This is a genomic window from Corallococcus sp. AB011P (assembly GCF_003611605.1).
GTDB lineage: Bacteria > Myxococcota > Myxococcia > Myxococcales > Myxococcaceae > Corallococcus > Corallococcus coralloides.
In genome coordinates, this window is record NZ_RAVX01000002.1 from 542322 (window position 1) to 657664 (window position 115343).

At 70.1% G+C, this 115343-nt stretch carries 93 protein-coding genes (2 of these 93 cut by a window edge); 52 read left to right on the top strand and 41 right to left on the bottom strand.

The features are described 5' to 3' along the window. Positions 1–75: the 3' end of a serine/threonine-protein kinase PknK gene (locus D7X30_RS07400; protein ID WP_199724201.1), read on the top strand. It extends 3843 nt beyond the left edge of the window; the window shows 75 of its 3918 coding nt (coding positions 3844–3918); the start codon falls outside the window, past its left edge; the stop codon is at positions 73–75. 15 nt (positions 76–90) lie between these two features. Here the strand turns inward: D7X30_RS07400 and D7X30_RS07405 are convergent, their stop codons facing one another. Together D7X30_RS07405 and D7X30_RS07410 are read right to left on the bottom strand one after the other, a co-directional pair. Beyond that, on the bottom strand, positions 91–1905 hold the full coding sequence (locus D7X30_RS07405; protein WP_120562139.1) for an OPT family oligopeptide transporter: 1815 nt from the start codon (positions 1903–1905) through the stop codon (positions 91–93). Continuing rightward, on the bottom strand, positions 1902–4166 hold the full coding sequence (locus tag D7X30_RS07410) for a PAS domain S-box protein (protein ID WP_199724228.1): 2265 nt from the start codon (positions 4164–4166) through the stop codon (positions 1902–1904). The genes D7X30_RS07405 and D7X30_RS07410 overlap by 4 nt, the downstream gene beginning before the upstream one ends. A 262-nt stretch (positions 4167–4428) precedes the next feature. Between D7X30_RS07410 and D7X30_RS07415 the strand changes: the two genes are divergently transcribed. The 3 genes from D7X30_RS07415 (at position 4429) to D7X30_RS07425 (ending at position 8342) form a co-directional block, all read left to right on the top strand. After that, positions 4429–5817 (top strand): serine/threonine-protein kinase, encoded by a 1389-nt coding sequence (locus D7X30_RS07415; protein ID WP_120562141.1) that lies wholly within the window; start codon positions 4429–4431, stop codon positions 5815–5817. Positions 5818–6170: 353 nt separating this feature from the next. Continuing rightward, positions 6171–7046 (top strand): hypothetical protein, encoded by an 876-nt coding sequence (locus D7X30_RS07420; protein WP_120562594.1) that lies wholly within the window; start codon positions 6171–6173, stop codon positions 7044–7046. 312 nt (positions 7047–7358) lie between these two features. Then, positions 7359–8342 carry a sensor histidine kinase gene (locus tag D7X30_RS07425; RefSeq protein WP_120562142.1) on the top strand — a complete coding sequence of 328 codons (984 nt, stop codon included), beginning with the start codon at positions 7359–7361 and terminating at the stop codon, positions 8340–8342. Here the strand turns inward: D7X30_RS07425 and D7X30_RS07430 are convergent, their stop codons facing one another. Then, entirely contained in the window at positions 8343–9053 is a 711-nt protein-coding gene (locus D7X30_RS07430; RefSeq protein ID WP_120562143.1) for a TetR/AcrR family transcriptional regulator, read from the bottom strand. Between the two features lie 144 nt (positions 9054–9197). Between D7X30_RS07430 and D7X30_RS07435 the strand changes: the two genes are divergently transcribed. From D7X30_RS07435 to D7X30_RS07465, 7 genes are all read left to right on the top strand, one after another. Beyond that, on the top strand, positions 9198–10040 hold the full coding sequence (locus D7X30_RS07435) for a sterol desaturase family protein (protein WP_120562144.1): 843 nt from the start codon (positions 9198–9200) through the stop codon (positions 10038–10040). Positions 10041–10169: 129 nt separating this feature from the next. Further along, positions 10170–11663, top strand: coding sequence for an FAD/NAD(P)-binding protein (locus D7X30_RS43565; protein WP_120562145.1), 1494 nt, complete (start codon positions 10170–10172; stop codon positions 11661–11663). A gap of 131 nt (positions 11664–11794) precedes the next feature. Further along, positions 11795–13081, top strand: coding sequence for a hypothetical protein (locus D7X30_RS07445; RefSeq protein WP_120562146.1), 1287 nt, complete (start codon positions 11795–11797; stop codon positions 13079–13081). Between the two features lie 163 nt (positions 13082–13244). Continuing rightward, complete coding sequence (locus D7X30_RS07450) at positions 13245–16067, top strand: hypothetical protein (protein WP_120562147.1); 2823 nt, start codon at positions 13245–13247, stop codon at positions 16065–16067. A gap of 28 nt (positions 16068–16095) precedes the next feature. Next, entirely contained in the window at positions 16096–16542 is a 447-nt protein-coding gene (locus D7X30_RS07455) for a hypothetical protein (protein ID WP_147443131.1), read from the top strand. Between the two features lie 249 nt (positions 16543–16791). Continuing rightward, positions 16792–19023, top strand: coding sequence for a hypothetical protein (locus tag D7X30_RS07460; RefSeq protein ID WP_120562149.1), 2232 nt, complete (start codon positions 16792–16794; stop codon positions 19021–19023). A gap of 167 nt (positions 19024–19190) precedes the next feature. Continuing rightward, positions 19191–20336 (top strand): bestrophin family protein, encoded by a 1146-nt coding sequence (locus D7X30_RS07465; protein WP_120562150.1) that lies wholly within the window; start codon positions 19191–19193, stop codon positions 20334–20336. Positions 20337–20345: 9 nt separating this feature from the next. On the opposite strand, the gene D7X30_RS07470 is transcribed toward D7X30_RS07465, so the two are convergent. Beyond that, a complete protein-coding gene (locus D7X30_RS07470; RefSeq protein WP_120562151.1) occupies positions 20346–21134 on the bottom strand; it encodes a 2-keto-4-pentenoate hydratase in 789 nt (262 codons plus the stop codon). A gap of 184 nt (positions 21135–21318) precedes the next feature. On the opposite strand from D7X30_RS07470, the gene D7X30_RS07475 reads away from it, so the two are divergent. The 7 genes from D7X30_RS07475 to D7X30_RS07505 are packed head-to-tail and all read left to right on the top strand — an operon-like array spanning position 21319 to position 28112. Further along, complete coding sequence (locus D7X30_RS07475) at positions 21319–22761, top strand: aldehyde dehydrogenase (protein WP_120562152.1); 1443 nt, start codon at positions 21319–21321, stop codon at positions 22759–22761. 16 nt (positions 22762–22777) lie between these two features. Continuing rightward, complete coding sequence (locus D7X30_RS07480) at positions 22778–23206, top strand: RidA family protein (RefSeq protein ID WP_014393721.1); 429 nt, start codon at positions 22778–22780, stop codon at positions 23204–23206. 1 nt (position 23207) lies between these two features. Further along, a complete protein-coding gene (gene nbaC, locus D7X30_RS07485) occupies positions 23208–23732 on the top strand; it encodes a 3-hydroxyanthranilate 3,4-dioxygenase (RefSeq protein ID WP_120562153.1) in 525 nt (174 codons plus the stop codon). Next, positions 23729–24745 (top strand): amidohydrolase family protein, encoded by a 1017-nt coding sequence (locus tag D7X30_RS07490; RefSeq protein WP_120562154.1) that lies wholly within the window; start codon positions 23729–23731, stop codon positions 24743–24745. Before nbaC ends, D7X30_RS07490 begins: the two co-directional genes overlap by 4 nt. Next, positions 24742–26019, top strand: a complete 1278-nt coding sequence (gene kynU / locus D7X30_RS07495; RefSeq protein WP_120562155.1) for a kynureninase — start codon at positions 24742–24744, stop codon at positions 26017–26019. Before D7X30_RS07490 ends, kynU begins: the two co-directional genes overlap by 4 nt. Further along, the gene (locus D7X30_RS07500) at positions 26006–27397 is read left to right on the top strand and encodes an NAD(P)/FAD-dependent oxidoreductase (RefSeq protein WP_120562156.1); all 1392 of its coding nucleotides are present in this window, start codon (positions 26006–26008) and stop codon (positions 27395–27397) included. The genes kynU and D7X30_RS07500 overlap by 14 nt, the downstream gene beginning before the upstream one ends. Beyond that, positions 27375–28112 carry an SDR family oxidoreductase gene (locus D7X30_RS07505; protein ID WP_120562595.1) on the top strand — a complete coding sequence of 246 codons (738 nt, stop codon included), beginning with the start codon at positions 27375–27377 and terminating at the stop codon, positions 28110–28112. The genes D7X30_RS07500 and D7X30_RS07505 overlap by 23 nt, the downstream gene beginning before the upstream one ends. On the opposite strand, the gene D7X30_RS07510 is transcribed toward D7X30_RS07505, so the two are convergent. Then, positions 28109–28618, bottom strand: coding sequence for a hypothetical protein (locus D7X30_RS07510; RefSeq protein ID WP_120562157.1), 510 nt, complete (start codon positions 28616–28618; stop codon positions 28109–28111). The two genes, D7X30_RS07505 and D7X30_RS07510, sit on opposite strands and share 4 nt — an antisense overlap. Positions 28619–28905: 287 nt before the next feature. Here D7X30_RS07510 and D7X30_RS07515 point away from each other — a divergent pair, with 287 nt between their 5' ends. The 4 genes from D7X30_RS07515 (at position 28906) to D7X30_RS07530 (ending at position 33873) form a co-directional block, all read left to right on the top strand. After that, complete coding sequence (locus D7X30_RS07515) at positions 28906–29157, top strand: hypothetical protein (protein WP_120562158.1); 252 nt, start codon at positions 28906–28908, stop codon at positions 29155–29157. Next, a complete protein-coding gene (locus D7X30_RS42690; protein ID WP_233591436.1) occupies positions 29154–29735 on the top strand; it encodes a hypothetical protein in 582 nt (193 codons plus the stop codon). The genes D7X30_RS07515 and D7X30_RS42690 overlap by 4 nt, the downstream gene beginning before the upstream one ends. Positions 29736–29867: 132 nt before the next feature. Beyond that, a complete protein-coding gene (locus D7X30_RS07525) occupies positions 29868–33080 on the top strand; it encodes a TonB-dependent receptor (protein ID WP_120562159.1) in 3213 nt (1070 codons plus the stop codon). A 40-nt stretch (positions 33081–33120) separates the two neighbouring features. Then, positions 33121–33873, top strand: a complete 753-nt coding sequence (locus D7X30_RS07530) for a hypothetical protein (protein WP_233591437.1) — start codon at positions 33121–33123, stop codon at positions 33871–33873. Here D7X30_RS07530 and D7X30_RS07535 read toward each other — a convergent pair. Next, a complete protein-coding gene (locus D7X30_RS07535) occupies positions 33845–34558 on the bottom strand; it encodes an HAD family phosphatase (protein WP_120562161.1) in 714 nt (237 codons plus the stop codon). The genes D7X30_RS07530 and D7X30_RS07535 overlap by 29 nt on opposite strands. Before the next feature lie 214 nt (positions 34559–34772). Between D7X30_RS07535 and D7X30_RS07540 the strand changes: the two genes are divergently transcribed. The 3 genes from D7X30_RS07540 to D7X30_RS07550 all read left to right on the top strand — a co-directional run bounded on the left by D7X30_RS07540 (position 34773) and on the right by D7X30_RS07550 (position 37316). Continuing rightward, positions 34773–36416 (top strand): sigma 54-interacting transcriptional regulator, encoded by a 1644-nt coding sequence (locus D7X30_RS07540; RefSeq protein WP_120562162.1) that lies wholly within the window; start codon positions 34773–34775, stop codon positions 36414–36416. 6 nt (positions 36417–36422) lie between these two features. Further along, complete coding sequence (locus D7X30_RS07545; RefSeq protein WP_233591438.1) at positions 36423–36809, top strand: hypothetical protein; 387 nt, start codon at positions 36423–36425, stop codon at positions 36807–36809. A 129-nt stretch (positions 36810–36938) separates the two neighbouring features. Next, complete coding sequence (locus D7X30_RS07550; protein ID WP_233591439.1) at positions 36939–37316, top strand: hypothetical protein; 378 nt, start codon at positions 36939–36941, stop codon at positions 37314–37316. A gap of 98 nt (positions 37317–37414) precedes the next feature. Here the strand turns inward: D7X30_RS07550 and D7X30_RS07555 are convergent, their stop codons facing one another. The 6 genes from D7X30_RS07555 to D7X30_RS07580 all read right to left on the bottom strand — a co-directional run bounded on the left by D7X30_RS07555 (position 37415) and on the right by D7X30_RS07580 (position 49011). Further along, positions 37415–40963, bottom strand: a complete 3549-nt coding sequence (locus tag D7X30_RS07555) for a serine/threonine-protein kinase (RefSeq protein WP_120562164.1) — start codon at positions 40961–40963, stop codon at positions 37415–37417. Between the two features lie 123 nt (positions 40964–41086). Further along, positions 41087–44311, bottom strand: a complete 3225-nt coding sequence (locus D7X30_RS07560) for a DUF4215 domain-containing protein (protein ID WP_120562165.1) — start codon at positions 44309–44311, stop codon at positions 41087–41089. A gap of 12 nt (positions 44312–44323) precedes the next feature. Continuing rightward, entirely contained in the window at positions 44324–46072 is a 1749-nt protein-coding gene (locus D7X30_RS07565) for an OmpA family protein (protein ID WP_233591440.1), read from the bottom strand. Between the two features lie 241 nt (positions 46073–46313). Then, positions 46314–46730 (bottom strand): nucleoside diphosphate kinase regulator, encoded by a 417-nt coding sequence (rnk, locus tag D7X30_RS07570; protein ID WP_120562167.1) that lies wholly within the window; start codon positions 46728–46730, stop codon positions 46314–46316. Between the two features lie 362 nt (positions 46731–47092). Next, the gene (locus tag D7X30_RS07575; protein ID WP_233591441.1) at positions 47093–47692 is read right to left on the bottom strand and encodes an imm11 family protein; all 600 of its coding nucleotides are present in this window, start codon (positions 47690–47692) and stop codon (positions 47093–47095) included. Then, positions 47689–49011, bottom strand: coding sequence for an AHH domain-containing protein (locus D7X30_RS07580; protein WP_120562169.1), 1323 nt, complete (start codon positions 49009–49011; stop codon positions 47689–47691). Before D7X30_RS07580 ends, D7X30_RS07575 begins: the two co-directional genes overlap by 4 nt. Positions 49012–49105: 94 nt before the next feature. On the opposite strand from D7X30_RS07580, the gene opgC reads away from it, so the two are divergent. After that, a complete protein-coding gene (opgC, locus tag D7X30_RS07585) occupies positions 49106–50215 on the top strand; it encodes an OpgC domain-containing protein (protein WP_120562170.1) in 1110 nt (369 codons plus the stop codon). A 1-nt stretch (position 50216) separates the two neighbouring features. Here the strand turns inward: opgC and D7X30_RS07590 are convergent, their stop codons facing one another. From D7X30_RS07590 to D7X30_RS07610, 4 genes are all read right to left on the bottom strand, one after another. After that, the gene (locus D7X30_RS07590; protein ID WP_120562171.1) at positions 50217–51293 is read right to left on the bottom strand and encodes a nitronate monooxygenase family protein; all 1077 of its coding nucleotides are present in this window, start codon (positions 51291–51293) and stop codon (positions 50217–50219) included. A 587-nt stretch (positions 51294–51880) separates the two neighbouring features. Further along, positions 51881–52825, bottom strand: coding sequence for a serine hydrolase (locus tag D7X30_RS07600; RefSeq protein ID WP_120562173.1), 945 nt, complete (start codon positions 52823–52825; stop codon positions 51881–51883). Between the two features lie 12 nt (positions 52826–52837). Next, the gene (locus D7X30_RS07605) at positions 52838–54040 is read right to left on the bottom strand and encodes a DUF819 domain-containing protein (protein ID WP_233591442.1); all 1203 of its coding nucleotides are present in this window, start codon (positions 54038–54040) and stop codon (positions 52838–52840) included. Continuing rightward, a complete protein-coding gene (locus D7X30_RS07610) occupies positions 54037–55056 on the bottom strand; it encodes a dipeptide epimerase (RefSeq protein ID WP_120562174.1) in 1020 nt (339 codons plus the stop codon). Before D7X30_RS07610 ends, D7X30_RS07605 begins: the two co-directional genes overlap by 4 nt. 96 nt (positions 55057–55152) lie before the next feature. Here D7X30_RS07610 and D7X30_RS07615 point away from each other — a divergent pair, with 96 nt between their 5' ends. Continuing rightward, positions 55153–56547 carry a M20/M25/M40 family metallo-hydrolase gene (locus D7X30_RS07615; protein WP_120562175.1) on the top strand — a complete coding sequence of 465 codons (1395 nt, stop codon included), beginning with the start codon at positions 55153–55155 and terminating at the stop codon, positions 56545–56547. Between the two features lie 246 nt (positions 56548–56793). On the opposite strand, the gene D7X30_RS07620 is transcribed toward D7X30_RS07615, so the two are convergent. The 7 genes from D7X30_RS07620 to D7X30_RS07655 form a co-directional block, all read right to left on the bottom strand. Next, positions 56794–57327, bottom strand: a complete 534-nt coding sequence (locus tag D7X30_RS07620; RefSeq protein WP_233591443.1) for a TetR/AcrR family transcriptional regulator — start codon at positions 57325–57327, stop codon at positions 56794–56796. 128 nt (positions 57328–57455) lie between these two features. Further along, positions 57456–58211 carry a class I SAM-dependent methyltransferase gene (locus D7X30_RS07625; RefSeq protein WP_233591444.1) on the bottom strand — a complete coding sequence of 252 codons (756 nt, stop codon included), beginning with the start codon at positions 58209–58211 and terminating at the stop codon, positions 57456–57458. 261 nt (positions 58212–58472) lie between these two features. Then, positions 58473–61349: a HEAT repeat domain-containing protein gene (locus tag D7X30_RS43570; RefSeq protein WP_120562176.1), complete on the bottom strand. Its 2877-nt coding sequence runs from the start codon at positions 61347–61349 to the stop codon at positions 58473–58475. Beyond that, positions 61342–62559 carry a VWA domain-containing protein gene (locus D7X30_RS07640; protein ID WP_120562177.1) on the bottom strand — a complete coding sequence of 406 codons (1218 nt, stop codon included), beginning with the start codon at positions 62557–62559 and terminating at the stop codon, positions 61342–61344. The genes D7X30_RS43570 and D7X30_RS07640 overlap by 8 nt, the downstream gene beginning before the upstream one ends. Then, positions 62556–64868: a DUF5682 family protein gene (locus tag D7X30_RS07645; protein WP_120562178.1), complete on the bottom strand. Its 2313-nt coding sequence runs from the start codon at positions 64866–64868 to the stop codon at positions 62556–62558. The genes D7X30_RS07640 and D7X30_RS07645 overlap by 4 nt, the downstream gene beginning before the upstream one ends. After that, complete coding sequence (locus tag D7X30_RS07650) at positions 64868–65983, bottom strand: AAA family ATPase (protein ID WP_233591445.1); 1116 nt, start codon at positions 65981–65983, stop codon at positions 64868–64870. Before D7X30_RS07650 ends, D7X30_RS07645 begins: the two co-directional genes overlap by 1 nt. A gap of 74 nt (positions 65984–66057) precedes the next feature. After that, the gene (locus tag D7X30_RS07655; protein ID WP_120562179.1) at positions 66058–66576 is read right to left on the bottom strand and encodes a bifunctional 2-polyprenyl-6-hydroxyphenol methylase/3-demethylubiquinol 3-O-methyltransferase UbiG; all 519 of its coding nucleotides are present in this window, start codon (positions 66574–66576) and stop codon (positions 66058–66060) included. A 152-nt stretch (positions 66577–66728) separates the two neighbouring features. Between D7X30_RS07655 and D7X30_RS07660 the strand changes: the two genes are divergently transcribed. Then, the gene (locus D7X30_RS07660; protein WP_120562180.1) at positions 66729–67412 is read left to right on the top strand and encodes a hypothetical protein; all 684 of its coding nucleotides are present in this window, start codon (positions 66729–66731) and stop codon (positions 67410–67412) included. A gap of 166 nt (positions 67413–67578) precedes the next feature. Further along, positions 67579–68910: a ferritin-like domain-containing protein gene (locus tag D7X30_RS07665; protein WP_120562181.1), complete on the top strand. Its 1332-nt coding sequence runs from the start codon at positions 67579–67581 to the stop codon at positions 68908–68910. A gap of 108 nt (positions 68911–69018) precedes the next feature. Here the strand turns inward: D7X30_RS07665 and D7X30_RS07670 are convergent, their stop codons facing one another. After that, the gene (locus D7X30_RS07670) at positions 69019–69408 is read right to left on the bottom strand and encodes a helix-turn-helix domain-containing protein (RefSeq protein WP_120562182.1); all 390 of its coding nucleotides are present in this window, start codon (positions 69406–69408) and stop codon (positions 69019–69021) included. 296 nt (positions 69409–69704) lie between these two features. On the opposite strand from D7X30_RS07670, the gene D7X30_RS07675 reads away from it, so the two are divergent. The 4 genes from D7X30_RS07675 to D7X30_RS07695 all read left to right on the top strand — a co-directional run bounded on the left by D7X30_RS07675 (position 69705) and on the right by D7X30_RS07695 (position 76716). Continuing rightward, positions 69705–71186, top strand: coding sequence for a trypsin-like serine protease (locus tag D7X30_RS07675; RefSeq protein ID WP_147443132.1), 1482 nt, complete (start codon positions 69705–69707; stop codon positions 71184–71186). After that, positions 71183–73567, top strand: a complete 2385-nt coding sequence (locus D7X30_RS41595) for a hypothetical protein (protein WP_147443133.1) — start codon at positions 71183–71185, stop codon at positions 73565–73567. Before D7X30_RS07675 ends, D7X30_RS41595 begins: the two co-directional genes overlap by 4 nt. 210 nt (positions 73568–73777) lie before the next feature. Further along, complete coding sequence (locus D7X30_RS07690; protein WP_120562186.1) at positions 73778–75037, top strand: C39 family peptidase; 1260 nt, start codon at positions 73778–73780, stop codon at positions 75035–75037. Between the two features lie 239 nt (positions 75038–75276). Continuing rightward, entirely contained in the window at positions 75277–76716 is a 1440-nt protein-coding gene (locus D7X30_RS07695; RefSeq protein WP_120562187.1) for a glutamine synthetase family protein, read from the top strand. Here D7X30_RS07695 and D7X30_RS07700 read toward each other — a convergent pair. Both D7X30_RS07700 and D7X30_RS07705 read right to left on the bottom strand, forming a co-directional pair. Next, entirely contained in the window at positions 76713–77561 is an 849-nt protein-coding gene (locus D7X30_RS07700) for a DUF1206 domain-containing protein (protein ID WP_120562188.1), read from the bottom strand. The genes D7X30_RS07695 and D7X30_RS07700 overlap by 4 nt on opposite strands. 127 nt (positions 77562–77688) lie before the next feature. Next, positions 77689–78495: a S9 family peptidase gene (locus D7X30_RS07705; protein ID WP_120562189.1), complete on the bottom strand. Its 807-nt coding sequence runs from the start codon at positions 78493–78495 to the stop codon at positions 77689–77691. Positions 78496–78602: 107 nt separating this feature from the next. Between D7X30_RS07705 and D7X30_RS07710 the strand changes: the two genes are divergently transcribed. From D7X30_RS07710 to D7X30_RS07720, 3 genes are all read left to right on the top strand, one after another. Next, positions 78603–82112, top strand: a complete 3510-nt coding sequence (locus D7X30_RS07710) for a serine/threonine-protein kinase (protein WP_233591446.1) — start codon at positions 78603–78605, stop codon at positions 82110–82112. Positions 82113–82247: 135 nt separating this feature from the next. Beyond that, positions 82248–82592 (top strand): VOC family protein, encoded by a 345-nt coding sequence (locus D7X30_RS07715; RefSeq protein WP_120562190.1) that lies wholly within the window; start codon positions 82248–82250, stop codon positions 82590–82592. A gap of 87 nt (positions 82593–82679) precedes the next feature. Then, entirely contained in the window at positions 82680–83159 is a 480-nt protein-coding gene (locus D7X30_RS07720; protein WP_120562191.1) for a PaaI family thioesterase, read from the top strand. Between the two features lie 1117 nt (positions 83160–84276). Here the strand turns inward: D7X30_RS07720 and D7X30_RS07725 are convergent. Then, positions 84277–85179 (bottom strand): SDR family oxidoreductase, encoded by a 903-nt coding sequence (locus D7X30_RS07725; protein ID WP_120562603.1) that lies wholly within the window; start codon positions 85177–85179, stop codon positions 84277–84279. 80 nt (positions 85180–85259) lie between these two features. On the opposite strand from D7X30_RS07725, the gene D7X30_RS07730 reads away from it, so the two are divergent. Next, complete coding sequence (locus D7X30_RS07730) at positions 85260–85892, top strand: TetR/AcrR family transcriptional regulator (protein WP_120562604.1); 633 nt, start codon at positions 85260–85262, stop codon at positions 85890–85892. Positions 85893–85920: 28 nt separating this feature from the next. On the opposite strand, the gene D7X30_RS07735 is transcribed toward D7X30_RS07730, so the two are convergent. Together D7X30_RS07735 and D7X30_RS07740 are read right to left on the bottom strand one after the other, a co-directional pair. Further along, positions 85921–86415 (bottom strand): hypothetical protein, encoded by a 495-nt coding sequence (locus D7X30_RS07735; protein WP_120562192.1) that lies wholly within the window; start codon positions 86413–86415, stop codon positions 85921–85923. Positions 86416–86488: 73 nt separating this feature from the next. Next, the gene (locus D7X30_RS07740) at positions 86489–88210 is read right to left on the bottom strand and encodes a sigma 54-interacting transcriptional regulator (protein ID WP_120562193.1); all 1722 of its coding nucleotides are present in this window, start codon (positions 88208–88210) and stop codon (positions 86489–86491) included. A 178-nt stretch (positions 88211–88388) separates the two neighbouring features. On the opposite strand from D7X30_RS07740, the gene D7X30_RS07745 reads away from it, so the two are divergent. Together D7X30_RS07745 and D7X30_RS07750 are read left to right on the top strand one after the other, a co-directional pair. Then, positions 88389–88997 carry a DUF2378 family protein gene (locus tag D7X30_RS07745; protein WP_120562194.1) on the top strand — a complete coding sequence of 203 codons (609 nt, stop codon included), beginning with the start codon at positions 88389–88391 and terminating at the stop codon, positions 88995–88997. Between the two features lie 20 nt (positions 88998–89017). After that, positions 89018–89419: a TonB family protein gene (locus tag D7X30_RS07750; protein WP_120562195.1), complete on the top strand. Its 402-nt coding sequence runs from the start codon at positions 89018–89020 to the stop codon at positions 89417–89419. Here the strand turns inward: D7X30_RS07750 and D7X30_RS07755 are convergent. Next, a complete protein-coding gene (locus D7X30_RS07755) occupies positions 89406–90419 on the bottom strand; it encodes an NAD(P)-dependent alcohol dehydrogenase (RefSeq protein ID WP_120562196.1) in 1014 nt (337 codons plus the stop codon). The two genes, D7X30_RS07750 and D7X30_RS07755, sit on opposite strands and share 14 nt — an antisense overlap. Positions 90420–90466: 47 nt before the next feature. Between D7X30_RS07755 and D7X30_RS07760 the strand changes: the two genes are divergently transcribed. After that, positions 90467–91099 carry a hypothetical protein gene (locus tag D7X30_RS07760; RefSeq protein ID WP_120562197.1) on the top strand — a complete coding sequence of 211 codons (633 nt, stop codon included), beginning with the start codon at positions 90467–90469 and terminating at the stop codon, positions 91097–91099. An 87-nt stretch (positions 91100–91186) separates the two neighbouring features. After that, entirely contained in the window at positions 91187–92665 is a 1479-nt protein-coding gene (locus D7X30_RS07765) for a S28 family serine protease (protein WP_120562198.1), read from the top strand. 3 nt (positions 92666–92668) lie between these two features. Here the strand turns inward: D7X30_RS07765 and D7X30_RS07770 are convergent, their stop codons facing one another. Continuing rightward, positions 92669–93574, bottom strand: a complete 906-nt coding sequence (locus tag D7X30_RS07770; RefSeq protein WP_120562199.1) for a LysR family transcriptional regulator — start codon at positions 93572–93574, stop codon at positions 92669–92671. A gap of 110 nt (positions 93575–93684) precedes the next feature. Here D7X30_RS07770 and D7X30_RS07775 point away from each other — a divergent pair, with 110 nt between their 5' ends. Then, positions 93685–94731, top strand: coding sequence for an NAD(P)-dependent alcohol dehydrogenase (locus D7X30_RS07775; RefSeq protein ID WP_120562200.1), 1047 nt, complete (start codon positions 93685–93687; stop codon positions 94729–94731). A gap of 32 nt (positions 94732–94763) precedes the next feature. Then, complete coding sequence (locus tag D7X30_RS07780; RefSeq protein WP_120562201.1) at positions 94764–95207, top strand: NADAR family protein; 444 nt, start codon at positions 94764–94766, stop codon at positions 95205–95207. On the opposite strand, the gene D7X30_RS07785 is transcribed toward D7X30_RS07780, so the two are convergent. The 4 genes from D7X30_RS07785 to poxB all read right to left on the bottom strand — a co-directional run bounded on the left by D7X30_RS07785 (position 95194) and on the right by poxB (position 98666). After that, entirely contained in the window at positions 95194–95655 is a 462-nt protein-coding gene (locus D7X30_RS07785; RefSeq protein ID WP_120562202.1) for a DoxX family membrane protein, read from the bottom strand. The two genes, D7X30_RS07780 and D7X30_RS07785, sit on opposite strands and share 14 nt — an antisense overlap. An 83-nt stretch (positions 95656–95738) precedes the next feature. Next, complete coding sequence (locus D7X30_RS07790; protein ID WP_120562203.1) at positions 95739–96254, bottom strand: hypothetical protein; 516 nt, start codon at positions 96252–96254, stop codon at positions 95739–95741. 30 nt (positions 96255–96284) lie between these two features. Further along, the gene (locus D7X30_RS07795; protein WP_120562204.1) at positions 96285–96803 is read right to left on the bottom strand and encodes an RNA polymerase sigma factor; all 519 of its coding nucleotides are present in this window, start codon (positions 96801–96803) and stop codon (positions 96285–96287) included. Between the two features lie 126 nt (positions 96804–96929). Next, positions 96930–98666: a ubiquinone-dependent pyruvate dehydrogenase gene (gene poxB, locus D7X30_RS07800; protein WP_120562205.1), complete on the bottom strand. Its 1737-nt coding sequence runs from the start codon at positions 98664–98666 to the stop codon at positions 96930–96932. A gap of 226 nt (positions 98667–98892) precedes the next feature. On the opposite strand from poxB, the gene D7X30_RS07805 reads away from it, so the two are divergent. Then, positions 98893–100407: a hypothetical protein gene (locus tag D7X30_RS07805; RefSeq protein ID WP_120562206.1), complete on the top strand. Its 1515-nt coding sequence runs from the start codon at positions 98893–98895 to the stop codon at positions 100405–100407. A 612-nt stretch (positions 100408–101019) separates the two neighbouring features. On the opposite strand, the gene D7X30_RS07810 is transcribed toward D7X30_RS07805, so the two are convergent. The 3 genes from D7X30_RS07810 to D7X30_RS07825 form a co-directional block, all read right to left on the bottom strand. Then, a complete protein-coding gene (locus D7X30_RS07810; protein WP_120562207.1) occupies positions 101020–101802 on the bottom strand; it encodes a LytTR family DNA-binding domain-containing protein in 783 nt (260 codons plus the stop codon). Positions 101803–101993: 191 nt separating this feature from the next. Then, positions 101994–103106 carry a sensor histidine kinase gene (locus D7X30_RS07820; protein WP_147443134.1) on the bottom strand — a complete coding sequence of 371 codons (1113 nt, stop codon included), beginning with the start codon at positions 103104–103106 and terminating at the stop codon, positions 101994–101996. 54 nt (positions 103107–103160) lie between these two features. Beyond that, positions 103161–104180 (bottom strand): zinc-binding alcohol dehydrogenase family protein, encoded by a 1020-nt coding sequence (locus tag D7X30_RS07825; protein WP_120562210.1) that lies wholly within the window; start codon positions 104178–104180, stop codon positions 103161–103163. Positions 104181–104267: 87 nt separating this feature from the next. Between D7X30_RS07825 and D7X30_RS07830 the strand changes: the two genes are divergently transcribed. Then, positions 104268–104660, top strand: a complete 393-nt coding sequence (locus D7X30_RS07830) for a helix-turn-helix domain-containing protein (RefSeq protein ID WP_120562211.1) — start codon at positions 104268–104270, stop codon at positions 104658–104660. 15 nt (positions 104661–104675) lie between these two features. Here D7X30_RS07830 and D7X30_RS07835 read toward each other — a convergent pair whose 3' ends face one another. Then, positions 104676–105086 (bottom strand): hypothetical protein, encoded by a 411-nt coding sequence (locus D7X30_RS07835; protein ID WP_120562212.1) that lies wholly within the window; start codon positions 105084–105086, stop codon positions 104676–104678. Positions 105087–105138: 52 nt separating this feature from the next. After that, positions 105139–105795, bottom strand: a complete 657-nt coding sequence (locus D7X30_RS07840; protein ID WP_370039098.1) for a hemolysin III family protein — start codon at positions 105793–105795, stop codon at positions 105139–105141. A gap of 128 nt (positions 105796–105923) precedes the next feature. Between D7X30_RS07840 and D7X30_RS07845 the strand changes: the two genes are divergently transcribed. Then, positions 105924–106565, top strand: a complete 642-nt coding sequence (locus D7X30_RS07845) for a TetR/AcrR family transcriptional regulator (RefSeq protein WP_233591447.1) — start codon at positions 105924–105926, stop codon at positions 106563–106565. Positions 106566–106682: 117 nt separating this feature from the next. Further along, positions 106683–108476: a M4 family metallopeptidase gene (locus tag D7X30_RS07850; protein WP_120562213.1), complete on the top strand. Its 1794-nt coding sequence runs from the start codon at positions 106683–106685 to the stop codon at positions 108474–108476. 57 nt (positions 108477–108533) lie between these two features. On the opposite strand, the gene D7X30_RS07855 is transcribed toward D7X30_RS07850, so the two are convergent. Then, positions 108534–110447, bottom strand: a complete 1914-nt coding sequence (locus tag D7X30_RS07855; RefSeq protein WP_120562214.1) for a propionate--CoA ligase — start codon at positions 110445–110447, stop codon at positions 108534–108536. A 110-nt stretch (positions 110448–110557) separates the two neighbouring features. Between D7X30_RS07855 and D7X30_RS07860 the strand changes: the two genes are divergently transcribed. The 5 genes from D7X30_RS07860 to D7X30_RS07880 all read left to right on the top strand — a co-directional run. Then, a complete protein-coding gene (locus D7X30_RS07860; protein WP_120562215.1) occupies positions 110558–110956 on the top strand; it encodes a hypothetical protein in 399 nt (132 codons plus the stop codon). 34 nt (positions 110957–110990) lie between these two features. Then, positions 110991–111521, top strand: coding sequence for a hypothetical protein (locus D7X30_RS07865; protein ID WP_120562216.1), 531 nt, complete (start codon positions 110991–110993; stop codon positions 111519–111521). Positions 111522–111641: 120 nt separating this feature from the next. Continuing rightward, on the top strand, positions 111642–113006 hold the full coding sequence (locus D7X30_RS07870) for a cytochrome P450 (protein ID WP_120562217.1): 1365 nt from the start codon (positions 111642–111644) through the stop codon (positions 113004–113006). Positions 113007–113077: 71 nt separating this feature from the next. Beyond that, positions 113078–113953: an alpha/beta fold hydrolase gene (locus D7X30_RS07875; RefSeq protein ID WP_120562218.1), complete on the top strand. Its 876-nt coding sequence runs from the start codon at positions 113078–113080 to the stop codon at positions 113951–113953. Between the two features lie 122 nt (positions 113954–114075). Continuing rightward, positions 114076–115343 carry the 5' portion of a DUF2252 domain-containing protein gene (locus D7X30_RS07880; RefSeq protein ID WP_120562219.1) on the top strand. It continues 208 nt past the right edge of the window, so only the first 1268 of its 1476 coding nucleotides appear in the window; it begins with the start codon at positions 114076–114078; its stop codon lies off the right edge, out of view.

Below are 115343 nucleotides of genomic sequence, written 5' to 3' on the forward strand. Positions count from 1 at the left end.
CACATGCCGAACCTGATGGAGGACCGCATCCGCCGCTCGCTGGAGCGGGTGCGGGACCTCACGCCCGCGGCGTAGCGACGACGTCTGTCGCTACACCGACCGCGAGAGCACCGTCGTCGCCGCGACGAGGAGTCCCATCAGCGATTCCCCCACCAGCGCTCCGGCGCCCAACGAGGAGACGTGCGCGTCCGTCGTCTTCGGCCACCTCCGCGCGAGCATCACCATCCCCGCGCCCAGGCACAGCGTCACCGCGAAGTAGGCGGGAGTGATGAAGCCGATACCCATCGCCACCGGCGACGGCAACCACCGCGAGGCCCGGCTCCTCGCGGCCAGCGTCGACAGCGCCCCCACCGTGAAGCCCACCAGCGCGGCCCAGCCCGCGTAGGGCGGAAGGCCCGCCAGGCCTCGCACGGATACCTCCGCCACCGCCCGGAACTGCGCCGCCGCGGGCACCGGCAACACCGCCGTCCCCAGCCCGTACGTGTCCACCAGCAGCAGATAGGCAGGCACCGCCACCAGCGCGCCCACCGCCACGCCCACCAGCTGCGCGGCGAGCTGCCGGGAGGCCGACGCCCCCAAGAGGTGCCCCGCCTTCAACGACCACAAGCTCACGCCCGTCTGCGCCGCCGCGCCCGCCACCACCGAACCCGCGGCCACGTTGGACGACATCTCTCCGGGCCGCACTCCGCCAAAGATGACCTGCGTGAGGTTCCCCACCTGGCCCACGGGCGACACGTCCGTCTGCCCCGCGCCTCGCGCACACACCGCGCACAGCGGCACCAGCAGCGCGAGCACCAGCAGCATCGACGGGACTCCCAGCCCGAAGAGCAGCCCGCCCAGCACCACCGCCAGCACGCACGCCACCGCCGCCACGCCCAGGCTCCACCGGGGCAGCCCTCCCCGGCTCACGCCCACCGAGCGCAGGTCCTTCACCGCGCCCAGGAAGTCCCTCGCCTGCGCCGCCAGCGACATCACCGCCCCGCCCACCATCAACCCCACGCCGGGCCATATCAGCCACGAGGACAGCGATTCGTACCCCGCGCCCGCCACCAGGCCCGTGTCCAGGAGCCGCGTCGCGAGCACGCCCCACGCCAGCCCCGAGCCCAGCAGCATGCTCAACGCCAGCCGAGGGCCCGTCATCATCCCCACCGCCAGCAGCATGGGGCTCATGCCCACGCCCCACGTCAGCGACTCCAGCGAGACGCCGCCCACGCGGCCCGGCAGCGCCACCATCCCCGGCAGCCAGCCGCGCGCATCGCGCATCCAGGTGAGCGCCATCGCCACCACGCCGGCGCCCACCAGCGTCCGGCCCCTTCCCGTCCGCGTGCCTTGCGCTTCGGACGGAGGGGCCGCGTGCAGCGTGGAGATGAGCTCCGCGGTGGCGATGCCCGTGGGGAACGGCAGGGCCTCCTGCTCCAGCAGGCGCCGCCGCAACAAGCCCGCCACCAGCACGCCCACCACGCCCAGCACCAGCCCCCAGACCGTGATGCCCCAGCCCGGCACACCCGTGCCCAGCAGGGCCAGCGCCGGAATCGCGGCCAGCAGCCCCGCCGACGCGGGCATCGCGCCCACCGCCGCCGCGGCCGTCTGCGTGAGGTTGTTCTCCAGCGGCGTGTAGGGCACGCCCCGCCTGCGCCCATAAGGCGCCAGGGCACTGAACCCCAGCACCGTCGCGGCGATGGAGCCCGAGTCCCACAGGCCCGTCTTCAATCCCATGTAGAGGTTGGTGACGGCCAGCAGCGCGCCGATGAGCAGGCCCATCCCCAGCGACCGGGCCGTCCACTCCCGGCCCTGGGAGACCTCCGCCCCCGCGAACCCCCTCCCCACTGGCGCCACGGGCCCAGGGGCCTCCGGCCCCGCCGCGACCTCCGGAGGAGCGGCGGGGTGCCCGGAGGGAGCGCTCATCGAGACGCCTCCGCCGAGCGGCCAACCAGTTCGCGCAGCTGCGTCAGGTCCAACGGCTTGCTCAGCTTGAGGTTCGGCACGTCCCGCAGGAACGACGTCGTGCGCGGGGTGAAGGCTCCACCCGTCATGAACACCATCCGCCCCGCCTGCTCCGGCGCCGAGCGCCCCAGCTCGAAGTACAGGTCCATGCCCGTCATCCCCGGCATCATCACGTCGCAGAGGATGAGGTCGAAGCGGCCGCCCTCGTTCACCAGCCGCAGCGCCGCCTGCGCGCTGTTCGCCGTGGACACCTCGTGCTCCGAGGCCAGCGAGCGCTGCAGCGCCACCGTCACGTTGGGCTCGTCATCCACCACCAGGATGCGCGCCCGTGCCCCCGCTGGCGCCGTCGCCGACAGCCGCGGGTAGAGGTCCACCTCGTGCGCCGCCGAGCGCAGCACCACGCGGAAGGTGCTGCCCTGGCCCGGCGTGCTCTCCGCGTGGATGGAGCCGCCCATGGACTCCACGATGCCGTGGCAGATGGACAGCCCCAGCCCCGTGCCCACGCCCACCGCCTTGGTGGTGAAGAACGGATCGAAGATGCGCCCCAGCACCTCCGGCGTCATGCCCACGCCGGTGTCGCGCACCTCCACCACCACCTTGCCCGGTTCGCCCGGACGGATGATGGCGCGAATCTCATGCTCGGTGACGGAGGACGGATCCTCCGGAATCGCCTGCGCCGCGTTGAGCAGCAGGTTCAAGAACACCTGGCACAGCCGCGCCTCGCTGGCCTCCACCGCGGGTACGGGTTCAAATTCCGTAACGAGCCGCGCGCGGTGGCGGATGACGTTGTCCGCCATCTTGCACGCCAGCTCCACCGACCGGCGCACGTCCACCGGCATGGGGCGCGACTCCTGCTCGCCGCGCGCGAACACCTTCAGGTCCCGCACGATGGTGGCGATCCGCTCCGCGCCCTCGGTCGTCTCGCGCACCAGCTGCTGGATGGAGGCCACCGGCTCGGACGGCGTGCCCTGCGCCTCCAGCTTGTCCAGCCCCTCGCGGATGAGGTGCAGGTTCACCAGCATGTACGCCAGCGGGTTGTTGATTTCGTGCGCCACGCCCGCGCCCAGTGTGCCCACGCTGGCCAGCCGGTCCGCCACCACCAGGCGCGCCTGGAGCTGCCGGCGCTCGCTCAGGTCGCGGTGCACCATGATGTTCGCGATGATGCGCCCTTCCGCGTCGCGCAGCGGCACCACCACGGACTCGCAGACGCACGCCATGCCGTCCGCGCGCTTGAACTCCAATTCCCCGCTCCAGCGCCCGTGCACCTCCAGCGCGGTGAGGACGGCGCCCGTCAGCCGGTCCGGCTCACCGGGGTGCAGCACGCTGAAGAGCGTCTGGCCCATGGCCTCCTTGCGGCTGCGGCCGAACATGCGCTCCGCGCTGGTGTTCCAGTCGATGACCCCGCCCGCCAGGTCCGTGATGACGACGCCGTCGGAGATGCTCTCGAAGATGAGCGCCTGGCGGTGCAGCTCCTGCTCCGCCTGCTTGCGCGCGGTGATGTCCATCACCGTGCCCGTCACCCGCGCGGGCTGCCCCGACGCGTCCAGCAGCACGTCGCCCTTGCACGAAATCCAGCGGTAACCGCTGCCCGCGGGCTCGATGCGGTACTCCACGTCCACCTGCGAGCGCTGCTGCAGCGCCGTGGCCAGCCCCGCGCGAAGCCTGGGCAGATCCGCCGGGTGCACCACCTCATCCAGGTCCATGGCGCGGCCGGACAGCTTGCCCACGGCCAGGCCCAGGAGCCGGTCCACGTGCTCGCTCCAGGTCACCTGCCCCGTCTTCGCGTTCCAGTCCCAGATGCCCACGCGCGCGGCGGACAGCGCCTGCCTGAGCTGCTCCTCGCGCTGCTCCAGCACCTCGCGCCGGGAGAAGCGGAACACCGTGACCGTGCCCACCTGGAGCCGGTCGCCCTCCTGCAGCTCCGCGGTGGACACCGGCAGGCCGTTGAGGAACGTGCCGTTGGTGGACTCCAGGTCCGTGACGAGGCACGAACCGTCCGACTTGCGCAGGATGCGCGCGTGCTTGCGCGACACCCCGTGGTCGTCGATGCGCACCTCCGCTTCCGACCCACGCCCGATGACGTGCTCACCCGGCTCCAACCGGTACGCCTTGCCAATGGCCGCCGGCGTCGTGGTGCTGATGAGGATGAGGCACGCCCCGGTCGAGGATGGGGCCGTCACCGACTGGCCCGCGCAGGTCGTGAGCTCGTCCACCAACGTCATCATGTATGCCAGCCCCCGGACGTCCCCCTGCGCTCGGGCCGGCTGTGTCCTCGCCGCCTGTCGTGCATGACGCCGCGCTCCGTATGGGCCCGAAGTCCTGGCCCGGACCGCAACCATACCCCAACGGCTTCCAATGAACGTCCCCACCCCCTTCCGGACAGGGACCCTGACTCCTGGTGAACGGCCAGGCAGGCAAGCGGGGCAGCCAACCCGGCACGGGCACTCGCGACCCACCCCGTGGATGGTAGGGTGCGGGGCATTCATGGCGGTGGATTCCGAGAGCACCTTCCGCATCCAGGCACGCGCGAACGCGAACGCCACGGACAAGGGGCACGACACACCTCCCCGTCCCGAGCGCGGGCCGGGCACCCTGGCAGGTGAGTACGTCCTCAAGTCCATGCTGGCGGCCGGCGGCCACGGCAGCGTCTACGAGGCGGAGCACCGCATCCTGGGGCGGCACGCGGCGGTGAAGGTGCTGCACTCGCACCTGGCGGACCAGGGCGAGATGCTCCAGCGCTTCGTGCGCGAGGCGCGCGTCGTCAATCAGATCCACCACCCGAACATCGTGGACGTCTACGACTTCGGGCTGATGCCGGACGGCAGCCCCTACTACGTGATGGAGCTGCTCTCCGGGCGCACGTTGAGCCAGGTGGTGCAGGAGCGTGGGCGGCTGTCCGCGTCGCGCGCGCTGGCGTACCTGGAGCCCATCTGCGGCGCGCTGGAGGCGGCGCACCGCGCGGGCGTCGTGCACCGGGACCTGAAGTCCAGCAACATCCTCGTGGTGGAGGAGGGGGAGAAGCCCCGGCTGAAGCTGCTGGACTTCGGCATCGCGAAGCTCATCCAGCAGGAGCCCGGCCAGGAGGGGCTCACCACCGCGGGCCAGCGCCTGGGCACCGCGCACGCGATGGCGCCCGAGCAGTTTCGCGGCGGCAGCATCGGGCCGCCCACGGACGTGTACGCGCTGGGCGTGCTCCTGTACCAGCTGCTCATCGGCCGCTACCCCTTCCAGTCCGATGATCGCCTGGAGCTGGAGCGCATGCACTTGGAGGCCCCGCCTCCGCGCCCCAGCGTGAAGGCCCCGGTGTCCCCCGCCGTGGACGCGGTGGTGCTCCGGTGCCTGGACAAGGACGCCACCCGCCGCTACCCCAGCGTGAACGCCTTCCTCACCGCGCTGCGCGAAGCCACGGAAGAGCCCAACCAGGTGGAGAGCCAGACGCGGCTCGTGCTGGCCGTGAACGCGGAGGTGGTGCTCCCCGCCACGGACATGGACGACGACACCACCTACGCCGCGCTCGCCAACGTCATGGACACGCTGGAGCAGGGCCTGCGCGCGGAGAGCTTCACCCTGGCGCTCCAGACGGGCACCGCGCTTTTGGGCGTGCGGCCCCTGGCCGCCGGCACCACGCCCGCCCAGGCCCTCCAGCCCCTGAGAGAACTGCAAGCCGAGGCGCAGCGTCTGGCCGAAGCCGTCCACGCCCGCGTCCACCTCTGCCTCCACCATGGTGAAGCAGAGACACGCGGCGACTCCGGCGAGGCAGAGGTGGTAGGCGGCCCGGTCACGCATGTGGCAACCTGGAACGTAAGGGACCCCGGTGGCTTCGCCATCACGCGTCCCGCGTCACGGTTCCTTGAAGGTCCTCCTCAGCAGTAGGCCGTTCCCGCCGTCCCCGCACTCCTCCTCCCCCGCCGTATCCCACTTGTGTCCTGTGGTTCCATGCCCTTCACCGGCACACGTCTGGCCCCGTGAGAATTGGACCCACACCATAATTTTTTGACGAAGACGTATTTCTTTTGGATCCTGAATCCGTCACGATTCCCCTGTCTGACAGTTTCAGCACCTTTCTAGCTGAAAGCCTGGACTGCCTGACATTCTGGAAGTCGGACCTCCGACTACCCTCGAGCGGGAGCCCCCAAATGCGCCTCACCCCTGCTTTTCGGCCTGGAAGTGGATGCAGCGAGTGGTGGAACCGAGTTGCCTCACGCCAACCCCTCAAGGCGGTGTTGATGACGGGGGCGCTGTTCGCCCTCGTGGGTTGCGGTGGCGCGATGCCGGAGGACGCCGTGCTGGGAGCCGATCCCGTGTCGGTGGATCAGGCGCAGCAGGTGGACAACGGGCTGACCGTCAACGGCTTGACGGTCAACGGGCTCACCGTCAACGGGCTCACCGTCAACGGGCTCACCGTCAACGGGCTCACCACGGAGAGCTTCAACGAGTGGTTCAGCCAGAACGCGGACACGGCGCCGATGCTGATGGCGTACATCGTGAAGTGCGCGGTGCCCGAGGGGCAGACGCGCACCTTCCAGTCCACGTCCACCGGGGCGAAGTACACGTGGCCGGGCAGCCTGGGCCTGGCGCCGGGCTGGGCGACGGGCAAGGCCGCGACGGTGACGGAGCAGCAGGCGGTGAGCGCGTGCCTGGCGGCGCACGCGAACAAGTACGGCCTGCACATCGCACTGTCCGTGCTGGGCCGCACGGCGGAGGGCGCGGCGATTCCCTACTCCGCCGAGGAGCTGTCGCAGTTCAACGCGAAGGAGGCGTGCTTCTTCGGCAACCTCTTCACCAACGAGGGCCTGTTCGCCGCGCGCGACCGTGACTTCAGCGCGGCGGAGAGCTCCACGCGCGCGTGCGGCCTGTCGCTGAAGGCGGACTCCTGCGCGCCCATCACCAACATCGGCAGCTGCTCGCAGTTCTGCACCAAGGCGGACCCGAGCCAGCCCTACTACACGCACTGCACGTACAACGGGAAGACGTACCCGGCCATCACCACGCGCGTGAAGCCCACGGAGCTGTTCCGCTGCGGAGACGGCGTGTGCCAGTTCACCGAGCACGCGGGCTCCGGCACCACGGCGGACAGCTGCCGCGCGGACTGCGGCGCCTGAAGCGACCGCACCTGATGAACCAGTGGTGAAGCGCGCTGGCATGGACGACCTCGGCCCCACCCCGGCCGCGTGTCCAGATGCCTCCGGGCGTGCGGTGAGCTCCTCCCGCGCGCCCGAATCCCCAGTGGAAAATGACAGTCGGGACGTGAAACCCAAGCGGTGTCCGCTCGACAGCATCACGTACTCGCGCACACCTTGCCGGGCACGGGGCGGCGGTGTTGGATGGTCTTCCACAGGCCGTTCCCGAAAGCAGGGACCCCCGCCACGAGGAGCGGTGACGGCCGCGGATGGATGTGGGTGGAGCGGGCCGCGATGACGTTACGAGGGAAGGTCGGGCGGTTGGCGGCGATGACGCGGCGGCGGGGCACGCTCCGCCAGGCCTTCGAGCGCCTGGGCCCCGGCTCCAAGACCCGGTGCGCCGTGGAGACGCCCTGCTCGGACAACCGGCTCCTGGAGGAGACGGTGCGCGAGCGCACCGCGGCGCTGGAGGCCGCCAACGCGAAGCTGTCCAGCAGCCTGGAGCAGCTGCACGCGACGCAGGCCCAGTTGCTCTTCGCGGACCGGCTCATCGCGCTGGGGCGCATCGCGGCGGGCGTGGGCCATGAAATCAACAACCCGCTGGCCTTCATCCTGAGCAACCTGGAGTACATCCACCAGGAGCTGCAGCAGAAGGAGCGCCTGTCGGAGCAGGACCGGCAGGAGATATTGGAGGCGCTGGCGGAGACGCGCGACGGCGCGGAGCGCATCCGGCTCATCGTGCGCGACCTGCAGACGCTGTCGCGCGCGGAGGACGTGGGCAGCGGGCCCGCGGAGCTGGCCGCGGTGGTGCGCACGGCGGCGAAGATGGCCATGCACGAATTGCGGCACCGCGCGCGGCTGGTGGTGGAGTGCGACGGCGTGCCGCCGGTGCAGGGCAACGGCTCGCGGTTGGGGCAGGTGTTCTTGAACCTGCTGCTCAACGCGGCGCAGTCCATCTCCCCGGGGAACGCGGAGGGCAACGAGGTGCGCGTGGTGGCGCGGCCCGGAGAGCCCGGCCTCGTGCTGGTGGAGGTGCGCGACACCGGCTGCGGCATCGAGCCCGAGCACCGCGAGCGCATCTTCGACCCCTTCTTCACCACCAAGCCGCTGGGCGTGGGCACGGGGCTGGGGCTCGCGGTGTGCCATGGCATCGTCACCTCGCTGGGCGGCACGCTGACGATGGAGAGCGCGCCCGGCCGGGGCAGTGTCTTCCGCGTGACCTTGCCGGTGGCGGGCGCCTTCGTGCAGGCGCAGCGCTCGCAGGCCGACTGGACCTGATCAGCCTCCGCCGGGCGGCTTCATCCCGAGCGACCGCTGGAGCATCCCGCCGAGCACCTCGCGGAACCGCGCGTCCGACGCGGCGTCCGCCGGACGGCCCATCACGGGCAGCAGCGCCTCCCGCGCGAGCAGGAACCACTGCGACGCGCACAGCGCCACGAGCAGCGTCATGTCCACCGTGTCGCGCGAGGGAGGCGGCGTGCCCTGCGCCTCCGCCACGCGGCCGGACTGGAACTCCAGCGCGTCCGCCAACAGCCGCAGGCCCTGCGCGCGCACGAGCGGCATGTGCTCAGCGCGGCCGGTGAGCAGCGCCCACGCCATCAGCCGGCTGTGCTGCCCCTGCTGGACCACGGTGAAGAAGCGCTCCAGCAGCACTCCGGCGTCGGGCGGCGCGTCCATCGCGAGCAGGTGCTCCCGGAAGGACGCGGCCAGCAGCTCGTTGCGGCGCAGGAGCACCTCGCGCACCAGGGCCTCGTAGGTGCCGAAGTAGTGCGTGACAAGCGCGTGGCTCACCCCCGCCGCCTTCGCCACCGCCTGAAGCCCCACCCGGTCCGGCCCCTGCTCCACGAGCAGCGGCTCGGCGGCCTGGAGGATGGCCTCGCGCGCCTCCTCCGGGGTGCGCCGCTTCCGGGACGCGACGGGCTTCGCGGGACGACGGGGAGTGGAGGTGCGCCGGGCCGGGGCCCGACCCTGGGGACGCCTGGGTGCCATCGCGGCGCATCCTAGCCACCGGGCCCCTTCGTTCAACGCGCCCGCGCTATTGTCAGATTTGACAATAAACCCGGACGGGCAGTAATCCATGGGGTGTCCGGGCATGCTTGGCCCGGGGGTGTGCTGGCCTTCGCGAGGTCCGTGATGCTGATGCTGCTGCCCGACAGTCCGTCGCCGACGAGGGTGTTCCTGCTCGTCCTGCTCATCTCCGGGACGCTCAAGCTGCTGACGGTGGCGGGCGGCTGGGGGGTATGGCGCACGCGGCTGGCGGAGCGCTTCCGGGTGTACCGGCGGGAGCTGTCGAAGGGGCAGCTGCGCAGCGAGGCGCTGGCGGCGGTGGGCGTGGTGCTGACGGACGCGGTGCTCATCGGCGCCTTCCGCTCCTTCACCGGGCCGCTGATGGCGCCGTTCAGCCTGTCCACGGCGCTGTGGTCGTACGCGTGGATGTTCGTGGGCTTCGAGGTGTGGTTCTACGTGACGCACCGGCTGCTGCACCTGCCGCGCTTCTACCGCTTCCATGCGCAGCACCACGTGGCGCAGGTGACGGAGCCGCTCACCGCGCTGTCGTTCTCCGTGGTGGAGCGGGTGGTGCTGATGAGCGGCGGGCTCAGCCTGCACTTCGCGGCCATGCACCTGTTCCCCGGCTCGCAGGTGGGCGTCCTGGCGTACATGCTGACCAACTACGTCCTCAACGCGTTCGGGCATGGCAACACGGAGTGGCTGCCGAAGCGCTTCGTGACGTCCTGGGTGGGCCGCGTCTTCTTCACCCCCACGTTTCACGCGTTGCACCATGCGCGCTACCAGGGGCACTACGGCCTGTACACCGTGGTGCTGGACCGGTGGCTGGGCACCGCGTTCGCCGACTATCCGCGGGTGCATGCGCGCGCCCGCGATGGCGAGGGACTGACCCGTATCGGGGAGCGGCTGGCGGTCGCGCCCCCTGCCCCTTCCCTCCCCGCGGAGCCCGAGGCACGCCAGGCGGTTTGAGGTCCGCCGGGCCCCGCTGTCCCACGGTGGGTCCCGGAGGGTCAGGGGCCGTGGGCCGACGGACAGTCCGAGCGGATGATGACGCTCGGGAGGGATGGCATCCGGGGGGGGCGGCCCTAGAATCGCGCGGTGAACTCCCGGCAGGACGTGATCATCATCGGCGCGGGCGCCAGCGGAACGCTGCTGGCGGCCTGTCTCTTGCGGGGCGCCCGTTCGCCCCTGCGTGTGGCCCTCGTGGAGCGGGGGGAGCGCCTGGGGCGGGGCGTCGCGTACTCCACCACCAGCGCGCGTCACCTGCTCAATGTGCCGGCCGGCCGCATGAGCGCCTGGGTCGACGACCCGGAGCACTTCCTGCGCTGGCTGCGCCTGGAGGCGCCGGACACACCGCCGTCCACGTTCGCCGAGCGCCGCCGCTACGGCCAGTACCTGGAGTTCGTGCTGAAGGAAACCGCCGCGAAGGCCGCGCCGGGCGTGCAGTTGGAGACGCCGCGCGACGAGGTGACCGCGGTGGTGGACACCGCGGACGGCGTGAAGGTGTCGCTCGCGAGCGGCCAGAGCCTGGAGGCGAAGTGCGCCGTGCTGGCGCTGGGCAACGCGATGCCCGCGGACCTGCGCGTGCCGGACGGCGGGCTGTACGCGAGCGCGCGCTACCACCGCTCGCCGTGGGTGCCCGGGGCGCTGGAGGGCATCGGCGCCGGTGAGTCGGTGCTGCTCATCGGCACGGCGCTCACCATGGTGGACACGGTGCTGTCGCTGGGCGAGCGCGGTCATCAGGGCCCGGTGCACGCGCTGTCGCGCCACGGACTGCTGCCATACCCGCACCGCGCGCACGGCGCGAAGACGCCCGCGGCGGCGGAGCCCCTGCGCATCCGCGAGCTGTTGCGCTCGGTGCGCCGGGAGATGGACCGCTGTCGCGACGCGGAGACCGCCACGCAGGCCGCGTCCCCTTCCGCGGAGAGCGTGGTGCCGTTCAGCACGCTGCGCATCCGCGACGTGCTGCGCACGATGCGCCAGGAGGTCGACGCGCAGGCGGCGGCGGGCGCGGACTGGCGCGCGGCGGTGGACGCGCTGCGGCCGGTGACGACGCCGTTGTGGCAGCGGCTGTCGGAGCCGGAGCGGCGGCGGTTCCTGCGCCACCTGCGGGCGTACTGGGAGGTGCACCGCCACCGCATGGCGCCGGAGATCCACGACGTGATGGACGCGTGGCGGCGCGACGGACGGCTGGTGTTCCACGCGGCCCGCGTGCTCCGCTTCGAGCTGGAGCCGGACGCGGTGGCGGTCCACCTGCGCCCCCGGGGTGAGCGCGAGCCCCAGGTGCTGCGCGTGCAGCACGTCATCAACTGCACCGGGCCTGAGTCGAACCCGGCCTCGCGCAGCCAGCCCGTCCTGCGCGGCCTGCTGGAGGCGGGACAGGCCCGCGCGGACTCGCTGGGCATGGGGTTGGCGACGGCGCCCGACGGCGAGGTGCTGGACGCACGCGGACAGCCCTCCGCCCACCTCTTCACACTGGGCCCGACGCGGCGCGGGGACTTGTGGGAAACCACAGCCGTGCCGGAAATCCGCTCGCAGGCCCGCGACCTGGCGGACATCCTGCTGCGCCGCCTGGGCGTGCCTGCCCGGTAGAGGACCTGACAGGCGCCATGACCTGAAGGTGGGCCTCCTGCTCGCCAGCCAACGGCGCACTCCGTGGGAGGCTGTTGGGGTTCCGGCGTTTCGTGCGACATTCCAGGTCCCCCTCCTGGAGTCCCGTCCCGATGGCACTGAAGCGCCCCCTCCCCGCCCTCGTGGGAGGCGTGTCCCTGTCCGTCCTCGTGAGCCTCGGGGCGCTGGCGCACCAGCACCTGCGCACCGACGCGCTGGAGGAGCGGCTCCTGCGTGAGGTGAACACGCTGACGCACGCGGAGCACCCGCGTCCGGCGCACATCACCGCCACGCGGCCCGGCACCTTCGAGGACGCGATGGTTCCGCTCCTGCCCGCGCTGCTCCAGCAGGCCCGCGCAACGCCGGCTCCCACCCAGGCGGAGGCCGCGACCCTGGAGGCCGTGACGGAGGGACGCGCTCCGGTGACGGACCTTCCCGCCTCCCGCCGTGAAGCCCTGGAGCAGGGCCTGCCTCTGATGCGGAAGGTGCTCGCCGCCACCCACGCGGAGTCCGGTGGCCTTCCGGAGGACCTGCGTCCCCTGTCCGGTCCGGAGGTGTCGCGGCGGGACGCGCTGATCCACGCGCTTCGCCGCGTGATGGAGGACGCTGCGCTGGAGACGCGGCGGCTCGTCTCGCGGGGTGAGGCGGATCCAGCGGTGGACACGTGCTTGGACACGCTCGCGCTCAGCCGGGAGCTGGCCCTGGGCGGTGGGCTCGTGGGACAGCGGCTGTCCGCGGCCGGCTATGCACGCACGTGGCGGGCCTGCGCGGACGCCATCGACGCGGCCTCCCTGGCCCGCAAGCGCCAGGCCATCTCACAGCTCACCCGGCTGCACGAGGGCTTCCCGCCGGTGTCCCTGACGCTGCACGAGGAGTCCGTCGCCGCGCAGCTCCACGCCTTCCGCGACCTGCTCTCCGAAGACACCCGCGCCGCGCTGCCGCCCACGTGGTTCGACGCGCCCGAGCAGCCCGGAGCCCTGTCGCGCAAGCTCCAGTGGCGCCAGTGGGTGGAGGACGCGGACCGCCTCCTCGCCGTGGCGGATCAACCGGCCGAGGAGCGCCGCCGCTCGCTGGCGGCCCTGGAGGCCCGGAAGGCCGGGCAGTACTTCCGCCAGGCGGAGGCTCCGTTGGTGCGCCTGTCGCCCGAGGACATGGAGGCGATGGAGCTGCGCGCGCTGCGCTCCGAGGCCCTCATCGCCCTGGCGGAGGTCGACGTGGCCCGCGCGGAGAAGGGCCAGTGGCCGCGCGCGCTCCCCACGCGCACGACGTCGCTGGTGCTGAAGCCCGTGGATGAAACCCGGGCCGACATCCGCTCGTGCATCCAGGGGCTGATGCCCGACCCGCTGGTCGTGAAGGCGGACGGTGCGCCCGCGCTCCAGCAGGTCCACGACGTGCCCTGAGCCGGTGACGCTGTAGCCGCGGCCGTCACGGCTTGTGACGCCGGAGGCCACAGCCGCATCCACCGTCCTCCGAGGGGAACCGTGTACTCGCATGGCACCGCGAGTGCACGGCTTGCGCGCCGCTCCAGTCGCATGGAGCCGTTCCCTCCCCCTCCGAGGTTCCATGAAACGCTTCGCATGGCCCTTCGTGCTGCTCACCGCGTTCTCCAACGCGGCCCTGGGCAGCACGGAGCCCCCTTCCCTCTCCCAGGCCAAGCTGGCCTTCTTCCCCGTGGACGACCGCGGGCAGGCCCTCAGCGCGCTGCCGGCGGGTGACTCGCTCACCGTCGGCGCGCAGGGCCTCACCCCCGACACGGTCTACGAGCTGCGCTTCGCGCTGGACGCCGAGCGCATCCCGTCGCTGAAGGAGGCCGTCGGCTTCGCGCGCGCGACGACCGACGCCCAGGGCACGCTGGCGCCGTTCATCCTCTGGTTCCAGTCCGGCGTCGTGGGCTGTCCGGAGCGCGCCGCGCCTCCCGCCTCGCCCTACCGCTTCCCCAGCTTCGAGCGTGCCCAGGCGGCGCTCGGTGGCCGCACGCTGCTCGTCACCGCGCAGCCCGTGGCCACGGACCGCACCGGCAAGGTGCCGCCCATGCAGCTCACCGTGGGTGACCCCGTCGCTTCGTTCCAGCTCCCCATCCGCGCGGAGGCTCCGGCGCGCGTGTATCCCTCCACGTCCTCGGGCTGCCTGCTCAACGCGCACGAGACGGGACGCGGGGACCTGTACGTGACGGGCTCCGGCTTCCAGGCTGGTGAGCCCGTGGAGGTCTCCGTCGTCCCCAACCAGCGCGTGTGGCGCGTGGGGGACGCCTTCGCGGACGTGACGGGGGATGCCTTCACCGCCGCGCCCAAGCAGGTCACCGCCGATGCGTCCGGCCGCTTCACCGTGCCCGCGTGGAGCGAGCACCTCCAGCGCCGGGGGGCCTATGACGTCATCGTGCGCCGGCCCGTGTTCCAGCCGCCCGTGGGGCACCTGGGCGCCAACGACGTCGTGTCCTACGGCATCGACACGGGGCTGGTGCTCTACCTCACGTATCCGGTGGGCGGCCCCACCATGGACATCGCGGGACGGCCGCAAAACACCTTCCCCTACTTCGAGTTCTCCGACGCCTTCGCCGACACCGGCGACCCCGTGTGGGGCGCCGTCGATCCCACCTACGTGCCCGCCGCGCATCCGGGCGGCACCTGGGCGGCCTACTACGTGGTGGGCCACCGCACCGTGTCCACCTGGGCCATGAACACCGCGCTCACGGACGTGTCGGGCGGCATCGAAATCCAGCAGGTGAAAGCGGGGTGCGTGAACGGCACCGACGTCGTCATCTGGCACCCGCCGCTCGTGCAGGGGCAGTACGACGTCGTCGTGGACTTCGGCGCCACCGTGGCCAACACGCCCGCCGACTTCGCCACCGACGGCCACTACCACGAGGCGCGCGACTTCCTGGACGGCGCCAACCAGATGGGCTTCCAGGTGGGGAAGGATCCGTACGCGCTGGGCACGTACGCCGTGGGCCAGGACAGCTACTCCATCGACGACTTCTTCCCCAGCATCGGCGGGGCGCTCAACGTCGACCTGCGCGCGGTGGTGCGCTACCCGGCGGTGGCCAACGGCACGGGCACGGCCGCCGCGGCGGGCACGTTCCCCCTCTTTGTCATCCAGCACGGCAACCACCGCATCTGCACCACGTACAGCCAGGACCCGGCGCTGTGCACCAGCCGCGTGCCCAACCATCAGGGCTACAACCGGCTGCTCGACACGCTCGCGAGCAACGGCATCATCGCCGTCTCCATCGACGCGTATGACCTGAGCGGCAACGCGCCCCAGTGGATCAGCGAGCGCGGCCAGCTCATCCTCAAGCACCTGGAGCTGTGGTCACACCTCAACAACGCCGCGACCTACTCCAGCTATCCGAACCTCTTCGCGGGGCGCTTCACCGGCAAGGTGAACATGACGAGGATTTCGGTGTCGGGACACTCGCGCGGCGGCGAGGCGTCCGTGTCCGCGTATATGCAGAACACCGCCTTCAACATCGTCGCGGTGTCCTCCATCGCGCCCATGGACGGCCAGGGCTACGTGCTGCCGGCGAGCGTGCCGTACTTCGTCATCCTGCCCGCGGCGGACGGCGACATCACCACGCTGGAGGGCGCGAAGCTCTACGACCGCGCGCTGGGCACGAAGAGCTCCATCTACGTGTACGGCGCGAACCACAACTTCTTCAACACCGTGTGGGCCGCGGAGCCGGAGCCGTACGGGGATGACTCCACCTACAATCGCCAGGACTACATCCCCGCGGTGGATCAGCAGCGCATCGGCGAGGCCTGGCTGTCCGCCTTCACGCGCCTGCACCTGAGGAACGAGACCGTCTACGCGGACATGCTGCGCGGGACGCTCGAGTTCCCGTCCACGGCGGGCTTCAAGATCTACACGACCCACCACGAGAAGGTGCACACGCGGCTCAACAGCGGCGCGGCCAGCGCCTTCACACCCGGCGGCGCCATCACCCTGTCCACCGTGGTGAATCCCTCACCGCACCAGACGGATGTCGTGCGCGCGAACTGGACGGCCGGCACCGCCACCGCGACCTTCACCGTGCCCGTGGGGCAGCGAGACGCCTCCGCCTACGAGGTGCTGTCCTTCCGCGTGGCCCAGCGGGTGTCCCCGTTGAATCCGGCCACCGGTTCGCAGGACTTCCGCGTGGAGCTGGTGGGCGGCGGCAACACCAAGGCCACCTCCACCGTCCTCTTCGACGACATCCCCAAGCCGTACACGCACCCGTACGTCAACTGGGGCTTCCAGCACATGGTGCTCACCACCGTGCGCATCCCCCTGCACACCTTCATCATGAACGGCAACGGGGTGACGCTGAACAACATCGACACCGTGCGCCTGCGCTTCAACAGCCCTTCCACTGGAGACATCCATGTCGACGACGTCGAATTCTCCCGTTAGCCGTCGCCTCCTCGTGGCCGTGGCGTGCATGTCCCTGGCCGCCTGCGCGGAGGAGCCCGCGAGTCCGCCCACGACTCCGCCTCCCGCCGTGCAGCCGGCCCCGCTGCGCGCCGACCCTCCGGCGCCCCGTCCAGTAGAGGTGCTGCGGGTGTCCGCCCGCCGGATACGCGGGGACGCGGAGCTGACCCGTCTGGCCGGGCCGGCGCTGCTCGCCCAGGCGAAGGAGCCCGTCGCCATCGAGGTCCAGACCGAGCAGCCCCTGGGCCACCTGGCCCGCGCGTCATCGCCCGAGATCTTCATCAACGGCCGGCGCGTGGGAGACACCCGCGCGGTGCCGCCAGACCGGCTCTACGTCTTCCTGCCGGACGGCTCCGGCCTGGAGGACGTCAATGCCGTGACGGTGGCATGGCTGGGCAACGAACCGCTGACGCGCTCCACGCGCCCGGCGACGCTGACCCGCCAGATGATCCCCTGAGCCTCCCGCCGGACGCGGTCTTCCAAAACCTGTCCGACTGTCGGACAGGTTTCCGCGCCTCGGCTGGCGCGGGCGACGCCCTGGACCCGGTCCTCCAAAACCTGTCCGACTGTCGGACAGGTTTCCGCGCCTCGGCTGGCGCGGGCGACGCCCTGGTGGGTCGCTCGCGCATGCTTCACGTCCGGCCTCCCACGTCGGACCGGCGATGTAGGATGCGGCCTATCCGTGGACGTCGGGGAGGGAGCCGTCATGTCGTGGAAGCTGGTGCTGCTGGACGAAGTGTCGAAGGTGCTGCCGGATGCGCCGCTCAAGGGTTCGGACATCCGCGTGGAATTGCCGACCGCCAGCTATGCGCTGCCCGCGGGAGAGAAGCTGGGCTCCCTGACGTTCGCGTTCGACGTGTCCGCTCGCGGCTTCGTGGAAGGCTATGACGCCCCGGCGGACGTGGACGCGGCGGGCGTGGTCGGTGAGGCCCCCGGCGACGCGACGACGCAGCTGGCGCCGGCGCTCGTCCATGGCGGCGACCAGGCGTGGCTCAAGTACGGCGTGGAGGCGCGCGTGAAGGCGGACGTCGGCTTCCCGCTGCCCTACGTGGCGCTCGCGGCCAACGGCGACGTGCGCGTGCTGCTGGCGGACTACCACCGGCACACGCAGGACACGAACGCGCGCGCCGCGCTGAAGAAGGACGCGCCGGAGCTGCGGCTGCCGCTGCTCACGTCGTCGCTGGACAAGCTGGGAGTGGGTGACGCCATCGCCTTCCAGGCGCGCGGCGAGCTGTCCGTCACCGCGACGCTGGACTGGACGGACGTCTACACGTCCAACCTCCAGACGCTGACGAAGCTCTTGTCCGCCAGCACCATGGTCGCCTTCGAGGCCAAGGCGGGCGCCACCGTGTCCGCCAGGGTGAAGGTGGTGGACGACTACGCCGTCGTCTTCTCCCGCCCCGCGGCCGGTCAGGTGCGCGTGCAGGTGAAGAAGGTGGTGGCGCGCGAGGCGGGCGTGACGGCCAGCCTGCACGTGGAGGCGAGCCTCACCGACCCGGCCGCCGTCGTCTCCCAGGTGGAGCACGTGCTCGAAGGGCTCCTGTCGGTGCCGCTGTCCGAGTTCGACTCCCTGATGACGAAGCTGGAAGCGCACAAACTGTCGGAGAACGAGACGAAGGTCCTGCGCATCATCCTGGACCGGCTGGGCTTCGGGGAGTTGGAGGCCAACACCACGGCGCTGCGCACGCAGTGGGAGAAGCTCCGCACGGACGTGCGCACGCGCGTCCAGGCCCTGGCCGAGTCCAAGTTCGAGGCGGGCTTCCGCTACGAATACCTGCGCCTGCGCGAGCAGACCACGCTCCTGTCCACCGTGTGCACCGACGCCCAGGCCCGCACGCTGCACCCGCTGCTGGTGTCCGGGCGCATGGACAGCGCGATGCAGCGCATGCAGGCCGCGGGCATGGCGCTGGAGCAGTGCCTGCTGAAGGAGGTCAACAAGGAGTCCAAGGCCTGGGGCTTCTCCCTGAAGCTGGGCAAGTGGGCGCTGGGCGGCAGCGACACACGCGAGCTCAACCAGGTGGTGCAGCGCAACAGCCTGGAGAAGGAGTCGCCCCAGCGCGTCTCGTTCCTGGGCGTGCGCAGCTACAAGGGCACGCTGCTCACGCCGTACATGCACTGGACCGCGGACTTCAAGGCGGACATGGCGGAGTTCCGCAAGTCGCCCACCGTGGCGGACTTCGACCTGGGCCTGTACCTGCTCCTGGCCCATGACGCCCGCAAGCTGTCGGACCACGACCTGCGCCAGGCCGTGGACGAAGCCATCGTCTGGGGCGCGCTGGATGACGCCGAGGAGGAGGAGGTCCTCAAGCGCATCCGCGACGCGTCCGGCGGCAAGGAGATTGAGACGCGGGTGGAGCTGAAGCTGGACAACCGGACGCTGCGCGACGTCATCACCCACGCAGCGGACCCGGACGCCCACGCCGCCTTCGCTCGCGCGTTGGCCCGCGCCCTGCCTTGGTACGGCGTGCCGTGCCGCGACCGGCCCGCCGTGCGCGAGTCCGTCTACGCGCCCCTATGGAGGGCGTACCTGGAGCAGAACTGGTCCGCCGCCGACGCCGCGAAGACGGCCGCCGCGCACCTGAAGAACCATCCGCTCGTCGGGCACTTCGCGTACACCGAAGGGCAGCTGGGCAACGGCATGCTGACGCTCGCGGAGGTCATCCAGAAGAACCCCGGCACCGTGTCCAAGTGGCGCGACCTGCGCGCGGGCCTGCTGGACCTGCGCAACAACGAGCAGCGCTCGCCGTCCGTCTTCAAGGGCGCGTTCAAGGCGCTATCCGAGTCGTGGGCGCAGTCCTTCCACCTGAAGACCACGGGCGCGTTCTTCCTGGAGCTGGCGTCGCGCGGCGGCAACGGCCTGGCCACCGTGGAGCGCACCTTCACCGTGACGGTGCCGGGGACGGGCGCGAGCATCGTCTTCTCCAAGTCGCGGGCCTGACGGGCGCACGCGTCCTTTCGTCCGCTTCCGCACGCTCCCCGGGCGTGCGGAGGGGACTCGCGGCCGGACGGAGGGCGCGAAGGTGACGCGGCGCATTGCCGCTCCTCGGGGGCATCACTACATCCAACTCCTCACGCAGCACATGGGATGCAGAGGAGCCCCGCGAGATGATCGTCGGTCGGATGCTGTCCTGGCGGATCATCCTCCGCTACACGGGGCGCCCCGTCGTCGTCCATATCGCCCTCGCGCTGGCCATCTCGCTGGGCTACGAGGCGCTGAACGCCAAGTGGCTGTCGGTGCCGGCGCTGCCGGTAACGCTGCTGGCCGCGGCGCTGGGTGTGCTGCTCGGCTTCCGCAACAACTCCGCCTACGAGCGCTGGTGGGAGGCGCGCACCATCTGGGGCGGGCTGGTGAACGCGTCGCGGACGCTCGCCCGGCAGGTGCTGACCTTCCTGCCCGCGCCCCGCGCCCAGCGCAGCGACGGCACCCCGGAGACGCCCTCCGCCGCATCCCGCCTGGTCCAGGTGGCCGTACAGCCGGAGGGGCCCGCGCTGGCGCCCGCCTGGTCCAAGGTGGGTGACGGCGCGGTGCGCGACCAGTTCGGTCAGGCGCGCGACCTGCGCGGCCCGAGCGCGCCCCGCGCGAACCTGGCCACGTTCCTCCACCCGGGCGTGGAGACACCCCGGGGCATCACCAGCATGTTCGAGGGCATCACCGAGGACGCGCGCGAGCTCGTCTACGCGCAGATAGGTTTCGTGAACGCGCTGCGCTGCCACCTGCGGCGGCAGGACCCCTTCCCGGAAATCACCCCGTTCTTCCGCCCGTCCGTGCTGGAGGCGCTGCGCGTGGAGCAGAACGTGCCCGCCGCCATCCTCTTGTGGATGGGCACGCGCATGCGCCGCATCTACAGCGACATCGAGCACCCGGAGAAGGTCTACATGCGCGTGTCGATGGATGAGACGCTCACGGAGCTCACCAACTACCTGGGCGCGTGCGAGCGCATCAAGAACACGCCCCTGCCCCGCCAGTACGACATCCTCCCGCACGCCATGGTGCGCGCCTACCTCGCCATGCTGCCCCTGGGCGTCGTCGCGGACCTGGGCGTGCTCACGCCACTGGTCACGGCCATCATCGCGTTCCTCTTCATCGCCCTGGACGCGGTGGGCCGCGACGTGGAGAACCCCTTCGAGGACGCCGTCAGCGACACGCCCATGACGGCGCTGTGCCGCACCATCGAGATCAACCTGCGGCAGATGCTGGGTGAATCCGAGCTGCCTCCGCCGCTCCAGCCGAAGGACGGCCTGCTGTACTGAGTGAGGCCTCTACTCGGCCGCCGTCACTTCCACGGTGCCCAGCCCGTCCACGGTCAGGCGCACGTGGTCGCCAGGCTTCATCAGGTAGGCGGCGGTGGCCGCGCCGGACAGCACCAGGCTTCCGGCGGGCAGCACCTGGCCGCGCTCCGCGAGCAGCGCGCACAGCTGGATGAGGGACACCACCGGGTCGCCGGAGATGGCGTCCGAGCGCGCCTCGCCCTCCACCTTGCCGTTCACCTCCATGCGCATCTGGAGCTTCGTCAGGTCCAGCTCGCGCGGGGCGCGCTCCAGGGTGCCCGGCACGAACAGCGACGACGACGCGTTGTCCGCCACCACGTCCGGCAGGCTGAAGTACTTGAAGCCCACGAAGCGCGAGTCCAGGACCTCCATGGCCGCGAAGACGGCGTCGCACGCGTCCAGCACCTCATCGCGCGTCACGGCGCCCTTGAGCTCCTTCGAGGTGCGGAAGGCGATCTCCGGCTCGATGCGCGGGTGGATGCCCGCGCCCACGCTCACCACGCCGCCGGGCTGCACGCGCATCCGGTCCGTGAGCACGCCGAAGATGGGCGAGCCCAGGTTCATCTGCTGGCGCTTCGCCTCCGACGTGAAGCCCATCTTCAGGCCCACCACCCGCTCGCCCTGGGCCTCGCGCAGCCGGATGCCCTCCGCCTGCACCGCGTAGCCGTCCGGCACGGTCAGGGTCGGGTGCGCATGCGACAGGGGCGGCACCTCTCGCCGCTCGCGCCGCGCCGCGTCCAGGATTCCAGCCAGGGCTGCTACATCCACTGTCGAGGTCATGCGCGAATCTTTTCCATGCCCGGCCCGCAATTCCACAAAGGTTTCACCTGTGGAGCGGGTCCCGGAGACGCTGGGAGCCAGACGGCCGCGCAAGCGAGCGCCATCCGACGCGGACTGTTCGGAATCCTGGAGGCGGCGGACGGCCGCGACATACATTGCCGCGTCTCCCTGAGGAGGGCGCGCCTTGGAGAAGGTCCTCAACTACATCGGTGGTGAGCTGGTGCCCGCGGCGGGCGGCCAGTGGCTGGACAAGCCGGAGCCCGCGACGGGCCAGCTCTACGCGCACGTGCCGGATTCACGCGAGGTGGACGTGCAGTCCGCCGTGGAGGCCGCGGGCCGGGCCTTCCCCGCGTGGGCCGCCCTGCCGGCGATGGAGCGCTCGCGGTACCTGCGCCGCATCGCGGGGCTCATCCACGAGCGCCTGGACGCCTTCGCGCGGGCGGAGTCCATCGACACGGGCAAGCCGCTGGCGGTGGCCCGCACGGTGGACATCCCGCGCAGCGTGCTCAACTTCGAGTTCTTCGCGGACGCGGCGACGCAGTTCTCCAGTGAAGCGCACCCCATGGACGGCGTGGCGCTCAACTACACGCTGCGCTCGCCGCTGGGCGTGGTGGGCTGCATCTCGCCGTGGAACCTGCCGCTGTACCTGCTCACGTGGAAGATCGCCCCCGCGCTGGCGGCCGGCAACTGCGTGGTGGCCAAGCCGTCGGAGGTGACGCCGATGACGGCCTTCCTCCTGTCGCAGGTGTGCCGCGACGCGGGGCTTCCGCCGGGCGTGCTCAACCTGGTGCACGGCCTGGGGCCTCACGTCGGTGGGCCGCTCACGCGCCACCCGGAGGTGAGCGCCATCTCCTTCACCGGCAGCACGCGCACGGGCGCGGAGATCGCCCGCGTGGCCGCGCCCGTGTTCAAGAAGCTGTCCCTGGAGATGGGCGGGAAGAACCCCAACGTCATCTTCGCGGACTGCGACTTCGACGAGGCGCTGGCCACCACGCTGCGCTCGTCGTTCGCCAACCAGGGGCAGATCTGCCTGTGCGGCCCGCGCATCTTCGTGCAGCGCTCGCTGTATCCGCGCTTCAAGGAAGCGCTGGTCGCGCGCACGAAGGCCCTCAAGGTGGGCGACCCGCTGGTGGAGGGCACGGACCAGGGCGCGCTGGTGTCGCGTGAGCACTTCGAGAAGGTGATGGGCTACATCGCGCTCGCGAAGCAGGAGGGCGGCAACATCCTCACCGGCGGCCAGCGCGCGAGCGTGCCCGGCCGCTGCGCGAACGGCTGGTTCATCGAGCCCACGCTGGTGGAGGGCCTGGCGCCCACGTGCCGCACGAACCAGGAGGAGATCTTCGGTCCGGTGGCGACGATCATGCCCTTCGACGACGAGGAGGAGGTGCTGTCGTGGGCCAACTCCACGCGCTACGGGCTGGCGGGCAGCGTGTGGACGAAGGACCTGGCGCGCGCGCACCGGTTCGCGTCCCGGCTGCACAGCGGCATCGTCTGGGTGAACACCTGGATGCTGCGCGACCTGCGCACGCCGTTTGGCGGAGTGAAGGAGTCCGGCGTGGGCCGCGAGGGCGGCTGGGACGCGCTGCGCTTCTTCACCGAGCCCAAGAACGTCTGCATCAAGCTTTGAGCGGGGAGAGCGACACGTGAGCGCTGGCGAGCGGATCGATTCGAAGAAGGCCCCGGAGCCGGTGGGGCTCTACCCCCACGCGCGCCGTGTGGGGAACTTGTTGTTCCTCTCCGGCGTGGGCCCGCGCGAGCGCGGCAGCAAGGCCATCCCGGGCGTGGAGCTGGACGCGGCGGGGAACATCGTCTCGTACGACATCGAGACGCAGTGCCACTCCGTGTTCCGCAACGTGCGCTACATCCTGGAGGACGCGGGCTCGTCGTGGGAGCGGCTGGTGGACGTGACGGTGTACCTCACGGACATGAAGCGGGACTTCCCCACGTACAACCGGCTGTGGGCGGAGTACTTCAAGGACAACCCGCCGTGCCGCACCACGCTGGAAATCAACGCGCTGCCTACGCCCATCGCGATTGAACTCAAGTGCATCGCCACCATTGGAGACGAGTGACATGGGCCGACTGACCCCCATCAACTTCAAGAAGTGGATCGACGAGCACCGCCCCCTGCTCAAGCCGCCCGTGGGCAACCAGCAGGTGTGGGCGGACCGGGACTTCATGGTCACGGTGGTGGGCGGGCCCAACTCGCGCACGGACTTCCACATCAACGAAGGCGAGGAGTTCTTCTACCAGCTGGAGGGAGACATCACCCTGCGCGTCATCGACGAGGGACAGGTGCAGGACGTCCCCATCCGCGAGGGGGAAATCTTCCTGCTGCCGCCCAAGGTGCCGCACTCGCCGCAGCGGCCCGCGGGCACCATCGGGCTGGTGCTGGAGCGCCGCCGCCAGCCGCAGGAGTTGGATTCCTTCCTGTGGCTGTGCCCGAAGTGCGGCGAGAAGCTCTATGAGGAATCGCTGCACGTCACCAACCTGGTGACGCAGCTGCCGCCGGTGTTCGAGCACTTCTACGGCAACCCCGAGAACTGCACGTGCAAGAAGTGCGGCACGATGGTGGCGCGGGGTGGTGCGCCCAAGTGAAGGTCGACATCCACACGCACCTCCTCCCCCCGGAGCTGCCCCGCTTCGCCGAGCGCTTCGGCTACGGCGGCTTCATCGCGCTGGACCACCACGCGCCCTGCCGCGCGCGGATGATGCGGGACGACGGGAAGTTCTTCCGCGAGATTGAAAGCAACTGCTGGGACCCGAAGCAGCGCGTCACCGAGTGCGACGCGCACGGCGTCCAGGTGCAGGTGCTGTCCACGGTGCCGGTGCTGTTCAGCTATTGGGCAAAACCGCAGGACGGCCTGGAGGTGGCGCGCTTCCTCAACGACCACCTGGCCGGCGCGGTGGCGACAGCGCCGAAGCGCTTCGTGGGCCTGGGCACGGTGCCGCTCCAATCCACCGACCTGGCGGTCAAGGAATTGGAGCGCTGCGTGCGCACGCTCGGGTTCGCGGGCGTGCAGATTGGCAGCCACGTCAATGACCTGAACCTGTCCGACCCGGCCCTCTTCCCCTTCTTCCAGGCGGCGAGCGACCTGGGCGCGGCCGTCTTCGTGCACCCGTGGGACATGATGGGTGAGGCGAAGATGACGAAGTACTGGCTGCCGTGGCTGGTGGGGATGCCGGCGGAGGTGTCGCTGGCCATCTGCTCGCTCATCTTCGGTGGCGTGATGGAGCGGCTGCCGAAGCTGCGGCTCGCGTTCGCACATGGAGGCGGCGCGTTCCCCGGCACGCTGGGCCGCATCCAGCACGGCTTTGAAGTGCGCCCGGACCTGGTGGCGGTGGACAACCCCGTCGCGCCGCGCGACTACCTGGGCCGGTTCTGGGTGGACTCGCTGGTGCACGACGCGGAGACATTGCGCGGCATCGTGAAGCTGTTCGGCGCGGACAAGGTGGCGCTGGGCAGTGACTACCCCTTCCCGCTGGGCGAGGAGCGGCCCGGCACGCTCATCGAGTCGCTGACGGACCTGGCTCCTTCCGTGCGCGAGCGGCTGCTCTCCCGCAATGCCCTGGAGTGGCTGGGGCGCTCGCACGAGGACTTCGCACCATGACGGCCCCTGTCTACGAGAACACCGATGTGTTCGCCTACGGCCTGGACGCAGCGGATCCGCTGAGGCCCCTGCGCGACGAGTTCCTCTTCCCCCCGGCCCCCTCCGGCGCGCCGGCCATCTACCTGGCGGGCAATTCGCTGGGGCTGCAGCCGCGCAAGGCGCGCAAGTACGTGCAGATGGAGATGGAGGACTGGGAGCGGCTGGGCGTGGAGGGCCACGTGCACGGCCGCCACCCGTGGCTGCCCTACCACGAGCAGCTCACCGGGATGGTGGCGCGGGTGGTGGGCGCGCAGCCCATTGAAGTCGTGGTGATGAACACCCTGTCGGTGAACCTGCACCTGATGATGGTGTCGTTCTACCGGCCCACGCGTGAGCGCTTCAAAATCCTGATTGAAGGCGGCGCCTTCCCGTCGGACCAGTACGCGGTGGCGTCGCAGGCGCGCTTCCACGGCTACGACCCGAAAGAGGCCATCGTCCGGCTGATGCCCCGCGAGGGCGAGGACACGCTGCGCTCCGAGGACATCCTGGAGGCCATCGAGCGGCACGGGAAGGAGCTCGCGCTGGTGATGCTGGGCAGCGTGAACTACCTCACCGGGCAGGCGTTCGACCTGCGCGAGATTACGCGCGTGGCGCACGCGCAGGGCTGCAAGGTGGGCTTCGACCTGGCGCACGGGGCGGGCAACCTGAAGCTGTCGCTGCACGACGACGGGCCGGACTTCGCGGTGTGGTGTTCGTACAAGTACCTCAACGGCGGACCGGGCAGCCTGGGCGGCGTGTTCGTGCACGAGCGGCACGCGCATTCGCCCCAGCTGCCGCGCTTCGAGGGCTGGTGGGGGCACAACAAGGCCACGCGCTTCGAGATGGGCCCCACCTTCGACCCGCTGCCGGGCGCGGAGGGGTGGCAGCTGTCCAACCCGCCCATCTTCCAGTTGGCGGCGCTGCGTTCGTCGCTGGAGCTGTTCGACAGGGCGACGATGGCGGCTTTGCGCACCAAGAGCGACCAGCTGACGGGCTACATGGAGTTCCTGCTGGACCGGCTGCCCGCGGGCTACGTCTCCATCACCACGCCGCGGGATTTGAAGCAGCGCGGGGCGCAGCTGTCCCTGCGCTTCAAGGGCGAGCCGAAGCGGCTGCTCCAGCGGCTGTCCGCGGCCGGCATCATCTGCGACTTCCGCGAGCCGGACATCATCCGCGCCGCGCCCGCGCCCCTCTACAACACGTACCTGGACGTCTTCCGCTTCGTGAAGGCGCTGGAGGCCCATGCCCTCGAATGAGTCGAAGCTGACGGTGGTGGGAGCGGGTCTGGTGGGGTCGCTGCTCTCGCTGTACCTGGCCCGCCGGGGCCACACGGTAGAGGTGCTGGAGCGCCGGGCGGACATGCGCCGCGAGACGCTGGACGCGGGGCGCTCCATCAATCTGGCCATCTCCACGCGCGGCCTGCATGCCTTGCGGCAGGTGGGCCTGGAGGAGGAGGCGCTGAAGCACGCCATCCCCATGCGCGGGCGGGTCATCCACCCGGTGAAGGGCGAGCTTGCCTACCAGCCGTATGGGAAGGACGACTCGCAGCACATCAATTCCCTGTCACGCGGCTGGCTGAACAAGTTCCTGATGACACAGGCGGAGGCCACGGGCCGCGTGTCCATCCGGTTCCGTCAGCGGGTGACGCAGGCGGACCCAGCCGCAGGGGCGCTCACGGTGCTGGATGAAGCCACGGGCGCGACGCGGGAGGTGCGCGACGCGGTGGTGTTCGGCACGGACGGCTCGGGTTCGGCGGTGCGGCAGGCGCTGCAATCCCAGACGGGTTCCCAGGCGGACTCGCGGACGCTGGGGCATGGCTACAAGGAGCTGACGATTCCGCCGGGCGAGGGCGGGCGCTTCCAGATGGAGAAACACGCGCTGCACATCTGGCCGCGCGGCACGTACATGCTCATCGCGCTGCCGAATGAAGACGGCAGCTTCACGTGCACGCTGTTCCTGCCGTGGGAGGGGCCGGTGAGCTTCGCGTCGCTCCAGACGCCCGCCGCGCTGGAGGCGTTCTTCCAGGAACAGTTCCCGGACGCGAAGGCGATGATTCCGGGGCTGGTGGAGGAGTTCTTCTCCCGGCCCACCGGGCAGATGGTGACGGTGAAGTGCGCGCCGTGGCACGCGGGAGGAAGCACGCTGCTGTTGGGCGACGCGGCGCACGCGATGGTCCCCTTCTACGGACAGGGGATGAACTGCGGCTTCGAGGACTGCGTGGTGCTGGACGCGCTGCTGGCGCGGCAGCCGGACTGGGCGGCGGCGTTCGACGAGTTCGAGCGGCTGCGCAAGACGAACGCGGACGCCATCGCGGACATGGCGGTGGAGAACTTCATCGAGATGCGCGACAGCACGGCGGATCCGCGCTTCCTGTTGGAGAAGGGCGTGGAGAAGGTGCTGCTCAACGCGTTCCCGGGCGAGTTCGTCAGCCGCTACTCGCTGGTGAGCTTCAGCCGCGTGCCCTATCGGCTGGCGTACGGCGTGGGCTCCATCGCGGGCGGCATCGTGTCGGAGCTGGCGAAGGACTTGAAGCGGCCGGACGACGTGGACCTGGACCTGGCGGCGAAGCTGATTCGCGGCCGGCTGACCCCTTTCATGGAGGAGCACGCGGATGGATTTCGGCTTGAAGGGTAGGCGGGCGCTGGTGACGGGCGCGTCATCGGGGCTGGGGCGCGCCATCGCGGACACGCTGGTGAAGGAGCGCGCGACGGTGGCGGTGTCCTCGCGAGGCGGGGAGAAGCTCCAGAAGGCGGCGAAGGAGCTGGGCGCCGCGCTGGCGGTGCCATGTGATTTGACGCAGCCAGGAGCCGCGCGCGGGCTGGTGCGCGAGGTGACCGAGAAGCTGGGCGGCCTGGACGTGCTGGTGGTGAACGCGGGAGGCCCGCCGTCCGGAGGCTTCGAGGCCATCACGGTGGAGCAATGGCAGACAGGGTTCCAGAGCCTGTGGCTGGCCACGGTGGATGCGATTCAGGAAGCGCTGCCGGGCATGAAGGCACAGGGTTGGGGCCGCATCGTGCTGGTGACGTCCACGGCGGCGCGTGAGGCGCTGAGCAACCTCACGGTGTCCAACGGCCTGCGCGCGGGATTGCTGGGGCTGGTGAAGAGCCTGAGCAATGAAGTGGCGCCGTATGGCATCACGGTGAACGCGGCGCTGCCGGGCTACCACGCGACGGACCGGATGAAGGACCTGGGACTGTCCGACGAGAAGGTGGCGCCGAACATCCCCGCACGGCGGCTGGGGAGGCCGGAGGAGTTCGCGGCGCTGGTGACGTTCCTGGCGTCGGAGCCGGCCGCGTATATCAGCGGCCAATCCATCGCCTGCGACGGTGGAGCGCTGAAGGGCTTCTAGGGTCCCATGTGCACAATCAGGTAGAGCAGGCACGTGCCGGCACCCACGGACACGCCCACGGCCCACACCGCGGCCGATGAGATGGCTCGCAGCAGTCCGTAGGCGCCCAGCAGCGCCGCGGACACGAGCCATCCGCCGAGGAAGCTGGACACGAACACGAGCGGCGTGAGCGAGTACGACACCTCGCAGCTCGAACCCAAGCACTCGCCGAACGGCAGTGGCAGTGCGAGCTTGTCGAGGACGAAGGCCGTCGCGCCGAGCCCCGAGAGCAGCGCCCCCGCCAACGACAGCCACCGCCAGGCCCTGCCGGAGAGCGCGAAGGCGCCCTCATTCCGCCAGCGTGGCGCCCGGCGCAAGGTGACGATGACGAGGGCCAGCAGGCCCAAGCCCAATCCCAACGTCACCGGGAGCACGGCGACGCCGCGGAATGCCGTCGCCAGCATCCACAGACCGAAGAGAAGGGAGCCGAGGCACAGGGCCGCGAAGAGCGCGAGGCGTGAGATCATCAGGGCTTTTATATGCCGATTCAGCCGCGTCGCACAGCGGACAGCCCGCCCCCTGAGACGATGGAGCCTTGAGAGGATTCCGAAGTGACGTCGGCGGCCTTCCGGGGGGAAGGCCATGGATGCGACAAGATGGGCGGCATGTCTGGGACTGACGTGGCTGCTCACGGGCTGCGCGACGGGCAGTGGAACAGACAGAGCCAGGGCCCGGAGGCTGGAGAGAAGCCTGTGTCCATGTTCCGCTACGGCGTGACACGGGAGAAATCTTCCGATGCTCCTTGGGAATTGGAATGCCCCTCCAGGTCGAAGGCTCGGAGCCGATCCCGGTGGAACTGGCCCAGCGCATCGCGGCGAACTGCGCCAATCTGGCGGCCCAGACCGTGTTCAGTTCAACCACCCCGGTAACAGCCCTCGGTCTTGCATGTGAGGAGTTCAGGAGCACCCTCATGATTGCGCTCGACGCGGCCGTTGTCGGCTCACGGGTCAGGCAACAGTGCCATTCGGCGACGCTCACATTCAAATCCAAGCCCAGGAAGCCATGACGCCTTCCGCCGAAGACCTGCTCGCGGTTGCACGTCTCTACTGGGGTGCCGACCAGGCCTATCGCTTCCGTCAGGAGCCCAGTCACGAAGACCTTCGTTACGAGGCACTCTGGGCTGAGAAAAATGCGGAGAGGCCCCGCTGGGAGTCCTTTGTGAAGGCGCTTCGAGAAGCGCTTCCCAGTTGCGATGCCTGGGACTACGCGCCGGGCCTGGCGAACCCCAGCTTCGGCGTGCTGGTCTACCCGCATCAGGAGCAGGACATGATGCGTCCACAGACGCGCTGGACCGTCGCCGGGTACCTCAGCATCCTGGCCCCCCTCTACACCGTGCATTGTGTTCGCCGGGTCTTCCTGGGGAAGCACCTCATGGAATCGAAGGTCTTCCTCGGCCCCGCCCCGCTGGAACTGCAAGGCATCGCGGACACGGTCGCCCGACACATCGAGGCCGAATACGGCGCGACGGCACTCCCCCTCGAAATCGCGCAGACGCCCGTCCCCCTCTACGTCAACTTCATGAAGCCGCCGGAGACCACGCTCTTCCACGCGCTCTTCACCTCCGAGCCCGGGAACATCCTCTGAGCCCCCTCCCCCTGGCCTGACGCAACGGGCCAGCCGTTTTCCACTCTGGCGGCAAAGTCTTTTTGATTTGGGCTGGTGGATTTCTCACGTTTTGCGACAGAGTTCGCCGCCTTCGCCGGGAGGGGCGCAGACGTGTCCAGACGAATCCGTTTCATCCGTGGGCTGTGGCTCATGGTCGTGTTGTGGGGAGCCGGGGCTTGGGCCCAGGGCAACTCGGTCATCACCGGGACGGTGGTTGGCGCCGAGGACCGCCGGCCGCTGGCCGACGTGCTCGTCACCGCCACATCTCCCCAGTTGCAGGGCGAGCGAACCGTCCTCACCGACAAGAGCGGCCTGTATCGCATCCCGCAGCTGCCTCCTGGCACCTATGTCGTGCGCTTCGAGGCTCAGGGCTTCACGCCCTATGCCCGCGACGGCATCCTGCTGCGCATCGACCGCACCATCCGCTTCAACTCGGAGCTGGTACCGGACTCGATGAGCGTCAGCTACGACATCGTCGGCTCACCGCCGACCCTGGACGTGGGCTCCAGCGCCGCGGGCGTCACCGTGGACCAGGAGTTCATCCGCAACATCGCCGTCATCCGCCCCGGCACCAAGGGCTCCGCGTCCCGCTCCTTCGAGGGCCTGGCCGAGCTCGCCCCCGGCGCCACCGAGGACCGCTACGGCGTGAGCATCAGCGGCAGCTCTTCTCCTGAGAGCCAGTACGTCGTGGACGGCCTGTCCGTGAACGACCCCGGCGTGGGCACGCTGGGCACGCCCCTGTCCGTGGAGTTCGTGAAGGAGGTCAACATCATCACCGGCGGCTACATGCCGGAGTACGGCCGCTCCACCGGCGGTGTGCTCAACGTCGTCACCAAGTCCGGCTCCAATGAGTTCCACGGCTCCGTGTTCGCCAACTACGCCCCCGGCCTGCTCCAGCGGTCCGGCAAGGAGATCCTCCGCGAGGGCAGCGTCATCTCCGCGCAGGGCAGCGCCCACAACCTGGGCGACTTCGGCTTCGACCTGGGCGGCCCCCTCCTCAAGGACAAGCTCTGGTTCTACGTGGGCGTCGCGCCGTCCTTCAATCGCATCGAGGTGAACCGCCAGCTCAACAGCTACGAGCTGTGCACGGAGGCGGACCTCGGCAGCAACGGCTGCAAGAAGGTGGGCGACCGCCGCAAGGACCTCTCCACCGGCTTCTCCCAGGTGACGCCCATCGACGGCAGCCGCACCAGCCGCTTCGCCGACGAGCGCAGCGTGCAGTACCTGGGCAAGCTCACCTACAACTTCAACCCGGACCACAGCCTGTCCGTGTCCGTGTTCGGCACGCCGCGCTCGTCCGGCGGCAGCAACAAGTACTCCTTCAGCGACGACGGCGAGCCGGAGGTGTGCACCAGCCTGTCCTGCACCAGCTTCGTGCAGGGCGCGTATGAATCCATCGCCACCCGGCGCAGCAACAGCGCCATGGACATCGTCGCGAAGCAGGCGTCGTCCTTCTTCGACAAGAAGCTGCTCGTGGACGCGACGCTCGGCTGGCACCACCAGGCGGACTCCATCCTCCCGTCGGACGGCTCGGACCTGGGCTCCGGGGAGGGCCTGTCCGCGAAGCCCCGCATCGCGTGGACCCGCAACCGGAACCCCGGCTACCACACCATCAACGAGTTCGAGTCGCTCCCGGCCCTGAACCCCGATGCCTGCGGCACCACGCCCGAGGAGCAGCGGCTGCGCTGCCCCGTGACGGGCTATTCCACGGGCGGCCCCGGCACCATCAGCGTCCAGCGGCTGGACCGCGTGCAGGGCAAGGTGATGGGCACGTACCTGCTGGAGGCCCTGGGCCACCACATCCTCAAGGCCGGCGCGGACATCGAGCGGATGAGCTTCTACAACAACCGCGCGCGCACCGGCTTCACGCACTGGCAGGAGTGCACCGGCGGCGACTGCTTCTTCACCCTCAGCCAGTACGGCTACCTGGCGGGCCCGGACCTGCCGGTGTTCCTGCCCAACAAGGAAGGCACCTCCACGTCCACCACCGTGGGCGGCTTCCTCCAGGACAGCTGGTCCGTCATGGACAAGGTCACCGTCAACGTGGGCCTGCGCTACGACGTGCAGACCATCTACGGCCTGGATGGCGAGGTGGGCCTGCACCTGCCCAACCAGTGGTCCCCGCGCCTGGGCGTCATCTACGACCCGACGCAGAGTGGCCGCGCCAAGCTCTTCGCCAACTACGCGCGCTTCTTCGAGAACGTCCCCCTGGACATGGCGGACCTGTCCTTCCCGCAGCAGCAGCTGCTCTCCGCCACCTACGACTCGCCCCCGTGCAATCCCTCCCGTGAAGGGTCGCTGCTGGGGGACTGCACCCAGAACGCCAACCGCCAGCCCATTGGCAACCGCGAGAGCCCCAACCAGCTGTGGGACGCGCAGGGCGGCGACCGCGTGCCGGCGGACCCCCAGATTCGCGCCCAGTCCGCGGACGAGTTCGTGGTGGGCGGTGAGTACGAGCTCTTCACCGCGAGCCGCCTGGGCGCCACGTACACCCGGCGCTACCTCAACGACGTCATCGAGGACATGAGCCGCGACGACGGCAGCACCTTCTTCCTGGGCAACCCGGGCAAGGGCTACTCCACGGACTTCCCGCTGGCGAGGCGCGAGTACGACGCGGTGAACCTCTACTTCCAGCGCGCCTTCACCAACGGGTGGCTGGCCCAGGCCAGCTACACCTGGTCCACCCTGCGCGGGAACTACTCCGGCCTGTTCCGCGCGGACACCGGCCAGCTGTCCCCCAACCTCACGCGCGACTTCGACCTGGTGTCGCTCACCGTCAACCGCGAGGGACAGCTGCCCGGGGACCGCACGCATTCCTTCAAGGTGTTCGCCGCGAAGGAGCTGGTGCTGGGGCCTCGCACCAGCATCAACGTGGGCGGCAACTACCGGGCGCGCTCCGGCACGCCGCTCAACTACCTGGGCCTGCACCCGCGCCGCAGCGGTTCGGAGACGTTCATCCTGCCGCGCGGCAGCGCGGGCCGGCTGCCCTGGGTGCACGGCGTGGACGGGCACGTGGGCCTCAACCAGCGGCTGGTGAAGGACTACGTCCTCACGGTGTCCCTGGACGTGTTCAACCTCTTCAACTTCCAGCAGTACACGGACGTGGACCAGACCTTCGCCACCACGCGCGTGTACGCCATCGAGCAGGGCGGCAAGCCGGACGACCTCACCGCCTGCCTCACCCAGAACAACCCCAACTGCAAGGTCATCTCCACCGCCACGGGGCTGCCCATCAGCGTTCAGGACATCAACCCCAACTTCAAGCGGCCCACCGCCTACCAGGCCCCGCGCTCCATCCGCCTGGGCGCGAAGCTCAGCTTCTAGGCCCAAGCCCATGAGGACTCCCGCGATGAAGCTTCGTTGGATGGCAGTGAGTGCAGGGCTCGCGGCGGCGACCGTCGCCGTGGGTGCGTGCGGCAGTGAACCGGAGCCCGAGTGCGTCGTGGCTCGCGCCGTGTCGGACGGCTCCACCGGCTCGTTCGCCGCGTCGTATCAGCTCAAGCCCGGGCAGAACCCGGACACCGCCTGCGCGCAGCTCAAGCCCGAGCCGCTGGGGCTGCAGAAGTTCTTCAGCCAGGACCCGGCCGCGCCCGACACCGTGGGCGTGCGCAGCGCGCGGCTGGGCAAGTTGATGGAGGACTTCGCGTCCCGGCTGACGGAGGACTCGAAGGCTTCCGCCACCGCGGTGGGCGCCTTCGCTTCCGCGACGCCGGGGGCGGACCACTTCTGCTCGGTGCCGGAGCTCACCCAGACGCGGCTGGAGGTGCCCGCGTCCGCGGCGCCTGACGGCGGCCTGCTGCCCGAGCAGGACTTCGTCTACGCGTGGAGCAACCTGCGCATCTACAACACGCCGGAGATTCCGGGCACGCAGTTCACCGCGGACCTCGGGTACTCGGAGAACGGCTGCAGCGCCGAGTACACCGTGAAGGGCATCTGGCCGGTGGTGAAGTGCCAGAACAGCAAGACGAAGCTGCCGGACGACACGCTGTGCGACCCGTACGCGGACTACGACGCGGGACGGCTGCGCGGCTCCGGCATCAACCCGCTGTTCCCCGTGAAGTGCGACCCGGACGCGTTCATCTGCGTGCTCACGGGTGAGGTGCCGTCGGCGCCGTGAAGCCGTGGCTTCCGGGACGCAGCGCCTGCGGCAGGTCCCGGAAGTCCCTTACCAGCCAGTCCGGCCGCTCGCGCATCAGGACCTCGCGCGGGAACGACGTGGCGACGGCGACACACGCCGCGCCCGCGGCCCGCGCGGCCCTCAGCCCCGCCACCGCGTCCTCGAATACCACGCAGGCGTGCGGCGGGACGCCCAGCGCGGCGGAGGCCTTGAGGTACACCTCTGGATCCGGCTTGCCCCGCGTCACGTCCGTGGACGTCACCCGCACGGGGAACAGGTGCTCCAGCCCCACGCGCTCCAGGGCCCGCTCCGCGTTCTCCGCCAGGGCGCTCGTGCCCAGGGCCCAGGGCACGCCCGCCTGCTTCAGGGACATCAGGTAGGCGCCCACGCCGGGCACGGGGGACACCGGCTCGTGGTCGAGCAGCCGGTGGAAGGCCCGCTCCCGGTCGTCCGTGAGCACGGCCACCTGCTCGTCATCCAATTCCGCGCCGAACCACGCGCGCAGCGTCTCCCCGGCCCGCAGGCCGTTGGTGGCGAGCAGCTGCTCGCGCGTGGGCACGTAGCCCCGCTCGCGAGCGAACTCATCCCAGACGCGGTAGTGCAGTTCGGTCGTGTCGATGACCACGCCGTCCAGGTCGAAGAGGACGGCGCCGAAGACAGTGATGTTCGAGGTCGATGGAGTCATGAAGGTCGCGCTCCCTCTCGAAGATCCACACGGCACGCGTCACAAACCTATTCATCGGATGGGACGCGGGCGTGGCTTCCGCCCCTACCGCCCGTGCCCACCTTGCGAGCAGCCGTGGGGACGGTTCCCGGCCGTCATCAGGGGGCGTGCGCAGAGGAACGACGCCTGCCAGGCCCCGGGGCAGCCAGCCCGTTGTAGGCTGCCTGGGAGGTCCATGCCGCCCAAGAACCCCACGAATTTCTCCACGACCGCCGTCCGCACGCAGGGCACGCCGTCACAGGCCGCCCAGGTGATGCCGGCGTTGACGCTCATTGGCCATGCCCAGCCCCAGCGCATCGGGGAGCGGCTGCTGCTGGACGGGTTGCTGTCCGGAGAGCGCGCGGTGGCGCTGTCCCGCAACGCGCCGGACTTCAGCCGTCCGGGCGCGGTGCTGGCGCTGCCCCTGGGGGACCCCTTCCTCAGCCGGACGCCGGTGCGCTTCGAGGCGGGGACGCACGGGAGCGTGCGGCTGCGGGTGCCGGAGGGCGGGACGCCGGTGTGGGTGGGCAGCGAGCCGGTGCGCGGCGGGCGGGAGTTCCCCGCGGAGGCGCTGGTGGCGGGCGTACCGCTGGTGCTCGCCGGGCGCGTGGCGCTGCTGCTGCACCAGGCCACCGTGCGCGGCGCGGGTGCCCAGACGGAGCTGGCGGGGCTGGGCATGGTGGGCGACAGCGAGGGCATCGTCCGCGTGCGCGAGGACGTGCTGCGCGTGGCCGACCTCCTGGTCCCCGTTCTGGTGCGGGGCGAGACGGGCACGGGCAAGGAGCTGGTGGCGCGCGCGCTCCATGCGCGGAGCCCACGCCACGCGGGGCCCTTCGTCAGCGTCAACCTGGGCGGCCTGGCGAAGGACCTCATCGCCGCGGAGCTGTTCGGCGCGGTGCGGGGTGCGTTCACCGGCGCCGCGCGCGACCGGGAGGGCTTCTTCCGCGCCGCCCATGGCGGCACGCTCTTCCTGGATGAAGTGGCGGAGGCGCCTCCGGAGGTCCAGGCGGCGCTCCTGCGCGTGCTGGAGACCCAGGAGGTCTATCCCGTGGGCGCGCAGACGCCGGTGCGCGTGGACGTGCGGCTCGTCACCGCCACGGACGCGGACCTGGAGTCGCGCATCCACGACGGCCACTTCAAGGCCCCGCTGCTGCACCGGCTGGCGGGCTTCGAAATCACCGTGCCCCCGCTGCGCGAGCGCCGCGAGGACATCGCGCCGCTGTTCCTCCACTTCGCGCGCCAGGAGCTGGAGTCCACGGGCGAGGCGGGGCGGCTGAGCTCCTCGGACGCGCGCGCGGAGCCGTGGCTGCCCGCGTCGCTCGCCGCGCGGCTGGTGCGCTCCGCGTGGCCCGGCAACGTGCGCCAGCTCCGCAACGTCGCGCGGCAGCTCGTGATTGGGAGCCGGGGCCTGCCGGGGCTGCGCGTGGATGCGCGGCTGGAGCAGTCGCTGGACGCCGACGCGCTGCCCATCCCCGGACACCCCCTGAGCGAGCACGCGCCCTCCCCTGCCTCGGAGGACACGCCCGCGCCTTCGCAGACGCGCGCCCCCGCGCGGCGCAAGCCGTCGGAGGTGAGCGAGCAGGAGGTGCTGGAGGCCCTGCGCGCCTGTGCATGGGACTTGAAGGCCACGGCGGACTGGCTGGGCATCCCGCGCTCCTCCGTGTACGTGCTCATCGACAAGAGTTCGCTCCTGCGGACCGCGCGAGACCTGAGCCCGGAGGAGATCACCCGCTGCTTCCACGAGTGCGAGGGCGACCTGGACCGCATGGTGCAGAAGCTGGAGGTCTCCCGCCGCGCGCTCCATCGCCGTGTGCGTGAGCTGGGATTGGACGCGAGCTGAGCTGGTATGGCGTCTGCAATGGCGGTGGGCACCATGCCCACCAACACCATCACCATCGACGTCTCCACGACCCCTGTTACCTACAACCCCAGCCCCGATGTGAAGCACGGCGACACGGTGGTCTTCACGTTGGGCAATGCGCTCAGCGCCACCGCCACCATCACGTTCCCCAACGGCACCTGCCTCACCACGTCTGGCCCGTACACGCTCGGGGGCCCCACGATGGCGACCGCGCCCCTGACCGTCGCCCTGACGGCGGCGCGCGGGGTCTATACCTTCGACGTGGACTTCAACAGCGGGCAGGAGTCCCTGGCCCGCAAGGGCCACGAGTGGGACCGGAAGAACGGCGGCATCGACGTGAACAACGACCCGCCGAAGGAGCTGCTCCGGTAGGTGCCGGACACGTCAGCTCCCGGCCCCGGACGTGTCATTGACGCGTCCGGGAATGCGCGGCCGTGAAACATCCGGGCGCATCTTCAAGACATGCATGTTGGTACAGGGGCTGCAATGCTATGCGGACCTATGGCCACCATCACAGTCGACCTCTCCACGGTTCCCATCAGCTACAACCCCGGCCCGGAAGTGAAACACGGCGACACGGTTGTCTTCTCGATGGGCAGCTACCCTGCCTCCTACACCGCCACCATCACGTTCCCCCACGGGAACTGCCTCACCGTCTCCACCACGACCCCGTACCCGTACGAGCTCGGAGGGCTCCACGCGCTGGCGACCTCCCCGCTGACCGTCTCCATGACGGCGCCGAAGCGGGTCTACGAGTTCGACGCGACCATCGACGATGGGTCGAGCCCCCCGAGCGCGGACAAGGTCGGTCCGCCGCTCGATCTGGACCGGAAGAACGGCGGCATCGACGTGAACAACGACCCGCCAGAGACCGTCTGACCGACGGACACGTCAGCCCCGGACCGTGCCATTGACGCGTCCGGGGCCCTGTCCCGTGTCGCGGCCGTGAACCCTCCCAGGGTCCGCCGGTAGCGTCCTCAGGGCGTAGGGACGTCGGCCACGCTCTCCGGGCTCGGGACACGCGCTCCGGTGCGGAGGGCCAGCAGCCCGTCCCGCACCTCGCGCGCATGGGTCCACCGGGGACGGGCCGTCACCACCGCGTCGGCCAGCGCCAGTCCCCGCGTCAGCCCGGCCGCCGCGTCCTGCCCTTCACGGATGCGCCACCGCGCCCACGCGCCGTGGAGCTCCGCCGCCGCGAGCCGGTACTCCAGCCTGGGGTCGAGCTTCATCGCCTCCTCGAAGGCCTGCGCCGCGCGCGTGAACTCGCCCTCCGCCGCGCCGTGGCCCTGCACCATCCAACGCGCCCGGACGCCGGAGGCCTCCGCCAGATAGCGCCAGGCATTGCCCAGGCGCGGGTTCTGCTCGCGCGCCCGGCTCAGCGCCGTCTCCGCCTTCGTCAGGTCCGCCGCCGGGTCTCGCGCCTGTGACAGTGTCCACGTCGCGTGGCGCACCCAGGCCTTGCCCAGATTCGCCAGCAGGTCCGCGTCGTCCGGCAGCCGCTTCAGCGCCTCCGTGTAGTCCTCCACCGCGGCGCGCAGCGCGACGCTCGGGTCCTCGCCCTTCGTGAGCTGGAGCTCCGCGCGGAAGACCTCCCACTCGCCCAGGTTGTTGAAGGCGAAGCCTTGCGTGGGCGCCAGGGTGCGGGCCTTCTCGAACGACGCCTTCGCTTCGTCGAGCAGCGCCTTCGTGTCGCCGCCCTCCTCTGCTCGCAGCTCCGCCTGCCAGAACACCGCGGAGCCCAGCGCGTTATGGAGCGCGGGAGGCTTCGCGTTGAGCGCCAGCCCCTGCCGGTACAGCGTCAGGGCGCGCTCCAGGTCCACGCTGACGTCCTCGCCCTTCAGGTAGCGGGCGCGCGCGAGCTGCTCCGCCACCTCCGCGCCGTTGAAGCACGCGACGAAGTTGTCCGGGTTGAGGGACAGGGCCCGCGTGAGCGCGCTGTTCGCGCGGCGCAGGTCGCCCGTCGCATCCGGCGCACCCTGGGCGCCCGCCCGCTTGCGGTACGCGACGCCCAGGTTGATCCACGACAACGGCTGCTGCTCGCTCAGCTGGAGCGCCGCCTGGTACTCGGCGATGGCCTTGTCCAACAGCGGCAGCGGATCTCCGCCGCGCGCGGCCTCCGCGTCCGCCTGTCCCTGCCAGGTCAGGCCCAGGTTGTCGTGGAACGCGAAGTCGCGGTCCTCCGGGCGCAGCTGTTCGAAGGAGGCAATCGCGAGCTTCAGCTGTCCGCGCGGGTCCTCCCCGTGCTGCTGCTGGTAGCGCGCCCACTGGCGATGCGTGAGGGCCCGCTCCAGCGGGATGCGGTCACTCGGCGTGGCCACGGCCTCCGCGGTGCGCAGCGCGGCCAGGGACTTCTCCAGCAGCGGAGCCACGCCTTCGCCGCCCTGGTTCGCGCGATGCTGCGCGAGCCGGCGGTGGAAGCGCGACACCAGCACCAGCGAGCGGGCATGGTCCGGCGCAGCGGCGAGCGCGTGCGACAGCGCCTCCAGGCCTCGCTCGTAGTGCGGTAGCACGTTGCCCTCGCCGTACAGCTCCATCACCAGCGCGGCCAGCTCCAGCCGCCCCAGCACCGAGTGCACCACGGGCTGACTCTCCGCCGTGGCGACGGCGGAGGCGTACGCCTCGCGGCTCAGCGCCAGGTCCGCCTGCGAACCCGCGCGGTCCCCGCCATTCCAGCGCCGCGTGGCCCGCGCGAGCAGGATGTCGCCACGCAAGAGCGGCGCCTCGTAGAACCACGGCGACTCCGTGCCCGGCGCGTCCAGCAGCGCCAGCGCGTCCTCCGGCCGGTCCTCGTAGAAGGCGAACAGGGCCTTCACGAACGACGGCGGCGCGGGGACATCCGGCCCTTCCGCCTGGCGCAGGTACACGAGCGCCGGGTCGCGGTAGCGCCCGTTCAGCTCCTTGAGCCGGGCCTCGCGCTGCGCGGGGGCGCGGCGCTCCACGTCCAGCAACAGCTGCTCGCGGTACAGGTGGCCCAGCGTCTGCGCCAGCGCCCACGCCACGCGCGGTTCGCGGTAGCCGTGCGCCCACGCGGACTCCAGCTTCGCGCGCGCGCCGTCCAGGTCGTCCAGCACGAACAGGGCGCGGCCCAGCGCGTACTCGCCAGGGCCCACCGCCTGCTCGCCCGCGCGGGAAATCTCCTGCTCCAGCGCGGCCATGCTCGCGCGCAATGCCTCACGGTCCTTGCGCGTGTCGTGCAGGCGCGACAGGGCGGAGTAACGCGCCGAGGACTCGATGCGCTCCACGCGTTCGGTGAAGGCGCGGGCCAGCCGCTCGCGTTCGGCCACCTCACCGCGCGCGAGCTGCGCCTGCGTGAGCGCGCCGGCCACCACCGCCACCACCGTGCCGCCCAGCGCCAGCGCCGCGCGGTGCTTGCGGACCTTCTTGCCCAGCCAGTAGCGCGCGCCATGACGGGCCCGCACCGGCTCGCCAGCCAGGAAGCGCTCCAGGTCTTCCGTGAAGGAGCGCACGGAGTCGTAGCGGAGCGGCCGCTCCTTCTCCAGGCACTTGAGGACGACGGCCTCCAGGTCCTCCGGGATGTCCGGCTCCAGCGCGCGCGGACGCGGCGGCGGCTCCGCCTGGAGCTTCGCGAGCACCTCCTTCTCCGTGCCGCCGGTGAAGGGAGGCTGCCCGGTGAGCAGCGCATATAATGTCGCGCCCAGCGCGTAGACGTCCGCGCGGCGGTCCAGGCGGTGGCCCTCACCGCGGGCCTGCTCGGGCGGCATGTAGTGCGGCGTGCCCAGCACCGCGTTCGGGGTGGTGCTGTCCTCGCGCCAGTCCCGCGCCAGGCCGAAGTCCATCACGAACGGGTTGAAGCCTCCGTCCTCCGTGCGCTCCACCAGGATGTTGCCGGGCTTCAGGTCGCGGTGGACCAGCCCCACGCGGTGCGCGGCGTGCACGCCCTCCGCGGCCTGACACAGCACCCAGACGCGCTGCTCCAGCGTGAGCGAGTTGGAGAGCTGCCCCAGCGACGGGCCCTCCACGTAGCGCATGGCGATGAAGGCGTGCCCGCGCACCTCGCCCACTTCGTAGACCTCGCACACGCGCTCGTGGCGCACGCGGGCCTGGGCGCGGGCCTCCGACAGGAAGCGGCGGGCCAGCTCCGGGTCCCCGTCTCGCACGAACTTGAGGGCCACGTTGCGGCGCAGCAGCGGGTCATAGGCCAGGAACACCTGCCCCATGCCGCCCTGCCCCAGGAAGCGCACGGGCTCGTAGCGGTCCCAGCCGGGCACCGGAAAGGAGGGCACACCCTCCACGGCCAGCGAGGACGGGACCGCCGTGCCCAGCGTGGCGGCCTCCTGGATGGGGACTTCACCCCGGTCCGTGCAGCCGCGAGCCAGGTCCTGCCGCAAGAGGTCCAGGGTGTCCTCCGTCAGCCGGCCCCGTTCCTTCAACAGCTCCAGGGGCCCGCGGTGCAGGCGGAGGGCCTCCTCGCGCAGGGCGGCCGCCTCGTCGGAGGACAGCAGCCCCTCGTCCAGCGCGAGAAGGACCTCCTCCTCGTAAGACTCTTGATGACCTGCCCCGGGCACGGACGAAGCATACGGGGAAGGCCGGGGGACGCGGGAGCGCCGCCGGAAGGGCGCCAAGAAGGGGAGCGAGGGGGCGCTCCCGGGAAGGGGGAAGGCCGGCCCCTCCGGCGGGCTCCGCGAGGCTCAAGCGGCGCGGCGCTGACGACGGCGCAGCCCCGGCACTCCCATCAGGCCCAGCAGGGCCAGCCAGGAGGCATCCGGCGCGGTGCTGCACCCGCCGCCCGCGAAGGCGCGCGTGCTCACCACCGTCCAGGTGTACTCCGCCGGGGTCTCATCCGTGTTGCCGCTGCCGTCCACCGCGCGGACGCGCAGGACGTGGTCCCCGCTGCCGACGGTGTAGCTGTCCTGGCACGGGCCCCAGGCTCCGCCGTCGAGGCTGCACTCAAACGTGGAGCCCTCTTCCGTGGAGGCGTACTCGAAGTCCGCCGTGCGGCTGGAGGTGGTCGGCTCCGGGCCCTTCACGATGGAGGTGTCCGGGGCCTGGTTGTCCAGGACCACGCTGTCCACGACGAAGGGGACCGCGGTGGACGAGGGGCTGGTGACGCCCGCGGGAGACTTGGCCGTGGCCGTCACGGTGTGCGGGCCGTCCGTCAGCGGCGTGGTGGGCACGCAGCTCCACTTGCCGGCCGCGTCCACGGTGGCGGTGCAGAGGACGGTGGTGCCTTCGCGCACCGTCACCGTCGCGCCGGGCTCGCCGGTGCCGGTGATGGCGGGCGTGCCGGTGGTCACCGTGGTGTTCGCCTCCGGGCCGGTGATGACCGGCGCCGGGACCTCGGTGTCCACGATGAAGGGGACGGCGGTGGATGGGAAGCTGGGGCTGCTCGTAGGCGTCTCGGCCGTGGCCGTCACGGTGTGCGGGCCGTCCACCAGGGGCGTCGTGGGCGTGCAGGTCCAGTTGCGGCTCGCGTCGACGGTGGCCGTGCAGACCACGGTGGTGCCTTCACGCACCGTCACCGTCGCGCCGGGCTCACCGGTGCCGGAGATGGGAGGCGTGCCGGTGGTCACCGTGGAGTTCGCCGCGGGGCCGGTGATGACCGGGGCCGGCGTCACGGGCCCGGGCTCCTCCGCCACGCACTTCTGGGAGACCGGGTCGCAGTACGCCTCGCAGACGTTGGACGCGGTGCACGTCTGGCCCACCTCCAGCAGGCAGCGCGGCGAGCAGGTGTCGCCGCCCACCAGGTTGCCGTCGTCGCACACCTCGGTGCCCGCGCGGACGCCGTCGCCGCACGTGGTGCCGCAGACGCTGGGCGAGCCGTTGCAGCTGTAGCCCGGCTCCTCGGCGCAGGTGGCGTTGCAGCCGTCGCCGCTGGCGGCGTTGCCGTCGTCGCACTGCTCACCGGCCTCCAGCGTGCCGTTGCCGCAGGTGTTGAGGCACGCGGTGCCAGGGACGGGGCAGCTGTAGCCCGGCTCCACGGCGCAGGTCGCGTTGCAGCCGTCGCCCGCCGTGGTATTGCCGTCGTCGCACGCCTCGGCGCCCGCGCGGATGCCGTCGCCGCAGAGGGTGGTGCAGGCGCTGGGCTGACCCGAGCAGCTGTAGCCCGTCTCCACGCGGCAGCCACTGGAGCAGCCGTCGCCGGACGCCTCGTCCGCGTCGTCGCAGGTCTCGTTCGGATCCAGGGCGCCGTTGCCGCACGACTGGACGCACACGGAGGGGCCGTTGGACGGCGTGGAGCAGGCATAGCCGCCCTCCACCCGGCACTCGGTGGCGCAGCCGTCACCGGAGGTCAGGTTGCCGTCGTCGCACTGCTCGCCCGGGTCCATGTTGCCGTTGCCGCACGTCTTCGCGCAGGGCTGGCCCGGCGTGGCGCACGCGTAGCCCAGCTCCAGGGTGCAGGCGTTGGAGCAGCCGTCGTTCAGGTTCGTGTTGCCGTCGTCGCACAGCTCACCGGCGTTGAGCACGCCGTTGCCGCACAGCGGAGCGCAGACGGACGGGGCGCCGTTGCAGGAGTAGCCCGTCTCGATGCGGCACGCCGCCGAGCAGCCGTCGGAGCTGAACACGTTGCTGTCATCGCACTGCTCTCCCGCGTTGATGACGCCGTTGCCGCAGGAAGCCACGCAGGCCTGGCCCGGCGCGGGGCAGGCGTAACCGTCCTCCACGCGGCAGCTGGCGTTGCAGCCGTCGTTAGACGTGAGGTTGCCGTCGTCGCACTGCTCGCCGGGGTTCAGGTTTCCGTTGCCGCACGTCTTGGCGCAGGTGCTGGGCGCACCGGCGCAGCCATAGCCGGGCTCGATGCCGCAGGTGGCGCTGCAGCCGTCGCCGTTGCCGGTGTTGCCGTCGTCGCACTCCTCGCGCGGGGAGACGGCGCCGTCACCGCAGCGGTCGTCGTAGGCGTCCACGAAGAGGTAGCGGAAGGCATTCGGCGCGTTGCCGTCGTTCTCGTTGCACAGCTCGATGCGGTTGAGGCCCGGGTGCCAGGCCGCGCTGGTGCCGAACTCGCGGAAGATGTTCTTCTGCCAGGGCTGGCCGGGCGGGTTGTTCACGGTGACGGGCGTGATGGCCACGCCGTTCACCTTCGCGCCGTCGAACTCGTTGTCATTGAAGGTGGCCAGGCGCAGGCGGAACTGCGCGATGTTGGTCGTCGAGGGGATGAGGAAGTCCTGGTACACGCACGTCTGCGCGCCCTGGTCCGCCATGAAGCGCGCGGTCTGCATCTCCAGCGGCCAGTCGTTCGCGTCGCGGATGCCGGTGGCCGCGCCGGTGGTGGTGCCGGCGTAGAACCAGTGCGGATCCACCGCGCCCGTGGGCAGGCGGCGGTTCTGCGCGTCCACGCCGGTGTTGAACACCGCCACGCCCGCCTTCACGCAGCGGCTGGGGCTGCCCGCGCAGGCGAAGCCGGGCTCCACCTCGCACTGGCGGCTGCACCCGTCGCCCTCGAAGCGGTTGCCGTCGTCGCAGACCTCCTGCGCGTAGGACGGGTACTGCCGGTTGTCGAACGTGCCGTTGCCACACAGCGACAAATCACACGTGGCCGAACAGCCGTTGCTGCCGCTGGTGGTGTCGCCGTCGTCGCACAGCTCGCCGGGGTTCACCACGTTGTTGCCGCACAGGCTGGCCAGCGAACACGCGCTGCCGGGCACGTGGCACAGGTAGCCCGCCTCCACGGTGCCGGTGGACGAACAGCCGTCCCCGCTCACCGTGTTGCCGTCGTCACACTGCTCGCCGGGCTGGAGCCGGCCGTCCCCCACGAGCGCGGAAGACTGGCTCGTGAGCACGGGCTCGGAAGTGGAGGAGCGCGCTTCGCAGCCGGCGAGGAGGAACAGCGAACACAGGGCCAGCATGTGCAGGCCCGTGCGCAGGGCCATGCGGGGTGAATCTCCCCGGAGGGAATGCATCAGGGTCTTGAGCATGAACGGTCTGCCTTACTTCCGAAGGGTGTCAGGGGAAGAGGAGGAGGCGGGCGCCGTCTGCACGCCCTCGGCCTCTCCGACGATCTTGAATTCGACGCGGCGGTTCTTCGCGCGGCCGTCCGCCTTCGCGTTGTCCGCGATGGGCTGCGTGGGCCCGAAGCCCTGCGCCACCAACCGCTCGCGCTGCACGCCCTTGCTCACGAGGTAGTCCACCACCGCCTCGGCGCGCCGCTGGGACAGCTCCAGGTTGTAGGAGGCCTTGCCGGTGTTGTCGGTGTGGCCCTCCACGCGCACCTTCTCGATGTCCGGATGGGACACGAGGATGGCCGCGACCTTGTCGAGCACCGCGTTGCTGCGCTTCTGGATGACGGCCTGGTTGTTCTCGAAGAAGACCGCTTCCATGATGCGGATGCTGCCGGAGTCGATGCGCGCGACGGGCGCCTCCTTGCAGCCGCCGTTGGCCTCGGTGCCGGGCTCGTCGGGGCAGTTGTCCAGGCGGTCCACGATGCCGTCACCGTCGCGGTCGGGCTCCACGTCCGGGCAGCCGTCCTGGTCCTTGTAGCGGTTGAACGTCTCCGGCTCCTTGGGGCACTGGTCCTTGGAATCCACGATGCCGTCCCCGTCGGAGTCAGGGTCGTCCGGGCAGCCGTCCTCGTCCTCGAAGCCGTTCTTGTTCTCCGCCTGCGTGGGGCACTTGTCCGCCAGGTTGGGGATGCCGTCCTGGTCGTCGTCCTTGTCCGGGCAGCCCTGGAGCTGCGCCAGGCCGGCCGTCGTCGGGCACTGGTCATCGCGGTTCTTCACGCCGTCGCCGTCCGCATCCAGGTCGGGACACTCGGCGGCCACGTGGGGCTGGCCCGCGATACAGACGGGGCCCTTGGGCGCGGGCGGCGTGCCGAAGGACACACCGGCGAGCACGCGGAAGCGCGGCGTGCCGGGCGTCTGGCCAAAGCCCGGGCCGCCCATGACGTACACCTCGGTGCCGTCCGCGGTGGGGACGCGCAGGCCCAGGAGCGCTTCCAGCGAGCTGGGCGAGTCCTGCGTGGGAATGGTGCCGCGCACGATGACCTCTTCGCGCAGGCCCCAGAGGCTGGCGGACAGGTTGACGCCGCCGTTGAGCTCCACGCCCATCTCATCGAGGTAGGGCTGCGTCTGCGGCGTCAGCGCGTACGTCTTCGTGCGCACGAGCGCGCCGACGTCCGCGCCCACGCGGAAGGTGCCGCCCAGCTGCTTGCCGGCGCCCAGGCGCGGGGAGAAGGTGAAGCCCTCGTCGCGGGTGAGGGCGGCCTTGCTGCCCAGGGGCAGGGCCGCGCCCAGGTGCAGCCCCAGGTCCATCGGTCCGCCCCGGTTTTCGGAGAGGAAGCCCACGCGGGCCTGGACCCACGGCGTGCCGAGCGCGCTGGTGGTGGGGCGGGACACGCCATTCGACGCGGTCTCCGGACCCCACTGGGCGACGATGGGCACCTGGGCGCCCAGTTCCAGCCAGTTCGTGAGGGAGTACGCCGCGCTCACGTAAGCCGTCACGCGGTGGGAGATGATGTCGGCCTGACGCTCGTCGTCCTCCACAAGGACGAGAGGCCGGTTCTCGTATTGCGCCGTCAACCCGATGCGGTACTGGCCCGAGGGGAGCAGGTCACCGGTGGACAGCACGAGGCTGTCACGCATGGCGGGGTTGAGCTGCAGGCGCTCCAGTTCGATGCCCGGGATGCTGCTCTGGGCCTGGGCGCTGAAGGCGCAAAGGACGGCCAGTCCTCCGAGCCCCAAGTGATGCCTTCGTGCGAACAAGCGTTCCTCCACATGCACACACGGGCGTGAGAGAGGCCCGCGTCCCTTCGCCAGGCGAGGGGTACGCAGGCGATTGCACGCCAGGGGCCAGGAGGTGTCGGGAAGGCAACGTCCAGCAATCGCGCGGGGATGCGGCGGGGGCCGGCCTCCCCGGGGTGGGCATGACGCGTCAGCGGGGGACGCGGACCGACCGCTGACGCGTCATGGGGAGACGCGGGGCCTACAGGTGGAAGTGGCCGGCGGCCTCCGGCTGGTAGGGCACGGCGACGATGCGCAGGCGGCGGGTGCGCCCCTGGGGGAGGGGCCACTCCACGGTCTGGCCCACGGACAGGCCCAGGAGGGCGCTGCCCACGGGGGCGAGGATGGAGATGCGGCCGGCGTCGCTGTTGGCGTCCTTGGGATAGACGAGCGTGACTTCGCGCGTCTCGCCGGCCTCTCCGTCTTCATAGACGACGGTGCTGTTCATGGTGACGACGTCGCGGGGAATGGAGTCGGAGGACGTGACGACGGCGCGGGCGAGCTCGGACTCCAGCTGCTCCACGAGCTCGGCGTTGCGGGCGTTGCCGTACTGTTCGACGACGCGCTCCAGGCGCTGGAGGTCGGTGTCGGTGACGATGAGGGGGTGGTCGTGGGTCATGGCGATTGCCTCCGGTGGGAAGGGGATGGGGACGGCACGCACACCTGGAAAGGTGGGGGTGCGTGGCGCGAAGGTTCAGTGGGGGTGGAGCGGACGCCGTCCGTCGTGAGCTACGCGAGACGGGCGGCGTGGGTGACAAGCCAGGCGGTGGCTCGGCCGTGCGCGGGCAGCGTCCGGCGCACGGAAATCCGGCGCGGAGCACGCTGCAGGCAGGCTGTGAGCGAAACCGTCATCTGACGAGGAACCCGGGGGTTGCGGCTGCGGTGAAGTGCTGAATGTAGCCGTGTGCGCCCTGATTGCAACCAAGCCTCGGAAACAAGCGGCCTGGCGGACAGTCGCCGTGACGCACGGAGGCGCGGGAATCAGCGGAGCGGGGACACGTCCTTGAATTGCACGCCCGTGGCGCCGATGGATTCGAGCGCCAGCTTGATGTCCTCGGAGACGATGAGCGCGATGAGCCAGCCCCAGGTGCGGAAGACCTTCGCGTCCCCGGTCCTGGTCGGGTCGATGCGCAGCCGATGAACCGCTTGATAGGTGCCGACCCGCTCGGGCCGTCCATCCTCCGGCGTCCAGTAGCGCACCTCGCCCGAGGCGGTGTCGTCGATGCACTTCACGACGCGCACGACGTTGACGAGGAAGTACGTGTCCGGGGAGTCGTCCATCGTAACGGGGAACAGCTCCACGTCCCCCGGAGCCAGTCGGGACAGCACTTCCGCGACCCGTTGGGAGACGACAGGGACAGCGCCCGCATCCGCGAGCGAGAAGTCGAGCGCCCTTCCCCGCGAGTAGGACGGAACGCGCAGCGCACTCTCCACCCGCGCGGGAGTACCCTGCATGAACAGCCACGAGCCGTGGTCCTGCCCCTGGGCGTCCACGGGCGTTCCAAGCTCCCATCGGCCGGGCAGTGTCACGTCGTCGGTGAGCTTGAAGTACCGGGGCGTCACGCAGGCATCCTGCCTCATCCACCACTCCGGGTGACCAGCTTGTTGAGCCAGGTGTTCTCCGTCGCGAGCTCCTTCGCGAGGATCCGCAGCGCCTGTGTCAGGTCGACCCGGCACTGCTGAATTGTCCGGCATGTGCTGGTCGCGAGCCTCAACCGCTCAAAGACCTCCGCGTGGTACTCCTGCGGATGCGGCCCCTTGTGCCCCGGAACGTGGACCTGGTTCTCCGGATCGTTCAGGGACATGCCTGCCTTGTCGAAGAGTTGTTGATAACGCGGCGTCCACGGGCCTCCGTTCGCGGTGGACGTGCTGAACTTGTCGGAAGCGATGTGGTGCTTGGGTCCTGGCACCTCCACGGGCCCGCCAGCCGCCACCGCGCCCGGTGCCAGGGTAAGCAGGATGTCACCCGTCGCGGACACGGCGACGGACTCCACCTGCGCGACCGCGCCCAGCCGGAAGCCGCCCTCCGCCACGCCCACGAGTGACGCCTGTGCCGAACCGGGCAGCGTGGGCACCTTCGCGGCCAGCGTCTCCGCGGTGCTACCCAGCGCCGCCGTGGCCAGCATGACGAAGGCCCGCGCGGCGTTCTGGCCCATCACCTCGCCGTACTGCTCTCCCGCGTCCCGGAGCTCGTCGAAGGTCGTGGCCTCCGCCACCGCATCCGCGAGTCGCACCCATCCGTGGATGAGGCTCCACACCGTGTCGACGCCCAGGTAGGCGATGAGCACCGCCGTCATCGTCGCCGCGACGCCCTTCGACACGGGCTCAGGCAACAGCCACAGGCCCAGATACAAGGCGCCGGTCGTGACGATCATGGAGAGCACGGCCTCGCGATCCGTCATCCCGCGCAGCGCGTCCTCCGTCTCGTCCCACACCGAGTCCAACGCGATGGAGAAGGCCAGCGTGCGCTTGCCGTCCTCATCCAGCGTGGGCCCTCGCTCCAACAGGTGGAGACAATCCCCAGTGAGCGCCTTGCGCTTGCACCATCGGCCATACGCCGCCGCCAGCTCCGCCTCCGGAGCATCACTGAGCCGGAGGTGTCCGCGCACAGGCTCCTGCACGGAGACGAGCCCCAGGCGCCCACGCACGTGGGCATAGGGCCGTGACGGAAGCGAGGCAGCCAGCAGCCGGCGGGCCGCCTCCATGGAGTGCGAGGAGACAGCTGCGGTGCGTGCGAGACCCGCGACCGTGGCAGCGAAGGCGTCTTCGTCCAACACCACGGACCGGAGGTCCCGCTGTGGCGTGTGGACACGGGTGGGTCCCCGGCCCGTACTGAGGCGCACGCTTCGGGACGCCGCGCACCCGGTCCCCATGAGCAGCATCCACGCGATGACGGCCATGTGCGTCATCCGGACAGTGACACTGGATCCGAGCGACCGGTGCGGTTTACCCGGGACGTGGGGCTGTGGCATGGGTGAAGAGAGTCTACCCGCCATGAAACGCCGCCCCGAGTTCGACAGCCTGCGCGGAGTGCTGCTCGTCCTGATGACGCTGACGCACCTGCCCACCCGGCTGAGTGTCATCGGCAATCAGCCGTTCGGCTTCGTGTCCGCCGCCGAGGGCTTCGTGTTCCTCTCCGCGTTCCTCGTGGGTGTGGTGCACGCGAAGAAGCTGGGGACTTCAAGCCCCGTGGCGATGTTCAAGAGCCTCTGGAGCCGTGCCCTCAAGGTGTACGGCTACCACGTCGCCCTGCTCTTCTTCGCGTTCACCATCATCGCCGCGCTGGGCGTCGCCGCGCGCAGGCCCGCCATCCACAACCTGCTCGGGTTCTTCCACCAGGACCCGTTCACCGCCCTGTGGAGCAGCCTGTTCCTCCTCTACTGTCCCCCGTTGCTCGACATCCTTCCGCTCTATGTCGTGCTGCTGCTGCTCACGCCCGCCGTGCTGCTCGGTGCGCGCAAGGAGGGCTGGTCCCGGGTGCTGGGGCTGAGCGCCCTCATCTGGGTCTGGGCGCAGGTGGGCCTCAAGCGCGCCCTGTATGACCTGCTCGTCGCCATCCCCGTGCTGCCGTGGCCGCCGTTGAGCATCGACCTGTCGGGCGCATTCGACCTGTTCGCGTGGCAGTTCCTCTGGGTGCTCGGGGTGTGGATGGGCGTGGCCCGCGCCACCGCGCCGGAGCAGCGCGAGCCCGTGTCCCGCCGGCTCCTCACGGGCGCCATCGTCGTCAGCCTGGGGTTCTTCGTCGTGCGCCACCTCGACGTGGACCTGGGCGCCGCGGGGGTGCTGTTCGACAAGTGGTCGCTCGCGCCGCTGCGGCTCGTGAACTTCCTGGCCGTGGCCCTGCTGGCGAGTTGGCTCGCGCCCCGCCTGTTCCAATGGCTGCGTCCCAAGGTGCTGGAGGCGTTGGGACAGGCGTCGCTGCCCGTGTTCGCCGTGCACGTGGTGCTGTGCCTGCTCAGCCTGTCGCTGCTGGACGAGAACGAGGACCCGCTGGACTACTGGGATGAAGCCGCGGTCCTCGTGGCCACGTTCTGCAGCATGTACTTCGTGGCGCTGCGCCAGCGCATCGCGGGCCGGAGCATGGGCCCGCCGTCGACGTCCTGAGTCAGCCGCGCACGGCGGACAGCGCGGCGTCGGTCTCCGCCACCAGGGCGCGCACCAGATCCGCCGCGGGGCCCTCTCGCGACAGGCCAATGCCCTGCCCCGCCCACAGGGCCATGAAGCGCGTGTCGTTCTGCTTCGACGACGCGGCCCTCAGCGTGCGCGTGGCTCCGTGCTGCTGCGGAAATGGCAGGATGGCTCCGGCCTCCTCCAGCGTGGTCGTCAGTTCATTCGGAATCGCGCGGGCCGGGCGTCCGGAGAAGGCGCGGGTGATGCGTGACGATTCATCCCGGGCCTCGCGCAACAGCGCCTTGTGGGCCGCCGCCGCGCTGGACTCCTGGCACCGCAGGAACGCCGTGCCCAGCTGCACGGCCGCCGCGCCCAGCATCCGGGCCGCCGAGATACCGCGTCCGTCCATGATGCCGCCGCTGGCGATGACCGGCACCCGCACGGCGTCCACCATCTGCGGCACGAGCGCCATCGTGCCCACCATGCCCGCCTCGAACGAACCGCCGAAGGAGCCCCGGTGGCCTCCCGCCTCCGAGCCCTGCGCGACAATCGCATCCACGCCTGCGGCCTCCAGTGCCTGGGCCTCGCGCACGTTCGTCGCCGTGCCCACGACGAGGATGCCGCGCGACCGGAACGCCTCCAGCACCGGCGCGGGCGGAATGCCGAAGGTGAAGCTGAACACCGTCGGCGCCGCTTCGAGCACGGCCTCCACCTGCTTCGCGAAGTCCGGCATCGCGGTCGCCGGAATCACGGGAGGAGGCAGCCCCAGCGCGGCATGGAAGCGCTCGATGATGGCGAGCGTGGGCCCCGGGTCCGAGGGAGCCACCGCGGGCTGTGGCGCGAAGAGATTGATGGCGTAGGGCCGTGAGGTGAGTGAGCGCACCGCGCGGGCCTGCTGGACGATGTCCTCCGGCTGCACGTACGCGGCCCCCAGCGAGCCCAGACCGCCGGCTTCCGACACCGCCGCGACCAACTCCGGCGGCGTCAGGCCCCCTGCCATCGGCGCCTGGATGATCGAATGCTCCACCCCGAGCCGCTCCGAGAACCTGCGCCACGCCTGCGGATCCATCATGGCTACACCTCCCCGTGATTCACGTCGGACAGCATTAACGGCCCGGCTTCACATGGGAGCGCCGCGCGCTCCGGAGGCATCAGTCCTACTTTCACGCTCCATGCCAGGAACGAGGCGCCATGTCCCCCCGCGTCAGTCCGATAGGGTTCCGGCATGACGGCCACCTCCCGGCCGGGCCGGTCCCAAACCTGTCGGACAGTCGGACAGCCTTCCGTCGTCCGGACCTGTCCGACTGTCGGACAGCCTTCCGCCATGTGCCGTCCGGTCTGACTGTCGGACAGGTTTTCGTCGCGCGGTCCCGACGGGTCCGACTGTCCGACAGGTTCCCATTGCCCGAACCGGTCCGACTGTCCGACAGGTTCCCATTGCCCGAACCGGTCCGACTGTCCGACAGGTTTCCGTTGCCCGAACCGGTCCGACTGTCCGAGAGGTCTCCGTTGCCCGAACCGGTCCGACTGTCCGAGAGGTCTCCGTTGCCCGAACCTGTCCGACTGTCCGACAGGTCTCCGTTGCCCGAACCTGTCCGACTGTCGGACAGGTTTTCGCGGTCCGCCTCCGGCGGGGAGCCTGACGGGATTCTCACCTTCTCATTCGCAGTCGTAGTTCGGCGCGGGCGCTCCGGGCTCCAGCACCACGGGCACCGGGCCTCCCGCCCGGGCCAGGGCCTCTCCACAGTCCAGCGCCGCGTCCTTCGCCAGGTGCCGGTACAGGACACACGACGCACGCTCCACGAAGAACGCCTGCTTCGGCCAGTCCGGTCCTCTCGAGGCCAGGATGGCCACCGCGTACCGGCCACCGTCCGGCAGCGTCACCAGCCCCACCTCGTTGAGCACGTTGTAGCGCGCGTCATCCCCGCAGCAGCCCGGCGGCAGCCACCCGCCCTTGTGCTGGAGCGACGCGCGGGCGCTCGCGGGCAGGCGCGTTCCCAGCCAACCGCCGCAGCCCTCCCGAGGCGTCAACTCCATCCACTTCAGCAGCCGCGCCGTGGGCTCCGGCTCCATCAGCTCCCGCTGCTCCAACCGCGCCAGGAACGACACCATGTCGTCCGCGCAGAAGTAGTTGTCCCGCCCCATCACCCGCGGCGAGTTCGTCGCCCAGCGCTCCCGGCCGTAGTTCCACTTCGTCAGCGCCGTGTGCTCCAGGCCCAGGCCGCGAAGATAGACATTGATGGCATCCGGGCCGCCCACCAGGTCAATCACCTCGCCGGAGGCTTCGTTGTCCGACGTGCGGAACACCTTCTCCGCGAGCGGTGCCACCGTCGCCAGGTCCCGCTGTCCCAACGCCGCCGCCACCCAGAACACCTTCGCGGAGCTGGCGGAGATGTGCGGCTCCAGGCCGGAGACGCTCGCCGTCTCCCCCGTGCGCAGGTCCATCACCGCGAGCGACAGGTCCGTCCCGGGCGACAGACGCGTGGCCTCGCCCGCCAGTGACTCCACCACCGCCTTCAGGGACTCACGAGGAGCGCCCGCCTCCGGCTTCGTCGCGCAACCACTCATCGCCAGGAGCCCTGCCCAGAGCAACACCGTCCGCATCCGCGACTCCCTTCAGTGAATCAGCTGGTGCACCTGCTCCAGCATCAGCGCCGTCACCAGCCCGCAGTACGTCCCCAGCACGTACCCCAGCACCGCGAGCAGCACGCCCACCGGCGCGAGCGCGGGGTGGAAGGCCGCCGCCACCACGGACGCGGAGGCCGTGCCGCCCACGTTCGCCTGCGACCCCACCGCCGCGAAGAACACCGGCGCCTTCAGCCAACGGCGCGTGCCCATCGTCACCGCCGCGTGGATGCACATCCACAGCGCCCCCACCGCCACCAGCGCGGGCGCGTCCCACAGCCGCCGGAACTCCGCCTGCGCGCCAATCGTCGCCACCAGCAGGTACAGGAACAGCGAGCCCATCCGGCTCGCCCCCGCGCCCTCCAGCCTGCGCACCGGCGTGAACGACAGCACCACGCCCACCGTCGTCACCAGCAGCACCACCCACGTGAAGCCCGTCACCACGTTGCCCAGGTCCGGCAGCAGCTTCGCCAGCGCAGTGCACACCACCGTCACGCCGAACGCCACCGCCAGCATGGACAGCAAATCAGACAGGCTCGCGGGCCGGGCGGAGGCCGCTTGAATGCGCGCGGACTCTTCGCGCACGTGGTCCAGCGCGGTCCGATCCGCGCCGATGCTCGCGTCCATCGCCTTCTCACGCCCGGCGAAGGACAGCAGCACCGCCGTCCACACGTTGGACACGCCCACGTCCACCACCACCAGCATGCTCAACGTGCTGTCCAGCGCGCCCACGCTCTGGCCAATCGCCACGAAGTTCGCGCTGCCACCAATCCACGACCCGCTGAGCGCCGCCAATCCCTTCCACGCCTGGTCCCCCAGCTCCGCCGGCACCAACCACCCCAGCGCCAGATACGCGAGCGGCCCGCCCACCATGATGCCCACCGAGCCCGCCAGGAACACGCCCACCGCGTTGCGCCCCAGCCTCGCGATGGCCGGCAGGTCCACCGACAGCACCAGCAGCACCAGGCTCGCGGGCAGCAGGTACACGCGCGTGAAGCGGTACAACTCCGACTGCGTGGGGATGACGCCCGTGTTCGAAAGCAGCGTCGGCACGAAGTACGCGAACACCAGCAGCGGCACGACGTTGAAGAACCGCGCCACCGCCGGGTAGCGCTGCAACGCATACAACCCCGCCAGCACCGCGAGCAGCACGGCGAGCACCGCCATCGGATCCTGGATGAGCGGTGGCGTCACCGGGGCTCCACACCCAGGCCCGCGCCCGCGCCCAGCTGGATGCGGCCCTGCACCACCGGATGCGCGCGGTACGGGTCCTCCGCGAGCAGCAGGTTGCCGTCCAGGTCCACCCAGTCCACCAGCGGCGCCAGGTGCGCACCCGCCGCGATGCCCAGCCCTGTCTCCACCATGCAGCCCAACATCACCTTCAGGCCGCACGCTCGCGCCGTCTCGATGATGCGCAACGCCTCACGGATGCCACCGCTCTTCTGGAGCTTCACGTTGATGCCATGGAAGCCCTCCGCCAGCTTCGGCACGTCCGACGCCTTCGTCAGCGACTCGTCCGCCACCAGCGACAGCGGCGAGCGCGCGCGCAGCCACTTCGCGCCCTCCACGTCCGCCGCGGGCAGCGGCTGCTCCACCAACTCCACGCCCTGCGTGGACAACCACTGGATGTGCGCCAGCGCCTCGTCCGGCTTCCACGCCTCGTTCGCGTCCACGCGGATGGTCTGCCCCGTGAGCGCGCGCACCGTGCCGAACACCTCCTGCACGCGGTCCGCGCCCAGCTTCACCTTCAGCACCGGGAAGTCCGCCGCCTCGCGCACCTTCACGGCCAGCGTCTCCGGCACGTCGATGCCAATGGACATGGACGTCACCGGCTGCCGCGCGGGGTCCACGCCCAGCATCCGGTACAGCGGCACGCCCATCACCTTGCCCGCCCAGTCATGCAGCGCCAGGTCCACCGCCGCCTTCGCCGCGGGGTTGTCCGGCAGCGCCGCGTCCACGGCCTCGGACACGTCGCGGAAGTGGCGCAGGTCGCGGCCCTCCAGCACAGGGGACAACTTGTGGAGCGCCGCCTCCACCGTCTCCCACGACTCGCCGTAGCGCACGTTCGGCGCGGCCTCGCCGTAGCCCACGTGTCCTTCCGAGCGCACCTCCACGAACACGTTGCGCTTCACCGTGCTCGTGCCCCGGGCAATGGTCCAGGCGTGACGCAGCGGCAGCTCCACGGTGCGAAAGCTCAACGGCGAGGCCATGGCGGAATCCCTCCAGGGCCCTTCCCTTAACACGGCACTCCTCGCAAACACCGCTTCCGTTGCCTTCCCGGGCCGGAAGGCGCGAGCCTCTACTCCATGCGTCTTCTGCCCCTCGTCATCGCCTTGTTCGCGCTGGGTCCAAGCCACGCCGCGTCATCCCGTCCCGCGCCGAAGGATGAACTGCGGACGCTGCTCGCAGAGCTCGTCGCCGCGGACACCTCCAACCCGCCCGGCAACGAGACGGCCGCGGCCCAGGTGGCGGCGAAGTGGCTGCGCGAGGCCGGCATCGAAGCGGAGCTCATCGAGCCCTCGCCCGGTCGCGGCAACCTGCTGGTGCGCTTGAAGGGCAGCGGCAAGGGCCGGCCGGTGCTCGTGCTCGCGCACCTGGACACGGTGCCCGCCGTGAAGACCGAGTGGGCCACCGACCCGTGGACGCTCACGGAGAAGGACGGCCTGCTCTACGGACGCGGTGTGCAGGACAACAAGGGCATGGCGGCGGCGAGCATCCTCGCGCTGCGCCGGCTGAAGCAGGAGGGCGGCACACGCTCGCGCGACATCCTTCTGTATCTGGGCGCGGATGAAGAGGTGGGCTCCGGACAGGGGCTGGACTGGATGATGGAGCACCGCTCGGAGCTCAAGGAGGCGGAGTTCGCGCTCAACGAGGGCGGCCTCACGGAGCTGTCACCGGACCGCAAGGAGGTGCGCTTCGTGGCGCTCCAGGCCGCGGAGCGCGTGTCCCGCAACGTGACGCTCAAGGCCACCGGCCCCGGCGGTCACTCCTCCGCGCCGCCCGTGGACGCGGGGCCCCTGGTGCGGGTGGCCGCGGCGGTGGCGCGAGTGGGCGCCCTCACCTTCCCCGCGCACCTGACACCCGCCGCCAGGCTCCACGTGCAGGGCCGAGCACAGGCGACTCCCGGCGAGCTGGGTGAAGCGCTGCGCCGCATCGCCGCCTCGCCGGACGCGCCGCCCGAGGACGCGGTGGCCACCGTGGCACGGCTGGAGCCCGCGCTGGGCGCCGTGCTGCGCACCACGTGCGTGCCCACGGTGTTCAAGGCGGGCACGAAGTCCAACGTCATCCCCGCCACCGCCGAGGCCACCGTGAACTGCCGCCTGCTGCCGGACGCGGACCCGAAGGCCGTGCGCGAGCGCATCGTCGCCGCGGTGAACGACCAGGACATCCAGGTGGAGATGGACGTGTCGCCGCCGGACTCGCCCATGTCCCCCGTGGGGGACAACGCCATGTTCCGCGCGGTGAAGGCCGCAGCCGCGAAGGTGTGGCCGAAGGCGCCGGTGATTCCGCGCATGTCCACCGGCACCACCGAGTCCGCCACGCTGCGCCGCGCGGGGATTCATGCCTACGGCATCGACCTCTTCGCGCTGACGCCTGACGACGCGCGCACCGCGCACGCCCCCAACGAGCGCGTCCCGGTGGCGTCACTCCAGCCCGGCGCGGAGTTCGTCTACCTCACGCTGAAGCACCTGACGCGCTGACACACCTGCGCCACCTCCTCACGGGCCCTGGCATCACCTCCGGCGCTTGCTCAGGAGGCGTGCGTGAACCCCAGCAGGACCGTGGCGAATCTCCGGCTGGCGTTGTGTCTGGGGTTGATCATCGGCGCCACGGGCTGCGCGGACACGTCTTTCCTCCCGGCTCGTAAGGCCCACGGAATCCACCCGTACCGCCGTGGGCAACAGCCACTCGCTGGCCATCACGGCGGAGACCCGCGGGCGCCCAGGCTACTTGCGCGTGAGTTCTTCGATTCGGCGGATGACCGCCGCGCGCGTCTGGCTTGAGACCGTGCGGTGCTCGAGCAGGTCCGACATCCACAACCCGTCGATCGCCAGACGGCAGAGCGTGAGCTCCGGCGACTCTTGCTCCTGGGGGCTGAGTTGCTCCTCCCGCGCCTCGTCCCAGATGGAGCTCCAGAGTTCCCGGACCTCCGGGTCGAAGAGCATGAGCCCGATGAGCGAGCGCATGACGCGGGCCTCGTCGTCATCGGAGGGAGCGGCGACCGTCACCCGGAGATACGCGCGGGTTCCCCTGCCGTTGGCGTCCGGATCCTTCGCCATCTCGGCGGCGACGGCCCCGGCGAAGCGCTGGGTCACGTCGTCGAACAGCGCATCGAGCAGGATGGGCTTGCTCTGGAAGTGCTCCAGGAGGTCCCCCTTCGGGACCCCTGCCCGCCCGGCGATGGCATCGAGCGTCACGGCCTGAAGCCCCTGAGCCAGGATGAGGTCCGCGGCCGCCCGAAGAAGCTTCTCGCGGGTCACGTCAGGCTCCTTGTTCCGCCACTGGGTCATCACCATCACCTCTCGCAACAGGAACGCCGCCGCCCGTCTTTCCAAGTTAATCACGAGTAACGTCGGGGAGGCGCGGAGTCTCATCCGACCTTCCCGTGTCAGGGTGATGCGATGGGACCCGGGAGGTATTGCTGGAGCCAGACCTTCTCCAGGCCCCAGGTGAACAGCATCCAATGGGAGGAGTGGCCGCTGAAGCCCTCCGCCTGGATGGGACGGGTGACGGTGATGATGCGCGTGCCGGGAGCGCAGGTGCGCAGGTGGGTGACGAGCCGGGCCTTCGTCTCCGGACTGAACGCCACCCAGTTGCAGAAGATGTGGGTCGCGTCTCCCAGGGGTTCGCGGGTCATGTCACCCACGGTGAAGGTGATGCCCGCCGGCTGAAGCCACGGCGCCACGCGCGCCACGTGGTCCGAAATCAACTCCACGCCATGCGCCCCGGCCCCCCACCAGCGCGCGGCGAGCAGCACGCGTCCGCGCCCCGCGCCCAGGTCCACCACCCGGCTGCCGCGCCCCACGCCCGCCCTCTTGAGGAACCACAGCGCCGTCACCAGCGGCGTCTCGCCGTACATCAGCTCGCGGAACGACTGGCCCGTGGTCTGGAGCGCCCGCGTCATCTCGAAGGTGCGCCGCCAGCGGTAGGGCGTCCACAGGATGCGCTGCCACCACAGTCCCATATACGGCTTCAGGAGCCGGGGGCGTAGGAGCAGCAGCAGCAGGTCGGTGACGCGCAGCACGACCGCGATGACGATGCCCTGCATCTGGAGCGCCAGCCGCTCGAAGAACGGCAGGTCGAACTCGCCCAGCGTATCGTCGCGGCGCGGTGGGGGCTCGGGAGGAGGAGCGGGATCCGTCATGCGGTGCGGAGGCTGTCCGGATTCCGGACGCCACGCAATGGCTCCGCGTTTGACCGGAACGCGCCTGCCTCCCGTGTGGACTTCGTGAGCTGGGCGCCAGGCACGTCGCGCTCACCCTGCCCGTTCGCTTCTACGCCAACCCACTGGTGGACTCGGTCAACCTGGACACGCTCGACTTCAGCGGCGCCGCCGGCAAGCCCTTCCCCGTGCCGGCCGCGCCCACGAGCATCGACCTCACCTCGAAGCTGGCGAGCTGAAGCGTCACAAGAGCTTCTTCGCCGCCTTGGCCAGCGCCCTGTCCCCGGCCACGGCGGGAAGCTCCATGAGGCGCGCGGCCACGACCTTGCCCACCGCGGGGTTCACGGCCGCGACCTTGAGGTACGCCTCCGCGCGCTTGAGCAGGTCCACGTGCATGCTGGACCTGACCACGCGGGCGAGCAGCTCCTTCGCCAGGATGGACGGGTCGAAGGCGTCGAAGAGGCCGCGCAGCGCCTGCCGTTCCAACTGCTCCGGACGCTCTTCCGCCAGGTTCAGCGCGGGCCGCAGCAGGGCCAGCCCCAGCGTGCGCATGGCCTCCGCGACGACACTGGGCTTCCACCCGTCCGCGAACGCCAGCAGCAGGGCCTCCGCGCCGCGCACGTCGCCCAGCATGCCCAGCGCGTACACGGCGTGCTTCGCCTCCACGTCGTCATGGCCGCGGCCCTGCACCATGTCGACGAACCGGCCGAGCACGTCCGCGTCCCCCATCCGGGCCAGCGCCTCCGCCGCCTCGCGCCGTACCTCGCGCGCCGGGTCCGTGTTCAGCACCTGGCGCAGCACGGGCATCGCCACGGTGCCCAGGTCCGCCAGCATGGCCACGGCCGCCCCGCGCGCGTCCTTCGTCGTCTCCGACAGCGCCGCCTGAATCAGCGGCACCGCCTTGTCCTTGCGGCGCCGCGCCAGCTCCACCACGGCCTTCTCTCCCGTCTCCCGGGCCTGCACGTCCTCCAGCGTCTCCCGAGCGAACAGGCGCAGGCCCATGTCGTGCCCCGCGCGCGTCAACGCGTCCAGCTCGCGCCGCGCCTGCACTCCGCCCATCGCGCCCAGCACGCGGATGGCGGTGCGGCGCACCATGCGGCTGTGGCGCTCGTTCAGTGCGCCCCGCACGACCCCCAGCGCCTCCTCTCCGCGCGCCGCCACCGTGCGCGCCACGAAGGCGCTCGCCGAGCCATCACTCCACGCCGGGTAGAGCTCCCGCATCAGCGCGTCCGGCCCCAGGCCCGCGTAGTAGCGCGCCGCGTGCGCCGCCGCCTCGTAGCGCGTCAGCTCCCCGAGCGCCCGGCGAACCATCGCCGTTCCCGGGCTCAGCACCTCTTCCGGGCGGTGCACGTGGATGCTCGGGTGCGTGGGCACGGACTCCAATCCGGCCATGTCCACCTGCACCGCGCCCGCCAGCCGCACCAGCGCGATGCCCAGCACCTGGTACACCTTGATGAAGTCATCCAGCCGCTCCGCCGGGTCCGCCCGCTGCGCCAGCGCTTCCAACAGCGCGCCCGGCTTCTCCAGCCCCAGCTCCTTCAGCCGGGACACCAGCGGCTCCACCGTGCGAGGGCTCACCGCCGACAGGCCGCTGGCGAACGCGTCCGCCAGTTCGTCGCGAACCTCCGCCAGCGCGATGGCCGCCCGCGACGCACCCGCCGCCCGCGCCGCGTCCGCCCACCCGCTGCGGGGCAGCGCGCTCGGCGTCGCGGGGGCCCGGACCCGGCCGCGCCGCCGGGGCGACACGGGCACGTCCGAGGCGCGCGCCAGCGGGCGCAGGTCCAACCCTTCCGGCGTCCGCACCACGATGGCCGAGGGGAACAATGTCGGCAGCGCCGCCTCCAGGCCCACGTCGCCCAGCACCGCCAGGAGCTTCGCGTCCTCCAGCGCGCTCGCCAGCGGCTCCTCCAGCGACGGGTCCGCGGGCAGGAAGAGTCCGCGTCCCGTGCCATCCACGAACTGCGAGCGGGCCCCGCTGGCGAGCAGCGTCTCCACCCGCACGGACACCGGCAGCAGGTCCGGCGCGAACACGTCCTTGCGGTGCTCCTGGAAGGCCGTCATCACCGCGCCCACGTCCGGCAGCGCCACCTCCACCAGCCGCTCCAGCGCCGCCCCGTCCACCGACGGCGCGTCCTTCCACGACTCCAGGTCCAGCCGGTGCGGCGCGAAGCCCGGGTACTGCCCGCCATGCGCGCCTTGAAGCACCGCGCCCGCGTGGCTGTTCTTCGGCGCCACCGTCTTGAGGTTCGCGGGGAGGATCTGCTTCTCGCTGTAGTGCGTGCCCGACCCCAGGTCCACGAAGCGGCTCTCGCGGACCATGAACCGGTCCGGCGTCACCTTGGAGGAGAACGCGTACTCCACCAGCTTGAGCCCCTCGACGGGCGCGCGGTCCTTCTTCGTCCACGTCTTGCCGATGAGCTCCTCGACGTGGCGGGGCTCCAGCGCGTCACCGCCCAGGTGCTTCTCCACCTTGCGCGCGGTGAGCAGCATGTCCGCCACCAGGTCCGCGTACACCGGCGCCTCGAAGGTGCCCGTGCGAGCCGCCGCCGCGTCCAGCAGGCCCGCCAGCTCCACCGCCCGCGCGGACAGCCGCCGCAGGCCGTTGGCCCGGAGCGCCTCACCCAGCGCGCGCACCTGCTCCGGCCGCTCCGCGCCCAGCGACGCCACGCCGGACAGGCCCAACTCGCGCACCAGCGTGGACACCTGCGCCACGCCCGCCTTCATCAGGTCGCCGGCTTCCGCCTTGCCCTTCTTCACGCTCTTCTTCGCGCCGCCGGAGCCCGCGGGCGCGGCCGGGGCCGCCTCCGCCGTCACGAAGGCCTGCGGGGCCCGGGCCCACGCCACCAGCAGCGCCGCCGCGTGCTTGCAGAAGGGGCGAGAGCGCGCCGCCATGCACGAGCACCGCCCCTTCACGTCCGAGCGCGCCTCGCCGAACACCAGCGACACCTTGTAGGGCGTCGCCCCGGAGCCCGCCGCGTCCGCGAAGAGCCGGTTCTCGAAGCGCGACAGATTGCTGAGCTGCTTGCCGTCAAACAGCTCCGCGCCCTTGGCCAGCTCCGCCTTGTCGCTGATGATCTCCGTCATTCCGCCCATCCCGATGACGGGCCGTACCTCAGCCATGACGCTCCCCCTTCTTGTCGACGGACGCGAGCAGCGGCGCCAGGTCCTGGTTGCGCATCACCCGCTCCACCACGTCCACCAGCTTGCGGGGCGTGCACCCGAAGCACGGAATCCCCAGCGCGGTGAGCTGCTCCGCCATCGCGTGGTCATACGAAGGCCGCCCGCTGTCAGACAGCGCCAGCAGGCACAGCACCTTGGAGCGTGAGTCCACCAACTGCCTCAAGCGGGCCACCAGCTCCTCTGCGTTTCCGCCCTCGTACAGGTCGGTGATGAGGATGAAGAGCGTCTTCTCCGGCCGGCGCACGTAGTGCTCCTGCGCGTACGCCACCGCCCGGTTGATGTCCGTGCCGCCACCCAGCTGCGCGGAGAAGAGCACCTCCACCGGGTCCGCCAGCACGGGCGTCATGTCGACGATCTCCGTGTCGAACAGCACCAGGCTGGTTCTCAGCACGTCCAGCGACGCGAAGATGGCCGCCATCACGGAGCTGTACACCACGCTCTCCGCCATGGAGCCGGACTGGTCCACCACCAGCGTCACGTCCCACTCGTGGTGACGGCGCTGGTTGGGCCAGAAGTAGAAGCGCTCCGGGATGAGGCGCTTCCGCTCCGCGTCCCAGCCCTTCAGGTTGGAGCGGATGGTGCGGCGCCAGTCGATGTTGCGCGCGATGGGGATGGGGCTCGTCCTGTCGCGCCTGAGCGCCCCCAGCACCGCCGTGCGCAGCGGCGACTCCAGCTTCTTGCGCAGGTCCTCCACCACTTCCCGAATGATGGCGCGCGCGGTGTCCTTGGCCTGCTCCGGGATGAGCCCCCGGGCGCTCACCAGCGTCGTCACCAGCTCCAGGTTCTTGTCCAGGAAGGGCAGCGTCTCCGGCTCGAAGAGCAGCTGGGTGAGCCCCTTCTTCTCGATGGCGTCCTTCTGCACCAGCGCGATGACGTCGTCCTGGAAGAAGTCGCGCAGCGCGCCCAGCCACTTGGGCAGGTACGGCTTGGAACCGCCGCGCCCCGCGGAGCGCTCGCCGTAGACGAAGGAGAGCGCGTCATCCAGGCCCTCCAGGTCGTCGCCCTTCAGGTCCACCGTGTCCGCGCTGGCGCCCAGCTCGCCCAGGGAAGGGCAAGAGCCTGTCTTCTCCGCCTCCGGGCCCAGCGCCAGCCGCCAGCGCAACAGCGCGTCGCGGTCCTTCGGGTCCAGGTCCTTGGGGTCCACGCTCATAGCAGGTCATCCAGGTCATCGAGCGCCTTGCCCAGGTCCGCGCTCAGGTCCTTCAGCGTCGCCTTGTCCTTCTCCTCCAGCACCGCCTTCACCGCGCGGCCCTTGTCCTTCAGCTGGCGCACGCCCATCACGTTCTCCATCAGGTAGCGGCGCTCCGTGGCCCCCAGCGCGCCCAGCGCCCGGCGCAGCACCGGCAATGTCTGCCGGAAGCGCTCCGGCTCCACGCTGGTGAGGAAGTCATCCAGCGCCTTCACCACGTCGCGGCTCTTCACCAGCACCAGCGCGTTCACCTGCAGGAAGCCCTCCAGGTACGCCGCCGCGTCCGAGGGCTCCACCGCCGCCGACAGCCGCCGTCCCACCTCCAGCGCCACCTCCGCCTCCGGCAGCTCGCGCGCCAGGTACAACAGGCCCGTGGCCAGCCCCGACGTCGCCGGGTGCACCGCGTGGCTCTCCATCAACCCGCGCGCCTCCGCGAGCCAGCCCTCCTTGTCCGCGCGCGGCTGGGACAGCGCCACCTCGTGCAGCGTGCGCAGCGCCTCCAGCACCGGGGGCACTCCTTCTGGAGCGCAGGCGCTGGCCTCGCGCACGCGCAGGAGCGCCCGGCCAAAGGTCTTCTCCCCCAGGGCCGCCACCGCCTCGTCCCCCACGGCCGAGTGCGCGCGCGAGGTGCCATAGGCCATCAACCCCGACAGCGCCCGAGCAGCGCTCGCCAGCGACGGCAGGTCCGCGTCCGTGGCCGCGTGCGCGTCACAGGCCTTGAGCGCCTGCGCCACCGTCTGGGAGCAGCCGGTGATAACGGACTCCAGGAGCACGTCCGCCGCCTCCGCCGTCGTCTTCGCCTGCGTCAGCCGCTCCTGGAGCACGCGCGTCGTCACGCCCTCCAGCGAGTCGCCCAACACAATCTTCTCCACCAGCGCCACGTCCGTGGACGGCGTCCACTGCGCCTGCCAGGCCTCGCGCACGCGGGTGAGCGCCGCGTAGCCGCCGGCCTCCGCTTCCGCGCCCTGCTTGCGCGACGACCCCGTCCCGGACAGCGACGCGTACGGAATGCCCGCCACTCGCAGCCGGTGAAGGAACACGGAGGAGCCCACCTCCACCGGGTTGTTGAGCCGCAGCGTGAACGTCTCCGGGCTGTCCGTGCGCGGCAGCCGCCGCTCGCCCACCTCGCGCCAGAACTCCGCCTGGAGCGAGTTCTGCCCGATGCGGCTCGCCACCTGCCCCACTTCGTGACCGATGACGCTCTTCCACAGGAAGCTGTCCACGTGCGTCGCGTCTCCGCGGCACAGCGTGGCCACGGTGGCCTCGCGCAGCTCGTCCAGGCCCGGGGCGCTCTTCTCGCGCAGGTCCGACAGCGTCACCGCCAGCCGGTACGCCTCCAGCACGTCCGACAGCGACGCGGAGAAGCCGCGCATCCGCAGGTGAGAGGCGAAGTCCAGCAGCACCTCCAGCGTGGCCCGCCGGAAGTCACAGTTCGCCTCGTGGGCCTTCTGGTAGAAGTGCGGCGCCCGGTTGCCCGCGCCGTACCCCAGCTGCTCCGCCAGGCGCGGGAAGCTGTACGGAATCACCGTCACCGCGCACGGCCCGGCCTCGGGCAGCTTCGCCTCCTCCTTCGGGTCCACGTCCCCCGCGAGGAACGCCGCGGTGTGCGCCGCGCCCGCCACCACCGCCACCTTCTCCGGCGCCACGCCACCCGCCACCACCTCCAGCACCTTGCGCGCCATGAAGGCGTCGCGCTGACGGTGGTAGCCCGGCCGAGGCCCCGCGTTGACCACGTCCGCCCAGGCGGTGAGCACCGGCCGGAACTGCTCCGGGCTCCAGTCCGGCGCCTCGAAGGACGCCTCCCAGAACTCCTCGAAGGAGCGGAAGCCCTGCGAGCGCGCGAACGCCTCCGTGAGCGGCACCGCCTCATCGGGAACGGGTGCGACCTCTTCCGTGGCCTCCGTCTCCACGCCTGGCCCGGGCACATGGCGGTCCACCGCGAGGCTGACGCCCACCGGGATGTCGATGAACTCCGCCCGCGCGCCGTTCGCCCGGGCCCATTTCAGCGCCTGGTACTCCGGCGAGTAAGCCGCGAAGGGCCACAGCGACGAGGACGGGGTGCCGTCCGTGCGGTAGCCCAGGATGGCCACGGGCGGCCGGGTCTGCGCGTCGCACAGCACGTCCACCAGCGCCGTCGCGTCGCAGGGCCCCTCCACCAGGACGACGGCGGGCTTCACGCGCTCCAGCCACTTCAGGAGCACGGCGGTCGTGCGCGGCGAGTGGTGACGGACCGGGAAGTGCTGCACCCGGGAGAGCAGTGCCAGGTCCATCAGCCCCTCAAGAGCTTCTTGCTCGCGGTGTACAGCTCCTTCCACGGGCCCGTGCGCCCCTTGGCCACCGTCTCCATGTACTCGCGCAGCGCCTTCACGTCGTCCTCCTGCTCCTTCACCACCGCGCCCACCAGCGACGCCGCCAGCTCCTGCGACGTCACCGTCCCGGAGCCGAACTGCTGCGCGAGGATGGAGCTGTTGAACAGCACGCTGATGGCCTCCGCCGTGGACAGCACCGCCCCGGGCGTGCGCACCTTCGTCTTGCCGTCCTTCGTCACGCCCTTGCGCAGCTCGTGGAAGAGCGTCAGCAGCACGCGCGACAGCTCCTCCGGCGGCGGCACGCCCACCTGGTAGTCCGTGCGCAGCTCCGCCTCGCGCTTGGTGACGATTTGAATCTCCTGCTCCAGGTCCTCCACCACCGGCACGGTGACGAAGTTGAAGCGGCGCTTGAGCGCGGCGCTCATCTCGTTGACGCCGCGGTCGCGCGTATTCGCGGTGGCGATGAGGTTGAAGCCACGCTGCGCGCTCGTCACCTCTCCCAGCTCCGGCACCGACACCTGCTTCTCCGACAGGATGGAGATGAGCGAGTCCTGAATCTCCGGCGACGTGCGCGTCACCTCTTCAAAGCGGGCGAACTTGCCCGTGCGCATGGCGCGCAGGATGGGCGAAGGCACCAGCGCTTCCGGCGTGGGCCCCTGCGCGAGCAGCAGCGCGTAGTTCCACGAGTACTTGATGTGGTCCTCGCTGGTCCCCGCCGTGCCCTGGACGACGAGCGCGGACGTGCCGCTGACGGCCGCGGAGAGGTGCTCGGACAGCCAGCTCTTCGCGGTGCCCGGCTCGCCCACGAGCATCAGCGCGCGGTCCGACGCGAGCGTGGCGATGCACACCTGGATGAGCCCCTTGTCGCCCACGTACTTGGGCGTGATGGTCACGCCCCCCACGGGCTTGGGGCTGCCCAGGATGTACGTCTCCACGGCGCGAGGCGACAGCGCCCAACCCGGTGGGCGGGGCTTGTCGTCATGCGCGGCGAGTGCGTCCAGCTCGTTCTTGTACTTCGCTTCGGCAGGCAGGCGGATGTCCGGCATGAGCTGCACGCTATCCACTCGGTCTGACATCCGGCAAACGCTTCGGCTGCCTCATGGGTCGCGCCGAAAGCGGTGGGACTCCCCACCCGGTGGGGACCGTGCCGCTACCCGGACGCCTGCCCCACGACGCACGCGCGCGACGGCGTGGATGGAACGGTCCGCACGGTGAAACCCTGTGCATCCAGGTTCCGCGCGGCCACCGTGGCGAAGCGCTTCGCGTGAGCGGCGACGGGCGCTTCGTGGAAGAGGTAGAGCGCGCCACCGGGACACAGGTGTTCCCGCAGCCGCGAAAGCTCCACGTGCACGTCGTCCTCCGAGAACAGGCTGACGTTGATGGCGAAGGCGACATCGAACAGCTCGAGTCCCAGTTCCACGTCCGCGAGCGTCCCGGTGCGAGCCAGGACACGTCCCGCGCGGATGGCGTCCGCGTTCCGCCGCGATGCCTGGGTGATCATCTTCTCCGAGCGGTCGATGCCCAGGACGCACCCGTCGCGCAGCCGCGCGGCCACGAGCCCCAGCGCGATGCCGTGACCACACCCCACCTCCAGCACCCGCGCGTCCGGGGCGACGGACAGCACCTCCATCGCCCAGCGGAACCGGGGCGCGACCGGATCCGTGCTCATGCGCGCAGCGTGGCGTCCGCGTCCCGCCCCCTCAACTTTTCGAGCCCTGCTCGGCTCTTCGAGTCCTCTGGAGCCCCAGCCCTCCAGCGAGGAAGCGTTGGCATCCGCATTGCTCAGGGCCCCTGGACACACTTCCTTCCCAGGAGCTTCCCTTGAACATCCATCGACTCGGTCGTCTCTTCTCGCTCACCCTGCCCCTGGTGCTGGCGGGCTGTGGCGGACCGGAGGGCAGCGTGGACCTGACGGGCTACTCGGAGATCGCTTGCACGGACCAGAACATCTCCGTCAGCGGCCTGACGCTGACCCCAGAGCCGGACTTCGTGCAACTGCGCTCCTTCGACCCCGACCCCCTTGGAGACCAGACGCGCTCCCCCTCTGTCAGCATGAGTTCCTCTGGCCAGCCCTGCGCGACGGCCACCGACGTCCCCGCGTGCACGGCCGCGCTGGAGGACGCGGCAGTCACCACCGGCTTCCACTACAACTGCACGCGCGAATGCCGCCAGCACTTCCTGGTGACGACCCGGGGTGACGAGGTGAAGACGTATTCGTCGCAGGCAGAGCTCCAGCAGCTGCTGGGCACCATCGACACGGAACAGGAGGCGGTGCTCCAGGCCTTCGCATCCAGCTACTCCTTCGTCTGCGGGGCCAAGGAGCTAGGAGCGGTGAAGAAGAACGCGGATGGGAGCTTCAATGTCATCGGGACGAATGGCTACGCTTGCGGACCGGGCACGAATCTGACGCAGTACGTGCTGAAGGTGACCGCGGCCGGTACGGTCCAGAAGCTGGAGACGCGCGTCCTGGCGGAGGGAGACTCGGTCTGCCCCGACGGCAGGTAGGGTTCCAGGTCGCCCTGCGAGCGCGGCGTCCAGGTCCTGTCCCCCTCAACTTTCCGAGTCCATCTCGGCCTTTCGGGGCAACGCGGAAGAGTGACTCCGCTGAGAAGACGCCCTGGCATCCGCATTGCTCAGGGATCCGGACACACTTCCTTCCCAGGAGCCTCCCTTGAACATCCATCGACTGCGCCGTCTCTTCTCGCGAGCCCTGCACGCCTCGCTCGCCACGCCCCTGGTGCTGGCGGGCTGTGACGGTTCGGAGGGCAGCGTGGACCTGACGGGCTACTCGGAGGTCGCGTGCTCGGTTCAAGGCCTGTCCGTCAGTGACCTGACGCTGACGCCGGAGCCGGACTTCGTGCAGCTGCGCTACATCAACTCCAACGGAGGCCAGCCGCCCGTCTCCTATGTCAACGTGAGCTCCTCCGGCGAGCCCTGCGCGACGGCCACCGACGTCCCCGCGTGCACGGCCGCGCTGGAGAACGCGAACGTCACCGCCGGCTTCCACCACGTCTGCGTGGATTTCTGCAGCGAGGCCTTCCTGGTGACGACCCGGGGTGACGAGGTGAAGACGCACTCGACGCTGGCGGAGCTCCAGCAGGTGCTGGGCACTGTCGACACGGAGCAGGAGGCGGTGCTCAAGACCTTCGCGTCCGGCTACTCCCTCATCTGCGGCAAGAAGGAGCAGGGCGCGGTGAAGAAGAACGCGGATGGCAGCTTCAACGTCATCGGGACGAAGGGCTACGCCTGCGGGCCGGGCACGGAGCTGACGCAGCACGTGGTGCGGGTCTCCGCTTCCGGCGAGCTCCAGGAGCAGGAGAAGCGCGTCCTGGAGAAGGGAGACCCCAACTGCAACATCGGCCGGCGGCCGGTGGGGCTCCAGGTCGCGGAGGCCTGCGAGAGCCCGGAGGCGCTGGGCCGCTACTTCGCGAACGCGGCGCACCTGGAGGCGGCGTCCGTGCATGCGTTCCTGCGGCTGCGGGATGAGCTGGCGCTACACGGCGCGGACGTGGGCCTCCAGGACGCGGCGCGCAGGAGCGCCATGGAGGAGGTCCAACACACCCAGGTGACGGATCGGCTCGCCCGCCGCTTCGGTGGCACGCCCCAGCGTCCGGTGGTGGAGGAGTTGCCTCCGCGCTCGCTGATGGACGTGGCCCTGGAGAACGCCGTGGAGGGCTGCGTGCGCGAGACGTACGGCGCGCTGCTCGCCCACCACCAGGCGCTGCATGCGCGCGACCTGGAGGTGCGCGACGCCATGGTCCGCATCGCGGAGGACGAGACGCGGCACGCGGCGCTGTCGTGGGACATCGACCAGTGGGCCCGGCCGCGTCTGTCCGCCGAGGAGCGTGAAGCGCTGCGCGAGGCCCAGAAGCGCGCGGTGGCGGCCTTGCGCGAGGACGTCGCGGTGCCGCTCGACGCGAGCATCATCACGATGGCGGGCATGCCCACACCGGAGGCGGCGCTGGCGCTGTTGGACACGCTGGAGCAGGACCTCTGGGCGTGAGCCGCCTCGTCTCACCAGCCCTGGTGGGAATGACGCTGCTGCGTGAGGGCGACGAGACCTGCGACTTCAATCCGCACCTCGTGCAGCCGCTCCGGCAGTGATTGCCCGTCACGCGGGCTCGAGCTCGCGTGACCGGGTCGCCCCCTTCCGCACGGTGCGGCCCTTCTTCGCGGCGACGGAGCGGCGGGGCCAAGCGGGAGCCACTGCGCTTCCCACAGGCTCCAGCCGGAACACATGGCCCATCGCATGGGCCATCCGGAAGAGCGTCAAACCGGTGGCGTTCGCCTTTCCCGACTCAATCTTGCTGATCTCACTCTGGGGCACACCTGCCCGCGCGGAGAGCTGTGCCTGCGTCAGGCCCTGCGCCTTCCGCAGCATGGCCAGCTCCCGGGCGATGCGGAAACGGTCGCGCTGGGCCTGAAGCTCCGCTTGAGCGGCAGGTCCCTCGGCCGCAGCATCCTTCTCCACGAAAGCAGTCAGGTCTTTGAGGGTGCGCATGGAATCGCCAGGCTGGAAACAATCCCAAAACCCATATACCGCGATTCCAGCTTCCCGAACTCCAGCTTCGTATTGCCAGCACAAGACGGCACAAGCACGCCAGCGAAACGCCGTCACTCGTTGCTCACACAATGAGGGGGCATGTCGCACACGGCAGCCACATGGCCCTGCTGGCCAGGTCCCGAGCGGGAATTACATGGAAATGGGATTGACGCTGACAGCCCTTTGTCATTGTTGACTCATTGACGATGGCTAGCCGCTGGCTCATCGTGCTTCGTCTGTGACGGGGGGTTGGCTTGCGAAGAACTTTCACCCATCGCAACTTGATCAGCGTCGGCCTGGCAGCGCTCGTCCTTCTGTCCGCGCAGGCCGAAGCCCAATCTCCTGCCTGCGACCTGCCTCGTATCCTCATTTATGCGGATGCCTCGCTATCAATGACGGCCAGCATGAGAGCGGAGCAGAACACCCCACACACCAAGGGTTCCGCTGGCTTCCTCTCGCGATGGGATGCACTCAAGGCTGCGATAGAGAGCCTTGCAAGGAATGCAGGCCAGAGTCAGGCCAAAATGGAGTTCAGACTCTTCAAGTCCAAAGGCAATACCTGCGAACTTGAACCGGAACTCCTCTCTCTCACAGAAGCACAAGCCTTCGCCCAGGAGAAGAACACCCGGAAGCCTGAAGGGAGTTTCACCCCACTGACGGCGGCGATCCTTGAGGGCATCAAATTACAGGGGGAGGCGAAGGCCCGCGATGACAAGAAGCTCCTTGTGTTCGTGACCGATGGAGTACCCGACTGCCCAGGGGGGAAAAAGAAGGCTCTTGGTCAGACCAAGGAAGCGCTTCGCAAAGCAGCCCTTGCAGGCGTGCAAGTGGTCATCATCGGAGCTGGCGCGCCCGAGGATCTTGAGAGGTTGACGAGCGATGTCTGCACCACTCTTGGGACGGCGGATGAACTCTCCCTGGACCGACAGACCGCCTGCTCCTACATCAAAGCGCCCAGTGCGGCGCAACTCATTGACGCCCTTCTGGCCGCTGCCTGCCTGGCTATTCGAAACTCCTGCAATGAACGCGCCCCCTTTCAGGGGTCTCTCGACCCCATCGCAGACGTGGCAGCCGTAGGTAGTTCCTCGGGTTGGCACTGTTCCGGCGTGCTCGTCTCCTCCCAACATGTCCTGACGGCACGCCACTGCCTTCCGGCCACGCGCGTCCTTTTCGGCCTGGATGTCGTCAGTCCCGACGAAATCCTGAAGGTCAAGCAAAGCATCCCACATCCAGACCCACAGCAGGATGCAGCCTTACTGGTGCTGAGCGAGCCGACAAAGCGACCCATCCGGCAGCGCAGATCGCTCAAAGAAGACCAGCCCCCGCTTGGGGTCGTACGACATGCGGGCTTCGGCGCACAGGACCCCGAGGGAAGAGAGGGCTTCGGTCGCAAGCACTATCGGGACGTCTGGGCGCATGGCTGGAACTGCGATGCCACAGAAAGCCAACGGCTCGGCTGCCATCCCGAATTCGAGTTCGTGCTCCCAGCAGGAGCAGGCCGGGACACTTGTGTTGGAGACAGCGGCGGCCCGGTTTTCGAGCGGATTGATATTGCACCCATGTGCGCCACCAGCTTCGTCCAGGTCTCACCCCCAACCTATCGTCTGCTTGGCATCACCTCGCGTCCCGTAGCAAATGCACGACAGCGCTGCGGTGATGGCGGCGTGTATGGCCGCCTCGACCAGATTGCTGGCTGGCTCGATTCCCTACTCCCACAGTCACAGGAAAAACCGTGAGTTCCTTCGACCTTCCGCAGTGGCTCAGGCTGGCCCTCATTATCTGGTTCTGCCATGCAACGACCATGAGCGCTCGGGCCCAAAGCACCGACTTTGGCACACCCTCCCAGGCTCCCGCAGGGAGCGGGATGGCACCCGGCAATTCCAGAGTCTGCGAGGATCGCTACGGCACGAAATACAACCTGGGCCCCAATGCCTTGTGCGTCCTCCTGGATCAGGACTCTCTCATCATCCTCCCCAGCGAGGCACCGCCCAGCCGAACGCGGCTCAGCTTCGACTCGGCAGCAGGGGAGCACATCGAAGTAGAGTGGAACCCCACAGACGGCCTCGTCTTGAGCCGTACCGTAGTCCTGAAGAAAGGTCCGTGGCAGGTGTCCTTCCACTCCACGCCACTGCCCCACCCGACAGACCCGAAAATTGACTTTGCTTGGAGGTTTTCGCCTGCGAGCAGCTTCAAGTATTTGAGGTCTTCAATCGCGCCCAACGCGACCAACCTCTCCTATGGGTACGCTGTTGCCTTCCTCCCTTTAGAACAGCGGCTCGACAGCACCGCCGACGGAGGCGTGAAGACACAGGAGCATGAAGTCTTCATTGACTTCCGGCGGGCCTCCAAGCCACGAATTGAAGACGCTGTCGCGACACTTGGTGAATCTGGCGGAATCGCCTATGCGTCAGGCTTCGGTTTGCGCTCGAAAGATCTCGCATCCACCGTCGTCGATGATGCGCTTGAGATGCTAGCAGAGATCGCCATTGAGCGCGCGGAGTCCAAGGCACTTGATGTCGTCAAGCAGCGACTGCTCACACAACTGTGTGTTCCCTCGCAACCGCTCAACTCAATGGCTTGCAGTGCCGCGGACGGCCCAGACTGCAAAACCTTCATCTTGCTTTCCAAGAGTTGCGAAGCAATTCGCGGACTACGCCTCCGCGAGCTTGCAAGCGCGGGGCCCGGACTCGAACGTGCCGCCGTCGAAGACTTCGCTATCTTCGGCTCTCAAGCGCTGACCCAGCGGCTCTTCGTCGTGAGAAGCCTCTCATCAGACCCGGAGCCGCCATCGGTTTCGGATGTTCGAGCAGACTTGAAGTTTCTCCAGCAGCAGATGCAACCGGTCCTTGCCCAGAGCGCCCGAGCGATTATTACTGCCGCCAGGACCCAGAGCAACCCCAGTCCAGCCGAGATCCAGGGCGTGCTGAATGCACTTGCTCGCATGGTGCAGCAACAGACGCTTCCAACTTCGGAGCACTTCAAGAACGAAGACATCAAGCTGGTTCGATATGGCCTATCAGTCGCCATCGCGACCCTGTCGATCTGTCAGCAGTCTGGGCGGTGCAATGGCCGTTTCATCCGAGAGGTTCTGGAATCGCCGCAGGACCACTTCAATCTCGCGGGTTCACCCGAGCCGCTTGGCTCACAATTCAACAACCTTGCGACAGAAATCCGGGACACCACCTTGCCTCTCAAGTCGAGCAGGGTGAAGTACTTGAAGCTTCTTCCCAAGCTGGAGGCATTCGTCACCCAAGGACTTGAGGTGCTCACCCCACCCAAAGACACTCCCTCGAGAGATATTGCAAGGAATACCCTACTCCTCGTCCTCGACGCGGCTGACGTGCTGTCATCAGTGGAGAGTAATGATGAGGCGAAAGCGCAGTGGACCCAGGTCCATGCTCGAATCCAGACGGGACGCGACTTCGTGAAGGGTGTTTTTGGGAGGGAACTCCAACCCCTCCTCCTCTCCTCCCTCCAGTTCCTCCGGACTTTTTCTCCCTCCTCTTCGGCACCTCAGGACCAAGAGAGAAATCTTGAGCGAGGAACCCGAGTACTCGGCGCACTGCTGTCCTATGCCGCGACCTATGAGAGCCCGTCGACCAATGGGGAAGAGCGGGCCCAACTCCAGGCTCGGCGGAAGGAAACCCTCAAAGCACTGACCGACATTGCCACGGACCGCAAGGATCGCACTGGCGAAAGCATTGTCTCCCTCGGCATCAACGCCGGCTTCATTACCATCGGCGGACGCAAGATTGCGGACGAATCAGGTTTGAAACTCCAGTGGGCACAACTCGGCCTTCCGCTAGGCATTGCCTATCAGCGCTTCTGTGAAGATTCCTTTTTAGATGGTCTGCACGCTCAACTCTCCATCCTCGATCTTGGGCAGTACGCCGCGTTCGACAACGATGGAAATGCAACGGCCCCTCGCTGGCAGACCGCGCTCGTCGCGGGGCTACAAGCCGGGGCCATCATAGGGAGTCCTGAGAACCCCTTCGTCATCGGACTGGATCTCCGATACTCTCCCGCGCTCTTCCCGGCCGCCAATGAGCAGAACAATGGGGCAATGAGCTTCGGGCTCTTCGTGGGTTACTACGTGCCACTACTCGACTTGAACTGAGTTCCCAGTCGGCGTGCTCAGCGAAATGCTCAGCCAGGTCTGATGTGAGGAGAGCCATTATAGGAGTGGCCACTCCGGTCATATGCCCAGCCCATGGAGAGTCCGAGCAACGGAGGCCTCCCCTATCCTGGACCGACATCTGTCCGCCCGGTCGGACTTTCCAGGAATCCGACTTGAGCCCCCGCGCGGGCGTTTGCGAAACTCAGTCCCGTGAACGCCCGCGCTCGCGTCCTCTCCGCCGTCCTGCTGGCCACCTGCATCTGGGCCTGCGCCTCCTCGCCGCCGTCGGCCCCTCCGGACACGTCGCCGGAAGCAGGCTCGCCCGCGCGCCTGTGGCAGAAGACGTCCGTGTCAGGCGACCTCGCGCGCTTCTCCCGCGACGGCACGCGTGTCACCGCCGACGGCGCGCTGGAGCTGGACCCCTCCACCGCGAAGGACGGCGCCGACCCGTTCCCCGCGGGCGGCTGGCTCGACGGCGGCAGCTTCTACAACGGCGGCACCTTCCGCGTCGGCACCGCCACCTCCGAAGTCCAGTCCGTCCCCGGCGGCTTCGACAGCGTGGTGCCGTCCTTCGACGCCCAGACGCCTCCCGGCACCTGGGTGAAGCTCTCCGTCTCCGCCCGCATCGAAGGCACCTGGACGAAAGACTACGAGTTGGGCGTCTGGGCCTTCGACACCACCACCGTCGCGCGCCACAGCGTGGACGGCCAGGGCGACGCCGACGGCAACGTCCTCACCGACACCCTCAACCTCAAGCGCCGAGCGGACGCCCTGCGCGTCACCGTCCACCTCTTCTCCGAACGCCCTGACATCAGTCCCCACGTCCGGGCGCTCGCAGCCGCCGTCACCGACACGCGCCTCAAGCCCCAGGACGCCACGTCGGACCGCACCGGCTGGGGCGTCGTGCTCGACGTGCCGGGCTACTCGCAGATGATCTACCCCGACGGCGGCGAGGTCTGGTGCTCCCCCACGTCCACCACCATGCTGCTCGGCTACTGGAGCCGGAAGCTGGGCCGCGCGGACCTGGAACACCCCGTGCCCACCGCCGCCGCCCATACCTATGACTGGGTCTACAAGGGCACCGGCAACTGGGCCTTCAACACCGCCTACGCCTCCAGCATGTCCAATGGCGCGCTGCACGGACTCGTCGTCCGCTTCGACTCGTTCGCCCCCGTGGAGCGCCTCGTCGCCGCCGGCATCCCCGTCAGCATCAGCATCGCCTATGAACCCGGCGAGCTCCCCGGCGGCGCCTCCCGCCGCACCGACGGCCACCTCATCGTCGTGAAGGGATTCACCGACAAAGGCGACGTCGTCGTCAACGACCCTGCTTTCGGCTCCAACGAAACCACCCACGCCACCTACCCCCGCGCCGAGCTGTGGCGCGCCTGGCAGCACTCCCGGGGGGCCGCTTACGTGCTGTGGCCCGCCGGCACCGCCCTGCCCGAGCAGGGGCTCGTTCCCCTCCCGTAGCTCGCGTCCGAATGCGGACACGCGGCCAACGCAGCGCGGCGCGCAGTGTCCACTGGCCGGGGCGTCAGGCACCCCGTCCCTTGACGTTCGAGCGTCCGTGCGCGCCCCAACAAAACCTTTAGCCTTCAGTCCGCCGAAATTAGGCTTGATTTCGCATCGCGGAATGTAAATACCTGCGCCCGTGCTTTTGATGTCTCCGCCGGTATTCCGGAACCGGGGACACGCCTGGAGGCAGGACCATGGAGCAGAAGCCGCTGCGGGACTTCCTGGAGATTCCCTACGACGAGTTGGAGGAGCTCAACCTCAAGGTGAAGCGCCAGCGCATCAAGCGCGAGTCGCCGGACAAGGTTCGCGAGGAGCGGATCAAGTACCTGACGGACGAGAAGCGCATCAAGGCCGTCACCGTGTGCTTCACCGACCTGGAAGGCCGGCTGCACATGCTGGACTACGACAAGAAGTTCCTCCTCAAGAGCGCGGACAACCTCACCTTCGACGGCTCCTCCATCCGCGGCTTCTCCGCGCAGGCGGAGAGCGACCTGCGCCTGAACGTGGACTGGAGCGCGTTCTACTGGCTGCCGTCCGACATCTTCGGCCCCGGCAAGGTGCTGGCGTTCTGCGAAGTGCTGGAGCGTGACGGCACGCCGTACCACTCGGACATGCGCGGGCAGCTCAAGCGCGCCACCGAGCAGCTGTTCCAGAAGGACGGCACCGTGTTCCACGCGGCGCCGGAAATCGAAGGCTTCCTCTTCAAGAACCGTGACGCCGAGCGCCACTACCACGAAGAGGGCAAGTTCGAGTTCATCTCCATCGGCGGCTACTACCACGCGCTGCCGGGCGACGGGCTGCGCGCCTTCATCGACAAGGCCGCGGAAGCGCAGCGCGCCATGGGTTTCGAGAACGAGAAGGACCACCCGGAGGTGGCGCCCTCCCAGTTCGAGATGAACTTCTCCTACAGCGAGGCGCTGGTCGCCGCCGACCAGATCCAGCTCTACAAGCTGCTCTGCCGCCAGGTGGCCGCGCAGCAGGGGCTGACGGCCAGCTTCCTGCCCAAGCCCGTCACGGGCGTGAACGGCAACGGCATGCACATCAACATGTCGCTGTCGAAGAACAACAAGAACCTGTTCTACGACAAGGGCGGTCAGGACGGCCTGTCGGCCATGGGCTGGGAGTTCATCGACCGGATCCTGAACAACGCGAACGACATCTGCCTGGTGCTCAACTCCAGCGTGAACTCGTACCGCCGGTTGGATCCGCACTACGAGGCGCCCAACCAGATCAAGGCCTCCGCGAACAACCGCGGCGCCATGGTGCGCATCCCGTTCGGCAACGAGCGCAGCGCGCGCGTCGAGTGCCGTTCCGTGGCGCCGGACGCGAACCCGTACATGGTGCTCTTCACGCTGCTGAAGACCGGCCTGGAGGGCCCGCAGCCGCAGGAGGACGCGGAGACCAAGCGCAGCCGCACGCGCTTCCTGCCGGACAACATCTACGACGCGGTGCGCTTCTTCAAGGGCAGCCAGTTCATCGCGCAGACGCTGGGTGAGCAGGTGCAGGGCAAGTACGCGGAGCTGAAGGTGTCCTCCGCGGACCGCTGCCCCAAGCAGCTGGGCACCCGCGTGAAGGACGCGGAGATCCAGTTCCACCATGAGGTGACGAACCAGTACCTCTGGAACCTCTTCTAGAGTTCGCGGTAGCGCGCCTGGAGGAACAGGTAGGCGGCGTAGGCCACCAGGCCCGCCGCCACCACTCCCAGGAGCACGTCGCCCGCGGGTTGGCGGGCGACGACGGCCAGGGCCTCTCCCAGGCCCTTGGCCTCACCCGGGTTCGCGTCCACGCCCGCGAGCACCAGGAAGCCGCCGATGACGGCGAACACGACGCCACGCGCGGCGATGCCGAACTGGCACACCCGCTCCACGCGGTGCTGATGCGCCGCCGCCAGGCCCGTGAGCGTGAGCTTCTCCCGGAACTTCGCCTTCCATGCCGTGTGGAACTGCTTCAGCGCGAAGCCGACGATGCCCAGCCCCACCAGCACCACCAGGACGCGGCCGAAGGGCTGCTCCATCAGCGTCGCCGTCCAGCCCTGGGTGCCCTTGCCCTTCCCCTGTGACGCGCCCACCACGGTCTTCACTGCGAACAGCGCCAGCGAGCCGTAGATGACGCCGCTCACGAAGTACATGGCGCGCGTGGCGATGCCCTTCGCGTCCGAGCCCTTGTCCTCCGTGTCCGCGAACGCCTGCGCGAAGCGCCAGATGACGTAGCCGACGAGGCCCACGGCCAGCAGCGACAGGAGCACGATGCCGAAGGGTCCGTGCGCCACGGTGGCGACGGCGCCGTGACTGTCCGTGGCGCGTCCGCCCTCGCCCGCCGCGAGCTTCAGCGCGAGCACCCCGATGATGGCGTAGACGCAGCCCTTGGCCGCGTAGCCCATGCGGCCCAGCTTCTTCGCCCACGGGTGGTTCGCGGCTTCCTTCGCGCCACGCGACAGCCGGTCCATGCCCGGCCCGCGCATCACGTCCATCGTCGCCATGCGGTGTGCTCCTCCCTGCCTTCAGGACCGAAGAACAGGGTGCGCATCCGGAGGCGCGGACGGGCGCAAGGCGCTCCCCCCGGTTCCCCATCCGAGCGGGGAACAGGGGGCCCGGCTGGCTGGCCGCTCAGCGCAGGTTCTTCACGGCCTGGACCACGCGGGGCCACTCCTTGGAGCGCGGGTCGATGAGCTCGAAGTGGCCCGCGCCCTTCAGGGGCACCAGGTGCACGGGGTCCTTCTGCTGGACGCCCCGGGCGTGGAAGCCCTCGCTGACCTTCAGGGGGACGGTGTCGTCCTCCGTGCCGTGGAGGAGGACCTGCGGCAGCTTCAGGGGCTGGAGCGCGGCGGGGGACGCCACGGCGTAGCGCTCCGGGACCTGCTCCGGGGTACCGCCCATGAAGGTCTTCACGATGCCGTTGCCCAGGTCCAGCGCCGCGCCCTGCGCGAGGTCCAGCACACCGGCCAGGGACACCACGCCCTTCAGCTTCAGCGGGGCGTCGCGGTACAGCGGGTGCTTCGGTGTGAGGCGGTGCCGCGCGGCCAGCCACATGGCCAGGTGTCCGCCCGCGGAGTGGCCCATGGCCACCACGTTGGAGAGGTCCAGCCCCAGCGACGGAGCCGCGCTCATCAGGTGGTCCGCCGCGGAGGCCACGTCCTCCAGGGTGCCGGGGAAGCCGCCGCCGTCCTGGCCCACGCGCCGGTACTCCAGGCTCCACGTCGCGAAGCCGCGCTTCGTCAGGTCCGCGCACAGGTGGCCCGCGTGCTCCAGGCCGTACTCGGCGCGCCAGAAGCCGCCGTGGACGAAGAGGACCACGGGGTGTGGGCCCTTGCCCTTGGGCTTGCGCAGCTCGGTGAACTGCTGCGGGGCTTCGCCATAGGCGATGCGCGCGTCCGGCGGCGGCTGCGGCGTTTCCAGGACCCACATGGAGCTCATGCCGCGCATCTTGGGAACGGGCGGCCGGACACCGCAAGTCGCGCCGCGCCGCCGTGCGTGGAGGATGGGGGCTCCGGTACGCTTCCGCGCAATGGGAGCGTGCTGGCGTGCTTGAGGCGAACGAAGCGGAGCTGCGCATGGCCCTGGCCGAGGGCCTGCTCTCCCGCGAGGACGTGGACCCCCTGCGCGAGGAGGCGGCGCGGCGCGGCGTCTCTCCACTCCAGCTCCTCGTGGAGCGCGGGCGGCTCACCGAGGATTCGCTCGTGTCGCTGCGCCGGAGCCTGGAGGCGGAAGCCGGGACACCGCCCGTGCCCGATGGCGCGCCCAAGCCGGGCACCGCTGACGACACGTTGCCTCCAGGGGCCGCCCCCGCCGCCGTCACGGACGGTCCCGCGTTCCCGGTGCCGCACTGGACGCTCTACCGGCCCGTGAGGTTCCTGGGCCAGGGAGGCATGGGTCGCGTCTTCCTGGCCCGGGACCTGCGGCTGCACCGCGACGTGGCGCTGAAGTTCGTTCGCGACGAGGACCCGGAGCTGTCCCGCCGCTTCATCTCCGAGGCCCGCGCCCAGGCCCGCGTGGACCACGAACACGTCTGCCGCGTGTACGAGGTCGGTGAAGTCCAGGGCCGCGCGTACATCGCCATGCAGTACATCGCGGGGGCGCCGCTGCACACGCTCGCCGGCACGCTGTCCGTGGAGCAGAAGGCGCTCGTGCTTCGCGACGCCACGCTGGGCGTGCACGCGGCCCACCTGGCCGGGCTCGTACACCGCGACCTCAAGCCGTCCAACATCCTGGTGGAGCGCGGCGAGGATGGAGCCCTGCGCCCCTACGTCATGGACTTCGGCCTGGCGCGAGACTGGTCCAGCGACGATGCCGTCACCGCCACCGGCACCGTTCTGGGCACGCCCCAGTACATGGCCCCTGAACAGGCCCGGGGCGAGGTCACCCGGCTGGACCGGCGCGCGGACGTCTACAGTCTGGGCGCCACGCTGTACCACCTGCTCACCGGCCAACCGCCTGTCACGGGTGCCAATGGATTGGAGGTGCTCGGACGCATCGCCACCCAGGAGCCGCGCCGTCCGCGTGAGCTGGACGCGGGGATTCCGGCGGACCTGGAGGCCATCGTCCTCAAGTGCCTGGAGAAGGACCGCTCGCGGCGCTATGGCTCCGCGCGGGCGCTGGCGGACGACCTCACGCGGTTCCTCGAAGGGGAACGGGTCCTCGCGCGCACCGGCCCCGCGTATCGCGTGCGCAAGTGGGTGGCCCGTCACCGGATCGCCGTCGTCGTCGCGAGCATCACCGGGCTCGCCGTTGCGGGCGCCGTGGGCCAGGGGGTGATGGCCCGGCGGGAGGTGTCTCGCCGCGAGGCCCTGACCCGGCGCTTCACTGAAGGCGTCGAACGCATCGAGGCCCAGGCCCGCTACTCCGGACAGGCGCCCCTGCACGACACGCGGCCGGACCGCGAAGCGATGCGCGCCCGCATGCGCGACATCGAAGTCTCCATGCGAGACGCTGGTCCCGTCGCGGAAGGCCCGGGCCATTACGCATTGGGGCGCGGGTTCCTCGCGCTGGGAGACGAGGAGGCCGCGCTCACGCACCTGGAGGCCGCCTGGGCGAAGGGCTTCCGCGAGTCCCGCGTGGCGTATGCGCTCGCGCTGGTGCTGGGCCACCGCTACCAGCGCGAACGGTTGGAAGCGGACCGCATCCCGGACGCGGCCAGCCGCGAGGCGAAGCAGCGCGAAGCCTGGGCGCACTCGCGAGACCCGGCGCTGGCCTTCCTGGAGCAGGGCCGAGGCGCGGAGGTGCCCGCCCCCGAATACGCGGAGGCCCTCCGCGCCTTCCATCAGGAGCGCTTCGAGGACGCGCTGAAGTCACTGGACGCGCTGGGCACGCGGCTGCCGTGGTTCCACGAAGCATCGCTGCTCCGGGGCGACGTGCTGCTCGCTCGCGCCGTGCGCCACTCCCTGGCGAGTGAACGCGACGCGGCCCGGGACGACCTGGAGGCCGGACGGCGGGCCTACGACGCGGCGGCGGACATTGGCCGCAGTGTGTCCGCCGTGCACCGCGCGAGGGCGGAGCTGGAGCAGGAGGCCCTCATCCTGGAACTGTCCGGCAAGGGCGATGTGATGCCCGCGTACACGCGCGGCATGGAGGCCGTTTCACGCGCGCGCACGGCGGCACCCGATGAAGCGGACACGTGGGTGCTGGAGGCCCGGCTCCACCGGCGTCTGGCCCAGGCGAGCCTCAGCAGTGGAGGCGACGTGGAGCCGCTCCTCACGCGCACGCTCGACGCGGCGAAGGAGGCGCTGAGGCTTGCGCCCGAGAAGGTGGAGGCGCGCCACGCGCTGGCCATGGGCTGGTGGCAGTGGGCCCGCTACCGTCAGGACCGGAACGAGGATCCGCGCGAACACCTGCGGGCCGCCGTCGCCGCCTTCGAATCCATTCCCGAGTCCTCGCGCGACTACGACTTCCACCTGGACCTGGGGCTCGTCTTCAAGGTGTGGGCGGATTCGGAGGACGGGCGCGGCGGGGACTCGCTGCCCTTCCGGCAGCAGGCCATCGCGTCCTACCGGCGGGCGTTGGCGTTGGACGCGAAGCGGCCGGATGCGTGGATCAACCTGGGCACGGCCTATGTGAACCGCGCCAACCATCCGCGTGCACCGTCGCAGGACGCGGACCTGGAAGAAGCCCGGACCGCGCTGGAGCGCGCGAGCCAGCTCGACCCGGGGCACGTCGTCGCGTGGTTCTACCTGGCGGAGGTGCATCGCGCGCTCGCCTTGCGCCTGCGAGACCACGGCGGCGACGCGGGGCCAGGGCTTGCCCGCGCGCTGGAGGCCTACCGCCAGGGCGTCACCATCAACGCAAAGCTGCCGCCGCTCCAGAACGGCGTGGGCACCATCCTGCTCGACCAGGCCCGCGAGGCGTGGGACCGGGGGGATTCGCCAGAGCCCCTGCTGGACCAGGCGGAGCAGGCCTTCCTCCAGGCCATCGCCATCGCGCCCAAGGTGGGCTTCGCGCACAACAACCTGGGCGAGGTGCGAATGTGGCGCGCGACCTGGCGCCTGCCGCGCGACCAGGATCCCACCGCGAGCGCGAAGGAGGCACAGGCCGAGCTCCAGCAGGCCACCACGTTGCTGCCCGGACTCGCGGAGCCGTGGGCCAACCTGGGCCAGGTGCACCACACCGTGGCCGCGTACGCGCTGAAGCATGAGAAGGATCCACGGCCGGCGCTCGTCCAGGCCACGGAGGCGCTGGAGCGCGCGCTGAAGCTCAACCCATCCCTCGCGCAGGCGTGGCGCTGGCGTGGCGAAGTACGGGCGCTCCAGGCTCGCGCGGAGGCCCGACGGGGGCAGAAGCCAGACGCGTCCTTCCAGGCCGCCGCGAGCGACTTCCAGAAGGCGCTGGAGCTGGATCCCGAGAACCTGGACCCGCGACTGGCCTACAGCGCGTTCCTCCGCGAATGGGGCGCGACGGCCTCGGGTCCGGACGCACGCGCACACCTCCAGCAGGGGCTATCCCTCATCGAAGCCGTGCACACCGCGCGCCCCCGGTGGAAGGACGCGAGCAGCTTGCGCGATGACCTGCGTCGCGCACTCGCGAAGCTGCCGCCGGAATGACGGCACCGGCTGCGTGCACCAAGGAGGCATTGCTCGGGCCACCGTGCGTGACGACCTGGCGCGGCGCTGGAGAGTGCGCGGCATCTTCGCCGTTCAGGCGTTGTCGTCCTGATGCAACGTACATAGCGTCGGCGCATGCCGCTCGCGCTCTACGCTGGAATCGCCGTCTCGAACTACGCCACGGCTTGCGACTGGTACTCGCGACTGTTCGGCGGACCGCCCACGCTCGTCGCCACGCCCACGAAGGCGGTGTGGGATCTCGCGGAGTACCGGTCCATCTTCATCGATGAACGCCCCGAGCACGCGGGCCACGCGAACCTATCGATCTTCGTGGACGACCTGGACGGCCTCGTGGCCCAGCTCGCCGAGCGGGGGATCCACGCGGAGAAGCAGGAGACGTACAAAGACGGCGTCCGACGGGCCACCTACCGGGACTTCGACGGGAACGAGATCGGCTTCGGCAGCGCCCCCCAGCTCTGAGCACTGCCGGCAACGCCCAGGCGGTCACCTCCCGCGCTGCGAGGTACCTTCAAACGGCCCCGAACTCCTTCGGGCGGGAGCACTTCCATGAGCGCAGCCGGGCCCCCCTTTGGACCGCAGGTCTTCACCCCAGCGGACGCCGCGTTCGAGCAGCGCGTTCGAGACAGCTTCGCGCGCCAGCGCGTGATGGAAACGATTGGCGCGTCGCTGACGTCCGTGTCACCGGGAGAGGTCGTCATCGAGCTGCCGTTCCGGGAGGACCTCACGCAGCAGCACGGCTATCTGCACGCGGCCATCGTCACGGCCATCGTCGACAGCGCATGCGGCTACGCGGCGTACTCGCTGATGCCCGTGGACGCCGCCGTCCTGACGGTGGAGTACAAGGTGAACTTCCTCGCGCCCGCCGCGGGCCGGAAGTTCATCGCGCAGGGCCGGGTGACGAAGCCCGGCCGGACGCTCACGGTCACCACAGGTGACGTGTTCGCGGAGACCGATGCGGGCCTCAAGCCCATCGCAACCATGCTCGCGACGATGATGGCCGTGAGCCATCGGGAGACCTCGGGCTGAGCTGGGTCATCCGAGGCAGCACCGCCGCGTTGAACGCCGGAGTGGGCTCACGCCCCAAGCGCCCAGCCGTCCCCGCTATCCACCTCCTGCCGGCGCGACCCTCCAAACCTGTCCGACTGTCGGACAGGTTTCCGTGGGCCGTACGCAGCGGAGCCCCTGCGGACAATGACCGCCTGAACCTGTCCGACTGTCGGACAGGTTTCCGTGGGCTGTACGCAGCGGGGCCCCCTGGCGGGCATGACCGCCCAAACCTGTCCGACTGTCGGACAAGTTTCCGTGGGCCGGATGGAACGGAGGCTCCTCCCTGCCATGCCCTCTCAAAGCTGTCGGACTGTCCGACAGGTCTCCTCAGCTTGAATGGAGCGGCGCACCTGCGGACACGGCCGCCCAAACTTGTCCGGCTGTCCGACAGGTTTCCGAGGCCCGGATGGAGCAGCAGCTCTCGGTCCGGGTTCTCCTGAACCTGTCCGACTGTCCGACAGGTTTCCGCGGCCCGGATGGAGCGGCCTGCCCCCCCCGGCGCGTTTGTCCAACCTGTTCGACTGTCGGACAGGTTTCCGCAGCTCGGCTGGAGCGGCGTGCCCTGCGGACATGACCGCCCAAACTTGTCCGACTGTCGGACAGGTTTCTGCGGCTCGGTAGACGAGGGAGCTCCCGGCACGGTCCTCCCAATCGCGGTCCGACTGTCGGACAGGTTTCCGTGGTCCGGGCGAAACAGGCGCCCTTGCGGACCCGGCTGTTCAAACCTGTCCGACTGTCGGACAGGTTTCTGCGGCTCGGTAGACGAGGGAGCTCCCGGCACGGTCCTCCCAATCGCGGTCCGACTGTCCGACAGGTTTCCGCGGTTCGGGTGAAACGGGCGCCCTTGCGGACCCGGCTGTTCAAACCTGTCCGACTGTCGGACAGGTTCGTGCGGTGCGCCGCGGACGGGGAGGCCCTGCTGGGTTCTCACCTTCTCATCCGTGCGGACGAGCAGACCTCACGTCCGATGGCCTGGCGCGGCGCGCGCCCTCCTCTCGCCAATCGGACGGCAGGATGCCGCCGGTCCAGCGGCTCCGGGCGGCCTCGTGTCAGACCTGGCGCGTAGATCCGAGGCGCCAGCGCTTCTCCATCGCGCTCATAGGATCGTGCCAGCGTCCGGTGCGAAGTAATGGTCGTCGTCGAGGTCCGCCAGGAGCCCGGGCCCTTCAGGCCGCCAGCCGAGCTGTTCGCGCGTGCGGGCGCTCGACGCAGGCGCATCGAGCGCGAAGAGCGCCCCCAGGAAGCCGAGGAAGTCGCCGGCCTCTGCTGGCATCTTCGAAGCGACCGGCACCCCTACCCGACGACCGATGACGGTCGCGATGTCCCGGGTGGGCACGCCCTCGTCGGCGACGGCGTGGAGCCTTGAACCAGCAGGGGCCCGCTCCAGCGCGAGCCGGAAGAGCCGGGCCGCGTCGGACCGGTGCACAGCGGGCCAGCGATTCGCCCCCTCCCCCACGTAGGCAGCCACGCCCGTCCGCCGCGCGGAGGCGATGAGGTGCGGCACGAAGCCGTGGTCACCCTTTCCATGAACCGACGGAGGAAGCCGCACGATGGACGTGCGCACGCCTTTCTCGGCCAGCGCGAGCATCATCGCCTCCGACGCGCCGCGCCCCGATGGAGCCGCCGCGTCGGTCTCCACGGCGACGCGTCCCGGCGCCAGGAACAACAGCCCCGCCGCGATGACGAGAGGCCGCTGGGAGCCCTCCAGCGCCTTGCCCATGGCTTCAATCGCGCGCGCGTCGGCACGCACCGAGTCCTCGAAGCGGGAGAAGTCGTGGATGAACGCCAGGTGGATGACCCCGTCCGCCTTCGCCGCCCCGGCGCGCAGGCTGTCCGGATCGTCCAGCGAACCGCGATGCACCTCCGCCCCCGCCGCCTCCAGCGCCCGGGCCGAAGCATCCGAGCGGGCAAGCCCCACCACCTGATGCCCCGCCCCCAGCAATTCAGGAACGACCGCCGAGCCGATGAAACCAGACGCACCCGTCACGAATACGCGCATGGAAAGCTCCTTGATGTCAGCTACTGACATCACTCCTAACAAGTGATGTCAGTGACTGCAATCAGGTTATGCTGGTGCCCATGGGCCGCTGGGAACCCAACGCACGAGACCGGCTCGCACAGGCCGCGATGACGCTGTTCCAGGAGCACGGGTACGACCGGACGACGGTGGAGGAGATCGCCGCGCGCGCGGGGCTCACGGAGCGGACGTTCTTCCGCTACTTCACCGACAAGAAGGAGGTCCTGTTCGGGGGCTCGGACGCGCTCCACGAGCGCATCGTCACCACCATCGCGGAGGCGCCCCAAGGGACCGCGCCGCTCGACGCGGTCTCCGCGGCCCTCGAGTCCCTTGCCCCCTTCTTCAAGGACCGCCGCGACCATGCCCGGGCGCGACAGGCGCTCCTCGCCGCGCACGCGGAGCTGCGGGAGCGCGAGCTGATCAAGCTGGCCTCCCTGGCCTCGGCCGCCGCGGACGCGCTTCGAAAGCGCGGCGTCACCGAACCCACCGCGAGCCTGGCCGCGGAGGCAGGCATCGCGGTGTTCAAGGTCGCATTCGAGCGCTGGCTCGAGGACCCGAAGGCGCAGGACCTCTCACGGCACATCCAGCTTGGGCTCGAAGAGCTCAGGGCCGTTACCGCGAGCACCGGCACCACCGCGACTCCGGCCCCGCCGCCACGGCAGCCCGCCCGGCCGGCCAGGGCCCGCAAGCCCTGACGAGGCCCACTCCGGGGGACCGCGCGCCTCAGTCCTCGCTGCGTCCGGTGACTTCCAGCGTGCCGTTGATGGTCACCCGGATGCCCTGCGGTTTCGTGCACTTGGAGCAGTCGCTCGTCGGGCAGGACCACAACGACGTGGTCGTTCCCGGCTCATCCCCGGCGCGCAGCGTCCAGGATGCGACCTGACACGCGGGCACCGGCAGGGGGTTCTCTGTGCAGTCCTTGAGGAGCCCACTGTTGGACACGCCGATGCACCGGTCCTGCTGCACCTGGGACACGAAGCTCACCGTCTGCCCGGCCTGAACCTGCACCTTCGTGCTGCTGAAGTGCACCTTGCCGTCCGAACTGGCGGTGATGAACACCGGGATGCTCCCCTCGGGAGGCGTCGGGTTCACCGCGCAGGGCTGCACCGGCCCGCTGTCGGACGACGCCGCTTCGGAGGAGGTGGAACGGGCGCCACCGCTGGCACAGGCCAGCAGCAGTCCGGTGAGGCACAGCGGGAAGAGGACGCGGCTTCGCATGGGAAACCCTCCAGGGGGATGGGGACGACGCGACGGCTTAGCATCCAGCGTGCCATGCGGCGTGGCCCTCCGCTCAGGTGGCCTTCGCCGCAAGCCCCAGCTCCTTCAACCGCCGCCCCAGCGCGCGCTTCGACACCTCCAGCGTGCGCACCATCGCGTCCAGGTCGCCGCCGCAGGCCTCGAAGCAGCGGGTGATTTCGTCCGCGCCCAGGTCCCCTGCGGTGCGCAGGTTCGGGCTGCGCTCGATGAGGTCGTAGACGGACGGACGGGGAATGCCCAACGCGTCCGCCGTGGCCTTCAGGTCCCACGCGCTCGCCCGCAGCGCGGCCAGCAGCTCCGCCTCCGTCACCTGCGAGGGCTTGCGCCGGGGCAGCGCCTCCGGAGCCCCCGCACCCCGCGCCGGAGCCACGGGAGCGCCAGCCAAGGCCTGTGTTCCTTGCGGCATCAGCGCGGTCGCCGCTCCCGCCGCCCACGCCGGAGCCACTGCGGCGCCAATCCCCACGTGGGCTCCTTGCGGCATCAGCGCGGTCGCCGCTCCCGCCGCCGTGCCCAACGCTTCCTCCAGTTGGGGATCCAGCTGCAAGCGTGTCTGTCCCCGGCTCCCGATAACGAGCTGCCGCGTGAGGTTTCGCAGCTGCCGGATGTTCCCCGGCCACGCCGCCCGCACCAGCCGCGACGCCAGCGGCGCGGGCAGCCACGGCTCCGCGTGCGGGTCCTCCGAGTCCAGCCGCGCTGCCTCACCCAGCGCCGCCAGCTCCTCGCGCGCGAAGTGGAAGAACAACCGGCCCACGTCCTCGCGCCGTTCACGCAGCGCGGGCACGCGCAGGTCGTAGCCCGCCAGCCGGTGCAAGAGCGGCGCCTTGAAGCGCCCGTCGCGGATCTGCTCCTCCAGGTGCGCGTCCGTCGCGGCGATGAGCCGCACGTCCACCTTCACCGGCTGGCTGGCGCCCACGGGATACAGCTCTCCCGTCTCCAGCACGCGCAGGAGCATCACCTGCACTTCCGGCGGCGCCTCGCCCACCTCGTCCAGGAACAGCGTGCCCCCGTGCGCGGCGCGGAAGAAGCCCTCGCGGTCCTGCGTGGCCCCGGAGTACGCGCCCTTCTTCGAACCGAACAGCTCCGCCGCCGCCAGGTCCTTGGGGATGGCCCCCAGGTTGACGCTGACGAAGCGCCCCTCCCTGCGCGGTGACAGCCGGTGGATGGCCTGCGCCACCAGCTCCTTGCCCGTGCCCGTCTCGCCCCGGATGAGCACCGACACGTCCAGGTCCGCCACCCGCTCGATGTGCTTGCGCAGCCGTCGCAGGCCCGCGCTCTCGCCCACCATGCCCGGCGTGTCCGCCGGGCCCTCGCCGTCCAGCTCCACCGTGTGCAAGAGCAGCACCACGCGGCCCGACAGCTCCAGCGCCACCCCGTCCATCAACTCCGCCGGCCCGAAGTCCCTCGCGCCCAGGAGCGGCACGCCCGCCGCGACCACGTGCGTGCCATCCTCCGGCACCGCCAGGCGCACGCCCCCGGCCGCGAGGGCGGAGAGCTCCAGCGGCTTGCGGCTCACGAACGGATCCGCCAGCGGCAGCCCCAGCGAACTGCCCGGCTTCGCGAAGTCCGGCGCGTTGCGCGACAGGGCCAGGGTCCGCCCCGCCACCACCGCGTCCAACAGCCGCCGCTCCCCCACGCGCCGGGGCACCGGATGGGACACCACCGTCAGCGCGGGCACGGCGCGGGGAGTCCCCCGTGAACCTCCGCGCTCCTGCATCGCGGCGGCCGTGGAGACATCTGCGAGGGCGTCATGCGGCATGGCCCCGACCCTAGCGCACCCTCCCCGCCCCCTTTCGACGCGTCGAGCCGCGCCGGCCGACCCGTCGGCGCTTCTGCCGCACTGCGTTTTCGGACACTCCGCGCGGACTTCTTGAGACCTGGGAACCTACCGGGTTGAGGCGGCCCCGCTCACACGGGTAGCGTGGGAGGACATGCCGATGACCCCCGAACGCCTTGTCTTCCAGCAGAGCTTCGAAGGGCTGATTCGCGCCCTGGGTGACCACCTGGACGAGCCGTGCGCGCAGCAGTTGCGCGCGGCCGGCATCGACCCTCGCGGAAAGCTGTCGGTGGCCTATCCGCTGGAGGTGTGGGTGGAGTCGCTGAAGCTGGCGTCGTCCGTGCTCGCGCCCGAGGCCACGCTGGACGACGGCGCGGAGGTGGTGGGCCGGCGCTTCCTGGAGGGCTACGGCGCCACGCTCATCGGCAGCGCGCTCCTGGCGGGCGTGCGGCTTCTGGGGCCGCACCGGATGCTGGAGCGGATGACGCGCAACCTGCGCACCGGCACCAACTACCTGGAGGCGCGGCTGGAGCAGACAGGGCCCACGCGCTACGTGCTCACCTGCCGCCCGGTGGTGATCGCCGGCTTCTACCGGGGCCTCTTCTCCGCCGGCCTGGAGATGAGCGGCGCGCACGGCGCCTCCGTGGTGCTGATGCGCGCCGCGGGCGACGCGGCGGTGTACGACCTGTCCTGGCTGCCGGAGAAGGGCGTCAGCAAGCCCCCCGAAACAAAGCCCCTGCCGCCCCGAGGCCCCCAGCCGAGGAGCTGAGCGGGCCCTATATTCGGCCCATGCTCCACATCCCGAAAACCGCCGTGGTGGTGCTCGCGCTGGCCCTCGCATCCGGGGCCCTGGCCGCGAGCGGCAGTCCGCAGTTGCAGACCTACTTCCAGGGCTCGGTGGACAGCCCGGCCTATCAGCAGCAGGCCTTCCAGCGCGTGGCGAAGGCCTGGAAGCAGCCGGGCCCCAAGGGCACACCGGCCCTGGGCAAGAAGACCATCGTCCAGGCCGTGCTCGACAAGGACGGCAAGCTGGTCTCCACCGCCATCCTCACGGAGTCCGGCGCCAAGGCGTGGGACGCCGCCGCGCTCGCCGCGGTGAAGAAGGCAGCGCCCTTCCCGCCCCTGCCCAAGAACACCACCACGCCCACGGTGGAGGCCCACTTCCACTTCGCGTGGGTCAGCTCACCTTGATGACAATCTTCCCGAAGTGCGCGCCCTGCTTCATGTGCTCGAAGGCGGCGCGCGCTTCCGCGAAGGGGAACACGCGGTCCACCACCGGGTGGATGTCATTGAGCGTGAACGCGCGCGCCATCGCCTCGAAGGACTGACGGTGGCCCACGAACACGCCCTGCACGCGCAGGTTCTGCATCAGGATGGGGACCAGCGACACGGAGCCCGCCCCACCGGACAGCACGCCGATGACGGACACGGTGCCGCCCACGCGCAGCGCCTTGAGTGACTTCTCGAAGGTCCCCGAGCCGCCCACCTCCACCACGTGGTCCACGCCCACGCCGCCGGTGAGCGTGCGCGCCGCCTTCTCCCAGTCCGGCGTGGAGACGTAGTTGATGCCCTCCTGCGCGCCCAGCTTCAGGGCCCGCTCCAGCTTGTCGTCGCGGCTGGACGTGACGATGACGTGCGCGCCGAACAGCCGGGCAATCTGCAGCGCGAAGATGGACACACCGCCCGTGCCCTGGACCAGCACCGTGTCTCCCGCCTTGAGCCCGCCCTGCGTGACGAGCGCGCTCCACGCCGTCACCGCCGCGCACGGCAGCGTGGCGGCCTCCTCGTCAGAGAGGTACGCGGGCGTGAGCACCACGCCGTCCTCGTGCAGGAGCATCGTGTCCGCGAGCGCGCCATCCAGCGGTCCACCCAGCGTGGTGGCGGTGATGGCCTTCGTCGGTTCACCGGACTGCCAGCCCTGCGCGAACAGCGTCATCACCCGGTCGCCGGGCTTCACTCGAGTGACGCCCGGCCCCACCGCGTCCACCACGCCCGCGCCGTCCGAGTTGGGCACCAGCGGCAGCTTCTGGCGCGGGTTGTAGCGGCCCTCCACCATCATCAGGTCGCGCGAGTTGAGGCTCGTGGCCTTCACCCGCACACGCACCTGGAAGGGCCCTGGCACGGGGTCCGGCCGCTCCGCGCGCACCAGGTTGTCCAGACCGAAGGCACCGCGAATCTCGTAGACGTTCATTGCCCGGAACCTTAGAGCCAGGGCCTCCCACCGAACAGGGTCCCACCATGTCACTGCTCCAGAAGTTGATGGAACACGCCTCGCTCCACGAGCCCTGCGGGACGGCCGGGAAGCGGGCCCACCTCAAGGCCGGACTTCCGGCCTCCGCCGCGACGAAGCAGGTGGACGGAGACCTGACGCTCTCCGAAGGCACGGACCTCGTCTTCGAAGAGGGCCGCGTCCACGTGAAGGGGCACCTCCTCCTGGAGGACCAGTCCCGCCTGCTGGTCGCTGGGGACGTGGTGGTGGAGGGCAACATCATCCATGAAGGGTTCGACTACGCCCTGCTCTTCGCGGGCGGCTCCATCCAGGCGGACAACCTCCTCTTCCATGGAGAGCTGGTCGCGCTGGGAGGCCTCACCCTGCGCGGCGCGGCCTGGACCTATTACAACGATTACTCCACCTACGCGGACACACTGACGGCTCGCGCGGTGGTGGCCGACGACCGCGCGGACGCCGTGGACCAGGTCCACGCGGACACGCACCTGGAAGGGCACGCCCGGGTCATCGAGGGAGCGCTGGAGCAGTTGCTACACCCCGACGCGTGGGCCAGGTACCAGGGGGGCTCCTACGCCGCGCTGGCCAGACACCTGCGCCAGGGTCAGCCGTTGCTGCGCGACTCAGCTCCACGGCGCAAGTAATTGCCGGGAAGCACCTGGGACGTCCTTCTTCTGGAAATACAGGACCGGCATGTTCGTTCTGTCTTTCGCCCAAGGAGGGCTTTACCCATGTCACGTTTCTTCGGTCGTCCCGCGGTGCTGGCGTGTGCGCTGGCACTGGGGCTCCAGGCATACGGCGGCAGCGAACTCCCCCCGGAGTCCATCGCCCCGAGCGCGCCAGAGGTCCAGGCGCAATCCCGGACACAGGACGCGGCGCCGGACATCCTGGCGCAATTGCAGGCGATTCCCGGCCTCACGGTGCTGCTGGAGCGGCCGCCGACCTCCACTGGCGCGCGCATCTTCGTGCTGGCCTATGACCAGCCGGCGGACCACCTGCACCCGAATGGCACGCGCTTCCAGCAGCGGATGACGCTGGTCTTCCGGAACGCGGCGGCGCCCATGGTGCTGGCCAGCACGGGCTACGGCATCAGCACGAACCCCGGCCAGACGGAGCCCGCCTTCCTCTTGCAGGGCAACCAGCTGCAGGTGGAGCACCGCTTCTTCGGGCCCTCCATTCCGCAGCCCGCGAACTGGAAGCTGCTCAGCATCGAGCAGGCCGCGGCGGACCACCACCGCATCGTCCAGGCCTTCAAGCCGCTCTTCCCGGGCAAGTGGATCAGCACCGGCGGCAGCAAGGGCGGCATGACGTCGCTCTACCACCGGGCGTTCTTCCCGCGCGACGTGGACGCCACCGTGGCCTACGTGGCGCCCAACAGCTACGGCACGCAGGACCCGCGCTACGTGAAGTTCTTGAGCAAGCTGGGCACGCCCGCGTGCCGCGAGAGCATCCGCGGCTTCCAGCGTGAAGTGCTGGAGCGGCGCGCGGAGACGGAGCCGCTCTTCCAGGCGACGGGCGCGGCGTACTACGGCAGCACCTACGACTTCCTGGGCGTGGACAAGGCGCTGGAGTTCAGCGCCCTCGAGTTCGCCTTCGCCTTCTGGCAGTACGGCGACGCGTCGCTGTGTGACGAGATTCCCCCGCCGGGAGGCTCCGCGCAGGGGCTGGTGGACTTCCTGGATTATGTGGTTGGCCTCTCGTACATGAGCGACGGAGACCTGGACTACTACGCGCCCTACGACTTCCAGGCCGCCACGCAGCTGGGCAGCTACGCGTCCGACGAGGCCCACCTGAGCGGCGTCCTGCACCATCCCCGGGGCTACGACCCGCGGGCGCTCGTGCCCTTCGACATGAGGCCGTACCCCTTCAACCCCTTCGTGATGCCCATCGTGGAGGGCTGGGTGAAGGTGTTCGGCGAGCGCATCCTGCTCGTCTACGGAGAGAACGACCCCTGGTCCACGGGAGCGTTCAGCGTGAGCGCGCGCAATGACTCGTACCGGTTCTTCCAGCCGGGCGGCAACCACGGCTCCCGCATCACGGGCCTGCCGGAAGCGGAGCAGGCCGTGGCGCTGGAGCGGCTGCGGACCTGGGCGGGGCTGCCCGCGGAGAGCACCGGGTCCATGAGCCTGCGGGCCCGGAGCGAACAGTCCGCGGACCTGCCCGTCACCACGGGCGTGGTGGACCGCCGCCGCGGTCCGCCGCGCGACTGACCTTCAGGGCCGTTCAGCCGTCACCTCGCGGGCCACGTCCAGGAAGGCGCGGAACGCGGGGGACACCTGGGCGCGGCTGGGGAAGTAGAGGAACAACCCTTCCATCCACGCCGCGTAGGGTTCCAGGACGAGCTTCAGGGTGCCGCGCTTCAAGCGCGGCACGATGGTGGGCTCAAAGGCATACATGAGCGCCAGGCCCGCCTCCGCCATCGCCACCAGCACCTCCTCGTTGGTGGCGAGCACGGGGCCGCGCACGGGGATGCGCCACGTCTTCTTGCCGCGCTCCAGCTCCCACGCGTACTTCGCGCCAGTGGTCGGCAGGAAGATGTTCACGCAGTCGTGCTCCAGCAGGTCCTCCGGGCGCTGGGGCGTCCCCTTGCGCTTGAGGTACGCGGGAGAGCCCACCACCACGTAGCGGAAGCGCTTGGACAGACGCACCTGCACCATGTCCCGCTCGACGGCCTCGAACGGGCGGATGCCCGCGTCCAGTCCCTCCGCGACGATGTCCACGAAGCGGTCCTCGATGCGCAACTCCACCTCCACCTGGGGATGGCGCTGGGCGAAGCGCAGCAGGATGGGCGTCACCACCGTGGACAGGGAGATGGTGGGCACGGACAGGCGCACGCGGCCGGTGATTTCTCCCGCGCTGGCGGTGGCCGCCTCCAGCGCCTCCAACGCCTGCGCCACGGAAGGACCGGCGCGCTCCAGGAGCCGCTGCCCCGCGTCCGTCAGCGCCACGCTGCGCGTCGTGCGGGTGAGCAGCGGCACTCCCAGCTTCGCCTCCAGCTGACGCACCTGCTGGCTCAGCGCGGACGGGGAGATGCCCAGCTCGATGGCCGCCGCCGCGAAGCTGCGCCGGCGTCCCACGGCGAGGAAGGCGTTCAGGGCATTGAGGGAGGTGGTGGCCATTCGGAAGTTTTCCAACATGCATCGTGCGGATTCCATCCGTTTCGCGAACAGCCTCCCAGGGACATGTTTCCGGGCGTCGGAAGCGACACATTCCTTCAGGAGCACTGCCCATGATTTCCGCTCGCGGTTACGCGGCCCCGGATGCCTCTTCCCTACTTGCCCCCTTCCCGTTCGAGCGCCGCGAGCCCGGCCCGCGCGACGTGCAACTGGACGTCCTCTACTGCGGCGTCTGTCACTCGGACCTGCACATGGCCCGGAACGACTGGGGCTTCTCCCAGTACCCGCTGGTGCCGGGACACGAAATCGTGGGCCGCGTGGTCCGCGTGGGCAGCGAGGTGACGAAGTTCCGCCCGGGTGACCTGGCGGGCGTGGGCACGATGGTGGACTCATGCCGCGCCTGCGCGGACTGCCGGGACGGGTACGAGCAGTACTGCAAGGTCCAGGGCGTCCTGACCTACGGCAGCCGGGAGCGGGACGGGAAGGGCATCACGCAGGGCGGGTATTCGGATCGCCTCGTGGTGGACGAGCACTTCGCGCTGAAGGTGCCCGCGAACCTGGACCCCGCGGCGGTGGCGCCGCTGCTCTGCGCGGGCATCACCACGTACTCACCGCTGCGGCACTGGAAGGTGGGGCCGGGACAGAAGGTGGGCGTGGTGGGGCTGGGCGGGCTGGGGCACCTGGGCGTGAAGTTCGCGCTGGCGATGGGCGCGCACGTCACCGTCTTCAGCCACACGGACCGCAAGAAGCAGGACGCGCTGCGGCTGGGCGCCCACGAGGTGGTCGTGTCGTCGAGGCCGGAGGAGATGGCGGCGAAGGCGAACAGCCTCGACTTCATCCTCGACACCGTCTCTGCGGTCCACGACGTCAACGCCTACCTGGAGCTGCTGCGGCGCGATGGGCACCTGGTGCTGGTGGGCTTCCCGGCCCGGCCGCTGGAGGTGGCCCCCGTCTCGCTCCTCTCCCGGCGCGCGAGCTTCTCCGGCTCCGGCACCGGAGGCCTGCCGGAGACGCAGGCCATGCTCGACTTCTGCGGCGAGCACGGCATCGTCTCCGACATCGAATTGATTCCCATCCAGGGCATCAACGAAGCGTTCACGCGGCTGGAGAAGGGCGACGTGAAGTACCGCTTCGTCATCGACCTCAAGAGCCTGAAGTAGCGCGAGCACGGGCGGTGCGCGAAGCTCCAGGCATGGCCGAAGTGATCCACTTCTACAGCGTGACCGACGACTACGGGTGGTGCTCGAACTTCGCGCCCTACCCCATCAAGCTCCGGGGCAAGACCTGGCCCACGACGGAGCACTTCTTCCAGGCGCAGAAGTTCGAGAACGCCTCGGACCAGGAGGAGCTCCGCAAGGCCAACTCCCCGATGCTGGCGGCGCGCATGGGCCGGGACCGCAAGCGCAAGCTCCGCCGCGACTGGGAATCCGTGAAGGTGGCGGTGATGCGGGAGGCCCTCCAGGCGAAGTTCTCCCAGCATGAGGACCTCGCCCGCCTGCTCCAGGCCACCGGCGACGCGAAGCTGGTGGAGCACACGGAGAACGACGACTACTGGGGCGACGGAGGAGACGGCAGCGGCAGCAACATGCTGGGCCGCCTCCTCATGGAGCTGCGCGAGTCCGCTAGGAAGGCTTAGCGCGCATGGCGAGCATCGGGCGGTACGCCGCCCGGTAGGACCAGGCCAGGAAGAGCTCCGCCGCCAGGAGCACCACCGCCATGCCCAGGCCCGACGGCGCGAGGAAGGCGTGCGTCAGGAAGATGTTCACGATGACCGGGGCGATGAGCGCCAGCGCCAGCGGGACGAAGCGGTTGGCCAGCAGCAGCAGGCCCACCACCGTCTCCGTGCCCTTCACCAGCGCGAACAGGAAGCCCGTCGCCTTCATCGCGACGCCAAAGGCCACCGCCGGATCCGCCGGGTCCAGGTCCTTGGGCGCGGGAATGAACTCCAGGAACCCGTTCAGACCGAAGACGAAGAACACCAGCCCCATGAACACGCGGGCCGCCGTCGGCAGGAAGCGGGCGAACGACTTCTTCTTCGGGGAGGCGTCCACCCCGGGGGTGGAGGAGGAAAGGGTGGCGTCCATGACGTGCTCCGTTCAGGTGGAAATCGCGGGCCTTCTACTCCACGTCGAATCAGGGCCCCACGAATCGACACGCCCCGTGCTTTTCAGCGGTTCGGCAGTCCGCCTACATGGCCGTACGTCCGAGCGCGCAGCCGCAGCACCTGGTACGTGGCGCCGCAGAGGAACAGGCCCAGCAGCGTCGCCAGGGCGGCCTGTACCACCGGGGACTGCGGGCTGTCGGCCAGGGGCTTGTCCGCGGGCAGCCGGGTCAGCGTCTCGTTGATGCCCGGCACCAGCAGCACCATGAAGCTGGCCGAGTACGTGAGGGTCCGCACGTATTCCGTGGCGCGGCCGAACACGCCCAGGCCCGGCGCCGCCGCGCCCACCGCCATGAGCAGCAGCGCCACGAGCCCCAGCGCGTGGCCCGGGTTGAAGCCGCCCGTGCTGGACAGGCCGAACGACGTCACCACCGACGTCACCATGCTGGCGACGTACGCCTTGCCGACACGCGTCCCCGGGTCGATGCGCCCGTCGCGCACGAAGGCCCAGACGCCGAAGACGATGGGAGGCACGCTCACGAGCGTGTGGATGATGCCCAGGATGGACAGGGGGTTCGCCATGACAGGACTCCAGATGAGAGGGATTGAGCTTCAGGCCAGCAGGTATTCGCGGATCATCACGCGGGCGCGGTGCAGGCGGCTCTTCACCGCCGCTGGGTCCAGCGACAGGCGCTCGGCCATCTCGCGGATGGAGAGCGCTTCGAAGTCGCGCAGCACGACGACCTCCAGGTACTGCGGCGGCAGCGACTCCAGCGCGGACGCCATGTCCAGCCGCAGCGAGTCCGGCGTGTGCGCGGACATCCACTGGTCCACGAGCGCCTCCTCGTAGGGGTCGTTCTTCAGCACCGTGCGGGCCAGGCGGCGGCACTCGCGCTGGACAATCTTGAACATCCACCCGGAGAACGACGCCAGCTTGCGCACGGCGGTCAGGTGGCGGGACATCACCAGCATGGCCTCCTGGACCGCGTCGTCCACGTCGCTGATGAGGCAGCGCTTCTGCGCGTAGCGCCGGAGGTTCGGCTGCTGGAGTTGGAGCAGGTGCACCATCGCGTCTCGGTCACCGGCGTGGGCCGCGAGCAACAACGCGTCGGGAGTCGAAGTCACGCCCATGGAACCTGCCTCGTGCGACGGGGAAAATCCCCATTCGCAAGATAAGAGGCGGCCACGGGCCGGATGGATTCGCGGCCCTGCTGATTTTTCTCCGGCCCTGCCCAACCGCTGGAAATGCCAGGAGTTTCAGCGCCAGAGGTTGGTGCGCGCCAGCTCCAGCACCTCGTTGGTGCGGCCGTTGAGCAGGGCCTTGATGCCGAACAGGGTGAAGCCCGCGGCCATGGACGCGGTGATGCGCGGTGGCATCACCAGCTCCGCCTTGCTGACCACGGCGTCCACCAACACGGGCCCAGGCGTCGCGAGCGCCAGCTGGACGGCTTCATCCACCTGCGCCGGGTCCTCCACGCGCAGGCCCTTGATGCCCACGGCCTCCGCCAGCGCGGCGAAGTTCGGGTTCTGGAGCGCGGTGCCCACGTCGAGCATGCCGCCCACCTGCTGCTCCATGGCCACGAAGCCCAGGGAGCTGTTGTTGAACACCACGACCTTGATGGGCAGCCCCAGCTGCACCAGGCCGATGAAGTCCCCCATCAGCATCGTGAAGCCGCCGTCACCGGAGAAGGCGATGACCTGCCGGTCCGGGAAGGCCTTCTGCGCGCCAATGGCCTGCGCGAGGGCGCTCGCCATGGAGCCGTGGTTGAAGGAGCCCACCAGCCGCCGGCCACCCTTCATGGTCGCGTAGCGCGCGGCCCACACCGTGGGCAGGCCCACGTCACAGGTGAAGATGGCGTCGTCCGCCGCCTGGAGGTCGAACGCGCGGGCCACCTGCGGGGGGTAGATGGGCTTCTTGCCCGCCGTGCCCTGCCCCAGCGCGTCCAGTTCCTCGCGCGTCTTGCGATAGTGCGCGAGCGCGCGCTCCAGGTGCTTCGTATCGCGCTTCGCTTCGATGCGGGGAAGGAGCGCCTGGACGGTGGCGGACACGCTGCCCACCACGCCCAGGTCCACCCGCGTGCGCTTGCCGATGTTCTCCGCGCGCACGTCCACCTGGATGATCCGCGTATCGGCGCTGTCCGGGTAGAACTGCCGGTAGGGGAAGTCCGTGCCCAGCATCAGCAGCACGTCGCAGTCGATCATCGCCCAGTACCCGGACGCGTAGCCGATGAGCCCCGTGAGCCCCACGAAGTGCGGGTTGTCCTTCTCCACGAACTCCTTGCCCCGGAGCGCGGAGACGACGGGCGCCTGAAGGCGCTTCGCCAGCTCCACCACCTGCGCGCCCGCGCCCTCGCAGCCCGCGCCGCACAGCAGCGTCACGCGTCCGCCGCGGTTGAGCAGCGCGGCCATCTGCTCCACCTGCGCGGAAGAGGGCATCAGCTGGGACGGCGATGCGCGCAGTGACTCCGGCGTGGGGGCGCGCGCGTCCTCCGCCTTCAGCATGGCGATGTCGCCGGGGAGCACCACCACGGCCACGCCGCCCTTGCCCACCGCGCTGCGGACGGCGATCTCCGCGGTGCGCTGCATCTGGTTGGGCCCGGAGACCAGCTCGCAGTAGTGGCTGCACTCCTTGAAGAGTGACTCCGGATGGGTCTCCTGGAAGTAGCCGGTGCCCAGCTCCACGGAGGGAATCTGCGCGGCGATGGCCAGCACCGGCGCCCGGCTGCGGTGGCAGTCATACAGGCCGTTGATGAGGTGCAGGTTGCCGGGGCCGCAGCTCCCCGCGCACACGGCGAGCTGCCCGGTGAGGTGCGCCTCCGCGCCCGCGGCGAAGGCGGCGGCCTCCTCGTTGCGCATGGGCACCCATTCGATGTCGCCCCGCCGGCGCAGCGACTCCGTGAGGGCATTCAGGCTGTCGCCCACCACGCCATAGATGCGCTTCACCCCCGCGAGCGCGAGGACCTCCACGAACTGGTCCGCCACCGTCTTCTTCATGGTCCACCCTCGCCTGGGCCGGTTCACCCCGGGCGAAGATGTGCACCGTCCCGCAGGCCCGCGACCGGCCGTGCAGGCAAGGGCTCCACACAAGGCTGGCTGCCCGGTGCGGGAGGGACAGCGGGACGTCGCCATTCGCCGCGTCCCGCGCACCGTTCGCCGCGCCATTCGGGTCACTGGCGGCATGGCCCCTGGAGGCAGGTGCCAGCCACGGCATCGTGGGGCCATGCGAAGCCCCCTGCTGTTGTCCGCTGTCGCGGCGCTGCTGCTCACCCTGCCCGCCTCCGCCGCCGAGGACCCCGGCCGCGCCCACGTCCGCGCCGCCGCCGAGGCCATGGGCGGCGAGGCCAGGCTCCGCGCGCTCACGGGCCTGCGCCTTCGAGGCGTGGGCCACTGGAACCTGCTGGAGCAGTCCGAGCGCCCCACGCCGCCATTCCTCGTGATGTACGAGCAGTTCGAAGAGGTGCGCGACCTGCACCGGGGCCGCCTGCGCCAGAGGTCCGAGAGCCGCGGGATGGTGATGGATGAGTGGAAGGGCGTGACGATGCTGCTCGCCGACGGTGTGGCGGCGGCGGACTTCCAGGGGAAGTGGAGGCCGCTGGGCGCCGCGCAGCTCCAGGACATGCAGGAGCGGCTGGCCTTCGCGCCCGAGCACGTGCTGCTCGCGGCCCTGGACGCCAGGGACCTGCGAGCCCAGGCGGACACGGTGCTGCAGGAGGTGCCCCACCACGTCGTCGCCTTCCACCTGGACCGCGCGAGCGTGCGCCTGTTCCTCAACGCCCGCACGGGCCTGCCCACCGCCGTGGAGACAGTGGATGCGCATCCGGAGGACCCTTTCTGGAGCGTCTGGGGGGACGTGCGCACGGTGCTGTCCTTCCAGGCGTGGACGCTGGAGCCGGGCGGCCTGCGCTACCCGCGTCATTGGGAGTGGGCGCGCAATGGCCAGCCACACCACTCCGTCACGGTGACAGCGGTGACGGTGGATCCACCGCTCGCGGACGCGGACTTCGCCGTGCCGGACGACGTGAAGCAGGGCTTCGAGGCCCGCCGCGCGAGGAAGCTGGACGAAGCCCCCGTGGTCCGTCCGGACGCGCCGCCCGTGGAGGTGGCTCCCGGGGTGGTGCAGCTACCGGGCGCATGGAACGTGGCCCTGGTGGCGCAGGACGACGGCGTCGTGGTGGTAGAGGGCCCGCTCGCGTCCGGCTATTCGGCGCGAGTGCTGGACGAGGCAGCGAAGCGCTTCCCGGGCTTGAAGGTGAAGGCCGTGGTGTCCACCAGCGACGCCTGGCCGCACATCGGCGGGTTGCGCGAGTACGTGGCCCGGGGCATCCCGGTGCACGTGCTGGACCTCAACCGCGCGCTGGTGGAGCGACTGGTGGCGTCGCCGCGCACGCTCGTGCCGGATGCGCTCGCCAGGAAGCCGCGCGCCGCGAAGCTCCAGGTCGTGGACGGACGGCGCGTGCTGGGCACCGGGAAGAACCGTCTGGAGCTCGTCCCGGTGCGCACGGAGACAGGGGAGCGGATGCTGTTCGCGTGGCTGCCGGAACACCGGCTGCTCTACACGTCCGACCTGGTGCAGCCCCAGCCGGACGGCACGTTCTTCAACGTGCAGCAGGTGGACGAAACCGTGGAGGTGGCCGCGCGCGAGAAGCTCCCTGTGTCCCAGGTGTTCGGCATGCACCTGAAGCCCACGGATTGGAGCGCGCTCACCACCGCCGTGGACAAGTCCCGCAAGCCCTGAGGCCCAGCCAGGCCCTCAAACAAGAAACCTGTCGCCACGGATGAGAAGGTGAGAACCCATCCAGGGCCGCCCCGTCGGCGGCGCAGCTCAGAAACCTGTCCGACTGTCGGACAGGTTCGCCGCCAGCGCCCCCCCGTCATGGCCGAGGGCCACCGTCCCCGGTCAAAAGAAGCCTGTCGGACAGTCGGACAGCTTGGGCCGACCGCGGGAAACCTGTCGGACTGTCGGACTGTCGGACAGCTTGGGACGCAGGGCATGAACCTGTCCGACTGTCCGACAGCTTGGGCCGACCGCGGGAAACCTGCCCGACTGTCGGACAGCTTGGGCCGACCGCAGGAAGCCTGTCGGACTGTCGGACAGCTTGGGCCGACCGCGGGAAGCCTGTCGGACTGTCGGACTGTCGGACAGCTTGGGCCGACCGCGGGAAGCCTGTCGGACTGTCGGACAGGTTGGGACGCAGGGCATGAACCTGTCCGACTGTCGGACAGGTTTTGGAAGACCGCGCCCGGCAGGGGACTGCTCGACCCGGACGGCTGGAACCTGTCCGACTGTCCGACAGGTTTTGGATGACCGCGCCGGGCGGGCGGCGGGCAGCATGGGTTGTTTCGGGGCCTAGCGGGCCCGGCCCAGCCGCCGTTCCAGGTGCTCGCGGCGGCTGCGGCTCACGCGCAGGCGCGTGCCGCTTCGCAGCACCACCACCTGCTCCGTGGGCGAAGGACGGTGCACTTCTTGAATGCACGCCACGTTGACGATGGCGGAGCGGTGGATGCGCACGAAGCGCTCCGGGTCCAACCGCGCCTCCAGCGCCGCCAGGCTCTCGCGCAGCACGTGGGCCTTGCCGTCGGCGTGCAGCGTGACGCAGTAGTCGTCCGCCTCCACCCACTCGATGTCCGCGACAGGGACGAGCACGGAGCGCAGCCCCACGCGCACCAGCAGCCGGTCCGCGGGAGGCTCGGCGGGCCTGGGTGCCGGGCCCGCGTCCGCCAGCAGGTCCGCGAGCCGACGCCCCAGCTCCGCGGCCTCGCCAGCGCGCAACCTCTGACGGGCCCGGGCCAGCGACTCGCCGAAGCGTGCGTCGTCGAAGGGCTTCACCAGATAGTCCACCGCGTGCACGTCGAAGGCCCTCACCGCGAAGGTGTCGAACGCGGTGATGAAGATGACGGCGGGCATCTGCTCCACGCCCACCTCGCGCAGCACGCCGAAACCGTCCAGCTCCGGCATCTGTACGTCCAGCAACACCAACTGGGGCCGCTGGGCGCGGATGGCATCCACCGCTTCGCGGCCGTCTCGGCACTCGCCGCACACCATCGCGTCCGGATGGCGCGCCAGGGCCTGCCGCAATCCCTTCCGGGCCAGCGGCTCGTCGTCCACCAGCAGCACGCGCAGCTCAGCCATGCACCACCCCGGTGGTTTCTTGCCCGCGCGTCAAGCGCTGCTCTGGCCCCCTCCAGGGCAACGGCGCATCGCCCATCCGCAGCATCCACGGCCCAGCCATACGCCACCCGACGACGCACAGCCTTCGCGCCAGGCTCTGCTCCGGGCCGTGCCAAGACATCGGCGCATTGCACGCCTGCGCCATTTTCGGCTCAGCCATGAGCCACTCCAGCGACGCCCGGCGCGGAGCGCCAGGGCAGCAGGACCGTGGCCACGGTGCCCTGCCCTTCCGCGTTGGCGACACCCAGCCGTCCCGCTTCGCCGTAGAGCTGCGCCAGGCGCGCACGCGTGTTCGACAGGCCGATGCCCCTTGCCGCTTCCAGGTCGAAATCCCGGGGCAGCCCCGGACCGTCGTCGAGCACGGTCAGCTCCAGCGCGTCTCCGCACCGCCGCGCACCGATGCGCAGCACTCCTGAGGCAGAGCGCACGCCGATGCCGTGGCGGAGCGCGTTCTCCGCGAGCGGCTGGAGCACCAGGTGAGGCACTCGGGCCTCCAGCGCTTCCGGCTCCACCACCCACTCCACTCGCAGCCGGTCCGCGAAGCGCAGCTGCTGGAGCTCCAGGTAGCGCGACAGCACGGCCACCTCGTCGCGCAGGGACACCTCCTGGGTGGCTCCCTGCTGGAGCAACTGCCGGAGCAGGTCGCTCAGCAGCACCAGCATGCGCGCGGCCTCCTCCGTCTCCTTTTCGCGCACCAGCACCACGATGGCGTTGAGCGTGTTGAAGAGAAAGTGCGGCTGCAATTGCGTCTGGAGCGCGAGCAGCCGGGACTCGGCCAGTTGCACGGCGAGCGCCGCGGCCTGCCGCTCGCTGTCCCTCGCCCGCTGGGAGGCCCGGGTGGCGGAGGCCACCGCCAGCACCGTCGCGTAGGCCATGCCCATCATCGGCAACCAGCCCCACCATGCACGCAGCCAGCGCGCGGCCCAGGTGGCATCCCGCCCGGGCATGAACTGCGCCGTCGTCAGCGCATACACGGCGGCGAACAGGGCGCCCATGCCCAGACACGCCGCCAGGTGCACAAGAACAGGGCGCGGCCTCGGAGGGCTCAGGGGCTCACGCGCGGCGAGCCGGGTGAGCCACGGCGTGAGGGGCAGCCACACGTACCAGGCGGGCATCTGCGCCGCGAACACCCGCCACAGCGCGGGCGCCCCGGCCATGTCCCGGCTGAACGTGTACGTCTCCAGCGCGGAGAAGAGCGCGGGCACGGACCACGCGGCGGCCCGCTTCGCCCAGGCACGCCACGCGCTTCCGGAAGTGTCTTCCACGATGCCCACGAGTCTACCGGCGGGCAGCGCGGACTTCACCGCCTCCGCGAGGCCTCAGGGGAAGCCGCTGAGCACGATCTTGCCCAGCGTGCGGCCCGTCTCCACCGCCGCGTGCGCGCGACGAAGGTTCGCGGCGGTGAGCGGCCCGAAGTCCTGGGTCATGGTGGTCCGCAGCGTACCGCCCTCCACCAGGTCCGCCACCGTGTCGAGCAGCCGCTGCTGGGAGAGCGGATCCGCGTCGTAGAGCGCGCGCGTGAACATCAGCTCCCAGTGGAGCGCCAGGCTCTTGCGCTTCATCGCGTTCACGTCGAGCGGCGTCTGCGGATCGTCGATGATGCCCAGGTGCCCGAAGGGCGCCATCAGCTCCACCAGCTGCGCGAAGTGCTGCTCCGTCGCGGTGAGCGCCATCACGTAGCGCACGCCGCCCGGCACCAGCGCCTTCACCTGCTCGGCCAGGGGCTGGCGGTGGTCCACCACGTGGTGCGCGCCCAGGGACTTGCACCACTCCACCGTCTCCGGCCGCGACGCCGTGGCGATGACCGTGAGGTCCGTCAGCTTGCTGGCGATCTGGATGGCCATGGAGCCCACGCCCCCCGCGCCGCCCACCACGAGCAACTCATCCTTCCGGGTGCCCGTCTTGTGCCTTGGCACGCCCAGGCGCTCGAACAGCAGCTCCCACGCGGTGATGGAGGTGAGCGGCATCGCGGCCGCCTGGGCGAAGGTCAGCCCCCTCGGCTTGCGGCCGACGATGCGCGCGTCCACCACGTGCAGCTCGGAATTCGTCCCCGGCGTCGCGATGGAGCCCGCGTAGAACACTTCATCGCCGGGGCGGAAGTGCTTCACGTCCTTCCCCACCGCCTCCACCACGCCGGCCGCATCCCAGCCGAGCACGCGCGGCGAGGGCTCCACCTTGTCCTTGGGCGCGCGCACCTTCACGTCCACGGGGTTCACGGACACGGCGCGCACGCGCACCAGCAGGTCTCCAGGACCGGGCGTGGGGTCCGGCAGCTCCACGTCGACGAAGGCTTCGGGATGGTCACTGGGGAGGTACTTCGTGAGGGCGACGGCTCGCATTGGGGGCTCCTTTGCGTGCAACATCGTCCCGAAGGTTGGAACGGACAAGTACGCAGGATTTCCGCCCATACGCACGAAAAGGGAACCATGGCCCGGCACAAGACCTATGACTGCTCCGCCGGTTGTCCGGTGTCCGCGACGCTGGATGTGATTGGCGGCAAGTGGAAGGGGCTCATCCTCTACCACCTGCTCGAAGGCACGCTGCGCTTCGGCGAGCTGCGCAAGCGCATCCCGGACGTCACCCAGCGGATGCTCACGCAGCACCTGCGCGAGCTGGAGGAGAGCGGGCTCGTGCACCGGCAGGTGTACGCGGAGGTGCCTCCGCGCGTCGAATACAGCCTCACGCCGCAGGGCCAGACGCTGCGAGGCGTGATTGCCGCGCTCAAGTCCTGGGGAGAGACCTACCTGGGCCGAAAGGCTCCGAAGCAGGCCCCGGAGCCCGCTGCCTCGAAGCGCCGGCTCGCCGTCGCGGGGCGCTGAAGCCTCCCGCCGCCATCACTCCCGTACGAGGAGCGTGAACTTCTCACCGCTTGGAGCGGGGGCTTCCTCCCAACGGATGGCGTCTCCCCGGCACTCGTACGACGTCCAGCACTCGAAGCGCACGCCGCCCTCGCCGCACGCCACGTTGGTCACGGCGTCGGCCTGGAGCCGCGCGGCCTCGCCTTTCAGTATCTCCTGCAGGGCCGCGGGCGAGTAGTTGGTCCGGTGGATGCCACTGGTGCAGGTGGCCGCCTCGACCTCGCCCAGGAACGTGAACCTCCGCTTGGGCAATTCCTCCGCCTTGACGATGGTGATGTTCGCCGCGCGCCGGCGCAACTCCGGATCCCGCAGCGAGTTCGACGTCACGCAGCCCTGCCCCAGCACCAGGACCGCGCCCCATAGCATTCCACGCAGGTGAATGGACATATCCCCTCCGGGACGACGCTCTAGCGCAATCCCCCGGGGAAGGACAAACGTCCTATCCCGCCGCGCGCACCAGGCGCAGCACCAGCACGAAGTGCAGCCCCGCGCCCACCAACGTCATGGCGTGGAACACCTCGTGGTAGCCGAAGACGCCGGGCAGGGGGTTGGGCCGCTTGAAGGCATACGCGAGCGCGCCCAGCGTGTACGCCAGCCCCCCGGCGATGATGAGCGCGATGGCGGAAGGCCCCACCGCGCGGAAGACGTCGCCGAAGTACGGCATCATCGTCCACCCCACGCCGATGGCCAGCGCCGCCGTCACCCACTTGGGCGCGCCCACCCAGAACAGCGACTGGAGGATGCCCAGCAGCGCCCCCGCGTAGAGCCACGCCATCAGCGGGTTGCCCACTTCCGGAGGCAGCCCCAGCAGGATGACCGGCGTGTACGTCCCCGCGATGAGCAGGAAGATGGCCGCGTGGTCCGCCCGGCGCATCCACGCGCGGGCCTTCGGTGACCAGTTCACCCGGTGGTACGTCGCGCTGATGGTGAACAGCCCCACCAGACTCAGCGCGTACAGCGCGGACGCCACCGCCGTGCGCTGCGTGGGCGCCATCGCCACCAGCACCACCCCCGCCCCCACCGCGAACGCCGCCGCCCACTGGTGCAGCACGCCCCGCAGCTTCGGCTTCTCCATGCCCGGCACCGCCGCGCTCACGCGCGCCCCATGGCGGACTCGACACCCTTCGAAACGAAGCATTTCATGACGGTGGCGACTCCACGCTTTCCCTACGGGATGGTAGGTTTCGGTCGGGTAAGTTACCGACGGGTAGGTTAGAGGTCAACTTGAAGAAGAAACAGCGGCTCACGGGTGCGGAACGCCGGATCCAGTTGATGGAGATCGGCCGGTCGGTCTTCGCCTCGAAGGGCTACGAGGCGACCTCGATTGAAGAGGTCGCCCAGCAAGCGGGCGTGTCCAAGCCCATCGTCTACGAGCACTTCGGCGCGAAGGAGGGGCTGTACGCGGCCATCGTGGACCGGGAGCTGGAGAACCTGGTGGCGCGCGTGTCCGCGAGCATCGCCCAGGGCACGCCCCGGCAGCGCTTCGAGGACGCGGTGCTGGCGTTCATGGCCTACGTGAAGGAGGAGCCGGCGGGCTTCGCGGTGCTGACGCGAGACTCGCCCACGGCGGCGGCGCGGCGCGGGCTGACGCGCGTCATCGACGACCTGGCCCAGCGCGTGAGCGACGTCTTCCGCAGCGAGTTCGAGCACGCCGGCTACCCGCCCAAGGTGGCACCCATCTATGCCAACGCGCTGGTGGGCATGGTGACGCAGGTGGGCCACTGGTGGGCGGCGGAGGGCAAGGCCTTCTCCACGGAGAACGTGGCCCGCCATGTCGCGGCGCTCGGGTGGATGGGTTTGAGACACCTGCCCAAGGACCCGGCGGCACCCGGCGCGAAGCGCGATGTGAAGCTGCGCAAGGGCTGAAGCTCCCGCAGTGGCCACTTCGTGGGATCCCGGGTCTCCTGAATTGCCCAGGAATTTTATTTTCTGGGTGAAAGCACACCCCCTGGAAAGCGCCCCTCGCGCGAACCGGAGTCCCCCATGCGCATCCGTCACTACGCCTCGCTCGCGTCCTTCCTGCTGCTGGGAAGCGCCTGTGGTCCCACCGACACCGCGGAAGACACCTCCCAGACGGAGGCGCAGCAGGGCAGCGCGCTGGCCGCGAAGCCCGTGCGCGGCGACGGCCTCCGCCAGCTCCAGGCGCAGCGCCCCGGCTTCCTCAAGGGAGCGGGCGAGCTGACCTCGCGGCGCTTCCACGTGGACGGGCGCGGCCAGGCGCATGAGCGCCTCACGCAGACGTTCCAGGGCGTGCCTGTCTTTGGCGCGGCGGCCATCGTCCACCTGGACGCGAACGGCGCGGTCGCGGGCGTGACGGACAAGCTCGTGCGCGACCTCAAGGTGGACACCACGCCCCGGCTGCGGGCCCAGGAGGCCATCCAGCGCGCCGTGTCCGGGCTGGAGGCCGCGGGCAGTGTGCTCACGGGTGCGCCCCGCGCGGACCTGCAGATCCTCGCCGACAGCAAGGACACCCGCCTGACGTGGCGCGTGCAGCTGGAGACGGTGGACGTGGACGGCCTGCCCTCCATGCCCAACGTCTTCATCGACGCGCGCACCGGTGACTCCGTCTGGGGTTTCGACAACCTGCAGACGAGCCGCAACCGGAAGACCTATACGGCGAAGAACCGCACCACGCTGCCCGGCACGCTGGTGCGCAGCGAGGGCCAGGGCGCCTCTGGCGACGCGGTGCTGGACCAGGCCCATGACAACGCGGGCTTCACGTACGACTTCTACGCCAACGTGTTCGGCCGGGACAGCTACGACGGGCTGGGCACCGCGCTCACCTCCAGCGTCCACTACAGCAAGAACTACGTGAACGCGTTCTGGAACGGGACGCAGATGGTCTACGGCGACGGTGACGGCTCGCAGTCCAGCGCGCTCACGGTGCTGGACGTCGTGGGCCACGAGCTGACCCACGCCGTCACGGACACGTCCTCGGAGCTCATCTACGCCAACGAGTCCGGCGCGCTGAACGAGGCCATGTCCGACGTCTTCGGCGCCGCCATCGAGGCGTACCGGGACGGCGCCGTCAGCGCCAACACCTGGAAGATTGGCGAAGAGTGCTGGACGCCGGCCACCGCGGGCGACGCCTTGCGCTACATGAACGACCCGGCCATCGCGGGGGACTACGACTACTACCCCACGCGCTACACCGGCACGTCGGACAGCGGCGGCGTGCACTGGAACTCCGGCATCGCGAACCTGGCGTTCCACCTGATGGTCAGCGGCGGCACGCACCCGCGCGGCAAGACGAGCAACGTGGTGCCCGCGCTCGACGCCAACGCCTACGCCAGCATCATGAAGGGCGCGGCCATCTTCTACCGCGCGAACACCGTCTACCTGACGCCGGGCAGCACCTTCGCCGACGCGCGCGGCGCCACCGCGCAGGCTGCCGCGGACCTGTACGGCGCCAGCGCCGTCACGTCCGTCAACGAGGCCTGGAGCGCCGTGGGTGTGGCCGCGCCGCCGGTCTGGACGACCGTCACCACGCTCACCAACGTGTCCGGCGCCCGCAACAGCAACACGAACTTGAGCTACGTGAAGCCGTCCGGCGCCACCGCCATGCGCTTCCAGCTCGCGGGCGGCACGGGTGATGCGGACCTCTACGTGAAGTTCGGCAGCGCGCCCACGACCACCAGCTACGACTGCCGCTCCGCGGGCGCCAGCAGCGACGAGACCTGCACCATCAACGGCGCACAGTCGGGCACGTACTACGTGCTCATCCGCGGCTACAGCGCCTACTCCGGCGCCACCTTCACGGTGAGCTCCGGGCAGTAGTTGTATGCCGGCGCGGCCTCCACGGCCCTGGGGGCCGCGCCGGGCTTTTCTTCCGATTCAAGCCTTCGGGGGCCGAGCCTTGAGCGCCGCCTGGATGCCTTCCAGCGCGCCCGGGTCCTCGATGGTGGTGAGGTCTCCCGGCTCGCGGTCCTCCGCCACGGCCTGGATGCTGCGGCGGAGCAGCTTGCCTGAGCGCGTCTTGGGCAGGTTCGCCACCACGTACACCGCCGAGGGGCGGGCCACGGCGCCCAGCGTCCGGCCCACCGTGTCCATCACCTCGCGCGAGAGGGCGTCCCGGTCCTCCTCGCGTTGCAGGCGCGCGGGGTCCCTGGGCACGGCGAAGGCCATCACCACCTGGCCTTTCAACTCGTCCTTCACGCCCACCACCGCCACCTCCGCGATGGCCGGGTGGCCGCTGATGGCCTCTTCAATCTCACGCGTGCCCAGGCGGTGGCCCGCCACGTTGATGACGTCGTCCGTGCGGCCCAGGATGAAGTAGTCCCCGTCCGCGTCGCGCGTGGCCCAGTCGAAGGTGTTGTAGAGGGGCGTGTCGAAGCTCGCGAAGTACGTGGAGACGAAGCGCGCGTCGTCGCCCCACACCGTGGACAGACAGCCCGGCGGCAGCGGCGGCTGAATCACCAGCACGCCCTTCTGGTCCGCCGCCGTCACCTCTTCGCCGCTCAGCCCGTCCACCAGCTTCACGCGGTAGCCGTAGATGGCCGCGCCCGGTGAACCCAGCTTGCGCTTGCGCGGCTCCACCCCGGGAACGGGCCCGAGGATGGGCCAGCCCGTCTCCGTCTGCCAGTAGTTGTCCAGCACCTGCGTGGACGGCAGCGCGTCCGAAATCCATGCGTGCGTGGGCGCATCCAGCGGCTCGCCCGCGAGGAACAGGTAGCGCAGGCTGGACGTGTCGTGGCGCTTCAAGAACGCCGCGTCCTGCTTCTTCAGGATGCGGATGGCGGTGGGCGACGTGAACATCACGCTCACCCGGTACTGCTCGATGAGCCGCCACCAGACAGCCGCATCCGGCCGGATGGGCAGGCCTTCGTAGAGCACCGTCGTCATGCCGTTCAGCAGCGGGCCATAGACGATGTACGAGTGCCCCACCACCCAGCCGATGTCGGACGCGGTGAACATCACCTCGCCGGGCTGGCCCGTGTAGATGTGGCGCATGGACGCGGCCAGCGCCACCGCGTAGCCGCCCGTGTCGCGCTGCACGCCCTTGGGCTTCCCGGTGGTGCCTGACGTGTAGAGGATGTAGCTGGGCTCGGAGGACTCCATCCACTCCACCGGCACCTGGGCGCCTGCGTGCTCGCGGCCCAGCGTGGCGAAGTCCACGTCGCGCCCCGGCGTGACGGGGCTGTTGGGAACGAGCCCCCGGTCCAGCACCAGCACGCGCGCGGGCGGGTGCTTCGCGAGCGTGAGGGCCTCATCCACCAGCGGCTTGTAGGGCACGACGCGGCCCGCGCGCATGCCCGCGTCCGCCGTCACCAGCAGGACGGGCTTCGCGTCGTCGATGCGCATGGCCAGGCTGTGCGCCGCGAAGCCGCCGAACACCACCGAGTGGATGGCCCCCAGCCGCGCGCAGGCGAGCAGCACGAAGACGGCCTCCGGAACCATGGGCATGTAGACGATGACGCGGTCCCCGCGCTTCACGCCCTGCGAGCGCAGCATGGCCGCCGTCCGGTTCACCTCCGCGTGGAGCTGCGCGTAGGTGTACTGGCGGCGCTGGTCCGTCTCGGTGGACTCGAAGACGAGCGCCAGCTGGTCCGCGCGGGTAGCCAGGTGCCGGTCCACGGCGTTGTGGCACAGGTTGGTGCGCCCGCCGACGAACCAGCGCGCGAAGGGCGGCCGGGAGGCATCCAGCACCGCGTCGAAGGGCCGCTCCCAGTCGATGAGGCGGGCCTGCTCCGCCCAGAACGCCTCCGGCGCTTCGATGGAGCGGCGGTAGAAGTCCAGATAGCTGCCCATGCGGACGCTCCTGCGAAGGGGATGTGCGCGGACGATACCGGAAAGCCGCGCGGGAATAATCGCGGGCCCCGGCGTAACCCCTTCAGCCGTTGACTGAAGGAGTCCACACCATGAAGCGTTTCACGCAGGCGTTGGGAACGTCCGTCGCGCTGGCCCTGTTGGCCGTCCCCGTGGCCTATGCCGGGTCGAAGACGCAGTTCTTCGTGACCATCAACACGACCGCCCGCACGGCGTACGGCGCGATGGGCACGGCGCGCAACAGCGCGGACACCGTCCAGAACATCTATTGCCGCACCTTCGCGGACGCGACCTCCGGTGAGTCGGTGCGGTGCTTCGCCAACAGCGCGGCGAGCGTCTACGTGTCCTGCTACTCGTCCTCGCCGGCGCTCGTGCGCAGCGTCCAGTCCGCCAACGACTCGGCCTACATCTATTTCTCCTGGGACGCGGCCGGCGTCTGTCAGACCATCGACGTGCTCAAGGGTTCGCACCTGGAGCCGAAGGCGCCGTAGTCCCGCTGCTTGCGTCACGCCCCCGGAGCCTTCGATGAAGACCTTCCTCCAGACACTGTTGTCACAGGTCCCGGGCATCGCGCTCGGCATCACCGGGGGCGTGGCGCTGACCTTCGCCACCCTGGAGTCGCGGGTGGAGCGGCTGCTGGACGCGAAGCTGGATGCACAGCTCGCCCGGCTTCTTCCCCTCGTGCAGTCCCGCCCCGCGCCCGCGTCCGTCGTGATGCAGACGCAGGACTCCCGCGAGGAGCTGCGGCTCATCCGCGAACAGCTCGCCGTGCTCGCGACCCGGCAGCCCCTGGAGGCCCCTGCGCCCACGGAGCCCACGGAGCCCGGGGAAGAGGCACGCCCCACCCCCACGCCCGAACAGGTGGAGGCGTCCCGTCAGAGCCAACAGGTCCTGGCGGACGCCATCACGCGAGGCCGCTGGACGGAAGCGGATCAACAGCGCTTCCACCAGGCCCTCCGCGCGGGAACCCGCGACGAGCGCGAGGCCCTGGAGCAGCACCTGTCCCTGGCCATCAACAGCGGGCAGCTCCGGCCCGTTCTGGGCGACGAGCGGTAGCGCTCACCAGGCCCAGCTGGGTTTGTAGCGTGCGCCGTCACCGTTGGGCCTCCGCGGGAACGGCTCGGATACACTCGCGCTCTCGGGAAGGTCTTTTGTGCCCCGTCCAGGAGCCACCGCATGCACGCCGCCCCTTCCGACTCCGCGGTCCTTCCGCCCCCGCTTCCCGCGGGGCTGCCATGGGTGGGACAGGGGCTGGAGTACCGGAGGGATCCGCTGGGCTTCTTCCTGCGCTACGCGGACCGGGGCGCGGTGGTGCGGACGCGCTTCGTGGGGACGGACGTCTACCTGCTCAACACGTCGGAGGCCATCGAGCACGTGTTGGTGAAGAACTTCCGCAACTACCCGAAGGACGCCTTCCAGAAGCGCGCCCTGGAGGCGGTGGTGGGCCAAGGCCTGTTCACCAGCCACGGCGACTTCTGGATGCGGCGGCGGCGGATGATGCAGCCGGCCTTCCACAAGAACCTGCTGACCGCGCACGGGAGCGTGGCGGTGAAGGCCGCGAACACCTGGATGGCGTCACGGCGGGAGGGAGCGTCCTTCGACGCGTACCCGGAGATGATGGCGCTGACGTTGGACGTGGTGGCGGAGACGCTCTTCGGCGCGAACCTCTCCGCGCAGGCGCGCGAGCTGGGACGGGCCATGGAGGCGGTGATGCTGCACGCCCAGCACCTCTTCGACACGCCCATCTCGCTGCCCGCCTGGGTGCCCACGCCGGGGCAGCGGCGGTTCAGGGCGGGCCTGAGCGCCCTGCACGCCGTGGTGGACGACGTGGTGGAGCGACGAAGGAGGCAGGGCGGCCCCGGAGAGGACCTGCTGGGCCTGATGCTGGAGGCGCAGGCCGAGGACGGCGAGCACCTGACGGACGCGCAGCTGCGCGACGAATGTCTGACCTTGATGATCGCCGGGCATGAGACGACCGCCGCCGCGCTGGCGCTCAGTCTGTATTTGCTGGCGCGCCATCCCGACACGCAAGCAGCGCTGCGGCGGGAGCTGGCCACGGTGCTGGGAGGCCGCGAGCCCACGGTGGCGGACCTGCCGTCGCTGCCGTATTGCGAGCAGGTGGTGAAGGAGTCGCTGCGTCTGTATCCGCCCGCGTGGGGCATGAGCCGGGTGGCGGAGCAGGACGACCGGATGGACGGCGTCCTCGTGCCCGCCGGGACGGTGGTGGCGTGGTCCCAGTGGGCGCTGCATCGGGACGCGAGCCATTTCCCGGAGCCGGAGGCCTTCCGTCCCGAGCGCTGGGCGGACGGACTGGAGCGGCGCATTCCGCGCTTTGCTTACTGCCCCTTTGGAGGAGGACCCAGGCTCTGCATCGGCGCGGGCTCCGCGCTGATGGTCATCCGCCTGGTGCTGGCCACGGTGCTCCAGCGCTTCCACTTCGAAGCCGAGCCAGGGCCCGCGCCGGAGGTCCTCCCCGCCATCACCCTGCGCCCGAAGCACGGCATCCCGCTCACGGCGAGGAGGGTGTCTCGCCAGGAGTGACCCACGCTCCGGGCCCTCGCGGCGCGGGAATCCGCTGGACGCCACGCCCGGTGTTTCCCAGGCTTGCGCCCATGACGCTTGCACTGACGGCACCGGAGCGCAGTCACCACCTGGAGCGTGAGCACGGACGGCGGGTGGGGTGGACGGAGTGGGGTTCGCCCGACGGCATGCCGGTCCTCTTCTGCTCCGGCGCGGCGACGAGCAGCTCGCTGGGCTTCGGCGCGGAGGCGGTGCGCGAGCTGGGAGTGCGGCTGCTCTGCGTGGACCGGGCGGGGCTGGGCCTCTCCCAGCCGGATCCGCTCAAGGACTTCTCGCGCTGGACGGCGGACGTCGCGGCGGTGCTGGACGCCACGGGCCTGTCGCGGCCCGCCGTGGTGGGCTTCTCCCAGGGCGCTCCGTTCGCGGTGGCCCTGGCGGGAGCCGGGCGGGTGTCCGCATTGGCGCTCGTGGCGGGCCAGGACGAGCTCGCCCACCCCGCGACCCGGGCCCTGCTCCCTGCGCAGGTCGCGGGCATGGTCGCCGCCATCGAGTCGGACCGAGAGGGCTTCGAGGCCAGCTTCGCGGCGCGCGCGGACGCGGATGGCATGTGGGCGCTCGTCGACGGCATGAGCGGACCGGAGGACCGCGCCCTCTACCGAAAGCCCGCCTTCGCGTCCGCGTATCGCCAGGCGTTGCGAGAGGGCTTCGCGCAAGGCGCCGGCGGCTACGCGCGCGACCTCACCCTGGCCATGGGCCGGTGGCCCGTCCCGCCCGAAGCCATCACCGTGCCCGTGCGGCTCTGGTACGGCGGGCGCGACACCAGCCCGGTGCACTCGCCGGATGGAGGCGCGCTGCTCGCCACGCGCTTTCCCCGCGCGGTCCGCCACTTCCTGCCGGACGAGGGCGGCTCGCTGCTGTGGACGCGCGCCCGGGACATCCTCCGGGACCTGCTGGCCGCCGAGGCCTGAAGCGCACCCACGGGTGAACACTCCATCCGCCCATGCTCCCGGGGGCAGGGGACTTTCCGGCCCCGGACGCTTCCCGTTTCCAGGGGTCGGCCCCACCTTTGGGGTGAGGAGTCACACACCCCATGGATGCGGACGGTACATCCGAGCTGGGAGCCGCGAAGGTTCCCCTCGTATCCAACCAGAAACAGCAGCGCACGCGGCGCCCCCCTCGGAAACTGAAGCCCTCACGGCTCCAGGCCGTGGACTTCCGCGCCGTGGAGGAGCGCATGGACGCCGGCCGCGCCCTGCGCAAGCGCTGTCCCCGGAGCAGCCACGCCGCGTGGAAGCCCTTCCGGGGACGTGATCCGCTCGCGCAGCTCAAGGAGTCCGACGCCACACGGCTGCCGTGGCTGGTGCCCGTGCGCCATGAGCGCATGTCGGAGTCTCCGTTCGCCTTCCTGCGCGGCACGCCCTTCGTCATGGCGCGCGACCTGGCCCACACGCCGCACAGCGGCCTGCGCAGTCAAATCTGCGGCGACGCGCACCTGGCCAACTTCGGCCTCTTCGGCACGCCCGAGCGCAACCTCATCTTCGACCTCAACGACTTCGACGAGACGCTGCCCGGCCCCTTCGAATGGGACGTGAAGCGCCTGGCCGCGAGCTTCGTGGTGGCCGCGAAGCAGAACGGCCTGGGCGCTCGCTGCGGCAAGAAGGCCGCGCGCAAGGCCGTGGAGTCCTACCGGCTCACGATGCGCGAGTTGACGACCCGGAGCCTGCTGGAGGTCTGGTCTCTCCACGTGGACGCGAAGGAGCTGAAGAACTCCGACTCCGACGACACCGCGAAGCTCGCCGCGCAGGCGGTGGAGAAGGCGAAGCGGCACACCAGCGCGCACGCGGTGGAGAAGCTCACCGTGGAGCGCAACGGTCAGCGGCACCTGGCCTACCAGCCGCCTCTGTTGTTCCCGCTCAGCGCGGTGAAGATGGACGTGACGCCCGCGGAGCTGGAGCGGCGCATCAAGCGGCTCACGGTGGGCTACCTGGAGTCGCTGGACGGCGCGGTGAGGGATTTGTGTCTGCGCTACCGGCGCAAGGAGTGGGGCTTCAAGGTCGTGGGCGTGGGCAGCGTGGGGCTGCAGGCCTACGTCGTGCTGTGTGAAGGCAACGGCGGGGAGGATCCGCTGGTGTTGCAGCTCAAGGAGGCCAAGGCCTCCGTGCTGGAGCCCTACCTGGGCCCCAGCGAGTTCCACAGCGCGGGCGAGCGCGTGGTGGTGGGCCAGCGGCGCATGCAGGCCTTCTCCGACCTGTTCCTCGGCTGGACGGAGGTGGAGGGCATGGGCGCGTTCTACGTGCGCCAGCTGCGCGACATGAAGGGTGCGCTGGACGCGGAGAAGATGGACGCGCCGGTGTTCCA

What these genes read in the sequence shown, in the direction of transcription:
- D7X30_RS07560 (WP_120562165.1), bottom strand. Translation starts at nt 44,311, where the DNA reads ATGCTCAAGACCCTGATGCATTCCCTCCGGGGAGATTCACCCCGCATG.
- D7X30_RS07650 (WP_233591445.1), bottom strand. Translation starts at nt 65,983, where the DNA reads ATGTCAGACCGAGTGGATAGCGTGCAGCTCATGCCGGACATCCGCCTG.
- D7X30_RS07795 (WP_120562204.1), bottom strand. Translation starts at nt 96,803, where the DNA reads ATGGGCGTGACTTCGACTCCCGACGCGTTGTTGCTCGCGGCCCACGCC.
- D7X30_RS07415 (WP_120562141.1), top strand. Translation starts at nt 4,429, where the DNA reads ATGGCGGTGGATTCCGAGAGCACCTTCCGCATCCAGGCACGCGCGAAC.
- D7X30_RS42690 (WP_233591436.1), top strand. Translation starts at nt 29,154, where the DNA reads ATGACGCCTTCCGCCGAAGACCTGCTCGCGGTTGCACGTCTCTACTGG.
- D7X30_RS07745 (WP_120562194.1), top strand. Translation starts at nt 88,389, where the DNA reads ATGACCCCCGAACGCCTTGTCTTCCAGCAGAGCTTCGAAGGGCTGATT.
- D7X30_RS07500 (WP_120562156.1), top strand. Translation starts at nt 26,006, where the DNA reads ATGCCCTCGAATGAGTCGAAGCTGACGGTGGTGGGAGCGGGTCTGGTG.
- D7X30_RS07465 (WP_120562150.1), top strand. Translation starts at nt 19,191, where the DNA reads ATGATCGTCGGTCGGATGCTGTCCTGGCGGATCATCCTCCGCTACACG.
- D7X30_RS07590 (WP_120562171.1), bottom strand. Translation starts at nt 51,293, where the DNA reads ATGATGGATCCGCAGGCGTGGCGCAGGTTCTCGGAGCGGCTCGGGGTG.
- D7X30_RS07445 (WP_120562146.1), top strand. Translation starts at nt 11,795, where the DNA reads ATGGCACTGAAGCGCCCCCTCCCCGCCCTCGTGGGAGGCGTGTCCCTG.
- D7X30_RS07810 (WP_120562207.1), bottom strand. Translation starts at nt 101,802, where the DNA reads ATGGCTGAGCTGCGCGTGCTGCTGGTGGACGACGAGCCGCTGGCCCGG.
- rnk (WP_120562167.1), bottom strand. Translation starts at nt 46,730, where the DNA reads ATGACCCACGACCACCCCCTCATCGTCACCGACACCGACCTCCAGCGC.
- D7X30_RS07790 (WP_120562203.1), bottom strand. Translation starts at nt 96,254, where the DNA reads ATGGCGAACCCCCTGTCCATCCTGGGCATCATCCACACGCTCGTGAGC.
- D7X30_RS07850 (WP_120562213.1), top strand. Translation starts at nt 106,683, where the DNA reads ATGCGCATCCGTCACTACGCCTCGCTCGCGTCCTTCCTGCTGCTGGGA.
- D7X30_RS07540 (WP_120562162.1), top strand. Translation starts at nt 34,773, where the DNA reads ATGCCGCCCAAGAACCCCACGAATTTCTCCACGACCGCCGTCCGCACG.
- D7X30_RS07755 (WP_120562196.1), bottom strand. Translation starts at nt 90,419, where the DNA reads ATGAACGTCTACGAGATTCGCGGTGCCTTCGGTCTGGACAACCTGGTG.
- D7X30_RS07855 (WP_120562214.1), bottom strand. Translation starts at nt 110,447, where the DNA reads ATGGGCAGCTATCTGGACTTCTACCGCCGCTCCATCGAAGCGCCGGAG.
- D7X30_RS07750 (WP_120562195.1), top strand. Translation starts at nt 89,018, where the DNA reads ATGCTCCACATCCCGAAAACCGCCGTGGTGGTGCTCGCGCTGGCCCTC.
- D7X30_RS07805 (WP_120562206.1), top strand. Translation starts at nt 98,893, where the DNA reads ATGCGAAGCCCCCTGCTGTTGTCCGCTGTCGCGGCGCTGCTGCTCACC.
- D7X30_RS07670 (WP_120562182.1), bottom strand. Translation starts at nt 69,408, where the DNA reads ATGCGCACCCTCAAAGACCTGACTGCTTTCGTGGAGAAGGATGCTGCG.
- D7X30_RS07765 (WP_120562198.1), top strand. Translation starts at nt 91,187, where the DNA reads ATGTCACGTTTCTTCGGTCGTCCCGCGGTGCTGGCGTGTGCGCTGGCA.
- D7X30_RS07430 (WP_120562143.1), bottom strand. Translation starts at nt 9,053, where the DNA reads ATGGCACCCAGGCGTCCCCAGGGTCGGGCCCCGGCCCGGCGCACCTCC.
- opgC (WP_120562170.1), top strand. Translation starts at nt 49,106, where the DNA reads ATGAAACGCCGCCCCGAGTTCGACAGCCTGCGCGGAGTGCTGCTCGTC.
- D7X30_RS07515 (WP_120562158.1), top strand. Translation starts at nt 28,906, where the DNA reads ATGCCCCTCCAGGTCGAAGGCTCGGAGCCGATCCCGGTGGAACTGGCC.
- D7X30_RS07715 (WP_120562190.1), top strand. Translation starts at nt 82,248, where the DNA reads ATGCCGCTCGCGCTCTACGCTGGAATCGCCGTCTCGAACTACGCCACG.
- D7X30_RS07610 (WP_120562174.1), bottom strand. Translation starts at nt 55,056, where the DNA reads ATGGCCTCGCCGTTGAGCTTTCGCACCGTGGAGCTGCCGCTGCGTCAC.
- D7X30_RS07770 (WP_120562199.1), bottom strand. Translation starts at nt 93,574, where the DNA reads ATGGCCACCACCTCCCTCAATGCCCTGAACGCCTTCCTCGCCGTGGGA.
- D7X30_RS07580 (WP_120562169.1), bottom strand. Translation starts at nt 49,011, where the DNA reads ATGGCCGTCATCGCGTGGATGCTGCTCATGGGGACCGGGTGCGCGGCG.
- D7X30_RS07775 (WP_120562200.1), top strand. Translation starts at nt 93,685, where the DNA reads ATGATTTCCGCTCGCGGTTACGCGGCCCCGGATGCCTCTTCCCTACTT.
- D7X30_RS07725 (WP_120562603.1), bottom strand. Translation starts at nt 85,179, where the DNA reads ATGCGCGTATTCGTGACGGGTGCGTCTGGTTTCATCGGCTCGGCGGTC.
- D7X30_RS07705 (WP_120562189.1), bottom strand. Translation starts at nt 78,495, where the DNA reads ATGAGCTCCATGTGGGTCCTGGAAACGCCGCAGCCGCCGCCGGACGCG.
- D7X30_RS07830 (WP_120562211.1), top strand. Translation starts at nt 104,268, where the DNA reads ATGGCCCGGCACAAGACCTATGACTGCTCCGCCGGTTGTCCGGTGTCC.
- D7X30_RS07420 (WP_120562594.1), top strand. Translation starts at nt 6,171, where the DNA reads ATGACGGGGGCGCTGTTCGCCCTCGTGGGTTGCGGTGGCGCGATGCCG.
- D7X30_RS07740 (WP_120562193.1), bottom strand. Translation starts at nt 88,210, where the DNA reads ATGCCGCATGACGCCCTCGCAGATGTCTCCACGGCCGCCGCGATGCAG.
- D7X30_RS07730 (WP_120562604.1), top strand. Translation starts at nt 85,260, where the DNA reads ATGGGCCGCTGGGAACCCAACGCACGAGACCGGCTCGCACAGGCCGCG.
- D7X30_RS07700 (WP_120562188.1), bottom strand. Translation starts at nt 77,561, where the DNA reads ATGGCGACGATGGACGTGATGCGCGGGCCGGGCATGGACCGGCTGTCG.
- D7X30_RS07860 (WP_120562215.1), top strand. Translation starts at nt 110,558, where the DNA reads ATGAAGCGTTTCACGCAGGCGTTGGGAACGTCCGTCGCGCTGGCCCTG.
- D7X30_RS07785 (WP_120562202.1), bottom strand. Translation starts at nt 95,655, where the DNA reads ATGGACGCCACCCTTTCCTCCTCCACCCCCGGGGTGGACGCCTCCCCG.
- D7X30_RS07780 (WP_120562201.1), top strand. Translation starts at nt 94,764, where the DNA reads ATGGCCGAAGTGATCCACTTCTACAGCGTGACCGACGACTACGGGTGG.
- D7X30_RS07835 (WP_120562212.1), bottom strand. Translation starts at nt 105,086, where the DNA reads ATGTCCATTCACCTGCGTGGAATGCTATGGGGCGCGGTCCTGGTGCTG.
- D7X30_RS07435 (WP_120562144.1), top strand. Translation starts at nt 9,198, where the DNA reads ATGCTGATGCTGCTGCCCGACAGTCCGTCGCCGACGAGGGTGTTCCTG.
- D7X30_RS07530 (WP_233591437.1), top strand. Translation starts at nt 33,121, where the DNA reads ATGGCAGTGAGTGCAGGGCTCGCGGCGGCGACCGTCGCCGTGGGTGCG.
- D7X30_RS07625 (WP_233591444.1), bottom strand. Translation starts at nt 58,211, where the DNA reads ATGACGGATCCCGCTCCTCCTCCCGAGCCCCCACCGCGCCGCGACGAT.
- D7X30_RS07425 (WP_120562142.1), top strand. Translation starts at nt 7,359, where the DNA reads ATGACGTTACGAGGGAAGGTCGGGCGGTTGGCGGCGATGACGCGGCGG.
- D7X30_RS07870 (WP_120562217.1), top strand. Translation starts at nt 111,642, where the DNA reads ATGCACGCCGCCCCTTCCGACTCCGCGGTCCTTCCGCCCCCGCTTCCC.
- D7X30_RS07450 (WP_120562147.1), top strand. Translation starts at nt 13,245, where the DNA reads ATGAAACGCTTCGCATGGCCCTTCGTGCTGCTCACCGCGTTCTCCAAC.
- D7X30_RS07505 (WP_120562595.1), top strand. Translation starts at nt 27,375, where the DNA reads ATGGATTTCGGCTTGAAGGGTAGGCGGGCGCTGGTGACGGGCGCGTCA.
- D7X30_RS07545 (WP_233591438.1), top strand. Translation starts at nt 36,423, where the DNA reads ATGGCGTCTGCAATGGCGGTGGGCACCATGCCCACCAACACCATCACC.
- D7X30_RS07640 (WP_120562177.1), bottom strand. Translation starts at nt 62,559, where the DNA reads ATGAGCGTGGACCCCAAGGACCTGGACCCGAAGGACCGCGACGCGCTG.
- D7X30_RS07720 (WP_120562191.1), top strand. Translation starts at nt 82,680, where the DNA reads ATGAGCGCAGCCGGGCCCCCCTTTGGACCGCAGGTCTTCACCCCAGCG.
- D7X30_RS07655 (WP_120562179.1), bottom strand. Translation starts at nt 66,576, where the DNA reads ATGAGCACGGATCCGGTCGCGCCCCGGTTCCGCTGGGCGATGGAGGTG.
- D7X30_RS07470 (WP_120562151.1), bottom strand. Translation starts at nt 21,134, where the DNA reads ATGACCTCGACAGTGGATGTAGCAGCCCTGGCTGGAATCCTGGACGCG.
- D7X30_RS43570 (WP_120562176.1), bottom strand. Translation starts at nt 61,349, where the DNA reads ATGGCTGAGGTACGGCCCGTCATCGGGATGGGCGGAATGACGGAGATC.
- D7X30_RS07875 (WP_120562218.1), top strand. Translation starts at nt 113,078, where the DNA reads ATGACGCTTGCACTGACGGCACCGGAGCGCAGTCACCACCTGGAGCGT.
- D7X30_RS07735 (WP_120562192.1), bottom strand. Translation starts at nt 86,415, where the DNA reads ATGCGAAGCCGCGTCCTCTTCCCGCTGTGCCTCACCGGACTGCTGCTG.
- D7X30_RS07575 (WP_233591441.1), bottom strand. Translation starts at nt 47,692, where the DNA reads ATGAGGCAGGATGCCTGCGTGACGCCCCGGTACTTCAAGCTCACCGAC.
- D7X30_RS07510 (WP_120562157.1), bottom strand. Translation starts at nt 28,618, where the DNA reads ATGATCTCACGCCTCGCGCTCTTCGCGGCCCTGTGCCTCGGCTCCCTT.
- kynU (WP_120562155.1), top strand. Translation starts at nt 24,742, where the DNA reads ATGACGGCCCCTGTCTACGAGAACACCGATGTGTTCGCCTACGGCCTG.
- D7X30_RS07455 (WP_147443131.1), top strand. Translation starts at nt 16,096, where the DNA reads ATGTCCCTGGCCGCCTGCGCGGAGGAGCCCGCGAGTCCGCCCACGACT.
- D7X30_RS07645 (WP_120562178.1), bottom strand. Translation starts at nt 64,868, where the DNA reads ATGGACCTGGCACTGCTCTCCCGGGTGCAGCACTTCCCGGTCCGTCAC.
- D7X30_RS07535 (WP_120562161.1), bottom strand. Translation starts at nt 34,558, where the DNA reads ATGACTCCATCGACCTCGAACATCACTGTCTTCGGCGCCGTCCTCTTC.
- poxB (WP_120562205.1), bottom strand. Translation starts at nt 98,666, where the DNA reads ATGAAGAAGACGGTGGCGGACCAGTTCGTGGAGGTCCTCGCGCTCGCG.
- D7X30_RS07695 (WP_120562187.1), top strand. Translation starts at nt 75,277, where the DNA reads ATGGAGCAGAAGCCGCTGCGGGACTTCCTGGAGATTCCCTACGACGAG.
- D7X30_RS07865 (WP_120562216.1), top strand. Translation starts at nt 110,991, where the DNA reads ATGAAGACCTTCCTCCAGACACTGTTGTCACAGGTCCCGGGCATCGCG.
- D7X30_RS07460 (WP_120562149.1), top strand. Translation starts at nt 16,792, where the DNA reads ATGTCGTGGAAGCTGGTGCTGCTGGACGAAGTGTCGAAGGTGCTGCCG.
- D7X30_RS07760 (WP_120562197.1), top strand. Translation starts at nt 90,467, where the DNA reads ATGTCACTGCTCCAGAAGTTGATGGAACACGCCTCGCTCCACGAGCCC.
- D7X30_RS07600 (WP_120562173.1), bottom strand. Translation starts at nt 52,825, where the DNA reads ATGCGGACGGTGTTGCTCTGGGCAGGGCTCCTGGCGATGAGTGGTTGC.
- D7X30_RS07405 (WP_120562139.1), bottom strand. Translation starts at nt 1,905, where the DNA reads ATGAGCGCTCCCTCCGGGCACCCCGCCGCTCCTCCGGAGGTCGCGGCG.
- D7X30_RS07825 (WP_120562210.1), bottom strand. Translation starts at nt 104,180, where the DNA reads ATGCGAGCCGTCGCCCTCACGAAGTACCTCCCCAGTGACCATCCCGAA.
- D7X30_RS07410 (WP_199724228.1), bottom strand. Translation starts at nt 4,166, where the DNA reads ATGACGTTGGTGGACGAGCTCACGACCTGCGCGGGCCAGTCGGTGACG.
- D7X30_RS07615 (WP_120562175.1), top strand. Translation starts at nt 55,153, where the DNA reads ATGCGTCTTCTGCCCCTCGTCATCGCCTTGTTCGCGCTGGGTCCAAGC.
- nbaC (WP_120562153.1), top strand. Translation starts at nt 23,208, where the DNA reads ATGGGCCGACTGACCCCCATCAACTTCAAGAAGTGGATCGACGAGCAC.
- D7X30_RS07550 (WP_233591439.1), top strand. Translation starts at nt 36,939, where the DNA reads ATGGCCACCATCACAGTCGACCTCTCCACGGTTCCCATCAGCTACAAC.